Source organism: Paenibacillus allorhizoplanae, from assembly GCF_927798215.1.
In the GTDB taxonomy this organism is placed as follows: Bacteria; Bacillota; Bacilli; order Paenibacillales; family NBRC-103111; genus Paenibacillus_E; species Paenibacillus_E allorhizoplanae.
The window spans coordinates 115343-221730 of sequence record NZ_CAKMMW010000011.1; the positions used below are offsets into that span (position 1 = coordinate 115343).

General features: G+C 46.0%; 98 protein-coding genes and 2 riboswitches (1 of these 100 cut by a window edge). Of the genes, 22 read left to right on the forward strand and 76 right to left on the reverse strand.

Annotated elements, in window-relative coordinates; genetic code table 11:
• From L6I86_RS18875 to L6I86_RS19035, 33 genes are all read right to left on the reverse strand, one after another.
• A protein-coding gene (locus tag L6I86_RS18875) for a sensor histidine kinase (protein ID WP_236289564.1) crosses the window boundary here: on the reverse strand, positions 1-370 show its 5' portion. The gene continues 1448 nt to the left of window position 1, outside the view; the window shows 370 of its 1818 coding nt (coding positions 1-370); it begins with the start codon at positions 368-370; its stop codon lies beyond the left edge, outside the window.
• A 205-nt stretch (positions 371-575) separates the two neighbouring features.
• Complete coding sequence (locus L6I86_RS18880; RefSeq protein WP_236289566.1) at positions 576-1916, reverse strand: ABC transporter substrate-binding protein; 1341 nt, start codon at positions 1914-1916, stop codon at positions 576-578.
• A gap of 183 nt (positions 1917-2099) precedes the next feature.
• A complete protein-coding gene (locus L6I86_RS18885; protein WP_236289568.1) occupies positions 2100-2975 on the reverse strand; it encodes a 5'-3' exonuclease in 876 nt (291 codons plus the stop codon).
• A gap of 131 nt (positions 2976-3106) precedes the next feature.
• Positions 3107-3649, reverse strand: coding sequence for an NADPH-dependent FMN reductase (gene ssuE, locus L6I86_RS18890; protein ID WP_236289570.1), 543 nt, complete (start codon positions 3647-3649; stop codon positions 3107-3109).
• Positions 3650-3816: 167 nt separating this feature from the next.
• The gene (locus L6I86_RS18895; protein ID WP_236289572.1) at positions 3817-7053 is read right to left on the reverse strand and encodes a glycosyltransferase family 39 protein; all 3237 of its coding nucleotides are present in this window, start codon (positions 7051-7053) and stop codon (positions 3817-3819) included.
• Positions 7054-7134: 81 nt separating this feature from the next.
• Positions 7135-7362 carry a DUF7667 family protein gene (locus L6I86_RS18900; RefSeq protein ID WP_056609443.1) on the reverse strand — a complete coding sequence of 76 codons (228 nt, stop codon included), beginning with the start codon at positions 7360-7362 and terminating at the stop codon, positions 7135-7137.
• Positions 7363-7537: 175 nt separating this feature from the next.
• The gene (locus tag L6I86_RS18905) at positions 7538-7729 is read right to left on the reverse strand and encodes a hypothetical protein (protein ID WP_056609441.1); all 192 of its coding nucleotides are present in this window, start codon (positions 7727-7729) and stop codon (positions 7538-7540) included.
• 184 nt (positions 7730-7913) lie between these two features.
• The gene (locus L6I86_RS18910) at positions 7914-9089 is read right to left on the reverse strand and encodes a DNA sulfur modification protein DndB (protein ID WP_056609439.1); all 1176 of its coding nucleotides are present in this window, start codon (positions 9087-9089) and stop codon (positions 7914-7916) included.
• Positions 9089-10255, reverse strand: a complete 1167-nt coding sequence (locus L6I86_RS18915; protein WP_056609438.1) for a DNA sulfur modification protein DndB — start codon at positions 10253-10255, stop codon at positions 9089-9091. The genes L6I86_RS18910 and L6I86_RS18915 overlap by 1 nt, the downstream gene beginning before the upstream one ends.
• Before the next feature lie 88 nt (positions 10256-10343).
• Positions 10344-11519: an aminotransferase class I/II-fold pyridoxal phosphate-dependent enzyme gene (locus tag L6I86_RS18920; protein ID WP_236289574.1), complete on the reverse strand. Its 1176-nt coding sequence runs from the start codon at positions 11517-11519 to the stop codon at positions 10344-10346.
• A 31-nt stretch (positions 11520-11550) separates the two neighbouring features.
• The gene (locus L6I86_RS18925) at positions 11551-12651 is read right to left on the reverse strand and encodes a site-2 protease family protein (protein ID WP_236289576.1); all 1101 of its coding nucleotides are present in this window, start codon (positions 12649-12651) and stop codon (positions 11551-11553) included.
• A gap of 7 nt (positions 12652-12658) precedes the next feature.
• Positions 12659-13024: an arsenate reductase family protein gene (locus L6I86_RS18930; RefSeq protein WP_236289578.1), complete on the reverse strand. Its 366-nt coding sequence runs from the start codon at positions 13022-13024 to the stop codon at positions 12659-12661.
• 127 nt (positions 13025-13151) lie between these two features.
• Positions 13152-14093: an RluA family pseudouridine synthase gene (locus L6I86_RS18935; protein ID WP_236289579.1), complete on the reverse strand. Its 942-nt coding sequence runs from the start codon at positions 14091-14093 to the stop codon at positions 13152-13154.
• Positions 14090-14659: a cob(I)yrinic acid a,c-diamide adenosyltransferase gene (locus L6I86_RS18940; RefSeq protein WP_173110852.1), complete on the reverse strand. Its 570-nt coding sequence runs from the start codon at positions 14657-14659 to the stop codon at positions 14090-14092. The genes L6I86_RS18935 and L6I86_RS18940 overlap by 4 nt, the downstream gene beginning before the upstream one ends.
• Before the next feature lies 1 nt (position 14660).
• A complete protein-coding gene (locus tag L6I86_RS18945; RefSeq protein ID WP_236289581.1) occupies positions 14661-16253 on the reverse strand; it encodes a cobyric acid synthase in 1593 nt (530 codons plus the stop codon).
• The gene (gene cobD, locus L6I86_RS18950) at positions 16246-17352 is read right to left on the reverse strand and encodes a threonine-phosphate decarboxylase CobD (protein WP_236289583.1); all 1107 of its coding nucleotides are present in this window, start codon (positions 17350-17352) and stop codon (positions 16246-16248) included. Before cobD ends, L6I86_RS18945 begins: the two co-directional genes overlap by 8 nt.
• 39 nt (positions 17353-17391) lie before the next feature.
• Positions 17392-18213 carry an adenosylcobinamide-GDP ribazoletransferase gene (cobS, locus tag L6I86_RS18955; protein ID WP_236289585.1) on the reverse strand — a complete coding sequence of 274 codons (822 nt, stop codon included), beginning with the start codon at positions 18211-18213 and terminating at the stop codon, positions 17392-17394.
• Positions 18192-19187 carry an adenosylcobinamide-phosphate synthase CbiB gene (cbiB, locus tag L6I86_RS18960; protein ID WP_236289587.1) on the reverse strand — a complete coding sequence of 332 codons (996 nt, stop codon included), beginning with the start codon at positions 19185-19187 and terminating at the stop codon, positions 18192-18194. The genes cobS and cbiB overlap by 22 nt, the downstream gene beginning before the upstream one ends.
• Positions 19188-19219: 32 nt before the next feature.
• Positions 19220-19780, reverse strand: a complete 561-nt coding sequence (gene cobU, locus L6I86_RS18965) for a bifunctional adenosylcobinamide kinase/adenosylcobinamide-phosphate guanylyltransferase (RefSeq protein ID WP_236289589.1) — start codon at positions 19778-19780, stop codon at positions 19220-19222.
• Positions 19781-19806: 26 nt separating this feature from the next.
• Positions 19807-20937: a nicotinate-nucleotide--dimethylbenzimidazole phosphoribosyltransferase gene (locus L6I86_RS18970; RefSeq protein ID WP_236289591.1), complete on the reverse strand. Its 1131-nt coding sequence runs from the start codon at positions 20935-20937 to the stop codon at positions 19807-19809.
• Positions 20938-20960: 23 nt separating this feature from the next.
• Positions 20961-21737: an ABC transporter ATP-binding protein gene (locus L6I86_RS18975; RefSeq protein ID WP_236289592.1), complete on the reverse strand. Its 777-nt coding sequence runs from the start codon at positions 21735-21737 to the stop codon at positions 20961-20963.
• Between the two features lie 5 nt (positions 21738-21742).
• Positions 21743-22780 carry a FecCD family ABC transporter permease gene (locus tag L6I86_RS18980; protein WP_236289594.1) on the reverse strand — a complete coding sequence of 346 codons (1038 nt, stop codon included), beginning with the start codon at positions 22778-22780 and terminating at the stop codon, positions 21743-21745.
• Entirely contained in the window at positions 22780-23796 is a 1017-nt protein-coding gene (locus L6I86_RS18985; protein ID WP_236289596.1) for an ABC transporter substrate-binding protein, read from the reverse strand. Before L6I86_RS18985 ends, L6I86_RS18980 begins: the two co-directional genes overlap by 1 nt.
• A 155-nt stretch (positions 23797-23951) precedes the next feature.
• Positions 23952-24103: riboswitch (cobalamin riboswitch) on the reverse strand.
• 32 nt (positions 24104-24135) lie between these two features.
• Positions 24136-24663, reverse strand: a complete 528-nt coding sequence (locus L6I86_RS18990; protein ID WP_173110834.1) for a hypothetical protein — start codon at positions 24661-24663, stop codon at positions 24136-24138.
• Positions 24664-24726: 63 nt separating this feature from the next.
• On the reverse strand, positions 24727-24993 hold the full coding sequence (locus L6I86_RS18995; RefSeq protein WP_236289598.1) for an aspartyl-phosphate phosphatase Spo0E family protein: 267 nt from the start codon (positions 24991-24993) through the stop codon (positions 24727-24729).
• A gap of 68 nt (positions 24994-25061) precedes the next feature.
• Positions 25062-26264, reverse strand: coding sequence for an aminotransferase class I/II-fold pyridoxal phosphate-dependent enzyme (locus L6I86_RS19000; RefSeq protein WP_276574878.1), 1203 nt, complete (start codon positions 26262-26264; stop codon positions 25062-25064).
• Positions 26265-26279: 15 nt separating this feature from the next.
• Entirely contained in the window at positions 26280-26771 is a 492-nt protein-coding gene (locus tag L6I86_RS19005; RefSeq protein ID WP_056609404.1) for an Lrp/AsnC family transcriptional regulator, read from the reverse strand.
• Between the two features lie 199 nt (positions 26772-26970).
• Positions 26971-27891, reverse strand: coding sequence for a cysteine synthase A (gene cysK, locus L6I86_RS19010; protein ID WP_236289600.1), 921 nt, complete (start codon positions 27889-27891; stop codon positions 26971-26973).
• Positions 27892-27954: 63 nt separating this feature from the next.
• Entirely contained in the window at positions 27955-29190 is a 1236-nt protein-coding gene (locus L6I86_RS19015) for an MFS transporter (RefSeq protein WP_236289602.1), read from the reverse strand.
• Positions 29191-29314: 124 nt separating this feature from the next.
• Entirely contained in the window at positions 29315-29815 is a 501-nt protein-coding gene (locus L6I86_RS19020; protein WP_056609397.1) for a hypothetical protein, read from the reverse strand.
• 138 nt (positions 29816-29953) lie between these two features.
• Entirely contained in the window at positions 29954-30373 is a 420-nt protein-coding gene (locus tag L6I86_RS19025; protein ID WP_236289604.1) for a DUF350 domain-containing protein, read from the reverse strand.
• A 117-nt stretch (positions 30374-30490) separates the two neighbouring features.
• The gene (locus L6I86_RS19030) at positions 30491-31171 is read right to left on the reverse strand and encodes a PspA/IM30 family protein (protein ID WP_236289606.1); all 681 of its coding nucleotides are present in this window, start codon (positions 31169-31171) and stop codon (positions 30491-30493) included.
• Positions 31172-31263: 92 nt separating this feature from the next.
• Positions 31264-33624 (reverse strand): endonuclease MutS2, encoded by a 2361-nt coding sequence (locus tag L6I86_RS19035; RefSeq protein WP_056609389.1) that lies wholly within the window; start codon positions 33622-33624, stop codon positions 31264-31266.
• A 240-nt stretch (positions 33625-33864) separates the two neighbouring features.
• Here L6I86_RS19035 and L6I86_RS19040 point away from each other — a divergent pair, with 240 nt between their 5' ends.
• Together L6I86_RS19040 and L6I86_RS19045 are read left to right on the forward strand one after the other, a co-directional pair.
• Positions 33865-34233 (forward strand): phage holin family protein, encoded by a 369-nt coding sequence (locus L6I86_RS19040; protein ID WP_056609386.1) that lies wholly within the window; start codon positions 33865-33867, stop codon positions 34231-34233.
• Positions 34234-34407: 174 nt separating this feature from the next.
• Positions 34408-34833: a cupredoxin domain-containing protein gene (locus tag L6I86_RS19045; RefSeq protein ID WP_236289609.1), complete on the forward strand. Its 426-nt coding sequence runs from the start codon at positions 34408-34410 to the stop codon at positions 34831-34833.
• 279 nt (positions 34834-35112) lie between these two features.
• On the opposite strand, the gene L6I86_RS19050 is transcribed toward L6I86_RS19045, so the two are convergent.
• The 4 genes from L6I86_RS19050 to pheS all read right to left on the reverse strand — a co-directional run bounded on the left by L6I86_RS19050 (position 35113) and on the right by pheS (position 41510).
• Positions 35113-35667 carry a CvpA family protein gene (locus L6I86_RS19050; protein ID WP_236289611.1) on the reverse strand — a complete coding sequence of 185 codons (555 nt, stop codon included), beginning with the start codon at positions 35665-35667 and terminating at the stop codon, positions 35113-35115.
• A 6-nt stretch (positions 35668-35673) separates the two neighbouring features.
• Complete coding sequence (gene zapA / locus L6I86_RS19055; RefSeq protein WP_236289613.1) at positions 35674-37863, reverse strand: cell division protein ZapA; 2190 nt, start codon at positions 37861-37863, stop codon at positions 35674-35676.
• 94 nt (positions 37864-37957) lie between these two features.
• Positions 37958-40450: a phenylalanine--tRNA ligase subunit beta gene (pheT, locus tag L6I86_RS19060; RefSeq protein ID WP_236289615.1), complete on the reverse strand. Its 2493-nt coding sequence runs from the start codon at positions 40448-40450 to the stop codon at positions 37958-37960.
• Between the two features lie 25 nt (positions 40451-40475).
• Positions 40476-41510 (reverse strand): phenylalanine--tRNA ligase subunit alpha, encoded by a 1035-nt coding sequence (gene pheS, locus L6I86_RS19065; RefSeq protein WP_236289617.1) that lies wholly within the window; start codon positions 41508-41510, stop codon positions 40476-40478.
• Positions 41511-42039: 529 nt separating this feature from the next.
• Between pheS and L6I86_RS19070 the strand changes: the two genes are divergently transcribed.
• Both L6I86_RS19070 and L6I86_RS19075 read left to right on the forward strand, forming a co-directional pair.
• On the forward strand, positions 42040-42468 hold the full coding sequence (locus L6I86_RS19070; protein ID WP_056609374.1) for a MarR family winged helix-turn-helix transcriptional regulator: 429 nt from the start codon (positions 42040-42042) through the stop codon (positions 42466-42468).
• A gap of 126 nt (positions 42469-42594) precedes the next feature.
• On the forward strand, positions 42595-44142 hold the full coding sequence (locus L6I86_RS19075) for an MDR family MFS transporter (RefSeq protein ID WP_236289702.1): 1548 nt from the start codon (positions 42595-42597) through the stop codon (positions 44140-44142).
• Between the two features lie 43 nt (positions 44143-44185).
• On the opposite strand, the gene lepB is transcribed toward L6I86_RS19075, so the two are convergent.
• On the reverse strand, positions 44186-44725 hold the full coding sequence (gene lepB, locus L6I86_RS19080; protein WP_236289619.1) for a signal peptidase I: 540 nt from the start codon (positions 44723-44725) through the stop codon (positions 44186-44188).
• 238 nt (positions 44726-44963) lie between these two features.
• Between lepB and L6I86_RS19085 the strand changes: the two genes are divergently transcribed.
• Positions 44964-45884, forward strand: a complete 921-nt coding sequence (locus tag L6I86_RS19085) for an aldo/keto reductase (protein WP_236289621.1) — start codon at positions 44964-44966, stop codon at positions 45882-45884.
• A gap of 24 nt (positions 45885-45908) precedes the next feature.
• Positions 45909-46862, forward strand: coding sequence for a glutaminase A (gene glsA, locus L6I86_RS19090; protein ID WP_236289623.1), 954 nt, complete (start codon positions 45909-45911; stop codon positions 46860-46862).
• Between the two features lie 87 nt (positions 46863-46949).
• On the opposite strand, the gene L6I86_RS19095 is transcribed toward glsA, so the two are convergent.
• From L6I86_RS19095 to L6I86_RS19150, 12 genes are all read right to left on the reverse strand, one after another.
• The gene (locus tag L6I86_RS19095; protein WP_236289624.1) at positions 46950-47135 is read right to left on the reverse strand and encodes a hypothetical protein; all 186 of its coding nucleotides are present in this window, start codon (positions 47133-47135) and stop codon (positions 46950-46952) included.
• A 38-nt stretch (positions 47136-47173) separates the two neighbouring features.
• On the reverse strand, positions 47174-48826 hold the full coding sequence (locus L6I86_RS19100; protein ID WP_236289626.1) for a copper resistance CopC/CopD family protein: 1653 nt from the start codon (positions 48824-48826) through the stop codon (positions 47174-47176).
• 12 nt (positions 48827-48838) lie between these two features.
• Entirely contained in the window at positions 48839-49243 is a 405-nt protein-coding gene (locus L6I86_RS19105; protein WP_236289628.1) for a DUF2203 domain-containing protein, read from the reverse strand.
• Between the two features lie 55 nt (positions 49244-49298).
• Positions 49299-49787, reverse strand: a complete 489-nt coding sequence (gene nikR, locus L6I86_RS19110) for a nickel-responsive transcriptional regulator NikR (RefSeq protein ID WP_056609640.1) — start codon at positions 49785-49787, stop codon at positions 49299-49301.
• A 149-nt stretch (positions 49788-49936) separates the two neighbouring features.
• On the reverse strand, positions 49937-51700 hold the full coding sequence (locus tag L6I86_RS19115) for a diguanylate cyclase (protein WP_236289629.1): 1764 nt from the start codon (positions 51698-51700) through the stop codon (positions 49937-49939).
• Between the two features lie 59 nt (positions 51701-51759).
• Positions 51760-52134, reverse strand: coding sequence for a response regulator (locus L6I86_RS19120; RefSeq protein WP_056609356.1), 375 nt, complete (start codon positions 52132-52134; stop codon positions 51760-51762).
• A gap of 96 nt (positions 52135-52230) precedes the next feature.
• Positions 52231-52608 carry a gamma-glutamylcyclotransferase family protein gene (locus tag L6I86_RS19125; RefSeq protein WP_236289631.1) on the reverse strand — a complete coding sequence of 126 codons (378 nt, stop codon included), beginning with the start codon at positions 52606-52608 and terminating at the stop codon, positions 52231-52233.
• A 103-nt stretch (positions 52609-52711) separates the two neighbouring features.
• Entirely contained in the window at positions 52712-52999 is a 288-nt protein-coding gene (locus tag L6I86_RS19130; protein ID WP_028556449.1) for a CD3324 family protein, read from the reverse strand.
• Between the two features lie 1036 nt (positions 53000-54035).
• Positions 54036-54797, reverse strand: a complete 762-nt coding sequence (locus L6I86_RS19135; RefSeq protein WP_236289632.1) for a LamB/YcsF family protein — start codon at positions 54795-54797, stop codon at positions 54036-54038.
• 533 nt (positions 54798-55330) lie between these two features.
• Positions 55331-56320, reverse strand: coding sequence for a 5-oxoprolinase subunit C family protein (locus L6I86_RS19140; protein ID WP_236289634.1), 990 nt, complete (start codon positions 56318-56320; stop codon positions 55331-55333).
• Positions 56310-57095, reverse strand: a complete 786-nt coding sequence (pxpB, locus tag L6I86_RS19145; protein ID WP_236289636.1) for a 5-oxoprolinase subunit PxpB — start codon at positions 57093-57095, stop codon at positions 56310-56312. The genes L6I86_RS19140 and pxpB overlap by 11 nt, the downstream gene beginning before the upstream one ends.
• Complete coding sequence (locus L6I86_RS19150; RefSeq protein ID WP_236289638.1) at positions 57092-57895, reverse strand: alpha/beta hydrolase; 804 nt, start codon at positions 57893-57895, stop codon at positions 57092-57094. Before L6I86_RS19150 ends, pxpB begins: the two co-directional genes overlap by 4 nt.
• A 98-nt stretch (positions 57896-57993) precedes the next feature.
• On the opposite strand from L6I86_RS19150, the gene L6I86_RS19155 reads away from it, so the two are divergent.
• Positions 57994-58314, forward strand: a complete 321-nt coding sequence (locus L6I86_RS19155) for a YbjQ family protein (RefSeq protein WP_171630093.1) — start codon at positions 57994-57996, stop codon at positions 58312-58314.
• The gene (locus tag L6I86_RS19160) at positions 58311-58556 is read left to right on the forward strand and encodes an HD family phosphohydrolase (protein ID WP_236289640.1); all 246 of its coding nucleotides are present in this window, start codon (positions 58311-58313) and stop codon (positions 58554-58556) included. Before L6I86_RS19155 ends, L6I86_RS19160 begins: the two co-directional genes overlap by 4 nt.
• Positions 58557-58640: 84 nt before the next feature.
• On the opposite strand, the gene L6I86_RS19165 is transcribed toward L6I86_RS19160, so the two are convergent.
• The gene (locus L6I86_RS19165) at positions 58641-60245 is read right to left on the reverse strand and encodes a bifunctional metallophosphatase/5'-nucleotidase (RefSeq protein WP_420851909.1); all 1605 of its coding nucleotides are present in this window, start codon (positions 60243-60245) and stop codon (positions 58641-58643) included.
• Between the two features lie 141 nt (positions 60246-60386).
• Between L6I86_RS19165 and L6I86_RS19170 the strand changes: the two genes are divergently transcribed.
• Positions 60387-61373, forward strand: coding sequence for a phosphate/phosphite/phosphonate ABC transporter substrate-binding protein (locus L6I86_RS19170; RefSeq protein WP_236289642.1), 987 nt, complete (start codon positions 60387-60389; stop codon positions 61371-61373).
• Between the two features lie 245 nt (positions 61374-61618).
• Entirely contained in the window at positions 61619-61852 is a 234-nt protein-coding gene (locus L6I86_RS19175; protein WP_236289644.1) for a hypothetical protein, read from the forward strand.
• Positions 61853-61932: 80 nt separating this feature from the next.
• Here the strand turns inward: L6I86_RS19175 and phnE are convergent, their stop codons facing one another.
• The 3 genes from phnE to L6I86_RS19195 all read right to left on the reverse strand — a co-directional run bounded on the left by phnE (position 61933) and on the right by L6I86_RS19195 (position 65476).
• Entirely contained in the window at positions 61933-63507 is a 1575-nt protein-coding gene (phnE, locus tag L6I86_RS35935) for a phosphonate ABC transporter, permease protein PhnE (protein WP_082595210.1), read from the reverse strand.
• On the reverse strand, positions 63504-64277 hold the full coding sequence (phnC, locus tag L6I86_RS19190; protein ID WP_056609336.1) for a phosphonate ABC transporter ATP-binding protein: 774 nt from the start codon (positions 64275-64277) through the stop codon (positions 63504-63506). Before phnC ends, phnE begins: the two co-directional genes overlap by 4 nt.
• Positions 64278-64444: 167 nt before the next feature.
• On the reverse strand, positions 64445-65476 hold the full coding sequence (locus tag L6I86_RS19195) for a HoxN/HupN/NixA family nickel/cobalt transporter (protein ID WP_056609334.1): 1032 nt from the start codon (positions 65474-65476) through the stop codon (positions 64445-64447).
• 206 nt (positions 65477-65682) lie between these two features.
• On the opposite strand from L6I86_RS19195, the gene L6I86_RS19200 reads away from it, so the two are divergent.
• The 3 genes from L6I86_RS19200 to L6I86_RS19210 all read left to right on the forward strand — a co-directional run bounded on the left by L6I86_RS19200 (position 65683) and on the right by L6I86_RS19210 (position 67894).
• Positions 65683-66495 (forward strand): sensor histidine kinase, encoded by an 813-nt coding sequence (locus L6I86_RS19200; protein ID WP_236289646.1) that lies wholly within the window; start codon positions 65683-65685, stop codon positions 66493-66495.
• An 11-nt stretch (positions 66496-66506) separates the two neighbouring features.
• Positions 66507-67166 carry a response regulator gene (locus L6I86_RS19205; RefSeq protein WP_236289648.1) on the forward strand — a complete coding sequence of 220 codons (660 nt, stop codon included), beginning with the start codon at positions 66507-66509 and terminating at the stop codon, positions 67164-67166.
• 98 nt (positions 67167-67264) lie between these two features.
• Positions 67265-67894: a YcnI family copper-binding membrane protein gene (locus L6I86_RS19210; RefSeq protein ID WP_236289650.1), complete on the forward strand. Its 630-nt coding sequence runs from the start codon at positions 67265-67267 to the stop codon at positions 67892-67894.
• 403 nt (positions 67895-68297) lie between these two features.
• Here L6I86_RS19210 and L6I86_RS19215 read toward each other — a convergent pair whose 3' ends face one another.
• Positions 68298-68780, reverse strand: coding sequence for a dihydrofolate reductase (locus tag L6I86_RS19215; protein WP_056609326.1), 483 nt, complete (start codon positions 68778-68780; stop codon positions 68298-68300).
• Positions 68781-68813: 33 nt separating this feature from the next.
• A complete protein-coding gene (thyA, locus tag L6I86_RS19220) occupies positions 68814-69608 on the reverse strand; it encodes a thymidylate synthase (protein WP_236289651.1) in 795 nt (264 codons plus the stop codon).
• Positions 69609-69756: 148 nt separating this feature from the next.
• Between thyA and L6I86_RS19225 the strand changes: the two genes are divergently transcribed.
• Complete coding sequence (locus L6I86_RS19225) at positions 69757-70314, forward strand: DJ-1/PfpI family protein (protein WP_236289653.1); 558 nt, start codon at positions 69757-69759, stop codon at positions 70312-70314.
• A gap of 90 nt (positions 70315-70404) precedes the next feature.
• Here the strand turns inward: L6I86_RS19225 and L6I86_RS19230 are convergent, their stop codons facing one another.
• From L6I86_RS19230 to L6I86_RS19295, 14 genes are all read right to left on the reverse strand, one after another.
• On the reverse strand, positions 70405-71307 hold the full coding sequence (locus tag L6I86_RS19230) for a fumarylacetoacetate hydrolase family protein (protein WP_236289655.1): 903 nt from the start codon (positions 71305-71307) through the stop codon (positions 70405-70407).
• A 24-nt stretch (positions 71308-71331) separates the two neighbouring features.
• The gene (locus L6I86_RS19235) at positions 71332-72621 is read right to left on the reverse strand and encodes an aspartate aminotransferase family protein (protein WP_236289656.1); all 1290 of its coding nucleotides are present in this window, start codon (positions 72619-72621) and stop codon (positions 71332-71334) included.
• Positions 72622-72647: 26 nt separating this feature from the next.
• Entirely contained in the window at positions 72648-73496 is an 849-nt protein-coding gene (locus L6I86_RS19240; RefSeq protein WP_236289658.1) for an amidohydrolase family protein, read from the reverse strand.
• 155 nt (positions 73497-73651) lie between these two features.
• Positions 73652-73864 carry a twin-arginine translocase TatA/TatE family subunit gene (locus L6I86_RS19245; protein WP_276574881.1) on the reverse strand — a complete coding sequence of 71 codons (213 nt, stop codon included), beginning with the start codon at positions 73862-73864 and terminating at the stop codon, positions 73652-73654.
• A 62-nt stretch (positions 73865-73926) separates the two neighbouring features.
• Positions 73927-75306 carry an extracellular solute-binding protein gene (locus L6I86_RS19250; protein ID WP_236289662.1) on the reverse strand — a complete coding sequence of 460 codons (1380 nt, stop codon included), beginning with the start codon at positions 75304-75306 and terminating at the stop codon, positions 73927-73929.
• A 198-nt stretch (positions 75307-75504) separates the two neighbouring features.
• Positions 75505-77943 carry a hypothetical protein gene (locus L6I86_RS19255; RefSeq protein ID WP_236289664.1) on the reverse strand — a complete coding sequence of 813 codons (2439 nt, stop codon included), beginning with the start codon at positions 77941-77943 and terminating at the stop codon, positions 75505-75507.
• Between the two features lie 53 nt (positions 77944-77996).
• The gene (locus L6I86_RS19260; protein ID WP_236289666.1) at positions 77997-79724 is read right to left on the reverse strand and encodes an IlvD/Edd family dehydratase; all 1728 of its coding nucleotides are present in this window, start codon (positions 79722-79724) and stop codon (positions 77997-77999) included.
• Between the two features lie 48 nt (positions 79725-79772).
• Positions 79773-80555, reverse strand: coding sequence for an SDR family NAD(P)-dependent oxidoreductase (locus tag L6I86_RS19265; protein ID WP_236289668.1), 783 nt, complete (start codon positions 80553-80555; stop codon positions 79773-79775).
• Between the two features lie 109 nt (positions 80556-80664).
• Positions 80665-82269 (reverse strand): type 2 periplasmic-binding domain-containing protein, encoded by a 1605-nt coding sequence (locus L6I86_RS19270; RefSeq protein ID WP_236289670.1) that lies wholly within the window; start codon positions 82267-82269, stop codon positions 80665-80667.
• A gap of 196 nt (positions 82270-82465) precedes the next feature.
• A complete protein-coding gene (locus L6I86_RS19275; protein WP_236289671.1) occupies positions 82466-83353 on the reverse strand; it encodes a carbohydrate ABC transporter permease in 888 nt (295 codons plus the stop codon).
• Between the two features lie 13 nt (positions 83354-83366).
• A complete protein-coding gene (locus tag L6I86_RS19280; RefSeq protein WP_063795445.1) occupies positions 83367-84326 on the reverse strand; it encodes an ABC transporter permease in 960 nt (319 codons plus the stop codon).
• Between the two features lie 18 nt (positions 84327-84344).
• Positions 84345-85370 carry a zinc-dependent alcohol dehydrogenase gene (locus L6I86_RS19285; protein ID WP_236289673.1) on the reverse strand — a complete coding sequence of 342 codons (1026 nt, stop codon included), beginning with the start codon at positions 85368-85370 and terminating at the stop codon, positions 84345-84347.
• A gap of 247 nt (positions 85371-85617) precedes the next feature.
• Positions 85618-87732, reverse strand: coding sequence for a hypothetical protein (locus L6I86_RS19290; RefSeq protein ID WP_236289675.1), 2115 nt, complete (start codon positions 87730-87732; stop codon positions 85618-85620).
• 189 nt (positions 87733-87921) lie between these two features.
• Positions 87922-88767, reverse strand: a complete 846-nt coding sequence (locus L6I86_RS19295; protein WP_236289676.1) for a helix-turn-helix domain-containing protein — start codon at positions 88765-88767, stop codon at positions 87922-87924.
• Between the two features lie 189 nt (positions 88768-88956).
• Between L6I86_RS19295 and L6I86_RS19300 the strand changes: the two genes are divergently transcribed.
• The 3 genes from L6I86_RS19300 to queF all read left to right on the forward strand — a co-directional run bounded on the left by L6I86_RS19300 (position 88957) and on the right by queF (position 91593).
• Positions 88957-89967 carry a Gfo/Idh/MocA family protein gene (locus L6I86_RS19300; protein ID WP_236289678.1) on the forward strand — a complete coding sequence of 337 codons (1011 nt, stop codon included), beginning with the start codon at positions 88957-88959 and terminating at the stop codon, positions 89965-89967.
• On the forward strand, positions 89964-90950 hold the full coding sequence (locus L6I86_RS19305) for a Gfo/Idh/MocA family protein (RefSeq protein ID WP_236289679.1): 987 nt from the start codon (positions 89964-89966) through the stop codon (positions 90948-90950). Before L6I86_RS19300 ends, L6I86_RS19305 begins: the two co-directional genes overlap by 4 nt.
• Before the next feature lie 91 nt (positions 90951-91041).
• A riboswitch (PreQ1 riboswitch) is annotated at positions 91042-91085 on the forward strand.
• A gap of 10 nt (positions 91086-91095) precedes the next feature.
• Positions 91096-91593, forward strand: a complete 498-nt coding sequence (gene queF, locus L6I86_RS19310) for a preQ(1) synthase (protein ID WP_236289680.1) — start codon at positions 91096-91098, stop codon at positions 91591-91593.
• 72 nt (positions 91594-91665) lie between these two features.
• Here the strand turns inward: queF and L6I86_RS19315 are convergent, their stop codons facing one another.
• From L6I86_RS19315 to L6I86_RS19330, 4 genes are all read right to left on the reverse strand, one after another.
• Positions 91666-95058 carry a cadherin-like beta sandwich domain-containing protein gene (locus tag L6I86_RS19315; RefSeq protein WP_236289681.1) on the reverse strand — a complete coding sequence of 1131 codons (3393 nt, stop codon included), beginning with the start codon at positions 95056-95058 and terminating at the stop codon, positions 91666-91668.
• Between the two features lie 178 nt (positions 95059-95236).
• Complete coding sequence (locus L6I86_RS19320) at positions 95237-95470, reverse strand: hypothetical protein (protein WP_236289682.1); 234 nt, start codon at positions 95468-95470, stop codon at positions 95237-95239.
• A 53-nt stretch (positions 95471-95523) separates the two neighbouring features.
• A complete protein-coding gene (locus L6I86_RS19325; RefSeq protein WP_236289683.1) occupies positions 95524-97581 on the reverse strand; it encodes a molybdopterin oxidoreductase family protein in 2058 nt (685 codons plus the stop codon).
• 80 nt (positions 97582-97661) lie between these two features.
• Positions 97662-98912, reverse strand: coding sequence for a helix-turn-helix domain-containing protein (locus tag L6I86_RS19330; protein WP_236289684.1), 1251 nt, complete (start codon positions 98910-98912; stop codon positions 97662-97664).
• Positions 98913-99057: 145 nt separating this feature from the next.
• Between L6I86_RS19330 and L6I86_RS19335 the strand changes: the two genes are divergently transcribed.
• Genes L6I86_RS19335 through L6I86_RS19355 form a run of 5 tightly spaced genes read left to right on the forward strand, consistent with a single transcriptional unit; the run spans position 99058 to position 104148 of the window.
• Positions 99058-100098: an ABC transporter substrate-binding protein gene (locus tag L6I86_RS19335; protein WP_236289685.1), complete on the forward strand. Its 1041-nt coding sequence runs from the start codon at positions 99058-99060 to the stop codon at positions 100096-100098.
• 34 nt (positions 100099-100132) lie between these two features.
• Complete coding sequence (locus L6I86_RS19340) at positions 100133-101011, forward strand: ABC transporter ATP-binding protein (protein ID WP_056609282.1); 879 nt, start codon at positions 100133-100135, stop codon at positions 101009-101011.
• Positions 101004-101840 (forward strand): ABC transporter permease, encoded by an 837-nt coding sequence (locus tag L6I86_RS19345; RefSeq protein ID WP_236289686.1) that lies wholly within the window; start codon positions 101004-101006, stop codon positions 101838-101840. Before L6I86_RS19340 ends, L6I86_RS19345 begins: the two co-directional genes overlap by 8 nt.
• 24 nt (positions 101841-101864) lie before the next feature.
• On the forward strand, positions 101865-103208 hold the full coding sequence (locus L6I86_RS19350) for an LLM class flavin-dependent oxidoreductase (protein ID WP_236289687.1): 1344 nt from the start codon (positions 101865-101867) through the stop codon (positions 103206-103208).
• A gap of 25 nt (positions 103209-103233) precedes the next feature.
• Positions 103234-104148 (forward strand): TauD/TfdA dioxygenase family protein, encoded by a 915-nt coding sequence (locus tag L6I86_RS19355; protein WP_236289688.1) that lies wholly within the window; start codon positions 103234-103236, stop codon positions 104146-104148.
• Between the two features lie 54 nt (positions 104149-104202).
• On the opposite strand, the gene sdaAA is transcribed toward L6I86_RS19355, so the two are convergent.
• Together sdaAA and sdaAB are read right to left on the reverse strand one after the other, a co-directional pair.
• Positions 104203-105087, reverse strand: a complete 885-nt coding sequence (gene sdaAA, locus L6I86_RS19360; RefSeq protein WP_236289690.1) for an L-serine ammonia-lyase, iron-sulfur-dependent, subunit alpha — start codon at positions 105085-105087, stop codon at positions 104203-104205.
• A complete protein-coding gene (gene sdaAB, locus L6I86_RS19365; RefSeq protein ID WP_236289692.1) occupies positions 105084-105764 on the reverse strand; it encodes an L-serine ammonia-lyase, iron-sulfur-dependent subunit beta in 681 nt (226 codons plus the stop codon). The genes sdaAA and sdaAB overlap by 4 nt, the downstream gene beginning before the upstream one ends.
• Positions 105765-106388: the final 624 nt, after the last annotated feature.

The following is a 106388-nucleotide window of genomic DNA, read 5'->3' on the forward strand; positions in this document are numbered from 1 at the left end:
CGAAGATCATGATCTTAATAATGTCTTTGTTTTTATTCTGTATCAGCAAATCATAGTTCTTAATCGATTCCCTGAGCAAAATGATATCGGCATCATTATAATTAGCCCCATGCTCCATGAGATTCAAGATGCGTTCGAAACCATATATTTGCAGGGCAGACGAAGAAATATTACTGAAATATTGATCTAAATACCCCGCTAAATACTCGGCATTCTGATCCGAACTTCGGAACATCGAATTTTCCAAAGAACGCGTACTCGACTTATAAAAAATCATCGAGAGTACAAGCATGGGGATCAAGGAGATCAGGACACTGCTCCAAACAATTTTCGTACGGATGCTCCTATTAATAAATAGCCACCTGATCATGCTATCCCAACTTCCCCTGTTGTTCAAATTAAAATTGGATCGATTATACCACATTGTAACATCTATCCTGCTGCTTACAAATTCAACTTTTTGTAGTCTTGATGTTCAAATTTTTGGTTCACGCATAACGCTAAACAGGTACCCACCGTCTAAACACTTGTTCAAAGTGTCCAACAATGAGTACCTGTTTTTTTAAAATCTCCTATTACTTTTTGTTTTTGTCCAAGATCGCTGTTGCATCTTTACGGAAAGAGACTGCCGCTTCTTGAACCGTTATTTTCTTGTACATTATTTTCTCAGCTGTATCTTTTAGCAGCTTCTCGATTTCTATGGAACCAACTGGGTTCGGAGGATCCATTGGCGCACTGTTTTTCTCAGCCCAAGCGACATAGTCAAATACTTTGATTTCATTCGGGCTTAACAGCGGCTTCAAAGATTCTTTCACTTTGGATGCTACTGGTACTCCACGCTCACCTTTAATGATTTTATTCGCTTCAATATCATTGATCCAGAAATCAATAAATTTAGCAGCTTCCTCTTGTACTTTGGAACTGCTTGATATAGACCAGTACATACTTGGTTTCAAGAATAACCCTTTGTTTGCATCAGGACCTGGCATTGGCTGCAGGACAAGCTCACGTTTCGAAGCTGTAGCTAGACCAATAAATTGATTAGACCAACCATTGGAGGAAATGGAATTACCCAATGTCAACTCGTCATCCTCTGGTGTGCCTTTCTTTTGTGCAGCCTTATCAAGCGCCAGCACGCTTCCAGCGTCATAATATTTCTGAGAGCGAGTGAAATAATCAACAAATAGCTTATCGTCGGTATAACCCAGGGCTGTACCTTCTGCGTTATACATTTTTTGACCAAGTGTACGCAAGTAATATGGGAAGAAAACGTCATCTCGGAAGCCGCCAGTGATTTTGCCCGCAGCTTTCGCTTTTGCAGTAATCGCATCCATATCATTCCATGTCCAGTTCTTTTCAGGAGGTGTAATATTTGCTTTTTTCAACATCTCGAAGTCCATGATGCTGGTCAAAGCATTAACCCCTATGTTCATAGCTACGAGCTTCCCGCCTACTTGACCACCTGATACAGCATTTGGACTAACGTCATCCACGTTAAGAATTTTGCTTTTCGTAAAAGTCGTCAAATCCGCCAATTGGTTTCTTCCACCGTATTGTGTCAAATAAGAGATGTCCATCTGTATAATATCTGGCAGTTGATTCGCAGCAGCTTGAGGAGCAAGCTTCTTCCAATAATCATCGAAAGCTGCATATTCAGCTTCAATTTTCACGTTCGGATGTGCTTTCTCATACATTTCAATAACTTTCAGCGTATAATCGTGACGCGCTTGACCGCCCCACCAGGCCATGCGAAGCTTTACTGGGTCCTTACTTGCACTTACTGTTGCACTAGGAGTCGTTGTTGTCGTTGGCGCTGTTGTAGCTCCTCCACTTTGGTTACTAGAAGTACCCGAAGAACAAGCGGTTGCTGTGAAAATCATGGATAATGACATTAATGTGACTACTGCCTTTTTCATGGTTTTTCTCCCCTTTGTACATATGTTTCGGTATTCGTAATCGCTTACATTTCTATTATCTGCTAAAAATTAACATTAGGTAATCAAAAAAACCGTCATCTTTGTTCAATTTTCAGTTTCTGCTACGCGTTGCAAAGTAAAAAAGACAGCACCTGAGTACAGGCACTGTCCCTATTTGATGAATTATCCGATCAATCTTATTAATCCTTTATACGCAATTTCATCGAATTTGCTAATGACTTTCTCCCGATCCATCGCCCACGCGCAATCTTCAAGTGCACAAGCGACCGGCGCATCCAAGCGAATCGTTGCCAGATCAAGCGAAAGATGCAGCATATCCAGCTCTGCTTCGATCTTAGCCCTTACACCTTTCGGAAGTGAAGCTAAGTTCTCGAGGATACCAGCAATGTTCACATATTCGTTGAGCAATTTGGTTGCCGTTTTCTCCCCAATTCCTTTGACCCCTGGATAATTGTCTGCGGTATCACCCGTTAACCCCTTCAGATCAATGATTTGAGCAGGAGTTAGGCTTTTCTCCTCCATGAGCGTTTCTAGCGTGTACACCATGTAGTTGGATTGCCCTTTTTTCATAATAATAACTTCGGTATTCTCATCTACGAGCTGGAGCATATCATGATCCCCAGTTAAGATCTGGACTTTCGTGTGAGGGCTGTAGAAACGAGCCAAGGTGCCGATACAATCATCTGCTTCATAACCTGGGACGCCGACATTCGGAATATTGAAGCTGGCTGTCACTTCTTTGACCAAATCAAATTGTGGGATCAACTCTTCGGGAGCAGGCCCGCGGTTCGCTTTGTACGCTTCAAATTTCTCTGTTCGGAAAGTCTTGCTTCCCATATCCCAACAACACACGATGTGAGTCGGTTTGAATGTGCCGATCGCATCAAGCAAGTATTTGAGAAATCCGTATACACCGTTGATCGGCACGCCGTGATCGGTTCTCATGATATAACCACTTGATGATGTTGCATAATAACCGCGGAATAATAAGGCCATGCCGTCTACGAGCAGCACAGATTCAGATGAATTTTGTGACATTGATAATAGCTCCCATTCCTGTGAAAATATGAATTCATTAGAAGTAGTATAGCACGCCATACAGGTTCCCGACACGCAAAAACCCGCCATCAGCAAAAGTTACCAAGGACGGGTTAGCGTGTGCTATGTAATTAGCGGCTTGTATGCCATTTAATTTCCTGAATGAATTCCGTTACGGATTCCTTCAAACGCGAGGTGATTTCATCATCGAGAATGGCTTGACCTTGTTCTCCCCATGTCACTTGTTTATCCAGCACATACACGCCTTGTAAAATATTCTGTGCACCTAGGACAGACAACACCGGTTTGAGTGCATAATCGATCGCAAGCAAGTGCGCATAGGTCCCTCCAACCGCTAAAGGAAGTACGATTTTACGCTCGAGTCCTTTTTGCGGCAGCAGATCCAAGAAGGCTTTCAACACGCCTGTGTAAGAAGCTTTGTAGACGGGCGTAGCTACGAAAACAGCATCTGCTTCAGCCACACGCTTACTCGCATCCACAATGGCTTCACTGTCGAACTTCGCATATAACAGATCCTCAGCAGGCAGGTCGCGAACCTTGATCCAATCTACTTCAATACCTGCTTGCAGGAGCTCGCTCTTAGCAACTTCAATTACTCCATGTAATCGGGAGGTTGGGGTTGGACTTCCAGAAATAATTACTACTTTAGCCATTTGATTCACGCTCCATTAGCAATTTTGTGGGTAAAAAAAGAGACTCTGCCTCCATGTTTTCGTGTACATAGTGGGAGTCTCCTGCTGTTCGGTCGACTTATTTTAATTCATAGTATTTCACTTGGAATTATATTACCATGGCTTCTAAGTGACGTCAATCCATCTGCTTAAAAGAAATTCCAGCCTGGCAACCATCGTAAAAAGAAGGAGTATTTCGCCGGTATAATCATCCCCGATAGAATCGGATAGAACAGTGCGAATAGCACGAAGACAGCGGCTAAGTAGCCATAGACCCATCTTCTTCGCTGCAGTGGCCCTTGCTCCAAATAGTCCTTGATGTAATAGGTCAAGATCAGTACCAAGAACGGTACCATTGCAAAATAGTGATAAATAAACGTTAGTCGCGGTACCAACATCCACGGCAGGTACTGTGAGCAGTAAGCAATGAGCAGCATGCGCAGCAATTTATCCTTGCGTTTGAATGCGAGATAGAAGGACATCAGCACGGCAATAAAACCTGGCCACCACACCAACGGATTACCGAAGGAAACGATGCTCGAAAGCATGCCCTGCGGCATCAGCTTCGCTTGATAATACCAGATCGGGCGTATCATCATCGGCCACTCCCACCATGGTGAGGAGAACGGATGCGTAGCGACGAGATCTTTGTGATATTTGTACATATGTACCTGATAGGTCACAACATCCTTCAACTGATGTCCAGGACCAGGTACCATCATGAATGGGATATAGGATAGTGTGTAGACGCCTAACGGCACAATAACAAACATGAGTACGCACCACAGGATAGTAAGCAGTGTGTTTCTTACGAAAGTCTTTTGTACACGTAGGAGCTTCGTAGATTCTTCTACAGAGAGAAGATCTTCATAAACGCCCTCGCTCTCCTCAGAATCGTCACGACTATTCTCCCGCAATACGCGCTTGGCAAATTGGTACTCTCTGTATCTCTCCCATAACGAGATGAATAATAGGACGGCCAAGCCGGCACCACCGTAGATGACAATCCATTTGGAAGCAGCGCCGATCCCGAAGAACAAACCTGAAAGTCCCAGTGGGATTAGCGTCGTCCACAGCTTTTCACGGAAGAAGCTCAACGTTGTATACCGATACATGAAATAGAACATCAGCATGATGAAAAACACACCGTATACATCAATCGTGGAAATTCTCGTTTGGGCAAAATGCATGAAATCAAAGCTAAGTAAAAAAGCAGCAATAAGGGCATATTCGGAACGGCCAAACATCCGCTTCGCGAACACATACATAATTGGAATCATGCCTACTCCGAATAGCGTACCGATAATACGCCAGCCGAATGGATTTAAACCGAACACGTAAATACCGATGGAAATGAATATTTTGCCCAGCGGCGGATGTGTGCTTTCATAAGGCTCGATCTTGTGAAGATGCTCATACGCTGTTCTTGCATGATAAATCTCATCGAAATACGTGCCATTCATGTAGGTAGGTGTATAGGGGACGACACTTGGCTCATCAAATAAATGAGATGTTTTCCCATTATCGGCGGCGTCAACATCTACTTCATTCAGACTAGCGATCGGTAATGGCGTCGTTCCCCCATCTCCGAAAATCCCAACTTCATGAAGATGCAGCTTCGCATTCTCTTGTGTATCAATCACAATTTTTACATAGCGAGCTTCTTTATTCGCCTCTACGGTATGCCAGGTGAACACCTTCGTGTGGTCGGATTTAACCGCCATGGCATCCTGCCACTGTTCACCATCCATCGAAAACCAATAGGAGTAAGCACCTTCCCCAACGCCAGCAAAACTATTAATACGTGTAATCTGATGCGTGCTGCCGAGATCAGCAATGACCGTCTCTCCTCCACGTGTTGGCTGCCAGAACGTTGTGGGATCCTTATGTCCGCCGAGATGGAATACCGCAATGATCGCATAAACCACCATAAGAACGCCTAAATATAGGGCATCTTTACGCGAGAAAAAGCGTCCGCGCTTCCCTCTTTCTATATGATCCTCTCCCTTATGGAACAGTGCCTTCCAGAGTGAGGTTTCTCTGAGATTCGTTGCTTTCTCTTCCAGGTCATCTTCCATTGGAAGCGCTTCGACCTTGTTGTCAACTAGAGGCATAGTCTCCTCCACAGTTTCATCCTGATCTGATTTCACGAAAAGCCTCCATCCCAATATACAAGCATAGACAAACATCATAACATTGATCCCCGAAACCGTCAGCATCAAAGGATTATATAGCGGAATGTGATAGTCCTGATGAAAGCTCCGCAGGAGTACATCACCAATATTGATAAAATGCGTAATACTAAAGCCGATAAACAACAATAAGATTCGGCGATCCTTTAAGTATATGAAGCTCGTTAATGCTAACAAAAGGCCATAGTGCAAGTAGCGCTCATGCATTTTGGTCATACACATAAACATAGCCGTGATAAATAAGAACGATATGTATAAGACGGCACCGCGCTTATTTTTACCTAGCCAATAAAGTAGACAGACATATACGATGGACAGAATCATTAAGACGACACCAATCCATTTATAAGGCAAATGCCAGAAACCACTGTTGATGTCCACGAAGTTCCCGCCAAGAAGTGCGAACAGATTAAACGCGTTGAGTGATGCATAGGGATAAGAAGCTAACGTACCCGAATACAATTCAATCATCCAGCCATAGCCTCTCCCCATTGCAAAAGGGAGTGAAAGAACAGCCATTGTGGCTATGCCTGTCAACACGCTAAGCAGCCAAACCATCAACTTACGTGCCCGTATTACATCTATCAATAGGAAAATACCGAACAGCAGTGCTTGAGGTTTAAGTAACAGAGCAAGTGCAATAAAGAACGCAGCTTGCGGCAGTTTGCCTTTCATCTGCATTAATAATGTAGCTACAATAAACAGCATAAAAAAAGAATCTACCTGTCCCCATACCGCGGAATTCGCCCAAATGGCTGGGTTGAAGGCAAATAGGGCAGCAATCCAGAGCGCCTGCTTCCAGGTACGTGCTCCCTCATGTTTACTCATCGCTAGGCGAAATAACAGATAAACAGTCCCAAGATCTGCAAGGATTGCTGGAAGCTTAAGGATAAGTAAAGAGCTGCCGCTTTCCCAAGGAATAGACAGCTTATGATGTACAAAGCCCACAACGTATAGGACATACATGTAGCCAGGGGGATAATCTAAAAAATAATCTTTGGCATTCGTATATAAGTCCCTTAATCCTACCGTATAAGCGCGATCTGCCCACGCCATGAACGTTCGCACGTCCGTATCATAGCCTACCCATGTGGGGGCCAAAACCAGTCTAAGTATGAGGGCAAGCAGAAGCATGAATCCTAAAAGTAAAAATGTATAGGGAGCTACTCCCCGTTGCTTGAACCAGCTGACCATGCGACATCTCCTTAGCTTTGAACTATCCTCATTATACCTGTCCACACTCTTGCAGAAAAGGAAAAAAGCACCGACGGTTAGTCAGTGCTTGGGTTCAATCTTTTCGATGCGCTCACAAATGTCATGCAACCAATCATAATCCCCTGTCAGTGAGGCACAGAGTGATAAATTTTCTAGTTTTAATCGATTCCATACATAAGTCGCGTTCGCTTCCATGCATAGCATTAATTCCTCTTGCTCACCTCGAGTTAGCTCTCGGGCTCTGCGTAGTGTCCATAATTCCGCCATACGTTGATGAACGGCTAACATCATTCTTAGCCCCCTGCCGGGTGGAGTCGCTTTCATTAACTAGTATAGACAAAGTTAAGAGACTCGAAACAGTCCTACTCTCTTTTAACGTCATTGCTTTTTATGTGAAAAAGGAAGAAAGCAAGAGAGCTCGTCCACTCTCTTGCTCCTTCTTACTCTCAATTGGGTATGATCATTAAGGAATATGAACAACAGCAATTTTATCAATTGGGAAATAGAATACAGTACCAGCACCATTAGCAATAACAACATTACCATTTTGGATACCTAGAAATCTACCTTGATGATTTGGTGTAGTGCCAGCATGAATCGTAATAACCGTACCAAGTCCAACATGAGCCAAAGTAGCATATACGGAGCAACTCATTGTGTTTTCCTCCCTTCAAGCTTTATATGATATCGTATGCTAGTTCTTTATTTTTGATATAGACAAATGATTACTAGGATTCGTATTTTTTGAGATAAGTAATCTAGCGTAGGGTGTACGAAATAGAAAGAACCCCTTCAATCTCAATTCTTATTGAGATCGAAAGGGTTCTTGGGTTTTCTAGCTATGCAGAGGATACTTCTTCGGAATCACTAGCAGAATCCGTACCTTCTAGGAAGAATTGCACGAGCTTCGCATGTTTTTTTAATGACTTCTCGTGAATGAGGTTGATTTTCCCATTATCCAACGAGCCAAAAACATAGATTAACTCTTCATTGTCATGTGACCAATCGAAGCCCTCTAGTAATTGTAAGGACTGCGTCCACTCATCGTTGTATTCGCCATTAGGGAATAAGAAACGATTCGCATACAGGGCAATACTTTCTTGAATCACACGGTTCGCGGACGTATATTGTGCCAAGCCTGGCTGTTCAGGCATCATTGGTAGAATCGTATTGAAGAATTGATGCAAGATTTCAACATACGTCGATGGATCATGTCGAATTTTACGTTGGAGCTCATAAGAAGGCTGCATTCTACCTGAGAACAGCATCGTCGCCGTTGCATACAACCAGCTGAAGCATGTAAAGTTACGGTTAAAAGAGGTCAAGTTACTGCGTCTCTCCACACCCGCTGCCTTCAGATACACATTGTGATCCACGACCTGCTGAATAACCAGATTAAGCGGATCAATAGAGTCAAAGGAATGGCCGAGTTCTTTACTAACCAACTGCACTTTGGAGTTGATGTCTCCAAATAACTGCTGCTCTTCTTCTTCCGTTAAGCCGATATAAATTTGCACAGCTAGCTGAGTTTCCATCAAGTCCAAACGTCTACCCTCAAGTTGATTAATCGTGCCTTCTGTTTCCTCAACCTCTTGCTTAATCTCCGCATCGTCACTAAACTTCCGTTGCTTAATCTTCAGCAGAGCCAGCTTCTTCTCGTAGCGTCGTACTTCTTTCTGCATCTGATCGTTCACATAGCCAAGTGCTAGAATCCGATGCTGCCCATCAAGAATGGATAACTTCGAGCCGTGTCGCAAGAGGAATTCCTTGGCTCCCTTGGAGAGCTGGTTCACTTCGCGAAGCGATAAGGTTACAGGGCCGAAGAACACATGGTCCAATTCGCGTTCTTGCAAATAAGTCGAAATCTTCCTGCGCTGCATATTACTCAGCTTCCGTTGAACCATGGGATCGATCATCGTATAGTTCAGCAGGTCCTGAACGCGCAAAGCCACAGTCGCGAGACCGAACTTTTCGCAGAAAGGATGGATAGTCATTTTCAGGCGTAATCCTTCCATTAGCTCACGTCCTCCTTATTCGCAAAACTAGCTTTATAGTCTTCTGCATCACTGATTAGGAATGCATTCTGATCCTGATAAAAGCTCTTAATGTGGTTGTAAGCTTTCATGATACGTGTACGTCTTGGTAGACGATCCTTCTCTTCACCAGCATAAATACTGTTCCAGTTGACATGTGGCAATATTTTCAAAGCATGCTCAAGTGCATAGCGATTAAAGCTGCCTGTTTTCGTCGCTTCTTCATGCATGAAGAGGGCTAATGCAATTTGGATATTCTCAGACCACACGATTTCACCCTTGGTCGGTGATGGCAAATGTGTCAATAATCCGTTAAAGTAACCGCCTGCTAGCGAAATAAGCTCCTGTAAATCTTTATCCGCATACTGATAGTTGTTATTACGAGCAGCAGATTTCATTCGCCCTTCAAACAATCCCACTAGAATTTCAATCAACAAATGGTAGGAGAATAAATACTCCGGCGATTTGCCACGCTCTGAGAACATATCGACAGTTAGCTTCTGCATCGCAGGCGCTTTCGCTGCTAACTCTGTAGCTGCCACATGATAGAACCGGCGTTGATCACGAAGAACAGCCAAGTTGCCTCCAAGCTTACGAGGAAGCTTATTAATATCGGAGAATAATTGACGTTCCTGACGCGCATTAATGTCTAGATAGGTCATTGTTGAGATTGGGAACGCATATAAACGACGCAGCTTTTCCGTAATCTCATCCATTTTGTCATATTCACGACGATCTTTCGCTCGTGCCATCTGACTTTGCAATGTTTCCATAATCCGTTGGAAAGCTGCCAAGCGATGCTGACCGTCAACGACATATAATTTCTCAATTGGCTGTAAGCGAAGGGCTTGGTGATCCTCATCGTAATGTCCTGCGCCTCTTGCTGAGAAAATGATGCCAGGGAAATAGATCGGCTGGCGATCTTCCAAATATAAATTCACATAGTCAATTAACTTTGAGAGGTTCCGCGGAATAATCGCACGTTGTACTTCTAAATCCACCTCAAAAATAGAAAATAGTTTGCTAATAGGTAATGTAGCAGCGATTGTCGCTTGACCGAACGTCTGTCCTAAAATTCCGGGAATCTCTACGTACGATGACGGCTTCTGTTCAGCTAACAGCTCCGATAGTGAAGAAATGGCATCCATATACTTACCCCTTTCAACGTATAAATTTTCTCAATCTTATACCTAAATATGTCTCTCATTCTCCTATTTTTACCAAAATCTCTAACTTTCATTCTAAGGACCGAAGCCAATCTCCTATTCGCCTTGCTGCCTCAAGTAATCGAGCTTCTTCTTGCACTAAAGCAATACGGACAAATCCTTCTCCTTCAGCGCCAAATGCATCGCCAGGAATAACAACAACACCTGTCTGAAACAACATTTCCCGGGAAATTTGTCGAGACGTCCACCCCTTAGGGATTGGAGCCCAAATAAACATCGTTGCTTTTGGAGGTGAAATGATCCAACCCGCATCATTTAATGCCGAAATAAATGAATTTCGTCTTTTCTCATACATACTTGAGACAGAATGATCGCTTTCCATATCTTCTTCTAATGCTGCAATACCTGCTGCTTGTATAGCCCCAAATACCCCGTAATCAATATTCGATTTCAGCGTCTTCAGTGCCTTAACTGCATCTGCATGACCGGTTAGAAATGCGATGCGACAACCTGCCATATTGAAGCTTTTCGATAAAGAATGGAATTCAATAGCAACCTCCTTAGCACCTTCAATCTCCAAAATGCTCATGGGCTTATAACCGTCAAAAGCCATTTCGGAATAGGCAAGATCATGTACTATAAGCAAATCGTGCTTCTTCGCATATGAAATCAAATACTCGAAGAAAGCACGATCTGCAACAGCAGACAACGGATTGCTTGGATAGTTTAGCAAGATGAATTTCGCCTTAGCAGCCACGTCATCTGGGATGTCCTCTAGTTGGGGTAAAAAATGATTCGCTGCACGCAGCGGTAGTAAATAGGGTTCAACCCCTGCCAAGACAAGGCTTGCCGAATATATAGGATAACCTGGATCAGGGACAATGGCCATATCCCCAGGATCACAGAGAGAAAGCGCTAAGTGAGCAAGCCCATCTTGTGAGCCCATTAAGGTTAAGATCTCTGTTTCAGCATCGAGTTGAACATCAAATCGATAGTCATACCATTTGGCTACCGCTTCGCGAAAGGCCAAACTTCCTTCGGATGTTGGGTAACCGTAATATGCAGGATTACGAACCGCCTCTGCCATTGCTTCCAAAATGCGATCTGAGGGAGGCAGGTCAGGACTTCCTATACCTAAATCTATGACGTCTACCCCTTGGTTCATAACCTCTCTCTTCCATTCAGCTACTTCCGAAAAAATAGCCGAGCCTAGCTGCTGTAGCCGTCTGGATCCTTTAAATGTCATAGATAGCTTCCTCATTATGTGAAATGTGATGTTAGGAAATGATACCGACCTGATGAACGAGTCTTATCATATAGAGCAAAAATAAGATTAATACCAAATAAGAGATCCCAAACTTCCAGCGTGTCTTAACGGGTACGTCATAATAGCTTTCTTGCATCCCTAGTGGGGAGTATTCTACTTGAACCTGGAGGCCAAGGTGCAAGCCATCCTCTTTATTCATGCGTTCTGCTTTTACTAATTGCACTCGCTTAACAATCGCCTGCACAGGCAAATATGCGTGCCCTTCGAATCCAATCGCATGCCATGACATAATCAAAGTTTGTCGGCCAGCGCCCGGCCCTTGCAGTTCCGAATAGGTGATATAGTCCAAATCACGCGTATGGCTCTCACCTGGGATCATATAACCTTGCTGCAGCAAATGATTAGCTGGAAATTCGAATCGTGTAGCGACAGTTACGCGTTCTTCTTTATGGCGATACCGCACATATTTCTTGTATAAATCCCATGCAAACATCGCCCAGATGATCAAGAAAATAATCTTACTCGAAAAATAACTATCGATATAGATAATGATGATGAGCCCGCCAACTAAGCCAACCAACCATAACCAGCGTGTTACGGCTGTTGAGATTCGTCCGCCGTCCAAGGGATGTATTGGCAGCAAGTTGATCAGATTCAGATAAAAAGCAGCGTAGGCAACGGAAACGATCACTGCTGAATCAAAATAAACACCTACACCAAAAGCGGCAACGCCTCCAAGAGTCCCCAGAACAGGACCTCCTATACCTATAAAGGCTTCCGTTGCTGCATCAGTTGGATTCTTTTTCATCGTGATCAACGCACCGAGGAATGGGATAAAGACTGGCGCCGAGACGGGTAACCCCTTGATCTTCGCTGCAAGCACATGACCTAACTCATGGATGAGGATCATAAGTACCAGACCAATCGCAAACGGCAATGGCGCCAAGTAAGCGTAAGCCCAGATCGTGATAAACATTGAGATGACAGCGCCGCCAATTTTCCCAAACTTCAAAGCGGCAAGCAGCAGCTTGCCTTGTGATAAGAGGACAGCAATAAATCCGCCAATGGCTAGTGGTGACTTCTTGCGTGTTGGTTTCTGGTCGTCTCCCACGTCTCTATCACCCTTTCGCCCAAACATCCTCAAACACATCTTCTTTGAAGCCTACGGTCACTTTATGTCCATCCGTTACAATAGGTCGCTTAATTAATCGCCCATTCGAGGCTAGCAAATCAAGCATTTGTTCTTGTGACATACCTGGCAGTTTGTCTTTCAAATTCATCTCTTTGTAGACATCCCCTGATGTATTAAAAAACTTCTTAATCTCAAAACCACTGAGCTGAAGCAAATCCGCTAGTTCCTTCGCAGAAGGCGGCGTTTCAAATAAAGCGACCTGATCTGTAATCTCAATTTCATGTGCTTTCAGCCACTTTACAGTACTCCTGCACGTCCCACATTTATCGTAACCATACACTTTAACTCCCACGTTGTAATAACTCCTTTATGCCGTATGATGATCAAATAGAACTACTTAAAATTTTGGGCTAATTGCCAAGGAAAGTCAAGTAATTGCAAAGAAAAACCATCCAGAAATTGGCATGGTTCTCGATTTTTTACCTTTTATCGGCTAACCACTGCTCTAGATCGGATAAATCAGCAGGTAATGGCGCATTAAATTCGGTCCATTCCCTTGTACCTGGGTGCACAAAGCCTAGTTTAAATGCATGCAGCGCCTGACGATGTAGCCGTTCGGTGGCTTCAAGTTCAGCTGCTTCTTCTTCGTATTGTTCTAGTAGGTACATCTTATCCCCCAACAGCGGATGGCCCAGATGGCGCATATGCACACGAATTTGATGCGTACGTCCCGTTTCCAGCCAAATCCGAACGAGCGCAGCTTTCTCGAATTGTTTTACGACCTCATAATGCGTTACAGCAGCATAACCATCTGGGCGAACGATGCGTACATGAGGCTGCTCGGGATCACGATCAATCGGCTCATTGATTGTCCCTGAAGGTGAAGCTACCGTGCCCCAAACAAAGGCGAGGTACTCTTTTTTCACGAGATGTTGAATCATTTGCTCGGAAATCTGCTGATGGACATACGGTGTTTTAGCAATGGCTAGGACACCCGAAGTTTCTTGATCCAATCGATGCACCGGGCGGAAACGACACGTAATCCCTGCTTGCTGCCAATGGAAAACAACGCCATTCGCAATTGTATTCACGTAATGACCATGCGTTGGATGGACAATGATACCCGCATCTTTAGCTAAGATGAGCAGATGCTCATCTTCATGTAGAATATGCAGCGGAAGTTCTTGAGGCAGAATATCCTCGGATTGTTCTTCTTCCATCCGAATTTCTACACGGTCGCCAGCCTTCACTTTGATATTGATGTACTGCCTTTCCCCGTTAACCGTAATCCCTTGCTCGGTAAGTTTGATGCGGGATAACAATTTTCGTGAGACCATCAATCTTTTTTGGAGCACTGTTTTGAGGATGAAACCTTCTTCCTCTGGCGGGACAAGGTATACTAATGGTTCATAGTAGCTCATGATTTACGTTTAAACACCTCAGCACTGCGTATATATTCCACATCTGCAATCCCCTCACGGAAGTTCGCTGTGCGAGCAATCGTGAAGAAAAAGTCCGACAACCGGTTCAAATATCGGCGCACCTCGGGATTGATCTCCTGTGTGCGGGCTAGTGTTACGACAAGCCGTTCGGCTCTACGGCAAACTGTACGACAAACATGTAACGTTGATGACACAGTCCCGCCTCCAGGCAAAATAAAGCGAGTGATATCTGGCGTCTCAGCATCATATTTATCAATCCAAGCTTCTAATGCATCTACCATATCTGCCGTTACTTTATAAGGACGTAAATCCTGCTTTAGCAGTGCAAGATCTGAACCGCAATCAAACAGCTCATGCTGCACTTGCAGCAAATCTGGCAATAAATCGGGGTATTTCTGTGGATCCATGAAGCTCATCGCTTGACCTAGAAAGCTATTCAGCTCATCCGTCGTTCCATAGGCCTCGACACGATCATCATCTTTGTCCACACGACCACCAATCACACCAGTTTGACCAGCATCTCCCGTACGCGTATATATTTTCATCTTAGAACCCCTCCCGTTTCGTAGGATGTGTTACATCCATCATCTCATAAACTCGCTTCATATCCAAGTGAGCTCGTACATGGTCAGCCAATCGATCGAACGCAGCTTCCCGGCGCTCCTTATAACGTAGTCCTTCTAAGATTGGGGATAAACCCTTATGTAATCGAATCTGGTTCAACCAAGCTCTGCGGAAGTCATCATTGTGCAAAATACCATGGATATAGGTTCCCCACACACGGCCATCTAGCGAGACGGCTCCGTCAGGATGCAGGGAAGTTGCAAGAGGTTCCTCTAAATCCGTGCTTAATTGAGGAGCTATTTGAAAAGGAGGTACGATTTCTTGCGCATATTGCGTCCTACCCATGTGAATTTCATAGCCGTTGATCACAAAATTCGATGCGAAAAGCGTGCTGACACCTTGTACCCTTACCGTTCGTTTATCCGGTGTGAACACCGTTTCTGTCGGAAGCAGCCCTAAGCCTTCAAGCCTAGCATGCTCCGATTCGTACCTGCCAGGATCCGAGAGTGTGACACCCAGCATTTGATAACCTGCACAAATACCAACGATCCAACCTTTGTCCTCATGAGCAAAAGAAACTAATCGCGCAGCCAGACCTGACTCCTTCAGATAGCGCAAGTCTTCCATCGTATTCTTACTTCCTGGAAGTATGACGACGTCCGGCTCTCCCCATTCAGCTAAGGAATCAATATATCTGAAATGAATGTCGGATTCTTCTTGCAGCGGATCAAAATCTGTGAAGTTCGAAAGACGAGGCAAACGAATGACTGCAACGTCCAACTGATCTGATTTTTTTCCTTGTTGGTTCGTAGACCTTCTGCTTAGCGTACGTTTGGAATCGAGTGATGCTGAGTCCTCGTCCTCAATACCAAGCTGCTGCAAATAAGGAATAACGCCGAGCACTGGCTTCCCTGTGCGCTCTTCCAGCCAATCCAAACCAGGCTTCAGCAAGCTGACATCCCCGCGAAATTTATTAATAATAAAACCTTTCACCCGGTCTCGTTCCTCTGGGGTCAAGATTTCAAGTGTACCCACAATCGAAGCAAAAACCCCACCACGATCAATATCAGCAACCAGCAGTACCGGTGAATCTGCCCAACCGGCTAGACGCATATTGACGATGTCACGATCTTTCAAATTGACTTCCGCCGGACTTCCTGCTCCTTCTAGAACGACAATGTCATGTTCGCTGCGCAAGCGTTCTAAAGCATCTTTCACGATCGCTTCCGCTTTTGGCAAATAGGACTCTCTATACGCCCTTGCATCCAAATCTGCATAAGGCTTCCCATGAACAACAACTTGAGCTACCATGTCTTGCTTTGGTTTGAGCAGAATCGGGTTCATATCTGTCGTAGCGACAATTCGGCAAGCATCTGCTTGTACACCTTGCGCCCTGCCTATTTCTTTGCCATCGAATGTGATGTAAGAGTTGAGGGACATATTTTGCGATTTAAAAGGCGCTGTCTGCCAGCCATCCTGCACGAAAATACGGCATAAGGCCGCCGTAAGAATACTTTTGCCAACATCAGAAGCTGTGCCTTGAATCATGAGAACTGCTGACTTTGATTCACGCATGGCCTGTACCTCCACTCCTTGTTAAATCATTCATCATCCTGCTTAAGGCTTGTAGTAAACGCTCATTATCCTCACGAAGACGAATGGCTACGCGACAATAACGTTCATTCAACCCTTCGAATAACGAAGCATCCCGAATCAGAATCCCTTGGCGACCCATAACCTGTTGAGCCTGTTTTATGCTAATCCCACTCGACACAGAAAATGAGAACAACAAGAAATTCACATCACTTGGCACTACTTCCAAGCCGATATGGCGCATCTGCTCGATAAGCCAAGGCTTCTCAACGCCCAGCCACTCCCTTGTGGACTGTTCGAACGCTTCATCTCCTAGCACCGCAACCCCCATCTGCTGCGCGAGATAATTCACACTCCATTGTACCTGCTGCTGTCGCAATTGCTGGATAAGATCAGGGTGAGCTACCATATAACCTAAACGAATGCCTGGGATTGAATAAAATTTCGTCATTGAACGAATCACAATCAGGTCTTGGCTTGTTGAGGCAAGTTTCAGCAGCGAATGTTCAGACTCCTGTGGAACAAAATCCATAAAAGCCTCATCGAGCACAAGCTTGCGCCCACTCTGAAGCAGATTGCTTAGTACGCTGCGAGGAATTAGTTTACCAGTCGGATTATTGGGATGCCCGAGGAAAAACAAGTCAACTATTGGCAGCGCTGCTTCGACATCCTGCCATTGGAGTTCGAATTGATGCTCAGGGAGTAAGGGGATATTCGTTAGCCTGCCACCCGTTTTGTGAACCGCTTCCTCATACTCGCTAAAAGATGGCCTAGCAAGCCCCGTCATGCTTGGATTCACTACACGGATGATCAAATCGATCAGCTCTGCGGCACCGTTTCCAACCAAAATACTCTCCGGATCTATCTCATATTTCTGAGCTAGCTTTCGGCGAAGCTCACGTACCGCAGGATCTGGATATTTGACGATATCGCGCCAGCTCGCTGATAGAATCTCCTTGACCACCTCAGGAGGCCCAAGAGGGTTCATATTCGAACTGTAATCCAGAAACTGTTCTTTAGGCAGATTAAAAGCTTCCTCCGCTGTCCACAGATCACCTCCATGTCCATAACGCTCTAACATAATGGTCACTCCTTTCACGAAAAGATGACAGATCCTGTTCTACATGTTAACGATGATGATGACGGCTAACAACAGTACGCTCTCCAGTAGTTCATTTAAAGCGCCATACGTATCTCCTGTAAGTCCGCCAAGCTTGCTGCTGATATAAGCTGCAATTCCGCTTCCAACTAACGTGGTGATGGCCATAAAGCTTAGAACGATACTCCAGTTCGGTAACGAAATTGTGTTGTTATTGTAAAAGCATAGCGTAGTCGTTAATAGGGCTACTAAAAGAGATACCATGACATGTTTGCTGTTAACGCCATGAAACAGACTGCCTAACCCCGAATTCGGCCTTGCGTAAGGCCACATTCGAATGGCTGCAACCATGAACCAACGACTCCATATCGGCACGATGGCCAATAGGAGAAGCATATTACCTGGTTCACCTGCTTGTTTGGCATCCAGTAGGGTATAGAGTAAGGAAAATTTTAGTAATAGATGCAGGACGCACACAATAACGCCCATTGCACCCACGCGGCTATCCTTCATAATCTCAAGCATTTGATCACGAGGACGGTGACTGAGAATCCCATCTGCCGTATCCATTAAGCCATCCAGATGCAGTCCGCCTGTGAGAATGACCCAAAACGTTAGGAGCAGGATGGATGCTGGCATGGTTGGCAGCACGTGGGAAAGCCCAGTTCCTGCCAACAGGAGAAGCAGTCCGATTACGAAGCCAACAAGCGGGTAAAACATGGAGCTGCGCTGGAACACGCGCTCAGTATAATCAATCTGCATGGGAATCGGCAGGCGCGTTAGGAATTGAAAGGCGGCTACACAGGCTCGCAGCCAGTCCATTAAAAAATGAGTACGACGCATAGGAGTCCTCCCATCACTACAAAACTGACGCCGTAGAGCATGCTCACGGCGTTCACGATATCCCGCTGCGTTCGCGGACGCAGCGGCCAGCCCAAGCGCGCGCGCTCACTCGCCGCGCCACCATAGACGTTCAGCCCGCCGAGCTCGATCCCGAGTGCCCCGGCTACCGCCGACTCCGGGATCCCGCTGTTCGGGCTGGGGTGTAGATGCGCGAAGCGGCGAATCGCCGCCGCCGCGCGCGGAGCTGAGAGGCCCGGCTTCGCCAGGGCCACGAGGATCAGCAGGACCCCGGTGAGCCGCGCCGGGATCCAGTTCAGGGCGTCGTCCCAGCGGGCCGACGCGGTGCCGAAATGACGGTATCTGTCATTTCGGTAGCCGACCATCGAATCCAGCGTATTCGATGCACGGTATAACATCGCCAGCGGCGCACCGCCGATGAGCGCATAGAACAAGGGCGCGATGACCGCGTCCACGATGTTCTCTGCGACCGTCTCCACGACGGCTCGCGTGAGCTCCTCCTCGTGGAGCGCATCGGTATCCCGGCCAACGATGTAGCCGGTGTACTTGCGAGCATCCGCGAGATTGCCTTCGCGCAGCGGATTGTAGACCAGATACGCGGCATCCTTTAAGCCTTTGATCGCCACCGTCGTGGAGATGAGCCAGGTTGACACCGCATACCCTAGCCACGGATGAATATCATTTGCGAAATGTACCAGCACAAGTACCACAATAAAACTCAATGTAATTGTGGACAGCATGAGTAGGAAGCCCTTCAAGCGCAGCCACTTTGGATGGATACCTTCTATGGGGCTCGTAATACTTTCTCTCGGATGCAGTCTTTCTTCTACCCAGCGGATCCAGCGTCCAATAAGTATGACGGGATGCGTAGGCCACTTTGGATCACCAATCAACCAATCTATTGCTATTGCAGCAGCCGTCATCCAGACGATTTCCTGCCATGTATATATCCACATAAGGGCTTCACCATTCCGCACTTACTTCTCTATTAGTCTAAAATGTAAGCTCTACTTTTTATTTCGATCGGGATACCGACGGTAACCAGAAAAACCTGCTGACAGACTTCAGCAACACGCTGATTCATCCGTCCAGCCAAATCTCTGAATTGACGGCCAAGCGGGTATTCCGGCACAATACCATCGCCTACTTCATTCGTAACTAAAATAAGTTGTCCACTGTAGGAGGACACGGCATCCACGAGCTCGTCAATTTGATTGGATACGAGTTGAACTGCATGGCTCTCCAGCTCGTAGTAGAGCAGCCAGTTCGTCAGCCATAGCGTCAGGCAGTCTACTAACACCACAGCACCTTCGCCGCTCTCCTGAAGCTGCGTGAGACAGTCTCGCAGCGCATACGGCTCCTCCCTGGTTTCCCAAGGGAATCCCGAGTGAAGCCTCTGCAGCTGGTGCAGACCCACCCGCTCCCTCATTTCCTCATCGTAGATGTGGGAGGTCGCTATGTAAATCCCCTGCTTGCAGCGATGCATAGCCAGCTTCTCCGCGAAGGAGCTCTTGCCGCTGCGCGCGCCGCCCGTTACCAGAACCGCCATCGTGTTCGCCTCCTTCTCTCTGCTTGTTACTCCCTCGAAACGCCTGCGCTTTCGAAGGTCGCCATTTCTTTCATGATCTTGCCTGCGGCATCGATCAAGTTGAACACAAGCACTGCGCCTGTGCCTTCGCCCAGTCGCATATCCATCTGCAGCATCGCTGCGAGGCCAATCGACTCGAGCACCTTCGCATGTCCCTGCTCTTGCGATAAGTGCGAGGCGAGCATGTAGGACGCGCTTAGCGGAGCTAAACGGCTCGCCACGAGCGCTGCGGTCGACGAGATGAAGCCGTCGACGACAACCGGGCAGCGATGCTTCGCTGCGCCCAAGATCACCCCAACAAGACCAGCGATCTCCAGTCCGCCGACCTTACTCAACACCTCGAGTGCATAATCACCGCTTGAACCTTCTTCTGCACTTGCTTTTGCACTTGCACTTGTACTTGTACTTGCACTTGTACTTGCACTTGCCCCACGCCCAAGCAGCCCATTCACGCCCAGCGCCGTATTCACAACCGACTGCTTGTGCAGCCAAGTCGCATCATCGATGCCGGTTCCACGACCTACAGCAATACTAGTGTCTAATCCCGTCAACGCACACAAGATTGCTGCGCTAGCCGTTGTATTACCAATCCCCATTTCACCCGTAGCGAAAAGTCGGTACCCTTTTGCCACCAAATCGTCCACAATTTCACTGCCAGCTACTATCGCTTGGGTCGTCTCCTCCAAGGTAAGAGCCGCTTCCTTCGCCATGTTGCGCGTGCCTTTTCTAACTTTGCGAGAGACAAGATTCGGATGCTCCAAATCTGCATTAACCCCCATATCCACACAAACCACATCAGCTCCGGCATGTCTAGCAAGAACATTAACAGCAGCCCCGCCATATAGAAAATTGAGCACCATTTGTGGTGTCACTGCCGCTGGGAAAGCACTGATGCCTTCCTCACAAACACCATGATCACCAGCCATGACAATAACCGCTTTTTTCTCAAAAGTCGGCATCACTTCACCTGTAATCCCAGCGACTTGGCGTGCGATGTCCTCAAGCTTTCCCAAGCTTCCTTGCGGCTTCGTTAATTGATTCAAATGGTCATTGGCTTGAACAGCCACCTCTTGATGGATCGGTTCAATCGCGTTAATCAAGTTATGTAAATGGTTCATTATCATCTTCCTCCGGACTCTCATTATTTCCCAGGTTGTAATAATATCTGAGGTACCTCACTAATAGGATGTTTAAGAACAATTGGCTCTGTTCCGTATACTTCAGCTATTAGTGTACTTGTAATAATTTCTGCAGGCGTTCCAATGGCCGTTACTCGCCCCTCATGTACGATCATCAATCTCGTGCAATACTGCGCTGCCAAATTCAAATCATGCAGAACAGCTATAACCGTTAGTTCCGACTCCTGCTGCCAAGAACGAATATAATCCATCATCTGTATTTGATATCCGATATCTAGAAAAGTAGTTGGCTCATCGAGCATGAGCAAGCTTGGCTGCTGGGCCATCACCTTGGCCAATGCAACGCGCTGCCGCTCCCCGCCACTCAGGCGTTCAATCGTGCGGTCTACAAGCCCTTCCAACTCAAGCTTTATGATAATAGCATCAATGAGTCCATCCGATTCAGTCTTATCTTCTCCTAGCCAATTCTGGAACGGGTAGCGTCCCATCTCCACGACTTCACGAACTGTGAAGCCAACTGGGGGCAACGCATCTTGCTGAAGTACAGCGAGCCATTTGGCCAATTCTTTGCGCGAATACGATGATACCTTTTTTCCTTTTAAAAGCACATTACCATGCATGACCGGATCCATGCCGGATAGGAGTCGCAGTAACGTAGATTTGCCGCTGCCATTAGGACCAATAATCCCAAAAAACTCCCCATGCCCGACCTCAAAGCTCATATTATCTAGCACTTGTTGTTCTCGAAAGCTCTGAAAGAGCCCCTCCACTTGAATCATCGTGATCAACCTCTTAACGTTTTCTTATCTTTATGGAGCAGATAGGCAAAAAAAGGTGCACCCAGAAACGCCGTAACTACCCCAAGCGGGATTTCCGTAGGACTAAGCAGTGTTCTAGCCAAGGTGTCTGCCCATAAGACATAGATCCCACCAACAATCGCGGATAACGGAATGATCAAACGATAATCCGGACCAACCAACATTCGTACCAGGTGCGGTACGATCAGCCCAACAAACCCGATTACCCCAGCCACAGAAACGGCAGCCGCCGTGATCAACGTGGAAGCGATTAGTACAATCAGTTTCGTACGTTCAACATGAACACCGAGATGTGCAGCTTGACGCTCTCCTAATGCCAGCAGGTTTAATGATCTTGCATAGCTTAACAGAATAACAACGCCTATTATGAGATACGGTGAAATCATATACGTATATGACCATCCGCGCATCGCTAGACTCCCCATGAGCCAGAAAATAATTTCATTAATCGTTTGATTTGAAATCGAAACCAAGAACGACACAAACGCCCCTAGAAAGGCTTGCATCACAACGCCCGACAAAATCAGCGTTTCCATCTTTAGCTTCCCTTCAATCATAGCTAGCTTCAAGACCAAGAACAAGGAAATAAGCCCCGTCGCGAAAGCCACAATGGGGATCGACCATTGCCCGAACCAGGCGAATTGCAGCCCGAAATAAATAAGAACAGCAGCCCCGACAGAAGCCCCAGAAGATACGCCCAGCGAGTAAGGATCAGCAAGCGGATTACGCAGAACCCCTTGAAAACCAGCACCAGCTACGGAAAGCACAGCTCCAACAAGAATGCCCAGTAACATACGAGGGATTCTTACTTTATTAATGATTTGTTCCGAAGATTGCGGCCAGTTCACCTCGATATGACTTCCTATCCAAGGCAGATGCTCCGCTAGAATTCCCACGATATGTGAAAGAGGAAGCTGAGCCGACCCGATGGATAAACTCACCACAATAGAAAGAAGAAGGAGTATAATGCATACTCCTCCTCCAAGCATCAATTTTCTTTTCATTATTTCACCAATTCAGGATAGATTCCTTTCGCCATTTCCAGTAGCCCATCCGTCAGTCTCGGACCTGGGCGACTTACAGAGTTCTGGTCGAGTCCTACCACACGTTTATTCTTCACGGCGTCAATCGCATCCCACCCACCGCGCGTACGAATAATTTCTTCCAATGGCTTCTTGCTCTTGAAATCGACAATCCCATTTGCGAACAAGATGACGTTTGGATTTTGCTGAATGATCTTCTCTTCACTGATCTCATACCAGCCTGCTTTATCGCCGGCTACGTTAATTCCACCTGCGATTTTGATTAACTCATCCATGAACTCACCGCTTCCTACGGTCCAGCCTGGAGCAAATTCCATGTATACTTTTTTCTTATTCTCTTGCTTCACATCTTTCACGGCATCGACAACCTTCTGACGGTCTGCTTTCATTTTGGCGACAACTTTCTCTGCTTGCTCTTGATGGTCCGTAATAAGTCCGAACGTTTGAATATTGTTCATCGCATCATCTACCGTTTTGGGATCTACTTTAAAGACGTTAATGTTCATCGCACGTAGATCCTCAACTGATTTAGCAGTCATGGAAACACCAGAGAAAACAATACTCGCATTCGAAGCAATGACTGCTTCCATGTTTGGTTTCGTAATGCTGCCTAGCTTCGGCTTCGATTTTGCTGCTTCCGGATAATCGTCAAAATCCGATACACCGACAATATTCGCCTCTAGTCCAATCGCAAACAGCGATTCTGTCTCTGATGGCGAGACCGACGCGATTCGCTCTGGTGCTTTGTCGAATGTAAACTCTTTGCCTGTCGCATCTTTTACTTTCAAAGGATATGTCGTTTTCTTTGCTGCAGCAGGTGCTGCCGTCGATGTCGTAGTTGGCGCCTTCGTCCCTACACCACCTAGTTTCGATGGATCCGTAATTTCTGTTTCCTTCTTCGCACATGCCGCTAACGAGATCGCGGTCGCAACCGCTAATGTAAGAATAAGACCCCTTTTGAAATTGCTCTGTTTCATCACTTAAACCCTCTTTTCCTTATTTTCAATTCATAGTCAAAATTAAAAAAGTCCCCTTGTTCACTAGGAACGAAGGAGACGATAAATCGCGGTATATGACAACGAACTTACGTGCGCTGCTTCCTGATTTAACGCGACCCTTTTCCTCGAAGGATGTTGTATCGGCACCATAGGCAGGTATCCTGACTCTCCAGACTTTCACAAGTCTGAATTACAGTGGCGGGACCGTGCCGGATTTGAACCGGCTTCCCCTAACTAGTAATGTTCCATTTGGAATATGACCAGTACCTACAGTTGCAAATTATACATTGAAACTATTTGTCGATTATAAATGTTCTCTTATTTTTGCGCAATAATTTGGATGACTTTCAATGCCTCGTCCATTTTCGGAGCATTCTGTGGAATGAACGCATATAACCCTTTACCTTCAAAACCTTGCTCTTTCATCCATTTGTTTCCAGTAAGCGGAATGCCGTACAGATGCTTCTCCGCTGCCTTACCTTCTTCTTTGATCTCGATAACCCCATCTGGATAATCCTTAGGGTTGATGATGTTATCCAACGAAACGAATCCCGCTTGGTTGCTCAAGCCTTTGAACTGCTCTTCTCCCAAAATGAAGATCCCGTTACCACCAGCAGCTAGCTCCACAATCATTTTTTCCAATGAAAAAATAGGTGATGTATTCAGCTTCACAGTAGGAATTTCACCTACCTTGGATTTCAAAGATACTTCCAACTTCTCCGCCGCTTCACTTGGAAACCCGTTAGGTCCCATCATAAACACTGATACATCTGCCTTCGGTCCACCACAAGCTGTAAGCATTAACATCATTCCTAGCATGACAACGAACAACCATTTTGCTTTCATGTGTATGTAATTCCCTCCGTCAAGTACTCTCTCTTTATCGATAATCGCCAGAAAAGTCGGTTTTCACCGACTTTTCTTTCCAGATGTCATATATTCATTTATTTTTTGATCCAGCATCGTACTTAATTCAACAACCGCATCAGATGTCATTTCTCGACCTTCCATGACCATCTGTTCCATTTTACGTCTCAAGGTATTGATCTCTTCTTCAAGTATAGCTAGGGAATTTTGCTTCTTGGCATTTCTGGTCAGCCAACGCTGTCCGAACTCTTGCTCGCGAATTTGAAATTGCTTCTGAAAGTTAGTAAGCTGATATTCCATAAAAGCCATGCTCATCCCTCCTTACTCTTAGAATACCAGTTTTCGTCTCCTATGAACATATGAATTTATAAAGAATATTATAATTTCCTCAAGAAATTACCGATTCTCTCTAATGCTTCATTCAGTTGGGAAACACTATAGGCATAAGAGCATCGTAGAAAACCTTCTCCACCTAAACCAAATACATCACCAGGTACTGCAGCTACCTTAGACTCATATAAAAGCCGTTGCGCGAATTCGTCTGAGGTTAATCCTGTTGCCACAATGCTTGGGAACGCATAGAATGCGCCCTGTGGTTCATGACATTCAAGCCCTACTTCACGGAAGCCTTTGACAACTAATCGTCTCCGTTGGTTATAGGATTCAATCATCCGGTCTTTCTCTTCCAATCCATTCGTCAACGCTTCATGAGCGGCTACTTGCCCCATGACAGGTGCACACATGACCGTATATTGGTGAATCTTGGTCATTGCCGAGATTAGCTCTCTGTGACCGCAAGCATACCCCATCCGCCAGCCAGTCATTGCGAAAGCCTTGGAGAATCCGCTAACGAGAATCGTCCGATCCTGCATCCCCGGAACTGCTGCGAAGCTCACGTGCTTCTGCCCGTACGTCAATTCCGCATAAATTTCATCAGAAATGACAATCAGATCATGTTCTTCAACAACTTTCGCAATCGGCAACCAGTCTTCATACGTCATAATGCCGCCAGTTGGATTACTAGGATAGCATAGAATTAATATTTTGGATTTTGGCGTAATCGCATCGCGAAGAGCCTTTTCCGTCAATTTAAACTGATCCTTTGCAAATGTTTCGATACCCACTGGCACACCGCCACTAATAGCCGTGATTGGCGAGTATGAAATATAACAAGGCTCAGGAATCAGAATCTCATCCCCAGGTGTAATAAGTGAACGCAGCGCTAGATCAATAGCTTCACTGCCCCCTACCGTAACAAGCACCTCGTTCGAAGGCTCATATTTCACTTTAAAGGAGGTATACAAATAGTTCGCAATCGCTTCGCGGAGCTCAGGAATACCGGAGTTTGGCGTATACTTCGTTCTGCCGCGCTCCAAGGAATGTACAGCTGCTTCACGAACGTGCCAAGGTGTGGAGAAGTCAGGTTCGCCAACACCTAGTGAGATGATGTCCTCTTTACTATTGCTTACAAGATCAAAAAACTTCCGAATCCCAGAAGGCTTCATTTCACGTACCGCAGGAGCGAGGTAGTCCTTCATTGATTTTATGCTAGTTTGAATCGTAGTCTCATCCTTGATCATAGCGCTACCTCTCCCTTACGGCGAAACAAGCATTCGGTGATCATCTTCTTGATCTTCGAAAATAATGCCGTCTTGTTTGTATTTTTTCAAAATAAAATTCGTTTTCGTAGAAAGCACACGGTCGATTGGCGACAACTTGTTGGAAACGAATGAAGCCACCTGTTTGAGCGAGCTCCCCTCAATCTCAACGAGCAAATCATACGCGCCTGACATGAGATAAACCGATTTGACTTCCGGATATAAATAGATCCGTTCCGCAATCGCATCAAACCCGCGCCCGCGCTCCGGCGTAATTTGTACTTCAATTAGGGCGGTAACCTTTTCGTCATCTACTTTGCTCCAGTTCACGACTGTCGCGTATTTGACAATGACCTTATCCGCTTCCATCTCGCTTATCGCTCGCGCAACTTCGGCCTCCGCCGTTCCTAACATGGTGGCGATCAGATCCGCGCTCCTGCGGGCGTCTTCCTTTAGTAAATCGAGAATTTTAAGCTTCAAAGTATCCATGGTTAAACCTACCTTTCTGAGATATGTTTCATTCATCCATTCATCTTACAATGAATTGCTGTCCTAATTCAATTACTGATCGCGGAAGAAAGGCAGAATATTTATATATATTCGAAAATTCCGCTAGGATTGGCAAAATAAAAAGCCACTGGATAACCATCCGAGTGGCTCAATGCTCCCAATTCACCTCGTACAAGGGTTAAAAGAGATCCATACTTAAATATCGCTCGCCTGTATCTGGTGCAATACAAAGCACTCGCTTTCCTGCCCCGAGCTTTCTTGCAACCTGCATCCCCGTCCATACTGAGGCTCCAGCCGAAGGACCAACAAGGATGCCTTCCTTACTCGCCAAATCCCTCATCGTTTGGATGGCATCCTCATCTGCCACTTGCACAATCTCATCATAAACGCTAGTGTTCAAAATTGCCGGAACAAAACCCGGACTTGTCCCCACGAGCTTATGTGGCCCAGGGCTTCCACCAGAAAGTACTGGTGACCCCTTCGGCTCCACTACATAAATCTGGATATTCGGCAAATGCTCCCGAAGCACTTCACCAGTCCCCGTAATCGTACCTCCAGTTCCTGAGGTAGCAACAAATGCATCCAGCTTGCCCTCCATTTGCTGCAAAATTTCAGGTGCAGTCGTTATGCGATGAATACTCGGATTCGCTGGATTCTCAAACTGTTGTGGGATAAAGCTGCCCGGGATTTGATCCCGTAACTCCACAGCTTTCGCAATGGCACCTGGCATCCGCAAAGCGGCTGGTGTTAGGACGACTTCGGCACCATAGGCTTTCAGGATATTAATACGTTCCTTGCTCATATTGTCCGGCATAATCAAGATGGCCTTATAGCCCTTGGCCGCCGCGTTCATCGCGAGTCCGATCCCCGTATTTCCGCTAGTAGGCTCAATAATTGTCGCACCTGGCTGAAGTTGTCCTGACTTCTCTGCCTGATCAATGAGATTCCATGCTGCCCGATCCTTCACGCTTCCGCTCGGATTGAAATACTCCAATTTCACATACAACTCAGCAGCTTCCGGTTCCAATAAGCGATTTACGCGCACCGCGGGGGTATCTCCGATCAGCTCTGTGATGCTATTCACCATTTTTGGCGGCATTGGTGCCCCCTCCTCATCCCTTACTCATGCTACTCACATTTTCATGCGGAAACCTAGCCGCTGTCAAGACTTGGCTGCAGGTAACTGGTTTCGTATGAATACCCAAGAGAAGAATGTTGAGCTTCCGATGACGAGTAACAGCACATTGATGATAAGCGGCTCTTTACTCCAAGAAATAACACATATAAATAAAAGTACGCCGCATACGCGCCCTACATTCAGCGATAACTCACGCAGAACAATATACTCTTCTCGTTGTTTGGCACTTTCATCATCCGATCCAATTAAGTCAAACACAACGGACACCATTGGAATGGAGTACATGGGGAAAAAAAGTGCAGAACCGATCCCGAATATCAGCAATGTGCTGAATGACATTTTCCAGAAAAATGGCAAGATCACAAGAACAACCATCACCGAGCCAATGAACATACTCTTTTTACGAAAAGAAGGTCGTATGAAGCGTCCTGCTGCCCAGAAGCTAACTAACGCGACGGATGAAGTAATTAGAGCGAAATTACCTAGACTAGCTTCACTTGAAGTCGATATGTACACAAGCAATCCAATCATAAATCCAAATACGCCCTCACGCACACCTTGAAAAAGTAAAGCCAGACTTACTCGCTTCCAAGGTGTTTGAGGTTGCCTAAGGATTCGCAGAGGCAAGAGCCATTCATAGGTGCCACTCAATTTCCTCTTCTTCAGAAAAAAACTGACCACAACACCTAATAGAAATATCCCTAACGAGATGGAAAAGATAAGACGATATCCCGCTCCATCCCCTAACGTAACGATGAGTAAACCTGAAATCCAGGGAGCGATAATCCCTGCACAAGCACCCAATAAGCCAACCCAACCATTGAATCGATCTCGATTATCGGGATCTGTCACTTCAAAGTAAACTACGTTGAAGGCAATCCAGAACAAGCCTACAGAGATCCCTTGGACCATGCCTAACCAAACGAAATAGTGGACACTGCTAGTCCCCATCCAGAGCACCAGCATGTAAAAACACGCTGATATAGATACACCAATACGTAAGCAATTCATTTTATTGTGTTCTTTTACCCACTTTCCAGCTAACCAAAAGGTAATAGCCATCGTCAAATGGGTCGTTAAGGTGAACCAGCCGATTAACGTAAAGTCATTTTTGGCTTTCCACAAATAAACACCGACGAATGTACCCGATAAGGCATTGGCTCCGCCGAATAGTGCATGAACAACGAGCAAAAGGATCGCTTGAGCATCCAGTTTACCTTTACTTTTCACACTCGTTTGATTCGTTTGATTCGTTTGCATACTCCTCCTCCTAATTGAGACCGATTATAGGCTTTTGTTAACCTTCCCCTTTGGAGTGAAATTATGAGGCGAATGCACGCAAAAAAACCGAATCCACGAGGACTCGGTTTCATTTCCAACGATCTTATTCTGATTTGATGCGTTCAACCATCAGTAATCGGTCCGTGTCTGAAAGCACTTTCTCAACTCGGAAACAAGATGGACACACATAAACATCCGTCGTGAAAGGGCCTGTTAAGAACGCACTCCCTAATGTTTTTGGAATCGTGGGGGTGAAGGAAGCTCCGCTTGTCACTTCAGTTCCAGCTAGGAGCAAGAATTCATGACAACTTGAGCACTCAGGTGCTTCTTCCTGCTCATCCGTTAATTGTTGGACCTTCTCGCCATACTTATCAAGCGGCTCATCGGAATCATCCCAAGCCAATGATAAATCCTCATCGGATTCGGCATATTCTTGCTCATTGAAACGAAGCTTCTGCCCTGTTTGCTTAACCTTCAAATCAATGCTGCGATAATCATTCAATTCATTAAAACAGTGTGGACACTCATCCTCTGGTCCAATTTCGGGATCCCAAACGATTTCGGTTTGGCACCACGGACATACAACTTCTTCATTGCTACTCATTGCGAAATCCTCCAGCTAATTGCGTCTAGGCATATTTCCATACATAATAAACCCCTGCCGCTACAAACACAAGCGCGATAGCAAACAAGGTTCCCCACAGGTATTTCATTGCTCAAGCCTCCAAGACTATGTATGATACTAAGTTACACATGCTCCAACCACATAGGATAAGGAGACAGACAACGTTAAGGATAAGAAACCTACCGCACGATTATCCTTCCTAATTTCCTCATCAATTTTGAAATAAGGCGTTAGGAACTCAAAGATAAAATATGCAACCAACAACAGCACGAAGCCATATCCGGCCCAAACGAGAGAGTGAATCATGGTGTCATTGTTTAAAATAGCGAAACGGAACAAGTTGCAAATCCCGAAAATTTTCCCACCCGTAGCCATGGCGACCGATAGATTTCCTTTTTTAATTTCAGCCCAATCATCATACTTCGTGACCATTTCGAAGATGGTAAGGAAAACAACAAGCGCGACCACTGCTACAGCAAAAAAAGCAAGCGTTGCTAAATACGGATTACTTAACAAGACATCCACCTCTTCGTTCATATCATCTCCTGCCTTCCTTTACACAAGTAGAGAGATTTAACGAAATCCCTTATTCCCTATATATGGTAGTAGAGACTGAGTATGACTCAGTCTCTCGCAGGTACAACTAGTATAACATTAGGATTGTTTTTTTTCAGCAAGCTTAGCTTTCATTGCTGCCAATTCATCGTTGATTTCGCTGCTGCTTGAGCCTAAACCGTCAAGCTCATCGTCCAAGCTGCGGTTTTTGGCACGAATTTCTCCGCTTGCTTGTGCTTCAGCTTCCATTTGCAACACTTTTTCGCTCATGCGATCGAAGCCTTTAGCAGCATTGTCTGTACCAAACCCAGACATTGCTTGGTTGATTTGTTTTTGTGCTTTTGCTGTTTCAGCGCGAGCAATTAACAAATCCTTTTTGTTTTTCATTTTGTTAAACTCATCTTTCATCTCAGTCAATTGAGCACGAAGTTGATCGGCATTTGTTTTGGCTAGATCGTATTGACGTTTCAATTCATCATAACGGCCTTGGTGCTCTTTCTTATCTTCCAGTGCGCGGCGGGCTAAATCTTCATTCCCTGCTTCCAGGGCTTTCATAGCCTGCTCTGTACGTTTTGTAACCATCTCTTCGGACTCTTCAAATTGCAGTTTAAATTTCTTTTCGATAGCAATTTGTTTCGCAACTGCCGTTTCTGCTTCCAAAATATCTTCTTCCATATCGCGTAAAAACTGATTTAACATTTTGACAGGATCTTCTGCCTTATCCAATAAATCATTAATTGAAGCCATTGTCATATCACGAAGTCTTTTGAAAATTCCCATCTAAAATTCCTCCTAAGGTTTAATACTCTTTTATATCTATTTCATACGCATCACCGAAGAATGAGTTTCAAAAAGGATCAAAAATTTATAAGTTATTTCAACTCGACAACCGTAACACCAGCTCCACCTTCATTATAATTACCCATCCGATAGCTTTTCACGTGTCGATGTCGACGCAAATATTCTTGCATCCCCGTTCTAAGGACTCCAGTGCCTTTACCATGAATCAAATACACTTGGCCAAAATTACTCAAGAAGGACTCATCTAAGAAGCGGTCTGCCTCAATCAAAGCTTCCTCCATATTCATACCGCGCATATCTAATTCCATTTTGACATTATCATCGCGGGTTCGCTTGAGAGTCGTGGCTACTTTCTGCGGTTGCTTCGACTGTGGCGCATTGCCAGTTTTCTCAAGGTTGGATAACTGAACCTTCATTTTCATAATACCCAATTGAACATTAGCTTCGGTTGTTCCCACAAGCTCAACAACGTGTCCTTTTTGTCCTAATGAAATGACTCTGACTTCATCCCCTGCTTCAATACGTTCAGGACGCTTCTTCAATGCACGCACTTGCTTGCTGCGCAGTTCAGGTGTCGCTTGATCCAGACGTCGCTTCGCCTCAACTAGCTTGTGGTCCTTGACCCCACCGGCTTCTTCCAGTGCCATGCGACGCAGGTCCGCAATGACCTCGTCGGCTTCGCGGCGAGCTTTGACAACAGCTTCGCGTGCATCGCGCTCCGCTTTTTCGAGCAGCTTATCACGTTGCTCATCGAATTTGAGCTGCTGAGCCTCCAACGATTTGCGCATGGCTTCAGCTTCTTTACGCAGCTCTTCCGCCGCATAACGTTCAGATTCTGCGATCAGGCGATTTTCCTCGAGGGACGCAATCATCGACTCTACGCGCTGATCTTCCTCTCCTACCTGCGTGCGCGCATGTTCAATAATGCGACGAGACAATCCAAGCCGCTCAGCAATTGCAAAAGCATTACTTCGCCCAGGAACACCGACTAATAAGCGATATGTCGGACTAAGCGTTTGAATATCAAACTCCATGCTAGCGTTAATCGTACCTTGTTTCTGATAAGCATACGCCTTCAATTCCGAGTAATGCGTTGTTGCAATAATGCGGCAGCCAATTTGATGAATATAGTCCAAAATTGATATCGCCAGTGCGGATCCTTCAGCAGGATCAGTACCTGCACCTAATTCATCTAGCAATACTAAGCTTTTCGGTGTCATATCGCGCAAAATGCTAATGATATTCGTCATATGACTCGAAAACGTACTTAAGTTTTGCTCAATACTCTGTTCATCGCCAATATCCGCATAGATGGCATCAAATACGCAGAGCTGCGTCCCTTCTTCGGCGGGTACAAACAGTCCAGACATCGCCATCAGACTCAGAAGTCCAACCGTTTTAAGAGAAACCGTCTTACCGCCTGTATTTGGGCCAGTGACGATAATTTGTGAGTAATCGTTGCCCAACTCCAGATCGAGTGGCACAACGGCATCCGCCGCGATCAACGGGTGTCTTCCTCTTTTAATCTTAATAAAGCCTCTATCATTCAATCTTGGCATTGTAGCCTTTAACTCTCTAGCTAGACCTGCTTTGGCAAAAGTAAAATCAAGCTCTGCTAACTGATCCACATCCAAAACAAGCACTTCCACTTGTTCAGCAACTAGCTCAGTCAATGCCCGCAGAATTTTCTCGATTTCAGCCTCTTCTTTAAATTTGAGTTCACGAATTTTATTATTTAATTGCACGATAGCATCTGGTTCGATATATAGTGTCGCACCCGAAGCTGACTGATCATGAATCATTCCGCCAAAGCTGGAACGATACTCTGATTTCACAGGAATAACGAATCGGTCATTCCGAATCGTAATGAGCACATCCTGCAGCATCTTCTGGACAGAGGAATTACGAATCATTTGTTCCAATCTTTCGCGCACTCTTCCTTCACCTGTGCGAAGCTCACTTCGAACTCGCCCTAATTCAGGGCTAGCTCCATCAACAACTACTGCATTTTCGTCGATGCAGCTATTGATTTTATCTTCTAGTTGTTTATTTTCTGTCAACAACTCCACTTGCGCCTTTAACATTGGGATCGCATATTCCTCATGAGCAGCAAGCACAAATCGCTTCAATCTACGCGATCCAAACATCGTAGTTGAGATTTCCAACAGCTCTGTCGGATTCAGCATGCCACCAATTCTAGCTCTATGCAGAGGCGCCCGAATATCTCGGATGCCTCCGAAAGGTGCATTCCCTTTTAACCTCTCTACATTTACCGCCTCATCAGTAGCTTGTAAGCGAAGCTTAACGAGTTCGAAATCTCCTTTAGGTTCCAGCTTCTCCGCTGTCTCTTTACCTAATGATGTCGAAGCATGATGAGCTACTTTATGTAAAATCTTCTGATATTCTAATGTTTTTATTATTTTCGGATTCAATGTTCCAACCTCTTTTCTCTACCCTATATTATAAACCAAATAGATCCTGATTAGCTACGGAGACAATGATTATATGGAAGATAATGCCCGCCATAATTATTACAAAGTTGGTTACACTAAGTTGTGCATCTAATCCTCTGCCAAAAGGAATTGCAAATCCTCACAATCAAAGCTTTCTGTTCAAAAAATCGCTTCTTGTCAATGGTCACATTCCATGACAGAAAGAAGGAGGTTCACGACATGCATCTTCTTGGACATCTGGTAAGGTTTATTGTTTCAGCTTTGGTTTTAATGTTTGTAAGCTGGTTAGTTCCAGGGTTCTCAGTCGGCGGATTCTGGAGTGCATTTTTCTTGGCACTCGTTATCGCAATCGCGGCTTGGATCATTGAAGGAATCTTCGGCAAGCAAATCACCCCATTTGGCAGAGGACTCGTAGGTTTTATTGTGAGCGCATTAGTTATTTGGGCCGCTCAATTTATTGTGACCAATGTGTCTACGAGCATGATAGGTGCCATTTTAGCTGCTTTAGTCATTGGGATCATCGACCTATTCATTCCAGTGAAAACCCCGTTCGAACAGGGGATCACAGGAAGAGAAGATCGTCGATAAACTTATCAGTTTCCATAACTGATAGCTAAAGTAAAGCCAAAAAAAAGATCGGCCTGCAGCGTTTTCACTCGCCGGGCCGATCTTTTCTTTGTGGTTTCACCAGTTTGTCACTGTAATTTGGAAAAAGGTCGTGTACAATAATGAGGTTATCATTATGTATACGGAGGGGTACCCATGAAAAAACTTACAATTCTTATGATGGGACTAGCAGTACTTATTGCCATCACAGCATGCGGAAACAAAGACTCCAAAACAGCAACAGAAGCTACAACAACACCAGCTACAACTACGGCAGCCACAGCTTCCCCAGCCGCTACTTCGAAAGCTGCTGCAGGTGGACAAGAAGTTGTATTAAAAGCTACAAATTTTCAATTTGATAAAACCGAATATCGTATCAAAAAAGGCGAGTCGGTCACAATCACACTAGACAATTCTCAAGGTATTCACGGAGCATCGATTAAAGAGTTTAGCATTAACCTCAACAATGGAAATAAATCCGTTACCTTTACACCAGATAAAACAGGATCATTCCCTATCACTTGCTCTATCATGTGCGGATCTGGCCATGCGAATATGAAAACGACACTTATCGTTGAATAATTACAATTACCACTTCATGCTCAATTAAACCTTTTCACGACTTCTGTGATCAGGTTTTTTCTTTATTTTCAGACTTGAACATATCTAAAAAGATGCGGATGCCAACTTAGCAGTCCGATAGTTCACTCTAAGCAAATTTGCAAAAGCTGGGATCGAATATAAGTCAATTGGTCTTGAATCAATATTTTCATGCCTCATTACTTATCCCTATCGCATTATAGGGTATCTCCGCACAAAACAAATAGAAACTACCGCTTTTTTTTCAAAAGGCAGTAGTTTCTATAGGGAGATTCCTTGTTTCCACAGGTCATGGAGTTTCCCCGCAACCTGCGGGAGCTCGTTTATTAAATACGGAGCTATAGATGAGTTTGCTAGCAGCTTCTGGGGGCCATCTGATGGAATGATAGTCATCACATTTACAGCAATTACAATGATGAGCAGTGCTTCTGCTAACCCCAGTAATGCGCCGCTCCAACGGTTAATGGTACTTAGCCCTGGAGTTTTGGCAAGAACATTCAAGGCTCTGCCAATGACCATAAGTGCAAGTTTAACACCAAAAAATAGGAGCGCAAAGGCAATGGCATTTAGAATATAAATATCTAAATTGAGTCCTTTTACGATGAATTCATATTTTTGGTAGTTCTGATAGGTTGGTAATGAAATTGCACTCTTGAGTAACGGAGCAAGATCCTTGTAAAAATAAAAGGCAACTAGATAAGCAAGGATCATACCCGAAATAGAAACGATTTGTGAAATAAATCCTCTAAAGTAGCCAATCAGCAATCCTAAGGCAATGACCGACATTAAGACGTAATCAAGCAGGTTCACTGTCACTTAGGGCTACCCAATTGGACTATCAGCTTCTACAAGCTCAATCCATTCGTTGTATTCGATTTGAAGTTTAGCATATTCTTCACGTAATTTTCGGTATTCCTCTTTGACTGCATGAAGTTCTTCTTGTTGAGCTTCGTCGTTCATACTCAGCTGTAGGAGCTCTTCCTTTTCCTGCTGAGCTTGAGCCCAAATAAGTTCTTTCTGCTCTTCAAATTCTTGAGCTCGTGTATCTCGTTCTATCTGCATTTGTGCAAGTAATTCCTCAATTTTCCCTTGATAATGCTGAATGATCGTTGCCTTCTGCTCCTCAAGCTGTTGTTGGAACGATGCTTGTTGTTTCTGATAGTGACCTTCTAGATTACCCTTTGCCTCTTCAAACCGTTGAGCTTTAGCCTCTTCTTCTTCCTGATATAACAAAGCAAGCGAGTCGATATCCTCTTTATGAGCGCTTGCTGCTACTTCTAACTCAGCTTGGTGTTTCTGTTTAATCACATGAATCTCAGCATGGTGGCCACGGACGATGGCTGCTATTTCATTATGATTTTTCGTATTGTTCGAGGTTAATTCATCTCGGTGTTGCTTAGAGAGCGATTCCAATTCATTGTGATGCTTTTCTGAAATTGAGCTTAACTCAGATTGGTGCAGTTCCGAAATTGCTTGCAGTTCATTTTGGTGGTTCTCAGAAATAGCACTCAATTCATTTTGGTGTTGATTTGTGAGAGAAGCAATCTCATTTTGATGATTTTCAGTTAAAGAATTAATCTCATTTTGATGATTTTCTATCAGAGAAGCAATTTCGAAATGGTGCTCATCAATTTGATTGGCTAATTCACTTTGGAGTTTATCCGTAATTACTGTTAACTCCGTTTGGTATTCTTCTGAAATTGTTTCAATTTCATTGAGATGACTATCTGAAATAGCTACTAATTCTGCTTGATGCTTTTCTGACATGAGTGCGATTGCCGCTTGCTGTTCTTCAGTTAAGATCGCGGTTGCAACTTGATGCTCCTCAACCAAAAGTGCTATTGCAGCTTGATGCCCGTCTGTAAGTGTCCCAATAGCGGATTGATGCTCTTGTCTCAAAGACACTAATTGAGATTCATGCTCCCTAGCCATGGAAGCTTGTACTTCCTGGTGTTGCAAGGTTATAGATTTGATTTGTGCTTGGTACTGCTTATGGATGACATCGATATCAGAACCGCTTTGCTTGGATAGTAATGCCAACGCATCTTGGTGCTGAAGTTCTGCGTTTTCTTTATCTTGCAGATGTAACTGGATAAGTGATTGTTTTTCTTCTTGCAGCTGTTGGTGCAAACTTTCATTTTCTTTGCGATGTGCTTCCGCGATGGCATCCAACTCAACTTTATGCTGTTCAGTTAACTTTAGAAGCTGTTGCGATTTATGTTGCTGCGCTTGCTCAAGCTGCTTTTTACTTTGTTGATGCTGTTGTTTTTCTTGATCGAGCTGCAGCTTGCTTTGTTGATGCTGTTGTTTTTCTTGGTCAAGTTGCTGTTTGACTTGTAAGCCTTGGCGTTTCTCCTGGTCAAGCTGTTGCTTGAGCTGCTCTATTTGTTTATTTGCTTGCTCTTGTTGTTGTTTCACTTGATCATTCTGTTGTTTGGCTTGTTCGATCTGTTGTTTCGTTTGATCAATCTGTTGTTTGGCTTGAACCTGCTGTTGCTTCGCTTGTTCAAGTTGTTGCTTGACCTGCTCTAACTGTTGATTACTAAGTTCAAACTTCTGTTTCATTTGCAGCATTTGCTGATTCGATTGTTCTTGTTCTTGTCTTACTTTTATCATTTCTTGCTTATATTGTTTTTCTAGTTCTGGGATTTGTTGCAGCTTCCCGTTTTGCTCCGCAAGTAAAGCTTGGTTCTTGTCATCCTCTTGCTTTAATTCGTGATACCGTGTTGTGAGCTTCTCGTAGGCGATTTTCGTCGCTTCCTGCTCTTTCTGAACTTTACTAAGCTCTTCCAAAATTTCATTCATTCGGAAGCACTCATCAGCCATGTTTACTGCGGCTAAAACAGCGATCCGCTGCGAATCCAAACGGGGGTACCCTTTGGCAATCCGGAACATTTGGTCATTCACATATTCTGCAACGGCCTTCATATGGTTGGTGCTTGTATCGGCTTTGAGCTTGTATTGGTGTCCATATATATCAACAGTAATTCTTGTTTTATCTTCAGTAGTCAAATTAAAATCCTCCCTTAAGATGAAAGGCTGGTCCTATCGAGAATAATTTCGATAAGACCAGCCTATATTCCTGCAACCTAGAAGGAAAGTTACACTATTTTCTTAACTCTGCCTCAAATTGTTGTTCAAGTATTGCCACAACTTTGGCGTGGAGTTCAGTTACTTCTTCATCAAGCAAAGTTCTGTCTGCATGACGGTACACAAGTGCGATTGCTACGCTTTTACGATTAGCCCCAAGACGCTCACCCGTATAGATATCAAATACCTGAATGGACTCCAACAATTCCCCTGCAACCTCGGAAATCGCTTGCTCCATAAGTCCAACTGGGACGCTTGTATTCACCACTACTGCAATATCACGCCCGATAGACGGATAACGAGGTAACAGCTTATAAACAATCTCCTCGCCAGCAGCTTCCAAGATAGGCGCTAGTTCAACTTCAAGCACATACGTATCGTCCAGATCACGCTGTTGTTGTGCAGTCGGATGTAGTTGGCCAATACGACCAATGACTTTTGGACCTTCAGCAGAAGCCAGCGAGATTTCAGCTGTACGACCTGGGTGGAAGCCTTCTGGTGCTGCTGACGTATATGTTAGTCCCTTAATTCCAAGGTACCCGATTAAACGATCAAAAATCCCTTTGATGTCGTAGAAATCAACAGCCTCTGCCTTCTGAGCCCAGTGAGCTTGGCGACGTTTACCTGTCAATACGATCGATAGTAACAGCTTTTCTTGCGGTAGAGCCGTAAGCGCTGCTTCGTCAGTAATGAATGCTTTGCCAATTTCAAAAATAGCGACATCATCCATCGTACGATTGCGATTATAGCTAACAACATCAAGCAAATGTGGTACTAAGCTAGTGCGTAGCTGACTGCGGTCTTCACTCATCGGCATCGCGAGTGGAATTGGCTTCGCAGCCGGGTATAGACCAGGAATAGCATCTACTTGCGCTTGTGGATTCACCTCAGCATTTGCGACGCCGTGTGACCGCGGGTTGGTGAAGGAATAAGTAATCACTTCATTCAATCCACTTTGCGTCAAGATATTGCGTGTAATCCGGCGGATGGATTGCTCTTTGGACAGTGACCCTGGCGTCGTAACACCGGTCATCAAGGTTGTCGGGATGTTATCATAGCCGAAAAGACGTGCCACTTCTTCAATCAAATCGACATCACGCGTAATGTCTCCGCGGCGGCTCGGCACATGTACGAGCAGCTTGCCTTCGCCAGCTTGCTCGAATGTGAAGTGCAAGCGCGAAAGGATTTGCCCCATCTCGGTCAAGGAAAGCGCTGTGCCGAGATAGTTGTTCACGCGATCAGCTGCGAGCTCGATGCTGACCGACTTGTGCGTTCCGCTAGCGGCTTCTACGATGCCGTCAGCGACTTTACCACCTGCGTACTGCGCAATCAGCGCAGCCGCTCGGTTCAACGCCGGAATCACCGATTCCGGGTTCACTTCTTTCTCGAAGCGAAGGCTCGCTTCCGAGCGAAGACCTAGCTGGCGCGATGTGCGGCGCACAGAGCTGCCAGCGAACTTCGCGGATTCAAGAAGGATCCGCGAAGTTCCCTCAGTCACTTCGGAGTTGGCTCCGCCCATAACTCCAGCAATCGCCACAGGCTTGGTGCCGTCCGTCACGAGCAGCATGTGCGGTTCCAGGGTACGTTCCACATCATCAAGTGTAACGAGCTTCTCGCCAGCTTCAGCGAGTCGTACGTCGATGTGTCCGTTGTTCAGCTGCTCCGCGTCAAACGCGTGAAGCGGCTGGCCGTACTCTAACATCACAAAGTTGGTGATGTCGACGATGTTGTTGATGGGGCGGATGCCCGCAGCCATCAAGCGATTCTGAATCCATAGCGGTGAAGTGCCCACGCGCACGCCTTCGATCAGGCGAGCTGCGTAGTGCGTGCACTGCTCCGTCGCTGTGATCTTCACGCTGATGCGGTCCGCAGCCTTCACGCCGGCAGCTCCTGCCGCTTGCAGCGCAGCTTCCGCATCAGGCAGCTTAACTTCGCGGCCAAGAATTGCCGCGATCTCGTAAGCCGCTCCGAGCATGCTCAAGCAATCGGAGCGGTTCGGCGTCAAGTCAAGCTCCATGACTTTATCGCTAATCGCCAATACATCTAGAATCGATTGACCAATTTCCGTATCCTCCGGCAATACCAAGATACCTTCTTGGATTTCCTTCGGAAGCAATTTATCGTTCAATCCAAGCTCTTTTGCAGAGCAGATCATCCCTTGGGATTCAACGCCGCGCAGCTTAGCGCGTTTAATTTCCAGCCCGCCTGGTAGGACAGCACCGATCATTGCGACAGGAACTTTTTGTCCGGCATCAATATTTTTCGCGCCGCAAACGATTTGTAAGTCTTCGCCTTGCCCGGCATCAATCACACAAACGCTTAGTTTGTCTGCATCTGGATGCTTCTCACGGGATTTTACAAATCCAACAACAACGTTGGAAACACCTTTATTGCGATCCTCGACGATATCCACTTCGATACCGCTGCGGGTTAATTTTTCAGCTAATTCCTCGGCTGTGAAGCCTGTTACATCTACGTATTCTGATAACCATTGATATGAAACGTTCATGCTTATACCCTCCTTTTCCTATTGCTTACACATGTAAAAATTGCTTTAAGAAACGCAAATCATTCGTATAGAAATGGCGAATATCTTCGATGCCATATTTCAACATAGCGATACGCTCAACACCCATACCGAATGCGAAGCCTGTGTATTCCTTCGGATCATAGCCACCCATTTCTAGAACTCGCGGATGAACCATGCCCGCTCCGAGAATTTCCAACCAACCTGTTTGTTTACACGTACGGCAGCCTTCACCACCGCACATGGCACAGCTCACATCGACTTCAACACTCGGCTCTGTGAACGGGAAGAAACTTGGACGCATGCGAATTTTAGTCGTTGGGCCATACATTTCTTGTACAAACTGAAGCAATGTCCCTTTGAGATCACTCATCCGCACGTTGCGGTCAATGACCAGACCTTCAATTTGTTGAAACATGTGAGAGTGAGTCGCGTCGTCGTCATCGCGGCGGTATACTTTGCCCGGACAGATGATTTTGATCGGAACTTCCCCTTTGCGCTTCTCCATTGTTCTTACTTGAACAGGGGATGTTTGCGTGCGCATCAAAATTTCTTCCGTAATATAGAACGAATCCTGCATATCACGAGCCGGATGATCCTTAGGCAGGTTCAAAGCTTCGAAGTTGTAATAGTCTTGCTCAACCTCTGGACCCTCTGCAACGGTATAGCCCATCCCAATGAAAATATCTTCAATTTCTTGAATAACTTTGCTTAGAGGATGTACAGCACCTTGCTGGGAAGGACGTCCCGGTAACGTAACGTCGATCATTTCGGAACGAAGTCTGTTTTCAGTTTCTTCCTTCGTGTACGCTGCTTGTTTCTCTTCAATTACAGCTTCAATTGCTGCGCGTACATCATTCGCCACTTGGCCGATGACCGGTCTTTCCTCAGCACTTAACGCACCCATGCCGCGAAGAACCTCGGTTAATGGTCCTTTTTTGCCCAAATATTTTACTCTTAAATCGTTCAGTTCCTGCTGACTTGCAACAAAGCTTAACTCCTGCAGCGCTTCCTGCTTCAAAGCCTCTAACCGCTCTTTCATCGAAATCCCTCCTGATTTAGGCCTCTGAATCGCCCTTTATGAAAACACAAAAAGACTTTCCGCTCCCTCGCAAGGGACGAAAAGCCGTGGTACCACCCTAATTAGATTCGTCTATGTCCAGTTGACAAATAAACGAGTCTCACTTCATTCCAGATAACGGACGATGTGTCCGGTTCCCCCTATTGAGAAGCTGCTTAGCGCTTCTGTTCAAAGGACTGCTCGGGAGCGAACTTCCACAGCCTGATTCTCGGGGCCAGCTCTCAATCATCGGCTTTCCCTCCCTGTCAAGAAGCACTGCGTACTCTTCTCCGTCAAAGCATTTCCACGTATATGTACCAGTTATTATATGCAAGATACAAAGGATATGCAAGTCATCGCTCCTTGGTTTTCTGAAATTTTCAGAAATATCCTATTGACTTCAATCATCGACAGGTTTATATTTTATTTAAACAGTTTAAATATTATTAGATTTAATTATTATATTGTTTAATTATTAGACAATTCTAACAATTCACAAGGAGGTCATAACTTGGAAGATGAATTGACTGACTATACCAATCGCTTCCGGACAGCATTTGAGACGGCGCATCGCAGATTAGCTCACGTAGTAATTGCTGAAATAGACTCAGAGCTAACACCACGGCATTTATTTATGTTAGCGATGATCTCAAAGGAACAATCACCGAAACAATCTCAGCTTGCAGAGAAGCTAGGTGTAAAGCCAAGTGCAATAACCGTCATGATTGATCGACTTGTCCAAAGTGGTCATGTTATACGTAAGCATCATGAGACTGATCGCCGTATTGTACTCGTTGAAAATACGCCTAAGGGAAATGAAATTCTCGCTGAAGCCACCGAAATTCAGAAGAAAGTAATTGCTCGCGGATTATCGCAGCTTCCCCCGGATGAACTTCATATTTTCGTAAATGCATTCGAAAAATTTACTTCATTTTATTAATTTCATTACATCAAAGGAGTGATACAGATGGAAAATATTCAAAAAGCAGCGCCTAAGGATGTCTCCGAAGCAGCTGCACCCGAGCTCAAAAATAGGGGACTCCTCCTCACCGGCTTGATCATTGCCATGCTGTTCGGAGCTTTGGACGGTACGATCGTAGGAACAGCAATGCCGCGTATCGTCGGTGAATTCGGCGGACTCGGGCTGATGACTTGGTTAACGACAGCATACATGCTAACTTCCACGGTTATCGTACCCATCGCTGGTAAACTGGCTGATTTAATGGGCCGCCGCGTCATCTATGTAACAGGACTCATCATCTTCATCGTTGCTTCAGCGCTCTGCGGAATGTCTCAGAACATGACGGAACTTATCTTGTTCCGCGGTCTGCAAGGTCTTGGCGGTGGTATCATGATGCCAATGGCTATGATTATTATCGGGGATTTATTCACAGGTAAACAGCGTGCCAAATGGCAAGGTGTTTTTGGAGCAATCTTTGGTTTATCTTCCGTTATCGGGCCGCAAGTTGGTGGCTGGATCGTAGATGCTTGGGACTGGCGTTGGGTGTTTTACATCAACCTGCCTGTTGGTGTTCTAGCTGTTATTCTGATCTCTATTGCCTTACCGAAGCATAAATCCGTAGGGAAAGTTAAATTCGATATCCCAGGTATTGTCACCATGATTGTCGGTGTGGTTAGTTTACTTCTTGCGCTTACGTTTGGCGGTAGTGAGTATGCTTGGGGCTCTTGGCAGATTATTGGTCTGTTCGTACTAGCTGTCGTGTCCTTAGTTGCCTTCGTATTCATTGAAAGCAAAGCACAAGAGCCAATCCTTCCTGTGCGTTTGTTCAAAAATAGAACCTTCTCCACCATTAACGGCGTAGGCTTCCTAATGGCGGTTGGTATGTTTGGTGCTATTATGTTCGTTCCTCTGTTCATGCAAGGGATTGTCGGAATTAGCGCGTCCGCTTCTGGTACCGTTATGACACCACTCATGATTACAATGATTGCTGCCAGTGTTGTTTCAGGCCAATTGATTGATAAGATTGGTGTTCGAAGACAAATGCTCATCGGTATGATTGTCATGGCTGTTGGCTTTATTTTCCTTAGCACAATGGGTATTTCTACGACGAAGTTGATCGCTTCTAGTTACATGGTTCTACTTGGTTTAGGAATGGGGCTTGTCATGCCAATTCTGACCCTCGCTTTACAAGAAAGCTTCCCAAAATCGGAGCTTGGTGTGGTAACGTCTTCCAGCCAATTTTTCCGTCAAATCGGCGGTACCTTTGGGATGACGATTCTCGGCGCTATTATGAATCATAAATCAACGATTTTACTTGAACAAAATCTAGAGCCAGTAGTGAAGCAGTTCCCCGCGGAAGTAGGGAGTCCATTAATTGAAATGATCCATAAGAACCCTCAGTCGCTCTACTCCTCCCTATTAAGTCCTGAGGCGTTGGCCAAATTGCCAAAAGAATTAGTGGATAAGTTGCCAATCATTAAAGATGCACTTGTTTCCTCGCTTCATCAAGTGTTTATCTACGGTCTGGTATTCGTGCTACTCGGCGCGATCCTTACGCTATTCGTTGGGAACATTAAGCTTTCCGACCGTAAATCGAAGAAAAAAGAAGACGGTGAAGATGATAACCAAGTTTCCCCTCATCTTGCTCACTAAAAAAAGCTCCCTTCCTCTACTTGAGGTTGGGAGCTTCTTCATGTTAATCAATGGTCCCCATTTGACTGAGAGGGAAAATGCGAAATACGGCTTTGCCGATAATATCTTTTTCAGCTACAAAAGGTGTTGCCGGCCACAAATGAGAATCATAGCTGTCGTTACGATTATCGCCTAAGAAGAAGTATTTCCCTTCGGGCACAGTCACTTGATGAAAAGTATATATCATAGGCGCTTGGATATAGGGCTCGTCTACTTTAGCTCCGTTCCTATATAAAGCTCCATCTTTGACTTCAATCGTATCACCAGGCAATCCAATCAAACGCTTCACATAGCGATCCTCATTCCCCTCGATTGGGGGCCAAAACACAACGATATCGCCGAATTCGAAGTCGGTTAAAGGCTTCATTTTCTCAACAATCAGCTCATCTTGTAATTGAATAGTAGGCAGCATCGAACCGGTTGGAACTGTCATTGCTTGCGCAACATAGGTATTAACGACAAGCGCGATAATAATTGCAAACGCTATAGTAGGCCCCCATTCTTTCAATAGGCCTAGCACATATTTTTTGAACAATAGAAACAACATCCTTTCTCCTTAAATTACTCTTATTTACACAGTAACCCATTTATGAAAAGCTTACATTAAACTGAGATAAACTCTTATCGAAGTCATTCGAGGATGAGCGACCGCGTTTGAAAGGTTGTTTATATCGCCAATTAGCAAGATGTTTTCGGGAACCGAAAACTATACGATCTAATGTGGAAAAATAAAATGTTGTTGTATAATGAATTTGATACCTTAAATAAGGAGAGTGCATAACATGAAATATCGTAGACTTGGCAAAACAGATCTGAAAGTTTCCATCGTTGGTGTTGGTACTTGGCAATTCGGCGGTGAGTGGGGATTAACCTATACACAAGCAGAAGCGGACGCGATTTTGGATCAAGCTGCAGAGCTTGGTATCAACTTAATTGATACGGCAGAATGCTATGGTGATCACCTTTCCGAGTCATTTATCGGTAATTATTTATCCCGCCGCGACCGCGATAAGTGGGTTGTAGCGACAAAATTCGGGCATCATTTCCATGACTTGTTCACACGAACTGATGAGTTTAGTGCCGAAGCCGTCATTAAGCAGCTTGACGCATCTCTTCAAGCTTTACATACCGATTACATTGACTTATACCAATTCCATTCCGGACCTGATGCCTTATTCGATAATGATGATCTATGGACGACCCTTGATAAACAAGTACAAGCTGGCAAAATCCGCCACCTAGGCACGTCGATCGGCAGCAATGCCAATATTCATCAGACTGCTGCATCCACAAAGGTGAATTCCAAAGCGATTCAAGTTGTCTACAACCGTCTGGATCGCGCGCCGGAAGATCAGGTTTTCCAATCTTGTATCGATCAAGACCTCGGTGTACTCGCACGTGTACCATTAGCCAGTGGCTATCTAAGCGGTAAATATAAACCAGGCGCCGTATTTAGTAACACGGACGTTCGGCATCGCCACGATGCTGACAGCGTGAGACAGAAGCTAGAGGAAGTTCAACGTATTCAGCAAAACGAAGTGCCAGAAGGCATGGATATGGCCAAGTGGGCACTGGCTTGGTGCTTGAAGCATGACGCGGTTACATCCGTTATTCCAGGCTGCAAAAACCCAGAACAAGTCATTGCGAATGCAGCAGCAACAGAGCTGATTAGTGACAATCATCCGCAAGCTTGGAAAGCCTAAAGAAGAGGAAGGACTGACTTCGCCATGCCTCACCAACAGCACGATGAAACCTGGAAGAAGCTTCATAGCCACATCGACGAATGGGTTACGGTTAGCAAAACGCATACGTCAGAAGGTCATGTCGCTTCCTATATTCCTGAGCTAGCTAACGCTTCTGGGGATATTCTCGGTTTATGCATCATAGATATCGAAGGGCAAACAATCCTATCCGGTGATTCTAACTTTCGCTTCACCTTGCAAAGCATTTCCAAAGTTTTTTCACTCATTCTTGCACTCATGGATAATGGCGAAGACGTTGTATTCTCCAAAGTTGGAATGGAGCCGACTGGCGATGACTTCAACTCGATGTTGAAGCTCGAGCTTATCGAGCCAGGCATCCCATTCAATCCGCTTATTAATGCCGGAGCGATTGCGATCTCTTCGCTAATCGCGGGGAATAGTACGGATGAACAGGTCGAACGTATCCTGCATTTCTTCAGGGATATTGCAGATAACCCTTCGCTCTCCATTAATCAAAATGTGTTCAAATCTGAGTCAGATACCGCTCACCGCAATCGTTCTTTAGCTTATTTCCTCAAGGATAACGGTGTCTTGGACAAGGAAGTTGACGATGTCCTCCGTGTGTACTTCAGCCACTGCTCCATCGAGGTGAATTGCACGGATCTAGCCAGAATGGCGCTTGTTCTCGCTCATAACGGCGTAGATCCGATCCGCAAGCAACGTCTTATCCCGCGGCGCTTCGTGCAAATTGCTAAGACCTTCATGTTTACCTGTGGGATGTACAATGCCTCTGGTGAATTTGCCATGAATGTCGGGCTGCCTGCAAAGAGCGGTGTGTCCGGCAGCATCCTGACGATGGTGCCGGGACAATACGGCATTGGCATCGTTGGACCCGCACTGAACCGTAAAGGCAACAGCACGGCAGGAGTGCATCTGCTTGGCATTCTGTCGCAGGAGTTCGATTGGAGCATGTTTTAACCCGGCTTCCTCCATGCGTACAAAAAAGAACCTTCCCATCCGACTATCGTTAAGTCTTGGGGAAGGTTCTTTCTTATGTGTATACCCTTATTGCATCGATTGCTTGATACGTTGGAGGGCTTCTATCAATTCATCCACTTCGTGCTCATTTAGTCGAATCGTCACATAGTTCGGTGAAATGCCGCCGTCATTAACTTCAATTAGAGCGGAATCATCTTTGTCATCGAGTTTAACGGAGAGATGGTCTTTATCTAGGATTTGAACCCAAGCCATGGTTATCCTCCTCGCATCGTCAATCTACCTTTTCAAAATTAGTACACAATGAAGTCTTTGGTATACACCGTCTCATTATCTTCCGTATCCATGACGCGCATTTCTAATTCCCAATTGCCTCTAAAAGGTAGGTAAGGCCCTTCCGATTTGTAACTAAATTTAGCAAAACCGTAGGACTCCTCTTCCTTATTATCTGTATAGATCGTTAATGGGATAGAAATCGGTGCAATCTCTTTATCGTCCTTATAATGCAAAATCAAGAGAACCTGCTTAGGTTGACCTGACTTTTCAGGCAGCCATACTTTGGCGACGAAGCTGTTATTGCCTGGAATTTTAGGCGTAATATCGACCGAAACATGGACCTTCTCTCCCATCTGATGCCACTGAAGCGGCTCATTAGCAGGGATGGGTGCCATATAGGTAAGCAGTCCGACAAGCACAACAATGATGACCATTAGTGATAGATCTAGCTTGACCCAAACGATCGATTGATTGACTTGCTTTTTGCGTAGGAAGAGCCGAATCACGAACCCCAGCACGGCGACAAGCACCACTACGCCTACCTTCACAAGCAGGAGAATTCCCCACGTTGTGTACGTTAAGTAACGCAGATTGGGTAAGAATAGCAATACTGAAAGGATCCCTGAAACGGTTAATACGAGGATCGAGATCAGTGCGAATTTGGAAAACTTCTGCATATAACTACCTAGCCCCGTTTTGTTATGGCGCCATTTTACATACAGGAGAATTAATCCGCCAACCCAACAAGCTGCGGCTACGAGATGAATAAAATCGAGCCCAATCGTCGCCCACAAAGGTGAGAAGGAGGCTGCGTGGCCACTGAAGCTTTTGACTGCCAGAAGAGCCAATGCCCAACTCACATCCAACCATGCTGCCCTGCCCAGTATTACAAAGCCTATGAACGATAAGACAAGAAGCAGTACCCAAGAAATCCCGATATTGGTCGCGCTTAGCAGCTGCCATATTTCATCCACACCGCCTCCGCCCAACAGATCCTCGATATGCGTGAAAATGAGCAACAATAGGGCAACAACATGTCCGCGTTGCAGATTGAGCGACCAAGCAGAGAGCGATTTCTGAGCTTCTTCGCCTTGGGTTTTCACCAATCGTAACCAGAATGCCCAACCCGTCAAGGCCAACAGCATCAGAAACCATAAGCCGCGGGAAGCGTATTGCAGCAACCCCTTGGTTGTTAGCGGCCCTGCGCTGTGATCGTGCCCCGTATGAGCGGATGGTACATCAAGTAGATCCTCCTGAGGCGGATTCCCAACCGTGATCGGATAACTTCCACCCACAGGATGACCATCTGCTGAGATGACATGATAACTAATCAAATACACGCCTTCTGCCAACTTCGGCACATCCAGCTTGATCCCCATTTGATCCTTATTCATTACCGCTTTGCGATTCGTTATCTCAGCTCCGCTATGATCATAAACTTTAATATAAAAGAGTCCGCTGTCTAATTGTTCATTGAACGTGACGGACACCACTGCTGGCGAGCTTTCAAGCTTTGCTCCCGCTTCTGGTGTCGCTTCAACTAATGAAGCATGCGCAGAGACGGATTGGGGCACAAAGACAGCACTCATAAGCATGATCGCTAACACAGCAATCAAGCCCATCGGCAATCGTAGAAACCACATTTTTCTTCGTTGTTGTAATAATCCCATCATCAGTAACCCCTAATCCGCTATCGGTCTACGGCCAGCAAACCCATCTTGCTCTCCGTGATAATAACGAATCTGATCCTCTCCTTGCTTCCAACACAGCAACACTTCTTGTCCATTCATGACAGCCGGGAAATCAACAAGTCCTGTATCGATATCCTTCAGCTCAATTCCTGTTTTTTGAAAGCTTTGAATGAGTCCACGCGCTTCAATTTGAAGAAATTCCAACGCGGCTTCCATGACGAAAAAGGGATCCTTTTCCGTGCTAGGCTTCTCAGCATATTCATTCTTTTTATGACGTAACTCCATATATTTATCCTCAAATTCACGCTTCAAGGCTTGCATCTTCTTCAATTCCTGATCAACAAACGGCAATAAATGATTAGCTTCTTCCAAAGAAAACCATCTCTTCTCCGACATAACGCACCTCCATATCCTTTATTTTAGCAAAAAAACAGACGAACTACGAATTCCACTACTCCGTCTCCGCCTTATCATGAACGTGATGATGCCCATGATGATGACTGTGTCCGTGACTTTGACTATGCTCGTCCACATGTGTAACAGACAGCTCCGCGTAGGCAACACCTTTTAACACTTGTATACGTTGCTGCAGCTCTCGAAGCTTCTGCACTTCACCACGAACAACGAGAATTTCCAAGCATTGCTGATGGTTTAAATGGATATGCATCGTTGAAATAATGGCATGATGGTAGTCATGCTGAAGATCCATTAGCGTGATCGGCAAATCACGGCTATCGTGGTCATATACCATAACAATGGTGCCCGCGACCATTTCTGTTGGCTGCATACTGCTTGAGGTCAAAAGCGCCTTGCGCGCCAGATCACGAATCGCTTCCGAGCGATTATCATACCCTTGTAAAGCAATCAACCGGTCGAATTGCTCGATTAGAGATTGCGGCATCGAAATTCCAAAACGTACCAGATTGTCTTTATCCGACATTGATCTTGCTCCTTCATATGTATCTTCATCTATCATCCTACTGTATCAGAAAGTGCTGGAGTCGCAAACCTCCTTCAAAGGAAATTGAACCCTAGATAACGTTCATGTGACGAAAATGCAAAAAAGGAGAGGACATAGCCCCTCCTTTCTTAATCAAGTTTCATTAACTGTTTGACACGATTCTCCAGCTCCACGAGTGAGAATGGCTTCGTCATATAATCATCGGCTCCCATTAGCAGACCTTTCGCCACATCCGCTTCCTTCTTCTTACCAGAAAGCATCAGTACCTTCAGATCCTTGGATCGCGCATTCGTATCCGTCTTGAGCTTCTCTAAGATCGTAAAACCATCAAGTCCAGGCAAGATACCATCCAAAATACAAGCATCGAAGACATGATCACTCAATAGCTGCCATGCGGCTTCACCATCAGAAACCTGCGTAATCACAATTGGCAAGTGCTCCAATTGCGAAATCAGAATCGCTCTGAGAATCGGATCATCGTCAACGATCAAGAGCTTTTTCTTCTGCAGCTGGGCATTCGCATGGGCAACCAGCTTCGTGAATTGTGCACCCTCATCTTCTAGATCAGCCAGAACAATGCGATTCTTGCCTTGCTGCTTCGCTTGATACATCGCATCGTCTGCTTTCGCTACCCACTCTGCAATTGTGATCCCTGCCTGCCATTCCGCTACTCCAGCTGAGAACGTAATCGAGAACGTTTGACCCTCATTCTGTGCTACTGGCTTCACACGAACTTTATCCAAAACGTCTTGCATGATAGACCTAGCTTGATCGACCGTCGTATTCGGAAGTGCGATTACAAACTCTTCACCACCAAACCGTGCCAATAAATCTGTCGAACGCAGATTGACTTGCATCAAATGAGCCAAGCCTTGGAGCACCAAATCCCCTACGTGATGTCCATACGTATCATTGACGTTTTTGAAACTGTCAATATCGATAAACACGAGTGAAATTGGCGCTGGATAGCGCTCGATACGCTGCAACTCTAATCCAATCTGCAGATCAAAATAACGGCGATTAAACACACCTGTCAGCGGGTCTCTGAAGGCCAACTGTTCGAAATTCCGGGTCCGCTTGAGGAGTCCGTAGATGCGCGCCGCCAATTCTTCATACTGAAATGGCTTCGTCACATAATCATCCGCCCCTAAATGGAAACAACGAACTTTATCGCTGATATCGTCACGACCAGATAGCACGATAAGCGGCAGCCATTTCAGAGTAGGATCTTCTTTGAGAAAGTCAAATAGCTCATAGCCTGACTGCGGGTACATCATAAGATCTAGCGTAACCAGATCGTACGTATGCTCACGCAGTAATCTTTTCGCTGACTCCACATCAGCAGCTTCATCAACGACACAATCATCAAGTTGCAGTCGTCTAGTCAAATAAGATCGTAGCGCATCGTCATCATCAACGAGCAAAATACGACTTTTGAGCGCTCGAAGCATGGAGCCTGTAACAGGATCCGTTTCCTCATCCATCTGAATTTCCGTTAAACCGATATCCAATTCCATTTTCAACTCAAGTAATAATTCAACCGTTCGTTCAATGCTTTCATGTACAGGGCTCGTCGAAAGAAGCAACTCATTGTTTTGCTTCTCAATGGCTAAAGTCCATTCCCATTTCCGCACCATGTCTTCTGCTAATTTACCAATTCTCAAATAACCAAAGACTGGCGCACTACCTTTGAGTGTATGTGCAATCCGATAGCATTGTTGCAAATCCTCAAGGATTGGCTTCATCTGAACCGCTGTCAGCAAGGACTGCAACTGCTGCAGTTGCTTATCATATTCACGAATAAACAGCTTTCTTCCTTGTTTAAGGATTCTTGCATCACGATCGGATTCAGAAGCTGAATCTTTGGCTCTCTCTATATTTCTGTGGCTCATAGCAGACAATCACCCTTTATAAGCTTAATCTAACTGATCCTAGCGAATCTATATCCAACCTAGCGTTGCAAGAGCTGCCCGATGGTATCTAATAATTGAAGTGGACTGAAAGGCTTTACAATGTATGTGGTAACACCCGCTGCCTTCGCTTTCTCTTTATCCTTCTCCAGCGCTTTGGCTGTCAGCAAAATCACCGGCAAGTCCTTGTTCACATTATCACTTTGTCTCAACCAGGAGCACACCTCTACGCCCGTACGCTCCGGCATCATGTAATCCAGAATAATTAAATCGTAGGCTTCCTTGCTGAGCTGCTCAATCGCTTGTTGACCATCCTCAACCTCGGTGATGACGTATCCCTCATCCGATAACGTCTCCGTCAGTAGAAAGCGAAGTGCCAATTCATCATCGGCTAGCAAAATTTTGTAAGCTGACATGTTCTCTCTCCTCGAGTCCATAAATTAGTACTAATTATAGCATCATATCTGAGGCCAAGATAGGAAAATGTCGGAAAAACTCGAATAAGGTCACGCCTACTTATTGTGCAGGTGATATTTCCAAGAGGAGCCGTGAATAGCAGGAAGTCCACGCGGATTTGGATAACAATACACCCAACCTTCCTTCTCCAAAATGGCGTCTTTTACCCAAATCCGCTCGTATTCATTGTCCGCATGGCCTGGACCATAATACGTTTCCAAAATGTCCATAGCAGCCAATCCTTCTTCAGTTACTTCAATCCATTCCCCTTCAACATTATCTTCATCGTTTGTAAGTACTAACGCAGGATAAGGCCCTACATCATATAAACGTCCATAGATCGTGCCAGGTTGCACTTCCAGTAAATACGGTGAGACAACATGATGATTGCTTTCCCCCACCAGTAACGTGCCATATACAAATACAGATATCATCTCGCTGTTCCTCCAATACATTTACATCCTCCGTATGAATAATTTCGGCATGTAAACTAGGATTTCCTACAAAAAAAAAGCAGCATCACGATGGATGCTGCTGCTATGCCTGATTGGCTGTTAATTCACGTGTTTTGACGATAATTTTGCGGATGCTGTCTTCGGACAAATGAAACACCTTGATCAGCTCCAACACCGTTGAACCCGTTTGATACAAACGGAAAATCTCACGATTTCTCCGCTCAATGATGATGCGAGTGCCGTTATTTTCTCCCCAGCCAGCACGTTTCTGCTCTTTTTTAGGGATATAGACGATTTCGCCTTGGATATATTCTTGTAATTGTTTTAATAGGTTAGGGGGAAGAACATCTTTCCCGTTCTTGTAACTCATGGATGAAAACCTCCTCAAATTGTGCAAAGCTTAACTTTGACTGATTTGCAGAGAGTATCTTCATCGCCCCTTAACCTCCTACCATTCTCAAAAATGGAATAAAAAAAACACGATCATAATCGTGCCTGTCGGTTGTATATGCAATTATACAATTCAGGTGAACGGTTATTCCACGAATGATATTCAGTTAGGAGACGAGTACCTCTGCGGCGGCCGCAACATTCATCGCTACTGTCATTGTCATTGTGTTCATTTATAAAGCACTCCCTTCACCGTAGTTTATTGTTGTGTTCACTTCGTGTTCACATTTCTCATTATATGTAAAAAGCTTCTCGCTGTCTACTCGTATGTTAAAGTTATGCGAGGGCCTAGGGCCCCCGCTTGGAACAGTGATCTCTGCTTACGCAGAGACCACCTCTGTTTGCGTTGTAATCACCTTGATCACTCCTTTCCGAAGGCATTGAAGCCGGCCGGCTACATACCTATTAACTCATATTGCGGAGCTGGTCTCAAGTGAAAGAATGGTTATAGGGATTCTTTCCTTATGAGTGGGGAATCTCCCCCTTTAATCTCAGGTGAGGGGCGGAGTGAGAACCCTGTGTCAACTGAATGAGCACCATGTATTATAGTCTGGAATGCGATTCTCCTCATCAGACGTCGAAAGTGGCGGCCTCCGATAACAAACTAGTCTGAAATGACGCGATTCCTTCATGGGACGTCGATTATTGAAGGCTCAGCAGTCAAGCAGCATCAAACTCACTCTGAGCCGTCGAAAGTGGCAGTCTCCGATAACAAACTAGTCTGAAATGATGCGATTCCTTCATGAGACGTCGATTACTGAAGGCTCAGCAGTCAAGCAGCATCAAACTCACTCAGAGTCGTCGAAAGTGGCAGTCTCAGCACAAGTAATTAGTACTGGCTGGTAGCGAAGTTTGAATTACCGGAGTTATGTATCGACTTGATGGGAATGTTGCTTGGTGAGTTACTCGTGATGAGGGGGAGAGCATGAGGGATATAAAAAGACCTAGCGAATTCGCTAGGTCCCCAGCGGCATCACTGCGATGCCGCCTCGCTCTAACAGCGCGCGGATATCGCGCGCGAACTCCACGGCGTGCACCCCATCGCCGTGGATACAGATCGTGTCCGCACGCATGCTCAGGTCCTCCCCCGTAAGGGAGAGGACCTTGCCTTCGCGGACAAGCCGCTCCACCTGCGCCGCAGCCTCGGCGGCGCTCTCAAGCAGCGCCCCCGCCTGATCGCGGGGCGTCAAAGAGCCGTCCCGCTGGTAGCTGCGGTCCGCGAAAGCCTCGCTCGCGGTCCGCAGCCCCGCAGCGGTGCCCGCCCGCAGCAGCTCGCTGCCAGGCGGGCCATACAGCGTCAGCTCCGTGCTGACGCTGGCCGTTGCAGCCGCAATCGCGGCGGCTATCTCATTGCGCTTCGCAGCCATGTGGTAGAGCGCGCCATGCGGCTTGACGTGCTGCAGGCGTCCGCCTTCGGCGTGGACGAACGCCTGCAGCGCCCCGAGCTGATACAATGTCAGCTCGTAAGCCTCTGCCGGCGTAATCGCGATCTCGCGCCGGCCGAAGCCCTGCAGATCGGGGAGGCCCGGATGGGCCCCGATCGCAACGCCCTTGCGCAGGCACAGCTGAACTGTGCTGCGCATGGTTGCGGGGTCGCCTGCGTGGAATCCGCAGGCGATGTTGGCGGAGCTGACGTAGTCGAGGAGCTCTGCGTCGCGGCCGAGGCGATATGCGCCGAAGCCTTCGCCCAAGTCACAATTCAAGTCAATGCGCAGCATGACGATTCCACTCCCCATTTAGATGAATGACACTCTGTTTCATTATTCACTCATCTTTTACTCATTTCTTTCTTTACTCATTTCTTTCTTTACTCATTTCAATCTTCTCTACACCTACTCAACCCACTACAAAGTGCATCGGAGTGTGGGAGTGGAGAGCGCGTGAGGCAGATTTCATGGGAGTCATTCAGATAATTGAAGATCATTTGAGTAAATTTACGAAATAACTGTATTTTCTCCATCTAATCAAGGAAGCATTTGGGCAAATTCACGAGCTACCTGTATATTCTCCAGTTAATTTTAACCATTTCCTTCCCATTGGATGATTTAAGGGAAATTAACTGGAGTCTTTCCATTTAAATGCCAGAAACATTACAAAGCACCGAAAATAACTGGAGTTTTTCCAGTTAAGTTGCTAAGGGGGAGGCAGGTAGGGCTCGTCAGGCTCATAGGGTTCTTAAAGTTAGTCGGGTACGTCAAGTTAGTCAGCTTCTTAGGGTTCGCAGGGTTCCTCGGCGATGGATTCGTAATGTTCACAAACCCCTTAACCAAGATTTAACCCCCGCCCCCATCACCTTAAGATCCATCGCCTGAAGCAACAATTGCTCCTGTGCTTCAAGATGCGTAACCTCCTGAAAGCGAAGCTGTCCACCTGGCTTCACCTGCGCCACCAGCGGCAGATCTGCCGTGATTACGTGACCGATGCGGGGGTATCCACCTGTTGTTTGACAATCAGCCATCAAGAGAATGGGTTGTCCACTTGAGGGAACCTGGATCGTGCCTGCAACGACAGCCTCAGAGATCATTTCGTAGGATAAGCCAGACTCAAGCTCAAGCTTAGGTTCACTCGATAACCGATACCCCATTCGATCCGATTGTGAGGTTACAAGAAAGCTTTGAGAAAGCAATCTTGACCAGCTGTTAAGTGTAAATGTGGAGGCCTCCTTCCCCTTCACGATCCGTATTATCGGATTGTCGTGATAGTCAGGACGAATCATTGAACTCACAAACTTGCTGCCTCGTTCAACCTCGTTCACAACCTCTAAAGCCAGCCCATCCTTCTCTACTTCCAATACATCCCCAGCACGAATTGTCCTTCCTTCATATCCACCAATCGCCGCTCGCTGATAGGTGCTGCGACTTCCGAGTACGTAATCCGCCTTGAACCCACCATACACAGCTAGATACGCTCTACACCCATGGGCTGCATATTGGAGGTGCAGCTCATTGCCTGAATAAAGTATAAATGGCTGCCATAAGGGTGCTGCCCTACCATCCACTACTGCCCCCATGTCTGCTCCACAAATGGCCAGCAGCATATCACTCTGTGCAATTAGAATTGGCCCCTGAAGTGTCATTTCCAAGGTAGCTGCTTCTGGACCATTACCAACCAACAGATTGGCTGCCCGGTGTGCAAACCGATCCATCGGTCCAGACACAATGACACCATGTTTGCGAAAACCATAGCGACCCTCATCCTGAATGGTGGACACTAGGCCAGGTTTAATGACCTCAAAGCTCATGAATCGCATTCCCTTCCTCTAACGCATGAAACTGCTCAGATGTGATCGCCACAAATTTCACTTGATCACCAACCTTGAGTAAAGATGGGGGAACATTGTCCGGACGAAACATACGAATTGGCGTTCGACCGATAAGCTGCCAGCCTCCAGGTGTTTCAAAAGGATAAATACCCGTCTGAGCCCCGCCAATACCGACAGAACCGGCTGGAATTTGTGTGCGCGGCACTGATTTACGCGGTGTAGCAAGCCTTTCATCCATCCCGCCCAAATAAGGAAAACCAGGTGCGAAACCAATCATATAAACGGGATACACACAAGAAGTATGCCAAGACACAATTTCTTCCGTACTCACCTGATGATATTCCGCTACATCTGCCAGATCAGGTCCAAATGCAGCCTCATAACAGACTGGAATTTCTCTGATAGCTCCTAACTTCCCGACTAACCCTTCACTATCTTCCTGCATATACGCTTCTAATAACTGCTCAATGCTTTGCAAGACATCGTCATATGGAAGCCATTCTGCTGTCCCATTGGTTCGCCCACTTTTTAACACAACGTCAGAAGAATAGTTATAGATGCGGAATGCATCATAATAAATTGTAATGGTTGTATAAGCGGCGACTAACTCAATGAAGCCATCTCGCCAGTTATTTTCTAAATAATTCACTACTTGCCTGACCTTATGTAGATTCGTTAACGAAATGTCTGCACCTATGCGAATCACAATCGCTGAGTCTCCAAGCGGATGGCATTCGTAGGCAAGTTTGGTCATGCGAAATGCTGCTTTTTCAACCAATTAGCGCAAACATCAGGCCAAACATACGCTTCTGGATGATCGGCTGCGATTCCAATGCCGTGTCGTCCTGATTCGAAGACATGCAGGTCGAAAGGAATGTTATTACGGCTAAGCGCGCTGGCAAAAAGTAAACTATTTTCAACCGAAACCGCTGCATCATCCGCTGTGTGCCATAAGAAGGTTGGCGGCGTATCTGTCGTTACTTGAAGTTCATTGCTTAAATTATTAACTAATTCTTCACTAGCGTCTGCGCCTATCAAATTAATTCGTGAACCTTGGTGCGCGTTTACACCAAATGAAATAACCGGATAACACAGCACCATCAGATTCGGACGGGAGCTGTGGTGTTCAATTGGATCCGCGGAGGTCTGATCGCCCGCATCGTAGTGCGTTCCCGCTGTTGCGGCCAAATGCCCGCCTGCCGAAAAACCAAGAATGCCAATGCGGTTAGCATCGACTCCCCATGACTCGGCATGATGTCTCACAGTTCGAATGGCCCGCTGCGCATCTTGCAAGGGAACAGGATGTTTATATGGTGCTACGCGATAGTTTAACACGTAAGCGGATATGCCTAGTCCATTCAGCCATTTGGCAATAGGCTCACCTTCATGAGGGGCACGTCTGCCGTAACCACCGCCTGGACATACAATAACTGCTGCACGCAAGCCGTCTCCCTCTGCTGGATATAAGGTTAAGCTTGGGCAACCTTGGTTTTCCTCACCTTGACTGTTTTGTGTAGCTCCTGGCCATAATTCAATCGTTGTCCCTGTGTTCAATGTGAAACCCCCTCATGTGATTAACGTACTAAGTTAATAATAGCCAATCCTTATCCAGTAGAAAAGCATCTATTTCAACTTTGAAGGAGCGATTCGACATGATTGTAGTTACAACAGAAAACATTGCAGGTTATGAGGTTACAGAAGTTTTGGGAAGTACCTTTGGCGTCGTTGTGCGGGCCCGAGGAATTGGCGGGGATATTATGGCGTCTCTGAAAGGATTAATCGGCGGAGAAGTCACGCAATATACGCAAATGGTGGAGGACGGCCGCAGGCAAGCCATGGACCGACTCGTCAAGAATGCCGCTGCCATGGGCGGAGATGCGATTGTCATGATGCGGTTCGACAGCGGGGACATTGGTCAAAATATGAGCGAAATCGTCGCGTATGGCACTGCCGTTCGGACGCGAAGGCTATGAGCGGGGAATTATCTATTTTGCTCGTATACGGCTTGTGGGTTATAGGCTTCCTTATACTACTTCTTCTAGGTTATCTCGTTTACGACAAACGCTACAAAACAGATGGGGCTGCGACACCGCAATCCCCTCCAAACGGCTTTCTTTTTACACCTGAAGTTTTCATAGATCCCAAAGACGGATTCACCTATCGGGTTTACTACAATCCTCGAACGGGAGATCGTGCTTATATTCGTGAAAAGTAACTTGTTCAGAAAGAAAAAGCCTGGCAAAAGCCGAGGATCTTACGATTCTCTTGCTCTTGTCAGGCTTTTTACATACACGTCGAACTATTTCCAAATCACTTTCCAGTTATGATTTACGCTCGCCTCGATAGTCCCTCGTTCCATAATGTAGCCTGCCAGAAGCTCTGCTACATCTGTTGGAATATCTTTCACAACCGGCTTATTCTGAAACATGGCGTAGTTGCCCCCGCCTGCAGCGCGGTAATTGTTCATGACCACATCGAAAGAAGCATCTAGCCCAATCGGCTCCCCTTCAAAATCCAGCTGAACAACCCGATTGCCGACTGGTCGAGAAACGTTTAACGTGTAAGAGATTCCCTCCCACATATCGTAATTGTAATGGGCAGGCTTCGGTTCCATGAAGGACTTGCTTACTTGCAGCTCTCCATTTTCCGCTAATTCAAAATACTCCGCAGACTGCTCCAAGGCATCCTTAATATCTTGACCTGAGATTCGAATGACCTTGAGCGTGTTCGGATAGATATAGTTGGAAACGATATCCCGCATGGTAATATCTGATGGAAATCCAGGTGAAACGTTATCGAATAACGCCGTGTTTGAAATCTGGGCACCTGACAGCTCCATCTGGACCTTGTTTATAAACTCAATCAGCGCATTGTCCTCAGTACGAATCTGCATAGGATCTTTCACGAGCATGTCCCCCGTAAGCTTCCCGATGGGTTGATCCAACCATAGCTGTGTCTTCGCCTCGTAAGTACTTAGCTGCGTGAGCAGCACCTCGTCTGGCTCCACATTCGCAACTGATAGAAGCTCCGATTGCTTGGAAGCGATGCGCCACTTCCCTTCTACCTGCTCTAGCACGATGTCCACCTTCCCAAGTGTGACGCCAGCTGTACCAGGTTGAACGATGGTTACTCCGTTAATTTGGGCCCCAGCAATGCTTCGATGCTGATGACCTGTGAGTAGAACGTCTATCCCTTCTACTTCCATACACAGTTGGTACCCTTGATTCTCGCCTGTCAGCGGTTCCGTAGGCTCACCAGTTGCGATATCTCTTTCAAATCCACCATGGTAGGACACCACAACGACATCTACCTGTTCCTGCTCTTTGAGAAATTGTATCCACGTACGAGCTGCTGCAATAGGATCTTCAAACCGTAAGCCCACAATATGCTTCGGGTCTTCCCAATTCGGAATGTACGGCGTTGTTAATCCAAGAATCCCTATACGTACACCATCCGCAAATTGCTTTATCAGATATGGTTTACCAAAGAAAGGTTCTCCCGTCTCCTCATTCACAATATTGGCACACAACCAAGGGAAATTAGATTCTCGAACTGCCTTCTGGAGTACGTCCATGCCATAATTGAATTCATGATTCCCGAGTACCGCACCATCATATTTCAAATAGTTCAGTCCTAGCACCATAGGATTCATAGGTTCATTATCCAAGCGTGCGTGGTGATAGGCGAGAGGCGTTCCTTGAATCAGGTCCCCGTTATCTAACACTATGACATGCGCTTCCTTGGCGCGTTTCTGTGTGATTAAAGTGGCGATTTTCGACAATCCCACATCATTGGGATGATTATTTGCATAATGAATGGGAAACATATTCCCATGGAGGTCGCTCGTTTCTAAAATCGTAATATGACTTGTTCGTGCTTGTCCAATCTGCGTCAAGCGATTCACTCCAGTTCATAATTATTGTAAAGTTTTACATATCAATTGTCAGTTTAACAAATACTTCACACTATCTTCCATATCTCTTATGATAATGTTATAGTACAACATAGATAAAAAGTAAATATTTAAACGGAGGTCAAAAAAAACATGAAAAAATTAACAGTACTAAGTTTATCCATGGTCGTAGCTGCAGGTGCACTTGTTGGTTGCGCAAAAAAAGACGAAACTCCAGCTGCTTCATCAACTGCTAAAGCGACTGCAGCAGCAACAGCAGCGGCAACGGCTACTCCAGCAGCAGCTGCAGGTTTCATTCCTAAAGAACTTAGAGTACAATTCGTACCTTCCCAAAATGCAGAGACACTTGAAGCAAAAGCTAAACCGCTTGAAAAATTGCTTGGAGATAAATTAGGAATTCCAGTTAAGGTTTCCGTTTCCACAGATTACAACGTTGTTATCGAAGCTATGTCTTCCAAACAAGTCGATGTTGGTTTCTTGCCACCAAGTAACTATGTTGTTGCTCACGATAACCGTAAAGCTGCTGATCTTCTTGTACAAGCACAACGTTTTGGCGTTGATGATGCAACAGGTCAACCAACGAAAGAACTTGTCGATTTCTACAAATCCGAAATTCTTGTTAAAGCCGATTCACCAATTAAATCCGTTGCTGATTTGAAAGGTAAGAAAATGGGCTGGCAAGGTGTTACTTCAGCAGCTGGTTATGTATACCCAGGTCTTGTATTGAAGCAAGCTGGTGTGGATCCAGTGAAAGATGTTACAGGTGTTCAATTCCAAGGACATGACAAAGCGGTTATCGCACTTCTTAACGGCCAAGTTGATGCAGTAGGCGTGTTCCAAGATATCCGTACTAACATGTTGAAAGATTACCCTGAAATCTTCAAACAAACGAAAGTTCTTTCTTTCTCCGACAAAATTCCAAACGATACAATCGCTGTTCGTTCCGATATGGATGCGGCTTGGAAGAAGAAAATTCAAGATGCTTTCATCGCGATCGGCAACGATCCAGAAGGTAAAAAAGTGATCATCGATGTATACACACACCAAGGTTATGTAGCTACGACTGATGATAAATTCAACATCGTTCGTGAAGCTAATAAAGCAATGGGCTTGAAATAATTTCGAAATAATTGTAAATTAAATTACACACGACAGAACAAACCACCGCAGCATGTGTCTAACATCCATGACGCGGTGGTTTTTCCCTTCTAAAATTTACATTCTATACCAGACTTTCCTTGCATATTATGAATGTGGCACGCCCGTCCAAGCTCATCGTTTACTTTCATCTATCAAACGTTTACTAAGTCGGTCGTGTCATAACTCATTGTGGGGTGAAAAACGGGATGTACGAAATGCTGATCATGCGTAAAACAGAAGTGATTATTCGGTGCGGCACCGATGAAGTTCGAGGCGTCATTGCGCAGTATTACCCAGAATTTCAGCTTTTAAAAATAAACAACATTATGATCCCAATCACCTTAATTGAACAAATTGAAATTATAGGGCCGGATGAACCCCTCACGCAAGCTACGCATCGGCTACGTGAGCCTCGTATCCTCCATTTGGTTGCGCAAGGCGGAGTCATCAGTAAGTAAAGTGGCTCTTGAAGTAAAAAGGCAGTCCTTGAAGGTTATAACCTTCAGGAACTGCCTTTTTTGTTCGTCTAGCTCATAGGTTACACGATTCGTTTCCGCAGTGTTCCCGAGATATAGTCAATAACCGATACAGTGACGATAATCCCAATTAAGATAATACCTACACGCGGCCACTGCCTTGCATTCAATGCGAAGATTAGCGGTGTCCCGATTCCCCCAGCACCAATGACGCCAAGTAAGGTCGCGGAACGGACATTAATTTCAAAACGGTACAATGTATACGAAATGAAATCTGGTATCACCTGTGGAATGACGGCGAATGACATCCGCTGCCAGAAATTCGCTCCAACGGCTGTCATGGCCTCGGTAGGCCCCATATCCATGTTCTCAATGGCCTCGGCATACAATTTGCCCAACATCCCTACAGAATGCAAGCCAAGAGCCATTACGCCCGCGTAGGCGTTCGGTCCAACTGCTTTAATAAAGATCAAAGCCATAATGATTTCTGGAATCGTACGAACGACGCTTAGGAATAGCTTCCCAGTACCAGAAACAGCACGGTACTTGCTCATATTCGCCGCGGCCCAGAAAGCAAAAGGAAGACAAACGATCGCGGATACGAAGTTACCTAGATAGGAAATCGATAAGGTTTCAAGCAAGGAACGAAGTAAATCTTCGCCTTCTGGGATATAGACATATGCCCAGTCTGGATGGAATAATCCACTGATCATCGCTTTTGTAAGAATCCAAGTGGTTGGTTGGAATCCAGTTAGCTCCAAGCCAGTTAACGCCCATACAAGAAGACCGATCACAGCTACTACGCCAATAATTTTATACGTGTTAGCTTGTGTTTCAGACATCGGTTTGGCACTGCCTTTTAGCAAATACGTGCGGAATCGTGTGCTCACCAAATCAATGATGACGACGATCAATAACGTATAAATAACAATGGCACAAGACTGATCATAACGGAACAGATCGAGTGTGTTTTTGAGCAATAAGCCGATACCACCTGCGCCAACCAGACCGAGGATTGCAGATGCACGAATACTCACTTCAAAAGTGTACAAAAAATGGGCCAAGTACGTAGGAGCAACTTGTGGCAGAACCCCAAAGCGGATCAGCTTCAGTTTATTAGCTCCAACTGCTGTCATCGCTTCAAGAGGACCTGGGTCGATCGCTTCCGTTGATTCATAAGAAAGTTTTGAAATAATACCAAAAGTAAAGAAAATTAGAGCTAACGTACCTGCTGTTGGACCAAAGCCTACTAATACGGCAAATAAAGCTGCATAGAGCAAATCAGGAATGGTACGAACAAAATTCATAATAAATCGAGCAGGATAGGACAACCACGGCGACGATGTTACGTTACGTGCAGCCAACAACGCCATTGGGAACGCGAATAACGCTCCAACAATTGTGCCTAGGATGGACATTTGTATGGTTTGGGCCATCGGCTTCCAAATATCAGCGAAGAATAGCCAATCTGGCGGAAACATTTCTGCGATGAATTTCATGATCTCCGGCGTACCCGTAGCTAATCTTGTCAGCGTCGCATCTGTCTGATAAATGCTGCCGATTAAGAAAAGCACCATGATTGCGATGATCATATAAAACTTGGTGCGCGGAGGCTTTTTGACGGTTGCTACACTCATCCCTCCTGCACCCCCAGCAGCTCATCTTTCTTGATAGCGCGGCCGTAGATCTCGGAGAACACATCATCCGTCGCATCAGCAACAGGTCCATCGTACACGACCTTCCCTGCACGAAGTCCGATAATGCGTGTCGCGTACTCGCGAGCCAAATCGATAAAGTGAAGGTTGACGACGGTTGTTATCCCGAGGTCTTTGTTAATCCGTTTCAGGTCATCCATCACTTGACGAGTCGTAAGCGGATCCAATGACGCGACCGGCTCGTCCGCCAAGATGATCTTAGCTTCCTGTGCGAGCGCTCTTGCAATGGAAACACGCTGCTGTTGACCGCCGGACAATTCATCGGCGCGCGAATACGCTTTTTCACGGATATTAACCCGCTCCAGTGCTTTGAGCGAAAGCTCAAGGTCCGCTTTAGGGAACAATCCAAACATCGTGCGAAGTGTGGAATGATAGCCAACGCGACCGGAAAGGACGTTACGAATAACCGTGGATCTTTTGACTAAATTAAAGGTCTGGAAAATCATCCCGATGTCTCTACGCATCCGACGCAACTGTGCGCCATTCGCTTTAGTAATGGATTTCCCATCGATTAGAATCTCACCGCTTGTCGTCTCATGCAGACGATTAATTGAACGTAGCAGTGTGGATTTACCAGCGCCTGATAAACCTACGATTACAACGAACTCCCCTGGGTGTATGGTAAGGTTAATGTCATTTAGGCCAACAGTACCATTTGGATATACCTTTGAAAGATGTTTAAACTCAATCATGATTCGTCCTACTTTCTTTTACACAATTTCAAGTGCTAGACAGACTACTTTCAACGAATAATTGAAAAATCCTTTTTTCTATCATTACCTTTAGAAAAAATTCATATTCCATTGTTCACCATGCACAAAAAATGACCTCATGCGCTTACGCAGAGGCCCCATCTCTTTTATGGATTGTACTTTGCACCCCAGCGCTCCTCAATCTTCATGCCTCTCCAGACGGCAATCGAAACGATCCACGCGACGACGAACATCCCAACCAGAATAAAGCCTAACGTACCAAAATCAATCTCTTGCAGCCACGTCCAGAACGTGCCTTCCATACTGAATTCCTCGGAAAGCACCTGTCCAAGCTCGATCACACCAATTATTAACGCCGCTACAACCGCAAGTGCGGTAACGGTCAAATTGTAATATAACTTGCGCACTGGCGTATGAAAAGCCCATTTGTACGCTTTCGTCATAAACATACCATCTGCCGTATCGAATAGGCTCATCCCAGCTGCGAACAAGAGAGGCAGCGAAATCACACCAATGAACGGAATTGCATCCTTCGCCGCATGCGCAGAAATAGCCAGTAAGGCGATTTCACTTGCCGTATCAAAGCCTAAACCGAATAGGAAGCCTAACGGATAAACATGCCAGCTTTTAGTGATGAATGAGAATAACGGTTTAATGAGTCGCGCAATGAACCCACGCGATTCTAACAGCTCTTCAAACTCGTCGTTATCGTATTTGCCGCCGCGAAACTTCAGAAACATTTTATAGAGGCTAATAAGGATTAACAGATTGATAATACCAATGATGACCAGGAATAGCCCAGAGACAGAAGCGCCGATCACACCGCCAAACCGCTGCATCCATGGAAGCTCACGAGCTGCCCATTGCACCGAGAAGGCCGTTACAATCGCCATGACGAATACGACTGACGAATGGCCTAATGAAAAGTAAAAACCGACGCCTAGTGGATTTTTCTTCTGTTGTACTAGCTTACGCACCGTATTGTCGATGGCAGCAATATGATCAACATCGAACGCATGACGCATCCCTAACGTGTAAGCCAGTAGTCCGATCCCCCAGAAAGCGGGAGATGTTTTGGCCACGGTATATAAACCGATCAGCCCTAATACGTGTAGGAGGATGATAAAGCCAACGTATCCGGCCCAGCTTTTCCTATCCTCCAGCAAAGATTTCCACATGGTAAATTAACCCCACCTTCCCCATTCGTGTTACGATTTAATAATAATGTAGCACAAGCGTGTGGGAATTGAGAAGTACCGCATCTATTTTTTGTGAAGAATTCTAAATGAGATCTGATATAATAGAAACCGTTCCAATCCTACAGCTATCATTTCTTAGGAAGTCTATTCCATACTTTTATTTTATTAAGGAGCTGATCCTCTGCATGACTATGCGAAAATACAAGCTTTTTACGGTGCTGGTGCCCGTCTTTATTATTGGCGGCTTTGAATATATTCGTCATGAATTTTTACTGCGCTATTTGACGATGGAAGCCGGCAATTTTACGATCACAGTCATTACGTTGCTCCTCTCGTATCTCTTCGCTTCCTGGATGTTTACCAGCATGGAACGCAGCAACGAGAAAATCCTGCTCAGTGAAGCCCGCAGAGCAGTCTTCGAAGAACGTGAGCGTCTGGCTCGGGAGCTGCATGACGATTTGGCGCAGACCCTCTTCTTCTTGAACGTGAAGCTGCGTCAAGGTGACATCGAAGAAGCAAAAGCCGCTGTTTCCGAAATCGACAATTCACTTCGCCAAGCTATTTTCAATCTGAGAACACCGCCAGAAGAAGGTACTTCCTTTGGGCAACGCATTCATACCTACTTAGACAACTGGCGGTTGGTTACAGGCATTGAACTTCATGAGACCGTGAACATCACCGAAAACAGCTTCTCACCTAATGAGGAAATCCTCCTTTTCGGCATTATGCAAGAGGCTTTCACTAACATCCGCAAGCATTCGATGGCAACAGATGCTACTTTCCATTTGGAAGATGACAACAATCACTGGCGAATGCACATCACGGACAATGGGTGCGGACTGCAGCCCGCTACGAAAGCTAATGCGAAGAGCACGACTTACGGCATCGATCTCATGCAAAAACGAGCTTCCGAACTTGGGGCTACGCTTGAGCTTCTAAGTGAGAAAGACGCTGGCACGGAACTGATTGTACAAGCTGAAAGAACGGTGAACAGCTAATGCCCGATCTTATGCCGTTTCGCGTTCTTATTGTTGATGATCATCCCTTAGCACGCAAAGCGATACAAAGCATGCTTGCTCCATGCGCTGATTTCTTTATTGTTGGAGAAGCCAGTACAGGAGAAGATGCCATTCGACTTTGTGGAGAACTTGCTCCCGATGTCGTCTTGATGGATATCCATATGTCACCGATGGACGGATTACAGGCTACACGGCACATTAAACAAGCCTATGGCGGGATACGCATCGTTATGCTCACCGTTTCGGATGATGTTGCCGATCTCTTCACGGCTTTGCAATTCGGCGCACAAGGGTATTTGCTCAAAAATATGGATCCCGATGAATGGCTCAGCTACCTGCGTGCCCTGCTTGATGATAATTCAGAGGTGGCGCGCGGCATGGCAGACAAACTATTCGGACGTTTCCGTTCTCCGGTTGGCGCTCAAACAGAAGGCCCGAGCCCTCACATGCTGACGTCACGCGAACAAGAAATTACCGCCTATGTCGCACAAGGGGATAATAATCGAGTCATTGCCGAGAAGCTGCTCATCTCCGAGCATACTGTGAAAAATCACATGAAAAATATTCTCGTGAAGCTATCCTTAGAGAATCGCGTACAGCTCACCGCATTCGCTATTAAACACGGACTGACACGAAAAGGACAAAACTAGTCGAAAAAATAGCCCAGTCGAGTCATACTCTTATGCTTGTCGATCAGGTAAGATGGACAACATGGTAAGAGTTGATATCGAAAGGGGAAATAAATGCCATGTTTAAAAAGTTCATGTTAACCGCAAGCTCGATGATGATCGCATCCCTGCTACTTGTGGGAATTGCTAGTGCTCACGTCACTGTATATCCAAAAGAAGCTACGCAAGGCAGCTACGAAGTTTTCACTGTACGTGTACCTTCGGAGAAGGACAGTGCGACTACGAAAGTCGAAGTCAAATTCCCACTTGATTCCGTAGCTGTTTCTCGTTTTGAACCTAAAGCAGGTTGGAAGTATGATATCGCCAAAGATGCTGCCGGCAAAATCACTGGCGTTACTTGGACAGCAACGGGTGATGGACTCGGAGCAACTGAATTCGGTGATTTCAGCATGCAGGGTAAAGTGGCTGATACTGCTACTCAAATCGTCTGGAAAGCCTACCAAACTTACAAGGACGGCACTGTCGTGGAATGGGTTGGGGCGAATGGCTCGGACAAACCCGCTTCTGTCACTACCGTTAAAGCAAAAGCTGCCGCTGGTGCAACTACGGACAGTCACGGAAATGTAACGGCTGGTACAGCATCTGCTGGGGAAAGCTCGGAATCAAATACGTCGCTGTACCTGTCCATTACTGCTGTTGTGCTTGGCGCGTTAGCGTTAATCGTATCATTGGTTAGAAAACGTAAATAAAGTGAGTGAAACATCTTTATAAACGAAAGCCCCTAGTAGTTACTCTGTTCCGGACAGAGTAACTACCAGGGGCTTTTAAAGTTAAATCAGCTCTTGTTCCGCTCATTCATTCTGCTTCCTGGTCTGAACATTAACTCTTCCCATTGGATATATACAGTGTAATCTCGAAATAAACGCCAAGAACAATTGTTGCATTGGATTTATCCATTGAAAATAGGCCCAAAAGGGACTTTTTCTATGATTTGAGTGGATACGTCCAATCAAATCAGGTTTGAAGCTCTCAAATTATGCAAACTATTGGATTTATCCAGTGGACGCCGTATTTGTTGCCAATCAATCAAAAAAAGCCCTGAGCTATCTGCTAGAACCAGATCATAAACTCAGAACTTTTCTCCTTTTTCAACTAATTCCGTTCGTAAATTCGGAAATAGTACTCATACGGATTCTTCTCATTACGCTCGCCTTGCTCCGACGATACCAAAGTCCAATTGGACAAGTCGAGATCCGACATAAAGGTATCCGCTTCAAACTCATCCTCGATGTAAGTTATGTACATACGATTCACATGGGAGGCAAATAGTTTGAAGATCTCTGCTCCGCCGATGACGAACAGCTCCTGGTCACGGAACGCATCAATCGCTTCGTCTACCGAGTGAATAACTTCGCAACCTTCGGCTTGGTACGCGGTATTTTGCGTGAGAATGACATTTCGTCTTCCGGGAAGCGGCTTGCCGATGGACTCGTACGTTTTGCGCCCCATCAGGATGGGATGCCCCATCGTCACATTTTTGAAAAATTTCAAATCGCCTGGCAAATGCCAAGGCAGCTTATTATTGACGCCAATGGCTCGGTTGCGATCCATAGCAAAAATAAATGAGATACTCATACGGCGAATACTCCTTTCGTTACAGCAAGTTCCTTAGATCGCAATCGGCGCCTTAATACCCGGCAGCGGTGTGTAATTAAGAAATTCAAAATCATCGAATTGATAATCGAAGATGGAAGCTGGCTTCCTTTTGATTTGAAGCGTTGGCAGCTCTTGCGGCTCTCTCAGTAACTGTTTGTTCACTTGTTCAACATGATTTTGATAAATGTGCACGTCGCCGCCGTTCCAAATTAGATCCCCTACTTCCAGATCACACTGCTGAGCAATCATATGGGTTAACAGGGCATACGACGCCAGATTAAAAGGCAGACCCAAGAACGTGTCCACGGATCTCATTTGGAACATGCATGATAACCGACCGTTCGCTACATAAAATTGAAACGCATAGTGGCACGGCGGCAAGGCCATGTGATCCACTTCCGCGGGGTTCCAAGCGCTGACCAAATGTCTGCGTGAATCTGGATTCGTCTTGATTTGGTGAATCAGCTTCTCGATTTGATCGATCACCTGACCATTTGGGGCTAACCATGTTCGCCACTGCGCACCGTATACGCGGCCCAGATTCCCGTCTTCATCCGCCCACTCGTCCCAGATCGTAACACCGTTATCGCGTAAATATTGAACATTCGTGCTGCCACTTATGAACCAAAGTAGCTCATGAACAATGGATTTGATGTGCAGCTTCTTCGTTGTTAAGAGAGGGAAACCTTCGCTCAAGTTGATTCGCATCTGACGACCAAAAACAGAAATCGTTCCTGTTCCCGTGCGATCTCCCTTTTCTACACCTTGATCTAAGACATCCTTAAGCAGTTCTAAATAAGCTTTCATAATTTAATCATTCCCCACATTTTCGACATATCTTCTATTATAACATCATCCAATTCGACAATTCATCTCAAATTCCACCCGTATACAAGAAAACAAGGTTTGTTCATAATTAAATATGGATTACCATCTATTTCCAAGGAGTGATTTCATGTCCAAGAAAATCTTATTTCTAACGGGTGATGCTGTTGAAGTATTGGAAGTGTATTATCCCTATTACCGTGTACTAGAGGAGGGATATGAGGCTGTTATCGCGGCTCCCACAAAAAAAGTACTTCGTACCGTCGTTCACGATTTTGTTGAAGATTGGGAAACGTATACCGAAAAACCAGGGCATCTTCTCCCCTCCCACGTCGCTTTCGCCGATGTTGATCCTAGCCAGTTCGATGGACTCATCATTCCTGGTGGCAGAGCTCCCGAATATATTCGTTCGAGTGAAGATGTTCCACGCATCCTTCGTCATTTCCTTGAAGCGGATAAACCTATCGGTGCCATCTGCCATGGTGCACAAGTTTTCGCCGCTCTGAAAGACCGCTCCCTCTTCGAGGGGCGCACATTGACCGCGTATAACGCATGTCGCTTGGATGTTGAAGCACTTGGCGCGACTTATACAACAGATACGCTGCATGTCGATGGAAAGCTCGTCAGCGGTCATGCTTGGCCGGACTTACCAGGCTTTATGCGTGAGTTTTTGAAATTATTGGCCTAATCCAATTACATAGATTATAACAAAAAAACGGGGCTGTATCGTAAGTAGTTACTCTACTTGTGAGACAGTCCCGTTTGTTCAACACTCCACTTACTCCGCCACCATCCGATTGGTCAGTGCTCCGAGCTTCTCAATCTCAATCGTCACGATATCCCCATCCTTCAAATATACCTGCCTGTCTGGGGGATACCCTAACACAACCCCCTCAGGTGTCCCTGTCAAAATGATATCTCCCGGCATTAGCGTCATATGCTGTGAAATGTAACTGACGATTTCATCGCAATGGAAGATCATATCCGATGTATTCGAATGCTGCCTTACCTCTCCATTTACAACCGTTTTTATCTCAAGGTCATTCGGGTTGCCGACTTCATCAGCTGTCACAATATAGGGACCGATAGGGGCAAATTGATCACACGATTTTCCCAATAGCCACTGTTGTGTCCTTACCTGTAAATCACGGGCAGACAAATCATTCGCATTACAGTACCCAAAGACGTGAGAAAGAGCTTGTTCCTTCGAAATATATTTCGCTGTTTTACCAATGACAATGGCTAATTCCGCTTCATAATCCACTTTCTCCGAAACCTTAGGTAACGAAATGTCCTCCCCATGTCCCGCTAAGGCGTTATTGAACTTGTTGAACAATATGGGATATTGCGGAATCTGTGCATACGTTTCCTCTGCATGTCTACGATAATTAAGTCCCACGCAAATGATTTTATTCGGATGCGTGACGCATGATCCAAGAGTTAATGTAGTTTCATCCAATAGATAAGCGGTTTTATCTGTATCCGAAACAAGGACCCGTTCTATAAATGAACGAAGATAGCTCAAAGCTTCGGTACCACCATGGATAACTTCGTGGACGGTTGTCGGAATTGCTTTTACTTCTGGAACTGCAGAGAGTGCCGCCACAACATCGACCACACCTTGCTCTCTTTTAACACCTAATCGGTAGTTACCTTGATGAAGAAACGAAACTAATTTCATGTGCCGTAAACTCCTAACGTTAGATTATTTATGAACAAGTTCCTTCAATACGGACTCGATGATCGTAAGTGTTGTGTCGACGTCCTCATCGGTATGAGCGTAACTAATATGATTGCGTTTAATATTCATCGGCATTTTGAAGATGCCCTTTTCGATCAGCTTCTTGCGATAGTTTACATATAATTCAGCATCATTTTGCTGTAAATCCGAGTAGTTCTTCGGCTCGTTATTCATGAAATACGTCGTCCATACGGAACCAAAGCCTGCTACATATGCCTCGATGCCAAGCCGCTCATGAATGCCCCGAATGCCAGAACGCATCTTCTCGCCCAACCGGAAAATATGCTCATGTACCGGTTCGTTCTCCATCAGTTCAAGTGTTGCAATCGAAGCGGCCGTGCCTACGGCATGCCCGTTATAAGTGCCTGCAAACCACACATCCCCACCTGGGTAAGTATTGAAACGCTGCATATATTCACGCTTACCCGCTACAGCGGCGATTGGATAGCCATTCGCCATCGCTTTACCCATCGTTGTCAAATCGGGGGTAACGCCAGCAACCTTCTGATAACCGCCAATATCATGGCGGAAGCCTGTAATTACTTCATCAAAAATAAGCAGTGCTCCATGTGCGGTGCAAAGCTCACTAAGCCCTTCCAAGAAGCCAGGCTGCGGCATTACGCAACCGATATTATGGGGAATCGGCTCGACAATCAACGATGCGATTTGCCCTTTATTTTCACGGAAGGTCCTCTCAACATCATCCAAATCATTAAACGTACAGACCAAGGTATTATCGATGGCTTCATCTAACATACCAGCAGAGCCTGGATCTCTTTTGCCAATCATATCCCAAGAACTAAGCATGTTACGAGCGACATAATCGTGCCAGCCGTGATAGCAGCCTTGAAATTTGATCAGCTTATTACGGCCTGTAATCGCACGAGTCAAGCGAATTGCATGATAGGTAGCTTCAGATCCTGAATTACAAAAAAGCACTTGCTCTGACGAAGGGACGTGCGTACAAATTTTGCGAGCTAGTTCTACTTCTAGATCCGTACAGCCAACGCCGTACAAATCCGTTCGCTCAATAGCTTCAATCACTTTGCGATTGACGTAAGGATGGCTGTGACCCAAAATAATCGGGCCAAATGCACCTTGATAATCGATGTATTTCTTGCCATCTGCATCATAAATATAAGCGCCCTCACCTTTCGTAAACACCTTCATAGGATTCACGTTACGAATGGACGTATGTACCCCGCCTGGCGAGTATAATTTCGATTCCTCATACAGCTCAATATTCTTTGACATATCTCATACCTCCTGAAAATGATTTATTATAGGGATGCGGTCAGGCCGAGTATCTCTGGCGTGTTGCGATGAATGATGTCTTCGATGATCTGCTCTGGAATGTGCGGCATCTTCGTACCTTCAACCAAGTGATTAATATTCCGAAACAAGTCAATGGTTTGTTGTGTGCTGAAGAAAGGATAATCGGAGCCGAATAAAATCTTATGTGTGACCCCATACTCCATGGCTGAAACGAGTGCGTTATAGAACTGCCATGGGCGTGAACCTAATGCCGATAAATCCATATACATATTGGCATTTTTGCGAACTACGGCAATACATTCATCCACCCAAGGGTGTCCCATATGTGCAATAACCATTTTCAGATTAGGAAATGCACGGGCTATTGGATCTAATGCTGCTGGCCTGGACGCATCGAGGTATCCTTCGGGTACAAAAGAGGTGCCTTGATGCCACATAATGGGCAATCCCAATTCATCCGCTTTGGCATACAACTCAAAATGACTTTGTTCACCAGGATAAAAATTCTGATAGATCGGACCTAGCTTAAGTCCGCTAAGACCATATTCCTTGATAGCCTCTTCTAGCAGCCGAGCCGCAGCTGGCCTGTTTGGGTCGATGCTTGCAAAGCCGAATAATCGTCCACGATGCTTAGCTACATACTCTGCAACAACATGATTAGGTACTTGGATGCCGGTAGCAGGAGCGTCGAAAGCAAGCACGATTGCCCCATCGAAAGAATGAATATTTTCTTCATGCATCTCTGGCGTTGCAAGGATGTCCATATGCTCACCCCAACTGCGTTTTACCGCAGCTAGGAAAGGTCCATCGGTTTGACCGGGAAGAAATAAATGCGTATGACAATCAAAAATCATCTTCTACACCGCCTTTTATCTAAAATATAGTCTTCCAACATGCGTTAATTGGCGTCTTAATGGCATTTTTATGGCATCGGAAAGAGACCGTACTCCGTCCGGCAATAGCCCTATCGAGTCGATCTGTTTCATTGCTATATTTTATAGGGAATTATTTATCGTTTATTGGCCTCATCCATACTGGAATCCTTACGTGACTGCAGGGAAGGGGGTGTCTCATCTTCCTCCATGAAGCCCTTGGTTCCTTTCTTGAACTCCCTTAAGGTCTTGCCAAACGCACGACCTAATTCAGGCAGCTTCTTGGGACCGAACAATACCAGTGCAGTTATAATTAGTAACATAATAGTTGAAGCACTAAAATGCGGCACATAACTCACTCCTTCTGGTTAGACAACTTTTGAACGACAACGTTCGTGATTGGATGCTGTTCTCACACAGAACTAACAGTAAGACGTTCTTCGATATGTGAACACAATACCTCTTCTGTCTCCAAGCCAGCCCAAAACATTTTGAGTTCTTGGTTTATGTCTGATAACTCGCTTGCACTTATAGCTAAATCCGTGAAATATCGAAACCCAGGTATCGTCTCGCGAAATAGTGAAAATCTGGACGGCAGATAGCGTTTCTCTTCCCCGACCCACTCTGCGGCAGATTTTCTGGCGGGAAGACTGTACGTGTTCTGTCGAACGAAAAGTTGGGCCTTATAGCTAGTTAGATATTCCACTAACTTAACCGCCGCGTCCTTTACTTGTGACTTCCGATTAACTGCAAGTCCCGTGTTAAGCAGCATCGTCATCGGTGTTCCAAAATGCGGTACAGGTGCAATGTCAAAGGACAGCCTCTCACCGAGTAAGTAATTTAAGTAGAAGTAACTGGTCATGATGATCGACGCTTTGCCTTTGGCCAAGAGCAGCTCTGATTCACCCGTTGTAATGCCTTCTGATAACGAAGGAATACTGTGCTTCATCTCGCCACAATAGCGAAGCGCATCCATCATAGCTGTACCTGCAAGCTTCAGTCTGCCATCTTCATGACGCTCGAACTTCCCGCCTGTCTGCAACAGAAGCAGTGGCCAACGATTTGGCGAATACAAGTCACAGTGAAAACCGAGGCGTTCATTTGGAATTGCCAGTTTGGACGAATAGGTGATCAGATCCTTCCACTGCCAGCTGCTATCTGGCTCCGGCAAGTTCGCCTCATGGAAATGTTCCCGGTTATAACAAAGAATAAGTGGTGAATAAATAAAAGGTTGCACGAGCTGACGACCATCGGCCACAAAGGCATCTGATAAAAATGAATACAGCTCTGGATTCCGTTCCGTCGGCTCCAGCATACCTTCTTCACCCGTTTCCACACATTCCTGAAAATCCTTAAAGTTCATCATGACTACGTCGAGAAGACCGCTGGACAAGTACTCGCTGATGTAACTGTAGTTATTGCTGGAAGTAGGCACAGCTTGTACGCGGATATGAGGGTTTTCCTTTTGAAAGCTAGATAGCAGCCTATGAATATCCGCCTCATCCGTAACGGAACTATGGAAGCCAAGCTTCACTGTGACGAAAGCGCCTTCAGGAGCACCGACAACTTTGGTACCAACACGAGGAATTTTCTCAATAAGTCCCTCTGCAACCAGAACGTCTAGCCCTTTTCGTACCGATTGATTGCTTAAATTGTAATCCGCGGCGAACGTTTTCTCGGAAGGTAAATATTCCCCTACCGGCCGCTTTCCTGTCAAAATATCTTCTCTCAATGTGTTGACGAGTTCGCTCAAGCGCGTACGAGATGAGCTGCGAGTTGTCCGTTTTTCCATCTATAAACCTCATTTCCATCCGATACACTGACAAGATCAGGAAACATGGGCACATCCTGTATCTGCATTGTTATTTGTATTATAGCAACGACCCACCATCACATGTCAATGTACATCAGGTTTCACAACATAACGTTACCGGATATGCGATGAAACCCTTCCATCCATTAAATCTGCCTGTTATTCTTATGCCTACTATTAAGAAATCGATAAATTGCCTACACTATGTTTCACCCTATCACTTTCTGCTGGAAGTGCTGTCCGATTGACGCCTTCTTCCACGCAAGAAGTCATTAAGAAGTAGGCACCGTTGCCAAATGCATCAGCTGTTACTTCATACTTCCCTCCAGTAAATTGGGAGCCGATCGCTTTCAATTTATTCATTCCACCTTGAATGGAGAAATGTGCTGTACTAGCATCCGAGGCCGCACTCGTACAGTTTCCAAAATTCCATGTAACGACATTCGTTGGATCTACACTTTTTATAAACGCCTTCTCACCATTTACTCCGCTGAACATCGCACTGCCGTCAATGGTGATCCATTGGTCAGGCTTATTCTTCGGATTGTTGACGTCTCCCACCTTATCCCAAGCACCGGTGAGCAAGAAGCAGCAATCAACGAGACCACCACCTTGCATAATGATTTCACGCGTACCAACCTTTACAGTACCTCCTACTTGAGGGAGACCTTTGAACCACGTATTAATGAGTGTCAGTTTATTGATACTTCCGAGTGTGACCTCTTCAATGTTGTAGAATTCACTGTTAAGAATGGTGAGTTCACCGTTGCTCGGCGTGTACCCTACTTGGGTCGTTCCACTGCGAATAGGACGGGCGATTTCGTAGCCCTTCAGCATGCCGAAGGAGCAGCTATCGATGATGTTCTTCCTTTTGGCACGCGAGGAGCCTTTGGATATCGTCACCATCTCTTGCGCCGTACAGCCTCTCATCTGCAAGCCATCCATATTCACCCAGAATGAACCTGAATTAGCCATTTTCACCCCAGGTTTGGTGTACGTAACGACGGCATGGCAATCCTCAAGTGTCAAGTCAGTTAACCGCTTGCTCGCGACAATTCGCGATGCGATGTGCTTCTTGACGGTCACACGCTTCGCACTGTCCCCCCAGGTCGTGCCGCTGTTAGCAAATGACAAAAGACCTGAGTTGTTGATGTAAGTCAGATCATGTTCGTATTGACCGTGCGTAACGAACGGACCGTACTCATCGCCATCACCGTGACAGTTCTCAACCATACAATAAGCTGCGCAGGTAAAATCATTCAAGTGACGTGCATTGCTCGTATTGCAATCTCGGATATGCCCATACAACACGTTGATCTGCTGCGTCAAATAGCCAGTTCCGCCCCAATCGCGTTCTTCTGGGTTCATCAATTGGCAGCGTTCTGTCACATAGTGCGTGTTGTATCTCCGCATGACAACTGGCCAGAACACTTTACTTGCTTTGATGCCCGATGCATCGCATTCAACTGCGAATTCATAAGCAACCGGATTCGATCCAATCTGATCCCAAGTCGGAAAAGGCCTGAGACTAGTGCCGTTAGGCGGCACAGGTATGCCGATAAAATTCATGTTGCGCACATGGCACCGGAATGCTGGATTCACTTTTTTATATGTAATCGGACGCCCCTTAGCGAGCAGCCAACCGAGCTTATAGTTAAACCTGACGTGGGTGGCATCGAAAATTTCCGTCACTTTGATCAGATAATCAAGCTCACGTTGAGCACCGCCAGCCGCGTTATTCTTAATCTGCGCGTGCCACCAGCTATCGACCTCAAAGATGGATGAATCAGTCACTTCAAATATATCTGAATATTCAGATATATCTTCCGATAGCGTAACTGTTTGTGTCACACCCGTTACGACACCTTGGAAAAACATGACCGCTCCGAACGGGTTGTCTAACGTATTTAGTTCGATTCCTTCGGTCGTGACCGTGTGGCCGTGGAAATCAATTTCGATGTCACTGCGGTGATACACATGGCGCTTCACGAAATTAAGGTCTGAGTGTGCTTCGACACGGTGGATTGAAAGGTCGTTGACCAACGCATCCAGCGCATTATCCGCATTTTGACTCGTATCGAAAATACCAAACCACCGGAAATCGCCTACGCCATTATGTACGACTTCAAAGCAACCTCCTCCTTTGGGAGGTTTGTTTCCCTTGCCTGCATCATTCGCCTCGCGTCCATTGCCGCTATTCGTCAGCCTATGCACGGTACCCCCGTTGTCAGCCTTGGTACTGTCCGCTACAAAGCGAACCAACTTACCGCCTCCATCCCCGTTCTTGTTGTAACCGCCAACGAACACATGCTGGCCATCCTTCAACTGACCTGGCGGGAGAGACTTTAGTTCAGCCACATTGTTAACTTGCTGTACGCGATCGCCGTCCTTACTGTCTTTATCATCTTTGCCATCTTTGTCGTTCGACGACCCATTATCCGCCGATGCGAATCGGGGGCCTAAGACACTGCCAGCCAACATGACGCCGCCAAGCCCTATCGTCGCCAAAACTTTACGTCTACTGATGGCGTCATTTGACTTACTGTCCGTTTGATTCTCCACGTTGCTTACGTTCGTCGCATTCGATTTTCCCTTTTTGTCATCTAGGAAGAACATCGTTGAACAACTCCTCTTCGTAAGGGGGATAGGTAAGACAATTATTTACATCGCTACTTGCGAAGCTCAGGCGGCAGTAGGAAGTCGAAATCGCAGCCCTCATCCGCTTGCAGCACACGTTCCAGGAACAGGAGACCATACCCTCGATCATAGGCAGGTGGAGGAGCCTCCCACTTTGTTTTGCGTTCTCGAAGCGTTTCTTCATCTACATGTAACTCCAGTTTGCGCATGTCGATGTCGAGCTCGATCTCATCGCCGTTCTGCACGAGGCCCAGAGGCCCACCAATAGCTGCTTCAGGAGCAACATGCACAATCAAAGTGCCGTACGAAGTGCCGCTAATGCGGGCATCCGAAATACGTACCATGTCGCGCACCCCTTGCATGAGCAGCTTCTTCGGAATCGGGATTTGCCCGATTTCCGGCATCGCTGGCGCGCCTTTCGGTCCCGCATTTTTCAACACGAGGACGCTGTTCTCATCCACGTCCAAATCGGGATCGTCAATCCGTGCATTCAGATCGGCTGGCGATTCGAAGACGACGGCGCATCCTCGGTGTTTTTTGAGATGCGGTGAAACTGCCGTTTGCTTGATCAGCGCCCCGTTCGGAGAGAGATTTCCGCGCAGCACCGCAATACCGCCTTGCGGAGCAATAGGCTGTTCAAGCGGATAGATCAGCTCGCGGTCAGTGACCCGCACACCTCGCAGGTTCTCGGTCACTGTTTGACCCGTAACGGTCAAACAATTGCCGTTCAGCAGTGGTTCAATTTCCTTCATCAGCGACGGCACGCCGCCTGCTTCGAAAAACTCTTCCATCTGATATTTGCCGGATGGGCGAACGTTCAGAATAAATGGCGTCGTTGCGCTAATTTCGTCGAACCTTTCAAGCGGTAATCGGTAGCCAAGTCGTCCAGCAATAGCTACCAGATGGATGATAGCGTTGGTTGATCCTGCACATGCCATCGTTACTCGAATTGCGTTATCCAGTGATTCCTTTGTAATAATGTCACGCGGTCGGATATTGCGACGGACGAGCTCCACGATCTGTTTCCCCGTCTGCTCGGACATATGTCGCCGCCTGGAGTCTGGGGCAGGAATTGCCGCACAGCCAGGGAGTGCCATACCAAGTGCTTCGGCAATCGCCGCCATTGTGCTCGCCGTCCCCATCACCATGCAGTGACCATCACTGCGGCAAATGGCATTCTCAGCAACGGTGAGCTGCTCGTCTGAGATATTGCCCGCTTTGTGCTCAAGCGTAAACTGATAACAGTCGGTACAGGCGCCAAGCGTCTGGCCTTTTAATTTGCCGTTCAGCATCGGTCCGCCGGTTAGGACAATCGCTGGAATATTAGCGCTCACCGCAGCCATTAGCTGCGCAGGTACTGTCTTGTCACAGCCGCCGAGGAGCACAACGCCATCGATCGGATGCGCTTTGACCATTTCTTCCGTGTCCATCGCCATGAGATTCCGAAGCAGCATCGTCGTAGGTTTGACATAGGGTTCCCCAATCGAAATAGTCGGGAATTCCATGGGCAGACCACCGGCTTGCCAGACACCACGCTTTACATAGTCCGTCAATTCCCTAAAATGAGAGTGACATTTATTCAACTCGCTGAACGTGTTGCAAATGCCGATGACTGGCTTTTTCAAATCATCGTCTGTATAGCCCATGGATTTCGTAAATGAACGATGGATAAACCCCCAAAGCCCAGTATCGTTAAAATATTTGTCACCACGAAGTTTATCTCCCTCATTTACCCCATGCTTGTTGTCCTCATCTGCCATGTTAGTAAGTCCTCCTTGCACGCAATCCTGATGTTTGGTTACAAAAGTTTACAAATCACAAGCATTGGCGAGATGACCTCCGTCCACAACCAGTGTCGTACCCGTTATGTAGGATGCTTCGTCTGATGCCAAGAATAGAAATGCGTTCGCCACTTCCTCAATGGTACCGAGCCTGTGCATCGGGGTTCGTTCCGTTAATGAAAGTGTGACTTCCGATCTCTCCTTCAGCTCGCGATCAAGCGGTGTATCGATGAAGCCAGGCGCAACGCTATTCACACGAATGTTATTCTGAGCCAAATCAACAGCCATCGACTGCGTTAGCAAAACAACGCCGCCTTTGGATGCATTGTAATGAGCCAATACGGCACTTCCGGCTAAGCCATTTTTCGAGGCCATATTGACGATCGAACCGTGAATCCCACCAGCAATCATCCCCTTCGCCACCCATTGGCTCAGTTGGAACGCCGCATTCAAATTTATGTTGATCACCTGCTGCCAACGAGAGAGAGGGATGTCGATGAACGACTCACGTGTTGCAATGCCAGCGTTATTGACCAAAATGTCGATGCCATCCCAGTAAGCCCACGCTTTTTCAGCAGCCTGGTCCACTTGCTCCGGCACGCTTAAATCACAGACGACGGTTGCAACATAAGGTGTTTGCCCTCTATCTATGGCTTTCTTTCGAATTGTGTCAGCAGATACTTCAAGCTGATCCGCCCTGTAATCAAGCAATACGACATTTGCCCCTTCTTGCACGAATTTATCTGCAATCCCTTGTCCAATGCCTCTGGCACTTCCTGTAATTAATGCACGTTTTCCTTGCAATCGCACGCGGGAAGCCCTCCATTCCCTAGGTAGTTCACATACCTACAAAGTCAGACTGGCGAACACGCCATACTTTCGTCAGTCTGAGTTGCTTGATCCGAAGAACGACTACGATTTAGTTGTCCGATTTAAACTTGATCGGTTTGCCCTTGGCTGTGGATGTAAGTTCCGCATAGTTCTCAAATATCGCTTTGCCACCGAATTTGGTCATCACTTCTTGGCGATATTGCGGCCAGTTCGCAGCGTCCTTCTCTTTATACAAGATTTGAACATGCAGTTCGTTCATGCGTTTGCGCATAGCTCCGATATCCATGCCTTCTTTGACAGTAAGAGCAGTACCCACCGATGGAAGAATCTTGTAAGAGTTGATTTTTTCAACGATCTTCTTATCTCGCTCGGTTACTTTAGGATCAATGATATTCAATCCGAACACTTCCGGTTTACGTGGTGTAAACCAACCATACACTTCAATAAAGTTGTTATTGTCGATTACGTCTTTTTTATAGGCATCTTGATTGACTTCGATGTCTTTCCCATTGCGTTTGTAATCCACGTTTTCTTTCCCGTAACGCGTCAACAAGAAGCCTTCCTCGCCAGCGAGCCAATCCAGAATTTCAATAGAGCGCTGTACTTTGGCATCTGAGCTTTTGGAGCTGATCAAGAACGGGTTTTGTGGAATCGTTTCTACCCAAGTACCGGTCTTTTCCCACGGATGGAACGGCTCCCAGTCTGCTGTTGTTTGACCTGCAGCCTTTGCTTTCATTTGCAATCCAGCCGGATTGTTGTCGAAAGCAAGGTCTCTGCCTTGACCGATCACAATACCTGCTTTACCTTGTGCTGCTTTATCAAAGTGCTGGCCGTATTTGTTCAGGAACCAGTCCGGATCGACAACTTTCATGTCCAGTAGCGCCTTGATATCCGTAAGCACATTTTGCATGCGGATATCGGTACGAACATCGATAAACTGATCATTTTCTACATACGTATCACCAGCAAAGCCGTTTTTCAGGAATTCTGGGAAGTCCATCGATATACTTGCACCGCCGCCTGCCGCTGTAAAACCATACGTATCGTTCTTGCCATTACCATCTGGATCATTGAACGTAAAAGCTTTCATGACACTCACTAGCTCGTCATAGTTCGTCGGCATTTTCAAATTAAGCTTGTCGAGCCAGTCTTTCCGAATATAAAAGGTACGGTAGTAGCTAGTTTCGTACGGAACAGGGGCACGCTTGAATGCACCTTGCACCTGATACGACTTCAAAGTTGCTTCTGACACCCAATTTTTGAAGTAGTTCGGCATTTTGGCCGGGGTGACAATCCCCGTCAAATCTCTTGCAACACCATCTCGGATGTAATTATTAGAAGGTACACCGTCAGCGTAGAACACATCAGGAATGTCGCCAGATGCGATCATCGTATTCAATTTATTAGTATAGTCTTGGCCAAACGGCAAGTAGGTCATTTTCAGTGAGACATTGAATTTCTCTTCAATCGCTTTCTTCACGAAGTCTTTATCGGCGGAAGGAAGTTGGGCGCTTGCATCTGCGATAACCATCCAACTCAGGTCTAGTTTTTCCTTCTTGGCATCTGGGCTCGACGACGTTGTCGCCGCCGTGTTCGCTGGGGAAGTAGAAGCCTCCTCTTTCGAACTCGTGCATGCGACAAGGACCAACGAAGATGCTAATAACAGCGTAGTTACTTTTGATAACGTTTTCAAATGAAAGACCCCCCTGTTCGTTTTAGAAGAATGAGAACGAGTATGAAACTACGATCAAGCCATTTACTTCCGTCAAATCATTGGATACGAATCGTTTGCGTTGAAATATCCACTGCAGATCTACTCCCCGTTGTCACCTCCTTGTACTTAATACGTAACTGGCTTACAGCCAATTGGGGTAAAGCTGCTGTTAGACTTATCCTTTGACAGCGCCTAACAGCATGCCTTTGACGAAATATTTTTGTAGAAACGGATACACGATAAGAACTGGTATGATTGCCACCACAACGGTTGCCATCTTGATGGTTTCCGGCGGCATTGTATTTAATGAAGATTGCGAAATGGCAAGCTCCTGACTAATGGCTGGTGACACAATCATATTCCGCAGAACAACCTGTATTGGATATAGACTGCGGTCATTTAAATACATGACCCCGCCGAAGTACGCATTCCAGTGATTCACACCATAGAATAAACCAAGCGTTGCCATAATCGGCATCGAGAGTGGCAGCACAATCCGTATAAGTGTACCAATATCGCTGCAGCCATCCACTTTCGCAGCCTCTTCAATTTCATAGGGAAGGCCTTCGAAGAAGGTTTTCATAATCAGAATATTAAAGGACGATACCAGACCTGGAATGATAAGTGCCCATAGTGAATCCATTAATCCCGTGGCTTTCACGGTCAAATACATGGGGATGATCCCCCCTGAGAACAACATGGTAAACACGATGCCCATCAGAACGACATTGCGCCCCGGCAAAAATTTCTTCGATAACGGATAGGCCAGCATCGTTGTAATCGCTAGATTACACGCTGTTCCAACGACCGTAACGAATATCGATACTTGCAGAGCTTTGGGCACGGTGTTGCTGGAGAAAATCGTTTTGAATGCTTCGAATGTGATCGCATGCGGTACGATGACAAATCCACCGTTCTTGAGCACTTCCGTATAGGGTGTGATTGACATAATGAAGACAAAGTAGATTGGAAACAGCGTTGCTAAACAGAAAAGTCCGAGTACGGTGTAAAGAACGGCATCTACAATGCGGTCTGATTTGGTTTTCTTAAGTATGAATGGCATAACGATGCCTCCTTTACCAGATGCCGGACCCGCCGACTTTTTTGGCCAGTTTATTCGCTCCAATAACGAGCACTAGACCGATTACTGATTTGAATACGCCCATAGCCGCTGGCACACTGAATTCCATTTGTTCAATACCTCGGCGGAAGATCCATGTATCAAGGATATCCCCCACATCGTAAACGCGTGCGTTCAGGAATATGTATACCTGTTCGAAACCAGCATCCATAATATGTCCGATTCGCAAGATTAACAGTAAGATGAACACTTCACGAATACCTGGGAGCGTAATATGCCACAATTGCCGCCATCGACCTGCGCCATCAACAACTGCCGCTTCATATAATTCATGGTTGATCGAGGCCAGTGCCGCCAAATAGATAATGGCTCCGAAACCAGTGCTCTTCCAAATATCTGACGTCACTAGCAGGGAACGGAAATAGTCCGAGTTGGTCAACACATCTAGTTCTCCCCAACCCATATCTCGAAAGAACGTCGTGACTAGCCCCGCACCAGGCGCAAAGAATGAAAACACAAGACCGTACACGATAATCCACGATAAGAAATGAGGCCCATAAGTGATCGTTTGTACAATCCTTTTAAACCAAGGAGCACGAATTTCATTTAAAATAAGTGCCAGCATCACATCAGGCAGCATGTTGAACAAAATACGATACACACTGATCAGCAGCGTATTTCGAACTAGACTAGGAAATTCTGGCGAAGCGAATATCGTTCGAAAATTATCGAAGCCAACCCATTCACTTCCCCATAATCCCTTCATGAGGTTATACTTCTTAAACGCAATCACGAGTCCGAACATCGGCACATAGTGATAAATAATGTAATACGCGATCCCCGGAACCATAAGTAAATACAACCATTTGTATCGGAGAAACGTTTTCCAAACATGCGTGGTCATTCGTCTTCTTCCTATGTGTTCACCGGATATCGACTTCACACTTGCTCGCATACCCCATCACCTCCTTTATTAATTGTTAAAGGAATCTGCTACTCCGGCGGGATTGGGTTGTTCATATCGCACGACAATACCCATCGATTTCTGCGGCTTTTCAAAGCAGCTTTGATACATGGTGGGTAACTCTTCGAGTGCACACTCATTGGTAATCAACGATTGAATATCAATCCTTTTCTGTGCGATCAAACGTAAAAACTCCCCCATGTTCCTGCCTTCCGTCCAACGAACATAGCCTATCGGGTAATCGACCCCTTGCTGCTCATAGGTTTCCTCATAGCGACCAGGACCGCCCGCACGTGAAATATGAACACTCGCTTCTTTCATAAATAGCAGATCCCGATCAAATTCCGTTCCTGTATCCCCGACGATCACAACGCGACCGCGGTCCCGCAGCCAACCAATTGCATCATCTATCATACTAAACTTCCGGTTGCTCGCACAAAGCATAACGGCATCTGCACCTTTACAAGCAGGATCGGACTCTACAGCTTTCTGAAGCTCATCTTTGGTGCGGCAGGCTATGGCTCCAATAGCCTCAAGCGTTCGGCAGCGCTCCTCTATTAATTCTAAACCAATCACTTTATAGGACGCTGCATGTGCAATACGGGCGATCACTTGCCCAAGTATGCCAAGCCCTGCGATGATAATTGTTTCCCCGAAGCTTAGTTGAGCTTGACGTAAGGCATGTATCGCAATGGCACCAATACCGACAAATGCGGCTTCCTCCTGAGTCACGCCTTCTGGCACAGGTACGACCAAATGCTTGGGTACAAGCAAGAGTTCCCTATGGGCTGGCACTCCATAACAAGCTACTCGTTGTCCAGGGATGACGTGTATAACCCCTTCCCCTATTTCCGTAACAATGCCACTGGCACTGTAACCTAAATTGGCATCCCCATTATTAGTTATCATCATTAGCTCGGTGCCAACGCTAACGACAGAGTATTCCGTTTTCACTTTGACAAATTGAGGAATCATTTCCGGGTTCGGAAGCTCCAACACTTGTGCTGACCCATTGATGCCCTTTACTGCTTTCATAACCCCTACCTCTTTTCTGGTTTATTTCTAATTTGTAAAGTACACCACAACGACTACTTAAGTTCGTTGTGGTTTGTTTCTGATGTTTTTTATTATAAATAGCTGACATACATGTTGTCAATAACTTTTTAATTTGGAATCGCTTACAGTGTTAGTTAATCTAACATAAGTCACCCATTCTTTCTCCATTTCATGACATGAATATGACATAAAATAAGCCTGTCTATGAAAAGACAGGCTCCAATGGTTATTTAATTATGATGTTTCCCTCTTTATGTCTCACCCTATCCGATTCAACTGGAAGAGATGATCTATCGACTCCTTCTTCTACACATGCCAACATAAGTAAATAGGAATCATGGCCGAACGCTCCCTCCGCAATCTCATACTTGCCTCCAGATAAACGAGAACCTATCGCTCTCATTTTATTTGGGCCGTTATGTATGCTGAAATGCGCCATCTTGGCATCCATTGCTGAGCTTTTGCACTCGCCGATCACCCACGTTATGATTCCTGACACGTCTCCGCGTTTCAAATAGGCCTTTGCTGCATTCGTCCCACTGAACACCGTGCCGCCATCAACCGTAATGGATTGGTCACTTGTACCTTTCTCATAGGGATAAAATGCGCCCATCAAAATCATACCGCTATTTTCACAACCCCCACCTTGCATAACCACTTCAGGACACCAAACTTGTATGGGTTTTGCCTCTGGAGAAGCTCCTTTAAACCATGTATTCATCAAAACTAGTTTGTTAATACTACCTAGGGAATTATCATCAACGTTGTGAAATTGGCAGTTCTGCATCGTGAAATCCGTCCGAACTGGGCGAAAACCGACTTGGGTATTATCGGGTAGACGCGCAATTTCGGCCCCCTTCGTCATCCCAAAGGAACAACCATCCGCAAGATTACTTCGCTGTGAACGTGATGAGCTCTGCGAAAGTGTAAGCATCGTGTCAGCCGTACAGCCTCGCATTTGCAGCCCATCTGCGTTGGCCCAAATCGTACCGGAGTCCACCAATCCCTCTTTCCAGACAGCATGAACATCTTCCAGTGTTAGATCCGTAATTCGCTTGTGCGCAACTACACGCGAGGCAACGTGTTTCTTCACGGTGATCCGTTTCGCACTATCCCCCCATGTTGTACCACTATTGGCAAACGACAATAAACCCGAATTCCCAATATACGTGAGATCATGCTCGTATTGGCCATGTGTGACAAAAGAACCATGTTCATCGCCGTCACCATGGCAATTCTCCACCATGCAATAAGCTCCACATGTGAAATCGTTTAAGTGACGGGCGTTGCTGGTATGACAATCTCGGACATGACCGTACAACACGTTGAGTTGCTGCGTCAGGTAGCCGGTTCCTCCCCAAATCACTTCCTCTGGGTTCATTAGCCTGCAACGCTCCGTTACAAAATGGGTACAGTAACGCCGCTCAATGACCGGCCAGAAAACCTTCGTGGCTATGACGTCGCTAACATTGCAAGCTACAGCGAATTCATAGGCAATGGGATGCGATCCGATCTGATCCCAATCCTCAGATGGCTTTACGCTGGTCGATCCATTGTCAGGCACAGAAACACCGATAAAATTCATATTCCTGATGTGACTGCGGAAGACAGGATGCATTTTCTTGAACGTGATTTCCCTTCCCGCAGCAAGCGTCCACCCGAGCTTATAATTCACACGAATATGGCTATCGTCTATGATTTCTGTGACCTGCAACATATAATCCAGCTCTCGCTGCGCATAGCCTTCCGGGTGATTCTGGATCCTCGCTATCCACCAGTCTTCCACCTCAAAAGAAGCCGTATCCAGCACCTCCAGCACATCGGATTGCTCTGGAAGATCAACAGAGAGTGTAAGGGTCTGTGTTTCCCCCGTTGCTTTCCCCTGAAAAAAAATAACAGCTCCGAATGGATTGCTCTTCGCATTCAGCTCGATTCCGACCGTTGTGACACGATGACCTCCAAAATCGAGTTCAATATGACTTCGGTCGTACGTATGACGTCTGACAAAGTTAAGATCTGAATGCGATTCGATCCGGTGAATCGATACATCGTTCACCATCGCATCCAAGGCATCATCTGCATCCCTGGTCGCGTCCACAATGCCAAACCACCGAAAATCACCTACCCCGTTATGCACGGTCTTCCATCTGCCGCTACCGCCATGTCTAGGATCATGAATCGTGCCGCCGTTGTCGACTTCGGTGCTGCCAATCATCCAACGAACTAGCTTGGAGCCACCGTCTCCTTTTTGATAATACCCATCCACATAGACAAGCTGCCCATCCTTAATCGTATTAACTTGATACGCTAATAACTCTTCCAGATTTGATAGTTGGATCATCCTATGGCCTCCGTTCACTTCACTTTGCCTTCGATGCGAATTTTTCAAATCCCCTTCTGATTCCCATCTAGTTCACTAATAAAACCTATTCCCTTGAATTCAATCTCATGTGGTTTGTTTCAGATTTGTTTTCAAGTTCATAATTCAATAATTTCACTTTGTTGTCAACCTTTTTCTACAAGCATCGATCTATTCAAATTTGCTGTCGCTTACGTTCATTTTGTGCAGATATTGTTTAGGTGTACAGCCGTTGAATCGTTTGAACAACTCATAGAAATGCGCCATATTTCCTATTCCAACCGACTCTGCGATTTCGTTCACACTGCGTTTTTCAGTAACGAGCAGCCGCTCCGCTTTTGAAATACGTTTCTGGTTGACATAGTCGATAAATGAAGTTCCCATCTTCTTTTTGAAATATTTCGAAAAGTACGAGTAACTCATGCCAGCGATTCGACTGACCTCTCCCATATCAATCTTCTCCGTCAAATGCTCGTCCACATAAACAACAAGTGACCGAATGATATCCGCATCCCCATCCACATTGCCATGAGTCGTTAACAGATCCCGATTATCATGGCGAAGCAGCATTAAGAGTAGATGCTTGATGTGCATGCTAACCGCAATTTCATACCCCTTCTTGGTTCCCATAACTTCATCATGGGTATCCGTAATAATCCTGGCAATTTCTTTCTTCACTTGTTCATTTTCTTGGAAAATGTAATTGAGTGCTTCTAACGGATGAAAAATCTCCAAAAAATCTCGGTAATACCTCATCATAGCTGGATCAAAATAAGGCTGGAGGTCAATGTGAAGAACGATATAGACGAGGTCCTTATCGCTTATTTTGCGTCCTCTATGCAGCTGGGAGGAGCCGATTAGCATCACATCCCCGGCTTTGAGCGAGTAGACTTGATTCGGTGTCTGAATTTCGTGGATACCTTGCTCAACTAAAATGAATTCAATCTCTTTATGATAATGCCAGGTATTTCCGTACTCCCTTTCTGCCCCTGATTGGGTGAATCGCCACACTTTCATGCATAATGAGGGGTTCTGATAAGGGATTGGTTCTTGATAAATATTCATGACACTCAAACACCGCGCTTTCACAGATGACAAATTTGGATATAAACTGAATAAATGTCCGCATATACGCTACCTCACAATACCTATATCATATTACTTAGTTACATATTTTCATACGATAATATGAGGAGTGAATTTGGCATGAAAATAGCGATCGTTGGTTGCGGGGGGATGGGGAATGTACACGCCCTCAGCTATGTCAATATGCCTGATGTAGAGTTGACAGGTGTATGCGATCTGGATATCGAGCTAGCCCAAGCACTTTCCCTTACGACAGGGGCACCTGCTTTTACATCTTTTGAAACCATGCTGAACGATGCTGATTTCGATGTCGTCAGTGTGACACTGCCAAGCTACTTACATAAGGAATATACGTTAAAAGCGGCACAAGCCGGCAAACATGTGATATGCGAGAAACCACTTGCCCTTAATTTAGAGGATGCAGCAGCTATGATCCAAGGTTGCGAGCAATACGGCGTCCACTTGTTTGTCGGACACGTCGTTCGATTCTTCCCTGAATATGTACAAATGAAGCAAGCCATCGATGAGGGCAAGTTAGGACGAGTCGGCGTCATTCATGCCAAACGAATCGGTTCACACCCTGGTGATGTCAGACCATGGTTCAAAGATTTCGAGAAAAGCGGAGGCGTCATTACCGATCTCATGATCCATGATATTGATTTTCTACGTTGGGCTGTTGGCGAAGTGAAGTCCGTATATGGCTTGAACCAACGTGTCAATGACATTGATTATGCGCTAGTTACTCTTCTTTTTGAAAATGGAGCCGTTGCCAACGTGGAAGCCTTCTGGGGGTACCAAGGACCGTTCCAAACCGCCGTGGAAATTGCAGGCAGCAAAGGCATTATCCGCAGCGACAGCCAAAAAAGCAGTTCCCTGCACATCTGCAAAGCCCCTTCCGATTCAGAAGGCCGACGTTTCGCGGAAGTTCCGCAAAGTCCGGGATACGCAAGTCCTTATGATTTGGAGATTGCACATTTCATTCAGTGCATCCGAGATGGAAGTGAGCCCATCGTTACTGCGAATGATGCCTATAAAGCACTAGAAATTACGATGGCTGCACTGGAATCAGTTCGCACGGGGAAATCTGTCCAACTGAAGACGAGCTCAACGCTTGAGGAGGAAACAGTATGAAGAAATTAAAAGTAGGTATGATCAGTTTCGCGCACGGCCATGCATACTCTTATTTGGATTCACTACGAGCGATCTCGCAGGTGGAAGTCACGGGTTTCGCAGACGAGAGTCACAGCCGCGTGGAAAAAGTAACCGCTGCATATGGATTGCCTCATTATGCGCATTATCAGGATTTACTCGCCACGGATCTGGATGCTGTTGTCATTTGTTCCGAAAATGTGCATCACGCAGAGATCACGATAGCAGCAGCGAAAGCCGGCAAACACGTGCTTTGTGAAAAACCGCTTGGCGTTTCGGTCTCAGAAATGGAAGCCATGATTGCCGCCTGTAAAGAAAACGGTGTTCAGTTGATGACGGCATTTCCTTGCCGCTATTTGGCCTCGGTCGTTAAAGCCAAGGAGGCAATCGAGCAGGGCGAAATCGGGGAGATCGTAGCCATAAAGGGAACCAATCGCGGCTCACTCCCTTCCGGTTGGTTCCTTCAATCCGAGCTATCCGGCGGCGGTGCTTTATTAGATCATACCGTACATGTCATGGACTTGATGAATTGGATGACCCAATCCGAAGTGAAAGAAGTCTATGCCTACGCTGCTACATTATTCAATGAACAGTTAGAGATCGATGATGCGGGTATGGTCCATGTTAAATTCGCTAATGGGGTAATCGGCGTCTTAGATACAAGCTGGTCTCGAAATGCCGCTTTCCCTACTTGGGGAGATGTGACGATGACGATTGTGGGTACGAAAGGAACACTCTCCATCGATGCTTTTGCTCAAAAAAATGAGCTATATAGCTTAGATAATGGGAAAGGCCAATGGAATTTCTGGGGTGACTCCATGGATGCTTACTTAGTCAAAGCATTTGTTCAAGCATTGTTGAATGGCGAACAGGTGCCGATTACGGGAGAAGATGGTTTACGTTCAACTGTTGTTGCCTTAGCGGGTTACAAATCCGTGGCTCTGGGACAACCCGTATTGCTTTAAGCGTGAGTTCGATGATAGGCGCAAGTCAGTAATAATTGCCACTCGGCCCAAAGATGCTTTTTCCTGCGGAGTATGATACATTTTTTAAAGAAAAGAAGAGGTTCGCAAACTCCCTCTCTAAAAAACTATGAAATGAGGATTACCGATGGCAGGCAGAAGCAACGAAGACTTGAAAGAGATTACCCTTTTAGGTAATCAAGGCACGAAATACATTTTCAATTATGACCCTACACTCTTGGAAGCATTTGATAATAAACACCCCGATCGGGCTTATTTCGTCAAATTTAACTTCCCGGAGTTCACAAGCTTATGTCCTGTAACTGGACAACCGGATTTCGCTACCCTCTACATTTCGTATATTCCTACGATCAAAATGGTGGAAAGCAAGTCCCTGAAACTTTACCTATTCAGCTTCCGCAATCACGGTGATTTCCACGAGGATTGTGTCAATATTATTATGAATGATCTCATCGATTTGATGAATCCGCGCTATATCGAAGTATGGGGCAAGTTCACGCCTCGCGGCGGCATCTCCATTGATCCTTACTGTAACTGGGGTCAACCGGGTACGAAGTACGAAGCCATGGCTGAGCATCGCTTGATGAATCACGATCTATATCCAGAGAAAATTGATAACCGCTAAGATACTAGCGGAATGAGAAAAGCTTGGTCAACCCCCAGTAATGTATTGGGATTGATCAAGCTTTTTTCAATCTTATTTATCCTTGTCTTTGTCCTTGCCACGGATGACCGTTAAGTGATAAGACTTCATGGACGAATCTTCTGCGGCAACGACAATAACAATTTCATTCGCACCAGGATGCAATTTGATTGTTTGAGAAGGAAAGCCGCTTGCAACAGTTTCTCCATCTACGGTCACAGTAGCTGATCTATCTGATGTGGTTGGTGTTACTTGTATGTTAGAATTCCCAGTAGATACATTGGCCGTTTGGGTTGTTAGCATAGGGTTAAATACAAACATACCCGCGTCGATAGTTAGGTTACTTAAATTCGCATTGTCTGAGAGTAAACGCGTTACCACTAGTCGATAAGTCTTCGTCGTTGTATCTTCTGCGGTAACGACAAGTACTATGACATTTTCACCAACCTGCAGTTGAATGGCATTGGAAGGTGATCCACTAACAACTGGAGCACCATTTACGGTCAAAGTAGCCTCGCCGCTTCCTGTTATTGGTGTAATGATAATCTCAGAGGTGCTTTTTGGAACAAAAGACACATACTCCGTCACTACTGGATCAAATGCCGGGCTTAATGTACCAGCATTTACCTCCAAACCACTTAACGAACTGTCTGTAGAAGGCCATACCTCTGTCGCAGTAACGCCAGCTGCCTTATCATAATTGGTACCCAAATTGTTTAAGTGATTTTTATTTACCAAAATGTTAGCGCCAGCTTGTAACTGAATGCCATTTGTATTTCCAGTAAGGACATTTCCTTCAATTTGCACATTCTGAGGGTCACCAGCGCCGATAAAGTTAGCATTCTGATCCCCTCTATCATGCTCCAGCAAAATGCCCCAATAATTAGACGCCGTATTATCTCGAATAATGTTATTAACGATGCGAGTTCCCGGCCCATTTAGAATATTGATACCTACTGCATTTTCGACCGATGTTGTATTTTCGATAATATTGTTTTCAATCAACGTATCTGGCGTACCCATCGTGACAACAATGCCTTCTCGCGAATTACGGATCACATTGTCATGAATGTGGTTATTTGGGCCAGATTTACTATGATTAGAAGGAGCTGTTCCCCCCGTATTCCCAAGGCCTACCCCTCCGCCTGTCAAAATATTCTCAATGGTGTTACCATACACCTCATTTAAATATTCCAACTCACCGTGAAGATCAATGGCGTCTAATTTGGTATTCATATAATGATTGTTACGCAAAACGTTATTGTGCGCGACATTTTGGATTAGGGAACCATGACGTAAATACGGTCCTTCAAACGTTGAATCTTCAACAACATTCCAATACGTATCATTGTCGAAACCAAGTCTATCTACCTTTGGCATCCCTTGAATGGAGGTTCCGTAACCTGCTCCGCCTCCACCTAGATCTGTTGCATTTCGGAATGTGCTGTGGCGAACAACCACATCATGACTGTTCTCAATACGGATAGCCATCCGTCTAAAACGTTCCACCGTAACATGATCAATCGTCACATTATAGGATGGCATTTCTCCATAGTTAGCTACAGCAATGCTGCTATCGGGACCACCTGCATCGGGATTATTCGTTGCATGCTCTAACGAAAAGTTACGATTCCAAGTCGATGTGATCGTCAAGTTAGAAACCTTAATATCATGTTGACTCGATGATTTTACAACAGAACTATTTTTAATATCATCGATGCTCGACTTTAATATTGTGCCACTTTCACTTTCACCACGTAAATTCACGCCGGACTTCAACTTCAAATTCACAAATCCATCAGGTGATGTGATTAGATTATACACACCATTTGGCAGGTAAACTTCGTCTCCTGGAGAAGCGGCATTAATGGCATTTTGAATCGCAACACGGTCATCATTCGCATTATCTGTAGGATCCGCACCATAACTAGTTACATTTAGGGTTGCTCCTGTGACAGGGTTCGGTGTATGCAGCGCATGTACAGTGCCATCTGGATTCGTTAATCCTGCTTTGGTGAAAGGAACTGTCCCTGGAGGAGCAGTTGGTGTAATGTTCGGTACTATGGCAACTGGCGTGTCGCCTGTTAGATAGGGTGCATAGATCATGACATCCGTTAAGCTGGTAAACGTGCTGCCATCTGAGTTTCCATGTCCTATGACACGAACGAAACGAGCATCCGTATCAGGAATATCAAAAGCTTGCATATTCGCTGTGGTCGCACGACTGCTTCCACTCCATACATTTGTCCATGCTATAGCATCATTGGAAGTCTCGATATCGATTCGAGTGGAGCGCAGATCACCTTTATAAAATGCGATACCTACATAGCCAATTCGTTTGGTTTGACCTAAATCAAACATGATATACTGACCATCACCTGATGCTGACCAGCGACTGTATAAGTTATTATCTAATGTGTTGCTTTCCACATTCCCGTCACTGCTGCTCGCATTTACATCGGCAATCGGAATCGACGTAACTGGCGCTGACAAGGTTGTTGTGTTATAAGTCAAAGGTTCTGTAGAGTAGTTTCCAGCTACGTCTCCTGCATATACGGCATAAGTTACACTAGTATTCGGTGTCAATCCTTGAGCCGTATACGTGTTACTGCCCGTAATGGTCGCTGTTAGTGCACCATCTTGGTAAAGCTTATAGTTTCCTACGGAGCTATCATCTGTTGCTGCTGGCCAAACAAGCTGCACAAAGTCTGTACCGAGATTAATTGACTTTAAGGCAGCACCTGCAGGCCATTGTGGCGGCGTAGTGTCGCTTTGCACCATGCGCTTCACAAGAAGCTGCGTTTCCGGATTAGAGACAGAGGTATTATCTTTGGAATAGATGTTGACTGATTTCCCTGAAGATAGCGAATCTGCAACCACAAAGGATACAATGCCATCCGTTAAATGTTGTCTCACATAGTCAGAGACATCAATGTCATGATAAATCGGCTTAGCGCCATTTAAGGTAGTAATCGTAAATTGACCGACCTGATCCATTTGCTGAAGATCTCTTTGAAGGGTAGAAGCATTGTTCCACGTAAGCGTATTTTCCTGCCACGAATTGTCGTTTAATCCGAAAACTTGAAAATCCGCTGTCGTCAGGTTGGTTCCTAATTTAGCAGATACTTGCAAAATAAATTTATAGCTCGGGTCTAAAGTTTCCGTCACATCAAATTTAAAATACATGTATTTCTTTTGCGTACTTGTTGAAGAGATACTGAAAAGTCCGTCCGTTGAACCATTCCTTCTATCATAGTTCGTATCCGCGAGCGTTGGCGTGGCTGTATCCCCGCTCTTCCACGCAATTGCTGCATCCGCCGCAGGAGGAAGTTTCATAACTTCAACCTCAAGATCTGCTGCCATCCCTGCTACAGGAAGGAGCAACGACAATATCATGGTAAACATGAGCATCATCGCTAGCTTTCTTTGTACGAAGTAAAATTTCATTCTAGCAAAACTCCTTATCCTTTAAATGATATGATTGTAAGCGTATACATAAATGATGATACATGCTTTCCTCTCGATTGAATTGTCATTTATTTAGGTTCGGGAGTGACTAAATTCGGATTTTCGCAAAAAAACCGATCCCAGAAGGATCGGTTCAAGTTCATTCATCTACCTTATCTTAGTACAAAGGCTGTGGTGTATACGGCTGCGGACATTGCGGGTACGGCAAAATATCTCTCACTTGATTAAACGTATAGTGCTTCGTAGCGAATTGCGTATGGTATAAATATTCAATGACGTAGATCGAGCCGCCTTGTACACTGCACAGAATGCCAGATACCCCGGTACCATCCAACAGGGAAACACCAACGGGCCTTCCGATTAAGGCGTAAGCTTTTTGCTGAATAGGCATAAGACATCATCTCCTGATGTACCGTATGCCGCCCCGCGCCCAAAGGTTCAAGCTCAAGTCAACTTTTCCACGCCTACCCGTCCCGAGAAAAAGGTTGCCCCACCGCCCATATCTGCCACACGATCTGGCGTCAATACGTTCACACGAGTTTTGCTGCCCGGGCTATCAGCCCACAAACCTTGACTAACAGCTACTCCACGCTGCACATCGCGACCAGCCATAACGACCAGTTCACACTCGCCGCGCTCGTTCCACACACGTGCGAGATCGCCGCTAGCCAAGCCTAAAGCCGATGCATCGTCTTCATGCATATGCAGCTTCGGCACTTTCTCCATGCGAACATGCTTTTCGTTATGAGCAAAAGTTGAATTCAAGAAGTTATGATTCGGCGCCGGAATGAACATAAATGGCAAATCACTGACCTCAGCAAGCGGCACATACGTTGGAAGCGCTGGAAAGCCCTTACTCGCCATGTCGGCCGAATAGAGTTCGATTTTGCCGCTAGGCGTCCGAAGTTTCCCAGGAAATAATGGAGTAGTCGCCGCCTTCATGAATCCTGTGTCCAACAACGCATCATAGGTTATTTCAGCTATAGCCGGATTGCCAGGATGATACAAAGCTTGACGAACCATATCCTCATCGCTGTCCCGCAGCGCTTCATCCTCGTAGCCCATCATCGAAGCAAGCAGTCGGAACACATCCACATTCGCTTTGCTCTCACCATAAGGCGCAATCACAGGGAGCTGAAGATGCACATAGTGATGCCAATAGGAGCGATAGAAGTCTGTGTTTTCAAAAGAGGACGTCGCTGGCAGCACAATATCCGCATACTTGGCTGTTTCCGTGAGGAACAGATCATGCACGACGGTGAATAAATCCTCTCGCTCCAGCCCTTCTTTCACTTTGTTCGCATGGGGAGCGACCAACGCTGGGTTGGAATTATACACGTATAACGCATGGATTGGCGGATCTAGCTCGAGCAAAGCGCTGCCAAGCAAGTTCATATTAATCTGACGCGCTTCCTTCTTACGCAAATCCGGTCGCTGCAAGGCTGGCAAATTATGCTCCAAGTAGGCGCCATTCCCTTTGATCGCGCCGCCGCCTTGATGCAGCCACTGACCTGTTAGAGCAGGCAAGCAAGCGATAGTCCGTACGCACATGCCGCCGTTATCATGATGCTGAATCCCGTTCCCTATACGAATAAAGGAAGGGGATGTCTCACCATATAAACGAGCAAGGCGATAAATATCCTCGACAGGCACACCTGTAATCTCGGATACGCTGGCAGGATCATATGACTTCACATGCTCCCTTAGCTCCTCATACCCTAGCGTGTATTGCTCTAGGAAAGCCTGATCCGTCAGATTCTCTGCGAATAGAATGTGCATCATCCCTAGTGCCAGAGCCGCGTCCGTTCCCGGCAAAATGGGAATGAACCAGTCCGCCCAGCGACCTGTTTGGTTCTTATGCGCATCAATCACGATGATTTGTGCGCCGTTCTTGCGGGCTTTCTCGGCCAGCATCACTTGATGCATGTTCGTGCTGACCGCATTGATACCCCACATGATGATCAACTTCGCATGCACCGTATCCTCGGGATCGGTCCCATAGCTGCCGCCCATCGTGTATTTATAGCCCTCGGTGCCGGCAGATTCGCAAATCGAGTACAGCAGCCGGCTGGCGCCCATCCGATGGAAGAAGCGACGATCCATGCCTTCCGTGCCAATCCGTCCCATATTGCCATAGAAACTATATGGCAATATGGCTTCTGGGCCTTCCGAGGCAATCAATTCTTTCCAGCGACTCGTGATCGTGTCCAATGCCTCATCCCAGGAAATCCGTTGGAAAGAGGCCTCCTCCCCCTTGGGGCCGACTCGTTTCATGGGATACTGCAGCCTTTTATCATCATAAATACGTGCCGTCATGTTGCGAACTTTGTTGCATATGGCTCCCTGTGTCACGGGGTGATCAGGGTCTCCTTCTATTTTAACAATCTTCCCGTCTTCTTTATGAAGCAGTAAACCGCATTGATCTGGACAGTCCAGTGGGCAAACGGCTGGAAAGATACCTTGTTGTTCTTCCGTCATCGTGGTCGTCATTGTTGTGCGCATGATCTTCTTCGTAGCTCCCTTCCACATACATCATTTCTTTACTATATACCGAAAAGGATTGGAAGTGAAACCGTGTAATTTTAGTACAATTGTTCAGCTGACCAATCTCCCTCTAACGGATGACGATCCAATTGAGGTAGGTTCAAAGCCTTAATCGCTTGCTGTAAATAGTCACCATTCCAACGAGTGTCCTGTAATTTGGATAATGTGGACGTGTGTACAGCGCCATTCTCTTGATACAACTGTGCGAGCGAATTCATATCTTTTGTATAAAATGAAGCGTCCCATCTGACTTTGGTCATAATGGCAACGGCAATCTCCACGGGGATCCCTTTAATTCGGGAAATCAGCTCTGCCGCTGCATCGGGATCATTGCGAATAAAGGCGTGTACTCGGAGATGTGCTTTCAAATAAGCGATGGTATCTCCTTCATGATGATGAACCCACCTCTCGTCTGCGACGACACCCGTAAGGTAATCTTCCCCAATACCTTCTTGAAAAAGCACGTTGCCGACTCCGTGATAGTTAACCAAAGAGATATAAGGCTCCCACATGGCACATCCTGCAATTTTCCTTTTTACAATCCCCGCCATACTCTCATCCATTTCTTTGTGAATGACCTGATCTCCGCCCCCTCCCAGTGATTGGAGCAACTTCGATAACCGTCTACCTGCACTCGATTGTGCGGCCGACGTGAGTGACCAACCACAAATCTCCGAAATATCACTGGGCTCCAGCCCTTTGCGTAAAATGAGCGAAATCCCTTGTCCACCGGAGGTTTTACCATCAAAAGCAATTAGAACAGGTTTAAAAGCCGGGAACGTCTGACACAGCGAAGCACCTAGGACAATCGGATAGTCTCCCAACGACGCAATCTGAATGCTGCCGCCTACCATCCCTTGCAGAAGCACCGCTCCGTTAGCACCATCGAACCATTTCACCTGAACCACACGACTTGGATTGGCTGCGGCAAGCTCCTCTTCCAACCAACCCAGCTCTTTCATGATGAGAGATGTCCACATGTGAGCTGTTCCACTCTGATAACCAACCGTTAATGTTGGGCTTTCTTGCGTAGATACGGTAGACGATGCTCCTGCTGTAAATACAGGATTTTGTAGACTAACCGCATGGAGACGTACCCATTGCTCTAATTCTTTCTTATCAATTAAGATCTCTTTGCCAATTTTCACAAAAGGAAGTTGCTTTAATTTACGCCACCGGTCAAAGGTCGAACGGCTAACACCGAGTATATCAATCGCTTCCTGCAAGGGTATCAGATTGAATCGCTGCATGGACATCAAAGTCACCTCGATTGGGTTCATAATGGTCATTCATCGTCATTCCTGTTCATGTGTCGCCAATTTATTGACAGAAAATGGGTGTAATCGTATATTTCATTATATAAACCAATACACAGTAAGTCTATAGGAATTATAAGTTTAAGGATTGGAAATTATCGTAAGGGGGAATTGGATTATGACCATACCATTGAAAAGAAGTTATGTGACAGCCTTATCTTTCGTTCTTGCCTCATCCTTCGTCGTATCCGCTTGTGGCAACAAAGATCAAACCGTTTCAGCAAAAGGCCAGACGCCAGAAGTTTCTGAGCTTCGCTATCAAGGTAGCGTCGGTTCCGTTACATATCCCGAATTAGCTGAAGATTTGGGCTACCTCGCACCCTTGAAGTTAAAGTTCATTGGCAATACCATTAGCGGTCCGCAAGATATTCAAGCAGTCGTAACCGGTGATACGGATTTTGGCGGAGCCTTCAATGGTGCCATCGTGAAACTGATCGCTGCGAAGGCACCAATTAAGCCCGTTATTTCTTACTATGGTGTCGATGATAATACGTGGACTGGATATTACGTGCTAGATGGCAGTCCGATTAAAACAGCAAAGGATCTTATCGGCAAAAAAATTGCGGTAAATACGTTAGGCGCACATCATGAATTCGTCATTAAGGAGTATTTGCACAGAGCCGGACTTACAGCTGAGGAAATTAAGCAAGTCACCTTGGTTGTCGTTCCACCGGTGACATCAGAGCAAACACTGCGTGCTGCACAAATTGATGTAGCTGCACTTGGAGGCACCCTTCGTGATAAAGCGCTGGAACGCGGCGGCATTCAGCCTTTATTCAAAGATAAAGATTTATTTGGCAATTTTAGTGCTGGAAGCTATGTTTTGACCGACAAATTCATCAAGAACAATCCCAATGCCGCTCATAAATTTGTTGAAGCGACAGCCAAAGCCATTGAATGGGCTCGCACAACACCTCAGACCGAAGTCGTGGCTCGTTATGAAAAAATCATCAACGCACGCGATCGCAAAGAAGACGCATCTACCGTTAAGTTCTGGAAAAGTACGGGCATTGCAGGTAAAGGAGGGCTCATTTCTGACAAAGAATTCGATACCTGGATCCATTGGCTTGTCAACGAAGGTGTGATTAAAGAGGGACAGTTGAGTGTCAAAGGCCTATATACAAATGAATTTAACCCTTTTGTCAATGAGAAAAAGTAAACATCACTAAAGAAAACGTGAAGGAGGCAAGTCAATGACAGCTAAAATTAGCATTCAGCATGTGCAGAAATCGTTTCGTATTCAGCGAAACTTGGGGCACCTGAAAGAAGATTCACAGCCCATCTCCGCCTTACAGGATATTAACTTGGACGTCAAACAGGGAGAATTCATGGTCATTGTTGGGCCCAGCGGCTGCGGTAAATCCACACTGTTGGACCTCCTCGCAGGGTTAACGAAGCCTAGCAGCGGACAAATTCTACTAGATGGGAAGCCCATCACAGGGCCTAATCTTGATCGAGGGATTGTGTTTCAGCAGTATGCCTTATTCCCTTGGAAAACAACACTTGCCAATGTGGAATTTGGCTTGGAGGCCAAGGGCGTGCCTCGTAAGGAACGACGCAAAATCGCCTTAGAGTTTATTCAGTTAGTGGGCCTATCCGGCTTCGAAAATAGATATCCCCACGAAATTTCCGGCGGCATGAAGCAGCGTGTTGCGATCGCAAGAAGCTTAGCTTATGACCCTGAAGTGCTGCTGATGGATGAGCCTTTCGCAGCACTTGATGCACAAACACGAGAAACACTGCAAAGCGAATTATTGCGCATCTGGGAAGCCACGAAGAAAACGATTATTTTTATCACACACGGTATCGAAGAAGCGGTTTATTTGGGGCAAAGAGTGGCTGTCATGACCTCGCGTCCTGGGCGAATTAAGACAGTGCTTGATATTCCTTTTGAATCGAGGAGAAGTGAAGAGGATTTGAGATCTAACCCTGATTTCGTCAAGCTGCGGCATGAAGTATGGGATTTACTTAAAGATGAAGTAAGCAGAGCGCAAGAACAAGAGAAAAGTAAGACCTTGGATAGCTTTGAGCCTAGTAAATCAGTGATAAAAGGAGGCGTTATCAATGGCTAGTGTAAATGCAGGTAAAGCCCTGATCTTGGGTAGAAAGGAAAGCTTTGATGCCATCGGTTGGATCGTAACAAAGCTGCGAAAAGCATTTAAAAACAGCATTGTGATTATCGCCTTGCTGCTCTTGTGGGAATTTGCCCCGCGCCTCGGGCTCGTCGATGCCACATTCTTCCCTCCGATCTCCGAAATCGCTACGGCCTGGTGGCAACTGCTGCTTTCCGGTGATCTAGGTGAGCATACGACTGCAAGCTTATCGCGCTCTCTCGGCGGATTCTTGTTAGCCATATTGCTCAGTATTCCCCTCGGACTTGCAATAGGTTGGTGGAAGCCCGTCTCCGAGTATCTCAATCCTTTGCTTGAGTTGCTTCGGAATACAGCAGCATTGGCTATTCTACCCGTATTCATCCTCTTATTGGGGCTAGGTGAAACCTCTAAAGTCGCCATCGTGCTCTATGCATGCGCGTTCCCGCTTCTACTGAACACCATCAGTGGTGTGAAAAATGTGGACCCCCTTTTAATTAAATCGGCTCGTTCCATGGGATTGTCTTCGATCCAACTATTTCGCAAGGTTATCATCCCTGCTGCAATTCCCACAATTTTCGTAGGCATTCGCCAGGCAGGTGCAAGCTCTATACTCGTACTTGTCGCGGCTGAAATGGTCGGAGCCAAATCTGGCCTGGGGTACTTAATTCAATACACACAATTCAGCTTCCAGATTACGAACATGTACGCAGGTATTATTTCGATTTCCGTAATTGGTGTCATTATTAATTTCCTACTTGTTACGCTTGAGAAAAGATTGACCGGCTGGAAGCAAACTTACAGCGAATAAACGAAAAAGGTGGCGTGAATGACGATGAGTCAATCCAAAAGACAACTACATTTAAATGTTTTTCTCATGAATACTGGACATCACGAAGCTTCTTGGAGGCATCAGAATACAGAGCCTGAGAACATAACCGATATTCGATATTTTCAACGGATCGCTCAAATTGCGGAAAAGGCGAAGTTCGACTCTCTCTTTCTCGCAGATGGGTTGGCCGTAAGTCAAAATATTAAGCATGGCGCGTTTGTCGGCCTCGAGCCTTTTACTCTACTATCGGCGTTAGCCGCTGTTACGGAGCATATTGGACTGATTGGTACCGTCTCCACGACGTATAACGAACCGTTTCATGTTGCCCGTAAATTTGCTTCGCTGGATCATATCAGCAAAGGTCGCGCTGGATGGAATATTGTTACGTCGGGCAGCTCCTTTGAAGCCAGCAATTTCAGCAAAGATACCCATTTAGAGCACAGCAAGCGCTATGAGCGAGCGAAAGAATTCTTAGATGTCACAACCAGCTTGTGGGATAGCTGGGAAGATGAAGCTCTCATCATCGATCGGGAGTCTGGCACCTTCGCGGATCGGAGTAAAGTCCGAGAGATCAATCATGTCGGCGACACGTTCAAAGTTCGCGGTCCCTTGAATATTCCTAGGTCTCCGCAGGGGTATCCTGTGCTCGTTCAAGCCGGTTCTTCTGAGGATGGCAAAGAATTCGCTGCGCAATACGCTGAGGCGATATTTACTGCACAGCAAACCCTTATCGAAGCCCAGCAATTTTACTCCGATGTCAAAGCTCGATTAGTGAAGTATGGCCGCTCTCCTGAGCAGTTGAAAATACTGCCTGGCATCTGCCCCATCATCGGTAGGACCGAATCTGAGGCGAAAGAGAAAGAGCAACAATTAAACGAATTAACTGTTCCTGAATATGGTCTCAATCAGCTGTCAAATATGCTAGGCGTCGATTTGTATTCCTATCCCTTGGATGGTCCGTTACCGGAGCTTCCTAGCTTGTCCGACATCAACGGCAATAAAAGCCGCTTTCAGCTTGTCGTTGACCTCGCACAACGTGAGAATTTAACCATTCGCGCGCTGCTTCACCGCCTAGCTGGCGGTCGTGGGCATCGCACATTCGCTGGCACCCCTATCCAAATTGCCGATCAACTCGAAGAATGGTTCCTTCATGGGGGCAGTGATGGCTTTAATGTGATGCCGCCGTATTTACCTGCAGGGATCGAAGAATTCGCAGAGTTTGTCATTCCAGAACTGCAGCGCAGAGGCTTGTTCCGAACTGAGTATTCCGGCTCCACACTTCGGGGGCATTTGGGACTTGCAAGACCTGTTAACCAGTATGCGACTGTTGCCGTAGAAGGCGCATAAAACTATAATATTGGAGGCCAAGACGATGAGTACAAATGAACAAGTTAAGCAAACAGCTGGGGACATTGAGGTATTGCCGATTGCAGGAAGAATTGGCGCAGAAATTAAAGGAGTAAGCCTTCATGCTGAATTGGACACTCACTCGGTTTCAGCAATCCGAGAAGCCTTATTGCAGCATAAAGTGCTTTTCTTTCGTGGACAGCACCAGCTGGATGATGCTGGTCAAGAAGCATTCGCGCGCTTGTTAGGTGCTCCTGTCGCTCATCCTACGGTTCCTATTAAACAAGGTACCGACTACGTACTAGAGTTGGACTCCAATCATGGAGGTAGAGCTGATTCCTGGCACACAGACGTAACCTTCGTAGATGCTTATCCACAAGCATCTGTCCTCCGTGCCGTCGTTGTGCCGCTCTCTGGCGGAGATACCGTCTGGGCGAATACAGCTGCTGCGTATGAGCACCTACCAGCCGAACTTCGCAATCTGGTCGATCAGCTCTGGGCACTACATAGTAATGATTACGACTATGCTGCGCATCGTCCGCAAGTATCAGACTCCGCGAAGCAGCATCATCGGGAAGTTTTTGCCTCAACCGTTTATGAAACGGAACATCCTCTCGTTCGTGTGCATCCAGAAACGGGTGAGCGCACCTTGGTGCTTGGGCATTTTGCCAAGAAAATACTTGGCCTTTCTTCTGCCGATTCTGCGCAATTAATTGCGCTTCTTCAATCGCACATCACCAAGCTGGAAAATACCGTTCGTTGGCGCTGGTCGGCTGGCGATGTTGTGATTTGGGATAATCGAGCGACTCAGCATTATGCGATTAATGATTATGGCGATCAACATCGCATTGTGCGCCGAGTTACTGTAGATGGGGATATCCCTGTTAGCATTGATGGTCGACAAAGCGTTACACGCAAAAAGCAGCCGAATGCATCTTAGTATATGACAATAACCGCCCCCTCATGATTGAGGGGGCGGTTATTTGCATAGCTGCTATTGCTTCCTATTCAGGTTCAGTTCCTTCATAATTTTGCGCCCAGTCGGTGTCTGCGCTAAGCCGCCTTTAGCCGTTTCCCGGTGCTTCTCTGGCATGGCTGTGCCCACCTCGTACATAACTTGGACGACCTCATCGGAAGGGATCACCGATCTGACACCAGCCAATGCCATATCGGCCGCCGCCATGGCGTTAACCGCGCCGAAGCCGTTGCGCACGATGCAAGGAATTTCCACTAGTCCGCCGACAGGATCACAGATCAGTCCGAGTGTATTCTTGAGCGCAAGCCCTACCGCATGCATCGCTTGTTCTGGCGTACCGCCGCGCAGTTCAACGAGTGCACCAGCCGCCATCCCGATCGCAGAGCCAACTTCGGCCTGACATCCGCCTTCCGCACCCGAAACGAAAGAATTGTTGGCGATCACATACCCAATCGCACCCGCACATAGCAGCCCCTTCACCAGATGATCATCCTCCCAGCCAAAACGCTGCTGTGAACTGATAAACACACCTGGAATGATCCCACATGAGCCCGCTGTCGGCGTCGCAATAATTCGTCCCATGGATGCGTTAACCTCTGATACAGCTAGGGCATAAGCCATCGCCTTGCAAGCCTCTTCTCCGAGCGATGCCTCCGTTGTCGTGAGATAGGAGGCGACACGCTGCGCATCCTTCCCCGTTAACCCGCTTCGCGATGTCGTGTCCTCGGTCAGGCCTTTGGCCACAGCCTCTTTCATGATCTGATAATACGCTCGCATCTTTTCGAACACATACTCAGGCGGTTTTCCTGATTCGTGACTTTGATCTGCCAGCATCACTTCCGCAATGGTCAAACCTTCCGCTGCACATACCTCGGCAAGTTGCTTTAATGTCCGGAATCTCATGAGTCACCTCTTTCTGCAAGGTCCACTTTTCTAACGTCGGTGATCATGTGCAACTGCAACATTTGTTCAACTAAAGTAGCTGGAATGGATGCATCCGTCTCAATGACCGTCATCGCTTCTCGATTACGCCCTTTCCGATCCAAATCCATAAATCCAATATTGATTAGATTGCTGCCTAACAGCGTCGTAATATCTGCAATCATCCCTGGCCGATCATGATGTGAAATGACCAATGTCGGATAATTCGCTGTGAATTTCACGTCAAATTGATCAACATTAATAATTTCTACATTGCCTCCACCGATCGAGGCCCCTCTCATGCTGACTTTCCTCGATTCTGAGGTAAGTACAATACCCACCGTGTTCGGATGGTCGGCCTTATCTTTACTAATATGAAAAGCTACAGCGACGCCTAACGCTTCCGCTTCATCTGCCGCTTGAGGAATACGTGGATCATCCGTCTCAAAATCCAAAATCCCGCCAACCAGCGCGAGATCCGTGCCATGCCCTCGATACGTATCCGCGAAGGATCCGTATAACGTGATCTCTGCTTTAAGCGGCAGTTCGCCTAGCAGCTGCCTGGCGACGCGTCCCAAACGAATCGCACCCGCGGTATGCGAGGAGGAGGGACCGATCATCGAGGGGCCGATGATGGAAAATACATCTTTAAAACGCATCACACAGCGCTCCAATCCTAAGGTGTTACTTACTATCTTCTCCTATTGTATGAAACGGGACATATAAAAGACAAGTCTTTAAATCGACTATATAAATAAATTTATGTGTTTACTTGGGGCCTTAGTTAAGTCGCCTAATGTAGGACATTGGATCGCCATTTTGCGGCATTTTTTGGGATGCGAGTCGGAGGATTGCTACGCTAACGGACACCATGTACGTTAATCCTGCCGGAATGGCTTTATTGGGAAGCTAACGGACACCACAGGCGTTATTGTGGTATAAAGTGCTGTTTAATGTCTGGTTTCTGGCGAATAGAGGCTGCTGTGACCGTTAGAAATTTCAAAACCTCGATTACTCACAGATAGTGTCTCCTGTGTCCGTTAGAAATTTCAAACCTCGATTACTCACACATAACGTCTCCTGTGACCGTTAGAAATTTCAAACCTCGATTACTCACAGATAGCGTCTCCTGTGTCCGTTAGAAATTTCAAACCTCGATTACTCACAGATAGCGTCTCCTGTGTCCGTTAGAAATTTCAAACCTCGATTACTCACAGATAGCGTCTCCTGTGTCCGTTAGAAATTTCAAACCTCGATTACTCACAGATAGCGTCTCCTGTGTC

What these genes read in the sequence shown, in the direction of transcription:
- L6I86_RS18880 (WP_236289566.1), bottom strand. Translation starts at nt 1,916, where the DNA reads ATGAAAAAGGCAGTAGTCACATTAATGTCATTATCCATGATTTTCACA.
- L6I86_RS18885 (WP_236289568.1), bottom strand. Translation starts at nt 2,975, where the DNA reads ATGTCACAAAATTCATCTGAATCTGTGCTGCTCGTAGACGGCATGGCC.
- ssuE (WP_236289570.1), bottom strand. Translation starts at nt 3,649, where the DNA reads ATGGCTAAAGTAGTAATTATTTCTGGAAGTCCAACCCCAACCTCCCGA.
- L6I86_RS18895 (WP_236289572.1), bottom strand. Translation starts at nt 7,053, where the DNA reads ATGGTCAGCTGGTTCAAGCAACGGGGAGTAGCTCCCTATACATTTTTA.
- L6I86_RS18900 (WP_056609443.1), bottom strand. Translation starts at nt 7,362, where the DNA reads ATGTTAGCCGTTCATCAACGTATGGCGGAATTATGGACACTACGCAGA.
- L6I86_RS18905 (WP_056609441.1), bottom strand. Translation starts at nt 7,729, where the DNA reads ATGAGTTGCTCCGTATATGCTACTTTGGCTCATGTTGGACTTGGTACG.
- L6I86_RS18910 (WP_056609439.1), bottom strand. Translation starts at nt 9,089, where the DNA reads ATGGAAGGATTACGCCTGAAAATGACTATCCATCCTTTCTGCGAAAAG.
- L6I86_RS18915 (WP_056609438.1), bottom strand. Translation starts at nt 10,255, where the DNA reads ATGGATGCCATTTCTTCACTATCGGAGCTGTTAGCTGAACAGAAGCCG.
- L6I86_RS18920 (WP_236289574.1), bottom strand. Translation starts at nt 11,519, where the DNA reads ATGACATTTAAAGGATCCAGACGGCTACAGCAGCTAGGCTCGGCTATT.
- L6I86_RS18935 (WP_236289579.1), bottom strand. Translation starts at nt 14,093, where the DNA reads ATGAGCTACTATGAACCATTAGTATACCTTGTCCCGCCAGAGGAAGAA.
- L6I86_RS18940 (WP_173110852.1), bottom strand. Translation starts at nt 14,659, where the DNA reads ATGAAAATATATACGCGTACGGGAGATGCTGGTCAAACTGGTGTGATT.
- L6I86_RS18945 (WP_236289581.1), bottom strand. Translation starts at nt 16,253, where the DNA reads ATGCGTGAATCAAAGTCAGCAGTTCTCATGATTCAAGGCACAGCTTCT.
- cobD (WP_236289583.1), bottom strand. Translation starts at nt 17,352, where the DNA reads ATGTTAGAGCGTTATGGACATGGAGGTGATCTGTGGACAGCGGAGGAA.
- cobS (WP_236289585.1), bottom strand. Translation starts at nt 18,213, where the DNA reads ATGCGTCGTACTCATTTTTTAATGGACTGGCTGCGAGCCTGTGTAGCC.
- cbiB (WP_236289587.1), bottom strand. Translation starts at nt 19,187, where the DNA reads ATGTGGATATATACATGGCAGGAAATCGTCTGGATGACGGCTGCTGCA.
- cobU (WP_236289589.1), bottom strand. Translation starts at nt 19,780, where the DNA reads ATGGCGGTTCTGGTAACGGGCGGCGCGCGCAGCGGCAAGAGCTCCTTC.
- L6I86_RS18970 (WP_236289591.1), bottom strand. Translation starts at nt 20,937, where the DNA reads ATGAACCATTTACATAACTTGATTAACGCGATTGAACCGATCCATCAA.
- L6I86_RS18975 (WP_236289592.1), bottom strand. Translation starts at nt 21,737, where the DNA reads ATGATTCAAGTGGAGGGGCTCTTTCAGAGCTTTCGAGAACAACAAGTG.
- L6I86_RS18980 (WP_236289594.1), bottom strand. Translation starts at nt 22,780, where the DNA reads ATGAAAAGAAAATTGATGCTTGGAGGAGGAGTATGCATTATACTCCTT.
- L6I86_RS18985 (WP_236289596.1), bottom strand. Translation starts at nt 23,796, where the DNA reads ATGAAACAGAGCAATTTCAAAAGGGGTCTTATTCTTACATTAGCGGTT.
- L6I86_RS18990 (WP_173110834.1), bottom strand. Translation starts at nt 24,663, where the DNA reads ATGAAAGCAAAATGGTTGTTCGTTGTCATGCTAGGAATGATGTTAATG.
- L6I86_RS18995 (WP_236289598.1), bottom strand. Translation starts at nt 24,993, where the DNA reads ATGGCTTTTATGGAATATCAGCTTACTAACTTTCAGAAGCAATTTCAA.
- L6I86_RS19000 (WP_276574878.1), bottom strand. Translation starts at nt 26,264, where the DNA reads ATGATCAAGGATGAGACTACGATTCAAACTAGCATAAAATCAATGAAG.
- L6I86_RS19005 (WP_056609404.1), bottom strand. Translation starts at nt 26,771, where the DNA reads ATGGATACTTTGAAGCTTAAAATTCTCGATTTACTAAAGGAAGACGCC.
- cysK (WP_236289600.1), bottom strand. Translation starts at nt 27,891, where the DNA reads ATGCCGCCAAAAATGGTGAATAGCATCACAGAGCTGATCGGAGATACC.
- L6I86_RS19015 (WP_236289602.1), bottom strand. Translation starts at nt 29,190, where the DNA reads ATGCAAACGAATCAAACGAATCAAACGAGTGTGAAAAGTAAAGGTAAA.
- L6I86_RS19020 (WP_056609397.1), bottom strand. Translation starts at nt 29,815, where the DNA reads ATGAGTAGCAATGAAGAAGTTGTATGTCCGTGGTGCCAAACCGAAATC.
- L6I86_RS19025 (WP_236289604.1), bottom strand. Translation starts at nt 30,373, where the DNA reads ATGAACGAAGAGGTGGATGTCTTGTTAAGTAATCCGTATTTAGCAACG.
- L6I86_RS19030 (WP_236289606.1), bottom strand. Translation starts at nt 31,171, where the DNA reads ATGGGAATTTTCAAAAGACTTCGTGATATGACAATGGCTTCAATTAAT.
- L6I86_RS19040 (WP_056609386.1), top strand. Translation starts at nt 33,865, where the DNA reads ATGCATCTTCTTGGACATCTGGTAAGGTTTATTGTTTCAGCTTTGGTT.
- L6I86_RS19045 (WP_236289609.1), top strand. Translation starts at nt 34,408, where the DNA reads ATGAAAAAACTTACAATTCTTATGATGGGACTAGCAGTACTTATTGCC.
- pheT (WP_236289615.1), bottom strand. Translation starts at nt 40,450, where the DNA reads ATGAACGTTTCATATCAATGGTTATCAGAATACGTAGATGTAACAGGC.
- pheS (WP_236289617.1), bottom strand. Translation starts at nt 41,510, where the DNA reads ATGAAAGAGCGGTTAGAGGCTTTGAAGCAGGAAGCGCTGCAGGAGTTA.
- L6I86_RS19075 (WP_236289702.1), top strand. Translation starts at nt 42,595, where the DNA reads ATGCTGTTCGGAGCTTTGGACGGTACGATCGTAGGAACAGCAATGCCG.
- L6I86_RS19085 (WP_236289621.1), top strand. Translation starts at nt 44,964, where the DNA reads ATGAAATATCGTAGACTTGGCAAAACAGATCTGAAAGTTTCCATCGTT.
- glsA (WP_236289623.1), top strand. Translation starts at nt 45,909, where the DNA reads ATGCCTCACCAACAGCACGATGAAACCTGGAAGAAGCTTCATAGCCAC.
- L6I86_RS19095 (WP_236289624.1), bottom strand. Translation starts at nt 47,135, where the DNA reads ATGGCTTGGGTTCAAATCCTAGATAAAGACCATCTCTCCGTTAAACTC.
- L6I86_RS19100 (WP_236289626.1), bottom strand. Translation starts at nt 48,826, where the DNA reads ATGGGATTATTACAACAACGAAGAAAAATGTGGTTTCTACGATTGCCG.
- L6I86_RS19105 (WP_236289628.1), bottom strand. Translation starts at nt 49,243, where the DNA reads ATGTCGGAGAAGAGATGGTTTTCTTTGGAAGAAGCTAATCATTTATTG.
- nikR (WP_056609640.1), bottom strand. Translation starts at nt 49,787, where the DNA reads ATGTCGGATAAAGACAATCTGGTACGTTTTGGAATTTCGATGCCGCAA.
- L6I86_RS19115 (WP_236289629.1), bottom strand. Translation starts at nt 51,700, where the DNA reads ATGAGCCACAGAAATATAGAGAGAGCCAAAGATTCAGCTTCTGAATCC.
- L6I86_RS19120 (WP_056609356.1), bottom strand. Translation starts at nt 52,134, where the DNA reads ATGTCAGCTTACAAAATTTTGCTAGCCGATGATGAATTGGCACTTCGC.
- L6I86_RS19125 (WP_236289631.1), bottom strand. Translation starts at nt 52,608, where the DNA reads ATGATATCTGTATTTGTATATGGCACGTTACTGGTGGGGGAAAGCAAT.
- L6I86_RS19130 (WP_028556449.1), bottom strand. Translation starts at nt 52,999, where the DNA reads ATGAGTTACAAGAACGGGAAAGATGTTCTTCCCCCTAACCTATTAAAA.
- L6I86_RS19135 (WP_236289632.1), bottom strand. Translation starts at nt 54,797, where the DNA reads ATGCTGCGCATTGACTTGAATTGTGACTTGGGCGAAGGCTTCGGCGCA.
- L6I86_RS19140 (WP_236289634.1), bottom strand. Translation starts at nt 56,320, where the DNA reads ATGAGCTTTGAGGTCATTAAACCTGGCCTAGTGTCCACCATTCAGGAT.
- pxpB (WP_236289636.1), bottom strand. Translation starts at nt 57,095, where the DNA reads ATGACCAAACTTGCCTACGAATGCCATCCGCTTGGAGACTCAGCGATT.
- L6I86_RS19155 (WP_171630093.1), top strand. Translation starts at nt 57,994, where the DNA reads ATGATTGTAGTTACAACAGAAAACATTGCAGGTTATGAGGTTACAGAA.
- L6I86_RS19160 (WP_236289640.1), top strand. Translation starts at nt 58,311, where the DNA reads ATGAGCGGGGAATTATCTATTTTGCTCGTATACGGCTTGTGGGTTATA.
- L6I86_RS19170 (WP_236289642.1), top strand. Translation starts at nt 60,387, where the DNA reads ATGAAAAAATTAACAGTACTAAGTTTATCCATGGTCGTAGCTGCAGGT.
- L6I86_RS19175 (WP_236289644.1), top strand. Translation starts at nt 61,619, where the DNA reads ATGCGTAAAACAGAAGTGATTATTCGGTGCGGCACCGATGAAGTTCGA.
- phnE (WP_082595210.1), bottom strand. Translation starts at nt 63,507, where the DNA reads ATGAGTGTAGCAACCGTCAAAAAGCCTCCGCGCACCAAGTTTTATATG.
- phnC (WP_056609336.1), bottom strand. Translation starts at nt 64,277, where the DNA reads ATGATTGAGTTTAAACATCTTTCAAAGGTATATCCAAATGGTACTGTT.
- L6I86_RS19195 (WP_056609334.1), bottom strand. Translation starts at nt 65,476, where the DNA reads ATGTGGAAATCTTTGCTGGAGGATAGGAAAAGCTGGGCCGGATACGTT.
- L6I86_RS19200 (WP_236289646.1), top strand. Translation starts at nt 65,683, where the DNA reads ATGACTATGCGAAAATACAAGCTTTTTACGGTGCTGGTGCCCGTCTTT.
- L6I86_RS19205 (WP_236289648.1), top strand. Translation starts at nt 66,507, where the DNA reads ATGCCGTTTCGCGTTCTTATTGTTGATGATCATCCCTTAGCACGCAAA.
- L6I86_RS19210 (WP_236289650.1), top strand. Translation starts at nt 67,265, where the DNA reads ATGTTTAAAAAGTTCATGTTAACCGCAAGCTCGATGATGATCGCATCC.
- L6I86_RS19215 (WP_056609326.1), bottom strand. Translation starts at nt 68,780, where the DNA reads ATGAGTATCTCATTTATTTTTGCTATGGATCGCAACCGAGCCATTGGC.
- thyA (WP_236289651.1), bottom strand. Translation starts at nt 69,608, where the DNA reads ATGAAAGCTTATTTAGAACTGCTTAAGGATGTCTTAGATCAAGGTGTA.
- L6I86_RS19225 (WP_236289653.1), top strand. Translation starts at nt 69,757, where the DNA reads ATGTCCAAGAAAATCTTATTTCTAACGGGTGATGCTGTTGAAGTATTG.
- L6I86_RS19230 (WP_236289655.1), bottom strand. Translation starts at nt 71,307, where the DNA reads ATGAAATTAGTTTCGTTTCTTCATCAAGGTAACTACCGATTAGGTGTT.
- L6I86_RS19235 (WP_236289656.1), bottom strand. Translation starts at nt 72,621, where the DNA reads ATGTCAAAGAATATTGAGCTGTATGAGGAATCGAAATTATACTCGCCA.
- L6I86_RS19240 (WP_236289658.1), bottom strand. Translation starts at nt 73,496, where the DNA reads ATGATTTTTGATTGTCATACGCATTTATTTCTTCCCGGTCAAACCGAT.
- L6I86_RS19250 (WP_236289662.1), bottom strand. Translation starts at nt 75,306, where the DNA reads ATGGAAAAACGGACAACTCGCAGCTCATCTCGTACGCGCTTGAGCGAA.
- L6I86_RS19255 (WP_236289664.1), bottom strand. Translation starts at nt 77,943, where the DNA reads ATGTTCTTCCTAGATGACAAAAAGGGAAAATCGAATGCGACGAACGTA.
- L6I86_RS19260 (WP_236289666.1), bottom strand. Translation starts at nt 79,724, where the DNA reads ATGGCAGATGAGGACAACAAGCATGGGGTAAATGAGGGAGATAAACTT.
- L6I86_RS19275 (WP_236289671.1), bottom strand. Translation starts at nt 83,353, where the DNA reads ATGCCATTCATACTTAAGAAAACCAAATCAGACCGCATTGTAGATGCC.
- L6I86_RS19280 (WP_063795445.1), bottom strand. Translation starts at nt 84,326, where the DNA reads ATGCGAGCAAGTGTGAAGTCGATATCCGGTGAACACATAGGAAGAAGA.
- L6I86_RS19285 (WP_236289673.1), bottom strand. Translation starts at nt 85,370, where the DNA reads ATGAAAGCAGTAAAGGGCATCAATGGGTCAGCACAAGTGTTGGAGCTT.
- L6I86_RS19290 (WP_236289675.1), bottom strand. Translation starts at nt 87,732, where the DNA reads ATGATCCAACTATCAAATCTGGAAGAGTTATTAGCGTATCAAGTTAAT.
- L6I86_RS19295 (WP_236289676.1), bottom strand. Translation starts at nt 88,767, where the DNA reads ATGAAAGTGTGGCGATTCACCCAATCAGGGGCAGAAAGGGAGTACGGA.
- L6I86_RS19300 (WP_236289678.1), top strand. Translation starts at nt 88,957, where the DNA reads ATGAAAATAGCGATCGTTGGTTGCGGGGGGATGGGGAATGTACACGCC.
- L6I86_RS19305 (WP_236289679.1), top strand. Translation starts at nt 89,964, where the DNA reads ATGAAGAAATTAAAAGTAGGTATGATCAGTTTCGCGCACGGCCATGCA.
- queF (WP_236289680.1), top strand. Translation starts at nt 91,096, where the DNA reads ATGGCAGGCAGAAGCAACGAAGACTTGAAAGAGATTACCCTTTTAGGT.
- L6I86_RS19315 (WP_236289681.1), bottom strand. Translation starts at nt 95,058, where the DNA reads ATGAAATTTTACTTCGTACAAAGAAAGCTAGCGATGATGCTCATGTTT.
- L6I86_RS19320 (WP_236289682.1), bottom strand. Translation starts at nt 95,470, where the DNA reads ATGCCTATTCAGCAAAAAGCTTACGCCTTAATCGGAAGGCCCGTTGGT.
- L6I86_RS19325 (WP_236289683.1), bottom strand. Translation starts at nt 97,581, where the DNA reads ATGCGCACAACAATGACGACCACGATGACGGAAGAACAACAAGGTATC.
- L6I86_RS19330 (WP_236289684.1), bottom strand. Translation starts at nt 98,912, where the DNA reads ATGACCATTATGAACCCAATCGAGGTGACTTTGATGTCCATGCAGCGA.
- L6I86_RS19335 (WP_236289685.1), top strand. Translation starts at nt 99,058, where the DNA reads ATGACCATACCATTGAAAAGAAGTTATGTGACAGCCTTATCTTTCGTT.
- L6I86_RS19340 (WP_056609282.1), top strand. Translation starts at nt 100,133, where the DNA reads ATGACAGCTAAAATTAGCATTCAGCATGTGCAGAAATCGTTTCGTATT.
- L6I86_RS19345 (WP_236289686.1), top strand. Translation starts at nt 101,004, where the DNA reads ATGGCTAGTGTAAATGCAGGTAAAGCCCTGATCTTGGGTAGAAAGGAA.
- L6I86_RS19350 (WP_236289687.1), top strand. Translation starts at nt 101,865, where the DNA reads ATGAGTCAATCCAAAAGACAACTACATTTAAATGTTTTTCTCATGAAT.
- L6I86_RS19355 (WP_236289688.1), top strand. Translation starts at nt 103,234, where the DNA reads ATGAGTACAAATGAACAAGTTAAGCAAACAGCTGGGGACATTGAGGTA.
- sdaAA (WP_236289690.1), bottom strand. Translation starts at nt 105,087, where the DNA reads ATGAGATTCCGGACATTAAAGCAACTTGCCGAGGTATGTGCAGCGGAA.
- sdaAB (WP_236289692.1), bottom strand. Translation starts at nt 105,764, where the DNA reads ATGCGTTTTAAAGATGTATTTTCCATCATCGGCCCCTCGATGATCGGT.